A 91849-nucleotide genomic window follows, 5' to 3' on the forward strand; every position below is an offset into this window, starting at 1 on the left:
CAAGCAAGCAAGCAAGCAAGCGGTTAAGTGAATATAACACTTAACCGCTTTTTTTATTGCAGCATAATATTCTTATTTTTTTGTGTAATTTTTATGGAAAAGAAAAAAAATAATCATCTTATATTAAAATAAGCTCTATTTTAGGCTTACTGATTAGATAGTTATTATAAACCCTATAAACTTAGATGCATGAGAAGTGTTTTATGTGCACTTGCAATAACGATTTTACTTATTCTATTGTCTAATAAGCTTGTCTATCAGGATATGCCCTTAACAAACCGTGCGGCATTTTCAACCGAAGTAAATCGCCATAAAAAAGACATCAGAAGTATCTTGATGACTGACAGTAATTTTTTGGATTTAAGTTTTTTTGATACTATTTTAAACGAGAATAGAATTCTCATGCTGGGAGAAATGCTGCATAGCGATGGCGAAACCTTTAAAGCGAAAGCAAGGCTCATACGCTATCTTCATGAATATCTGGGATATGAAGTTGTCTTATACGAGGCAGGACAGTATGATATGTGGATGATGAATGCGCAGTTGGATACCCTGAAGGATAAGGCCTTGGAAAAAAGAATTGGTGGCGTTGGTCTGTTTGACTTTTGGTGGCAAAATCAGGAAAACGAGCGCCTTTTAAGCTATTATAAAAGTACAAAATCGACAGAAAATCCGATTAACCTCGGTGGATTTGATATCCAGTTTTCAGGTAGGGAATTAGCCGGTAAACGAGCTAGATTATTGGAAGATTTCTTACTTAAAAATGGGATCGATTCGACCAAGTATCCATTATTGAAAAAAAATAGCAATAAGCTGGAGTATCTAATTTACGAACGTTTTGCCAGCAAGCATCTCGATGCGAAGCAAAAGAAACAATTTCTAGCAGAATTGGACGGGTTGAGCCGTATGGTCCGGGGGACTAAACCGGACGTGGAACAGCTGATTTATAGCCGATACCTGTCAGACATGAAAAATAACTTTGACAAATCATGGCGCTATAAAACCGGGTCGATGCAGAGCATGCATTTTAGGGATTCCCTGATGGCAGAAAATCTAATCTATCAAATCGATTCCGTCTATGCAGGTAAAAAGATTATTGTCTGGTGTGCCAATATCCATAGTTTTTCTGCTCCATACAACAGGGAATATCTTCCTCTCGGTGCTTATATAAAAAGGAGATATGGGAATCAAGCTTACAGTCTAGATTTTACTTCCTATGGACGATATAATAAAACTGGTCGAGTTGTCGATCGCGTGGGTAAAATGGCGGTAGAAAATTTATTTCATGCTACCAAATCGCCTTATTTCTTTTTAGATCTTCGGCAACTGCCCAACAATAGTATTTTCAAACAGAATTTTAGTTCAGTCATCAATCAGGGAATTGATGAAAATAGAAAATGGTACGAATTTATCGACGGCATTTTCTATATCGATATTAATAAAGATCCAATTTACCGCTAACAAAAATGGAAAGTATCCGCACAAATCAACTTAGTTTTAAAATAGGCTCGAAAACAATCTTGGATAACATCAGTCTGCAGGTTCCGGACAAAGGTGTTTATGGCTATCTCGGGCGAAATGGGGCTGGGAAATCGACAACGATCAAACTACTTTTAGGCCTTTTGGAGGACCAGACAGATGCGATTTTTATTCAGGGAAATAGTCTTAAGTCCAATCGCACACGTATCTATGCAAATGTTGGAAACCTGATCGAATCGCCTTGTTATTATACGAAACTGACCGTTTTTGAAAATTTAAAGTACTTGGATATCATCCATAACAAAGGTAATAAACGCATTGATGAAGTGCTGGAGATGGTGGATCTTCATCGGGAGAAAAAGAAAAAAACAAGTGCTTTGTCCATGGGGATGAAACAACGGTTGGGGATTGCAATGGCGATTTTTCATGATCCGCAATTGCTTATCCTGGACGAACCATTAAATGGTCTCGATCCACAGGGAATTGTCGAAATGCGCAAGTTGTTCTGTCTCCTTAATGAACAGGGAAAAACCATCTTTCTTTCGAGCCATATTTTGAGTGAGCTTGAAAAAATAGCGACGGATATTGGCATTATAGAAGGCGGAAAAATGATTTTTCAGGGAACTAAAGATGAGCTGCTGGGACAAGTTAATCGGGAAGTGTTCCTACGGACATCCAATCCTGCTGCCACAGTTTCAGTTCTGCGAAAGGGAGGTTTTTCTCCTGTTAATATCGATGGCGGAAATGTTGTCGTCACTATCGGCGATGATCGGCACTTCGATTTTATGATCAAATCTTTGGTTGAACAGCAGATTGGTATTTATGGGCTGGAATCCCGCAGTGCAGACCTCGAACAGATTTTTATTAACTTAATCGCTCGCGCAAATGGCTAACACATTTTATACTGCTTTTTTGTCTGAAAAGTACAAACTTCTTCGTAATAGGGAAATTTTTGGAGTCCTTATCGCACCTATGCTGCTCATTTTTGCGATAAGCGCTTATATTATCTATGATATTGTCAATTCGGGTGGTGCCAGTGCTATTCCCAATCCTTGGAAAGTCTTATTGGGTCGATATGTATTTCAATTTTTTTATTTACTCTATCCCATTCTTGTCGCGTTGTTTGTATATGCCTGCTGTGATGTGGAGTATAAGAATAACAATTATAAAATACTTTTTACTCTACCCATCAGTAAATCGAATATTTTCTTTTCCAAAGCGTTCTTTATTTTACTAACATTACTTTTCTCAATTCTCTTTGCTTACCTCGCATTTTTGATCAGCGGCTATTTGCTAAGTCTGATTTACCCTGAACTTGGTTTTCAGAATTATGACTATAGGCAGGTGATTTTTTGTACTTTTCTGAAGCTTTTTATCACCCTATCAGCTATTGCGATGATCCAGCTGGCTTTGAGTTTGTTATTTCGAAGTTTTATTTACCCTATCGGGGTAGGCATGTTTATGCTGGTGTTTTCAGTACTGGTGGCGCAAAAAAGCTTTTCGGATTTTATACCCTATACAGGAGCCTATAACGCGGTCATGAACATCATGTCCGAAAATGACTCATTTGCGCGGCTCGATTACTGCAATATGTTGATGATTGTGTTATTTCTATTGATCAGTTTTTACCTATTTAAGCGGAAGGGACAGTTTTAATTTTTTCATTTGTGTATGACCACTAGTCGGCTATTTTTTGTCAAGTTCTTTTTTAAAGGCGCTTGGTGAGTGCCCATATTTCTTTTTAAAGGCCGAAGCGAAATAGGAGGCGGATGAAAAGCCGACATTGCTAAATATTTCGTTGATGGTTAGACCTTCGGCTATCAGACTTTTGGCTTTCTTTAACCTGCGTTCGACAATATATTCATTGACACTGCAGTCGAGCAGTTGTTTCACTTTACGATAGAGCTGAACGCGTGAGAGATTGAGTTCGCCTGCAATACCGTCGACGCTCAATCGCTGGTCCGAGAGCTTGGATTCGACAATAGCGGAAAGATTGTTAAGGAATCTTCTGTCGCTATCGTTGACCTGTTCAGCTTGAGCACTTTCAAACTGTTCGACATTGCTGCTGTATTTTTCTTTAAGCTGATGGCGCGATTGAAGGATATTCGAAATACGTATCCGCAGTAATTCGGCATTGAATGGTTTGGTAATATAGTCATCGGCCATTAATCTGCTCCCCTCGATCATGGTCTCTTCATTGGCGAGCGCACTCAGTAAGATGACGGGAATATGTGCGGTCTGATAAAATGCTTTGATATCTTTTAAAATATCCAGTCCGCTTCCATCAGGAAGCATAATATCGGTGATCACGAGATCCGGAAAATGTGTCTTCATCATGCTATTGGCTTGTTGGGCATCTTTTGCCAAAAACAGGTTGTAATCCTGTTCCAGTAGCGAACGAAGATAGTCCCTGATTTCATCATTATCTTCCACGACCATAATACTCTTCGATTTGTTGGATCGAAAAGAAAGATTGTTGTCAACCAGTTTTCGTGTTGTATCCAATACATCTTGTTGCTGAAACAGTGGTTTTTCTCCGCTGTCGAAACCAGTCAGTTCAGCAGGTTCATAATGACCATTCCCAATAGGCATGCGGAGGGTGAAGATTGATCCATGGCCGGGCTTGCTGCTCACGGTGATCTGGCCATGATGCAGTTCGACGATCTGTTTGCTGTATGCGAGGCCGATACCCGAGCCATTTCGACTGCTGGCTCCTTGATAAAAGGGATCAAAAATATGCTCAATATCAGCTGGAGCAATTCCGAGCCCATTATCCAATACGCGTAGATAAAAATAGTCCTTGAAATTGTTTTCTTCCAGTATAATTTCAATTCTGCCGCTTGCTGCGGTATGTTTGATCGCATTGGACAATAAGTTGGATAAGACCTGTTCCATGAGGTATTCGTCCATCCAAATCTCTTTCAAACTTGTTTTGTTGACATAACTGACCGAGATTCTGTTTTTCTTAAATAAGGGTTTGAAACTACCTATTACCTGCTGGATGAATGGATCGATATAAACGATAGATGCATGTAACCTAATTTTCGATTTACTGATTCGGTGGATATCAATCAGGTCGCTGACCAAACGCTGTAGTTTTTTTGCATTCCGTTTGATGCGTGATAACTGTTCCCTGATCTCTTCTGTCAGATCTTTTCGTAATTCAAGGTCCTCGATAGGTGCTATGATAAGGGTCAGTGGGGTTTTAAATTCATGAGAGATGTTGGTGAAGAAATTATTCTTGATTTCTGCTGCTTGCTGAATCTGACTGTTCATCTCGACGATCTGTTTTTGCTGTGCAAGGATTTCACTATTTTGGATTTCCAGGTGTTTATTTTTCTCCCAATTACTTCTGATCACGATAATAGAAATTCCACCAAATACAACAGCTAGCACCAAGCTAACGACCAATACATTAAGAACGGACTTTTGGCTTTGGTAAATCTTATTCTGTTCCGTAATGAACTCCTGTCTTTTGTCAATATCGAGCTGCTGTTGTTTTATTTTATCCGACTGCAGGGCAAGCAACTCCGCGTTGGTTTTATCGATGACAGAGGTTGCGAGTATATTTTCGCGGCGGTAGTTTTGGTGGTTAATGATTGCAAGTGCTGTTCGAATGGCTTCGGTTCCACCAGTAGGATACAGTATAGACGCAAACATTTTGCCCTGTATGATCTGTTCAAGGCCATTTCCGGGACCAGGAAGAGCATCAACACCAATTATCTTAATGTCCTTTTTGATCTGGGCCTCGTCCAATGCTTTTTTTACCCCCATGGCCATCTGATCATTGAATGTAAAGATGATATCACTCTGGCTCATGACGTTTATATGCTTACGCATTTCCAGATAGGATTTATTTTTCTCCCAGCCGCCGTGAATGACGCCGCTCACCCTAATCATTGTGGTATCTCCAATTTGCTGCATAAAGCCTTTTTCACGCTCTATTGAAGCCGAGGCGCCCGATAGCCCTGTGACTAATCCGACCGAACCCTTTCCTTGTAAAATCGTGCGGCTATATTGACCGGCCAGTTTCCCGATAGCAAGATTGTCTGCCCCCACATAGGCATTGTATTGGCCCGAAGACGTCTTACGGTCAGTTACGATGACGGGTATATTGCGTTGAAATACAGAATCTACTATAGGGGTAAGGGGCTCGGCCTCATTTGGGGATACAATCAGAAGATCGATATCCTGTTTGACTAATTCCCGAATTTGATTGATCTGCACATTATTGTCGCCATGAGCGTCGCGATAAAGAAATTCAATATCGGGATTGAAGGAAAGTTCCCTTTTCATTTCTTCGAACATGGTTTGTCGCCAGGCATCATTTCCGATACACTGTGAAAAAGCAATAACCCGCTTTTTCTTCTGGACCATTGGTTGACATCCACAAAAAAGAAGCAGGATCAATATGCCACCATAAATGAAATATTTTCCCATGATTTTTTCCCCTTAAGTATCCGAATATACATCATTTAGTTTTTTTTGGGTAACACAGTCTTTGTTAGTGTATTATTCACACTAAAAAGCGAGCCTTTAAAAATGTATCATTTTCTAAATTTTCTGTTAAAAAAGTGAAAGTTTTAAAAAAGTAACTCCGATGTAATTGTCACATTTTTAGTATTTTAATGTTTTTGAAAAAATGTTACATAAATAAATGTTTTTGCAAAGTCCAAATTTAAGTTAAGGTGAAACGAAGGTTAAATTTGGATTAATCAATTATAGATCATCACATGAACAAAAACACAGTATTAGCTTGGTCCTTTGTAGTGGCTTTAGGCGGATTTTTATTTGGATTTGATACAGCGGTTATTTCAGGGGCAGAAAAGGCGGTTCAGGAGCATTGGCATTTAAGTGAGTTTCAGCATGGGTTGACGATGGCTATCGCTTTGATCGGAACAGTTGTTGGAGCGGCACTGGGTGCACTGCCGTCAGATAAGTTGGGCCGTAAAAATACCTTATTTGCTGTTGCAGCCCTTTACTTTATTTCAGCAATTGGTAGTGCACTGGCGAATGACTGGACGATATTTATTTTATTCCGCTTTTTGGGTGGTATAGGTGTTGGTGTCTCTTCGGTAACTGCACCAATCTATATATCGGAAATTTCTCCGGCGGCATCGCGGGGAAAATTGGTCGGACTTTTCCAGTTCAACGTTGTATTGGGGATCTTGATTGCCTATCTGTCCAATTACTTTATCGGTCAGATAGGAGAAGAGTCCTGGCGCTGGATGTTAGGCGTACAGTGTTTTCCGTCCCTGTTATTCTTCTGTTTGATCTTTCTCATTCCGGAAAGTCCGAGATGGTTGCTCCTGCACAGAGGTAATTTAGCCGAGGCAACACGGATTATGAAAAAAATTAATTCCGACGGTTACGAGCTGGAGATTTCAAAAATTCAGGAGTCTAAAAACAATTCCACTGGAGAAGGCAAGCTCTTCGTTCGCGAAAATGCCAAACCTATTTTATTGGCTTTTTGTTTTGCGCTGTTCAATCAGGTTTCAGGCATCAACGCCATTATATATTATGCACCTCGTGTATTTGAAATGGCTGGCTTGGGCTCGCAGAGCTCATTGCTTTCAACGGTTGGTATAGGGGTCGTTAATTTTGTTTTTACGTTGCTGGCGATCAATTTCATCGATAAGGTAGGCCGAAGAAAATTAATGTTGGTGGGTTCGATCGGGCTGATTGTTTCATTGGCGCTGGTTTCCCATGCTTTTTACACCAGTCAGACAACAGGTTTTGCGATCACCATCTATCTCATGAGTTTTATTGCCTTTTTTGCCTTCTCGCAAGGTGCAGTAATCTGGGTGTTTATTTCGGAGATCTTTCCGAATGACGTACGTGCCAAAGGACAGACATTCGGCAGCTTGACACATTGGGTGATGGCGGCAATTATTACCTTTTGTTTTCCTGCATTGACGGAAATGCTAGGCGGCGGCGGTACATTCTTGATTTTTGCACTATTTATGGTTTTACAGCTTATTTATGTACTGAAGTTTATGCCAGAGACAAAAGGGAAGTCGCTGGAAGATCTTGGGCATACCATCAATTTGCATTAGTCTTTAGCTAGACTACGCTAATAGACGTCGGAGTAGCCATGATGCGACTGGCGCCTGTCTAAAGTTATTTAATCAATGACAATGTGATAGCATGTTGTGTGTATTGTCAACATTGAATTTAAAGGGAAATAAAATAATCAATTCGTTACATGGCTTTTGGCGCTCGGCCGAAGCTTTGTGAAAAAAGAAGAAATATGAAAAACGGAGAAAAATCAATACAGGGTATTTGTTTTGGCGAGGTTCTTTGGGACAATCTTCCTACAGGTAAAAAATTAGGCGGTGCACCTTTGAATGTGGCTTATCACCTCAATAAACTGGGGGTTACTACGCGTATGCTAACACGTATAGGGCGTGATGAAAATGTTTATGAACTACGTAAGGTATGTGAGGATCTGGGTATCCCGACCGATTTCTTCCAGTACGATGAGTTGTTGCCGACCTCAACCGTAGAGGTTTCGATCGATGCCAAACGTGACGTGCATTACGATATCGTTTATCCGGTTGCTTGGGATAGAATAGCGGTGGAAAATGTTGTTCTGGATGCCGTTGCAACGGTGGACTTTTTGGTCTATGGCAGTCTGGCCTGTCGGGATGAAGTAAGCTTTCAAAGCTTACTGTTATTGCTTGAAAAGGCCCGCTTTCGGGTGATGGATGTCAACCTGCGTACACCTTATTTTGGTCCGGAAAAAATACATACACTGTTGGCATATGCTGATTTTGTGAAAATGAATGCCGAGGAGCTGCATGTTATTTCCGAATGGAATGGCGCTACGGAAGCCTATACCGATCAACAGCGTGTAGACTTGATCATGGCGCGTTTTGCAATTCAGGAGGCAATTGTAACCTATGGTGCAGATGGAGCGGTGTATCATTATAAAAAAGATAATATCAGTTATCATTTCCCGGCTTTGAAAGTTCAGGTAGAAGATACCATCGGAAGCGGTGATTCGTTTTTGGCGGCTTTCCTCACCAAAAGGTTTCAGATGCAGGAGGGTGTTCAGCTGGAGGAAGTACTGGAATTTGCGGCGACCTTAAGTGGGTTTGTGACACAGAGCCGGGGGGCTTGTCCTGAATATAACGATGAGGTCATCAATCGATTTCAATGGTTGCATCCGATCTTCCGTGGAGGTCAGCAACAGTAGATAAACTGCTTCCTGAGGAAGCAGTTTATCTAAGAACAGAATCAAATCCAGTAATTTAGAATTTTAGAGGTTCTAAGTTGATAAGATTTGAATAGACGGCAAGCTGTATTTTCAACTAGGCGTTGAAAGATCGCTTGATGGTGTAGACTATTCTATATTATCAGTTTGATTTAAATGTACAGGCATTAACGTAGGAAAAGTCCATGCAAAATGATTTTTTCTGTAGGCAATAGGGCGATACCTCGGAAGGTAAGAATCAAATTGGTGAGTTTTATAAATATCTTTCATGGCCTCCAATAGATTGGACGGCCAGACACCGGCGTCCAGGTTCAGCATATCGACATCAGGATGGTGAAACCAGGGCCATTCTGTGGGATGTTGATTGTAATAGTAGAGGTAATCTATGGCCTTTCTAACGGATTTCCCATCTTTTGAGACCATAAACAGATTTTCTCCCGTTGCATTGTATATGCACCACATGGAAGCTGTCAGTGGAGCCAGCGAGAAGTACGTATACCATAAACCTTTCTCTTCCCGTTTTACTTCTTCAATAAGATGACCATCCACTGCGATCTTTTCAAAAAGATCAGCCTTGATTAAAGCTATTGTAAAAGAAAGCTCTTTTTGGTCATCGAGAAAGTTTGCTGAAAGCAAATTTGCGAACCTCGACCAGTCTGCAAGATTATTGGCCCGTTCGCGTAAGAAATGAGTCGCTTTTTGATAGACGTTGATCGTCCAGTTTTTAAACTGATTAAGATCGTTCTCTGCCCAGAACGGATCGTTTTTAAGAAGTTCAGCCGCAATCATTAATCCGACACCTGCATAAGAAAGAACAACTGGCCCGTCAAACTGGGAATATTTTTTATTGATGGTGGCCCAAGCATTCATGAAGTATAGGGCTTTTTGTACATATTTCTTTTCCCCGTTCAACGTATAGGCGAGGGCCGTGCAATAAGCGGCAAAAGCGTCTGCATGGAGTTGTTTTGCCATTGCACGTTGGCCTTCTTTATCGCTATAGAAGCCAGGGACGCTAAAATCTTCGACAGCATGATGTTCAGTCAACAGGATCGAATCTGCCAGAGTAGTCAATTGCTTATAAGCGGTATATACCGGCTGGGACTTTTTGCTGATCTGTGATTTTACAAAGTTGATCTGTGAAGTTGGGTGCATAAGGGATTGAGCGAGACTAAAAGAAGGATTTGCGATAAAATGCACAATCAGCAATGTGAACCCTATTTTTGAAAATTTGGGCATTGAACGGTTGAGAACCGAAAAAAAATATAGTAAGTTTTGCATGGTTTTAAATGGATTTGTGTGTGTTGATGTTTTGCTATGGGGGGCTAGCTACTGCAAATTAAGAAAAAAATAGCATAAGTTAACTGACATAGAGAAATTTGATTTGAATTATTGGAGCGAAGTAATTAACTTCATGGCTAGAATAATCAATTATGGACATCGATCAAAATCTGCCTGAGAAAGAACTCTTGTGCTTACTCCATCATGGGGATATGCAGGCGTTTGATATTTTGTACCATCGCTATAGCCAAATTATTTACGCCAATATTCTTAAGTTTCTGAAAGATGAAACCACTGCCGAAGACTTACTTCAGGACGTTTTTCTGCGTATCTGGGAAAATAGATCGAAAATAGATCCCGAGCAATCTTTCGCCGCGTTTCTGTTCACCTGCTCACGAAATATTACTTTTAATTTCAAGCGGCGTCTGAAATTAGAGATGGAGTCAGAGATTCATCTCGCTTATGGACAATCGGAATCCGAAAATACCATTGATAAAGTGCTGGATTCGAAAGAAGCCATGATCTTAGTAGAGGACTTGTTGAGCAAATTACCCAAACAGCGGCAAAAGATATTTAGGCTGTCGAAGCTGGAAGGCAAAAGCTATCAGGAGATCGCAGAAGAAATGGGCATTTCTATTGCTACTGTACGTGACCATATTGTCAAGGCGAATAAATTTATACGAAATGGCGCATTGCAGGATAGTGGCTTTTCGTCATTGTTATTGGCATTGCTTCTCTATTCGACTAAATAAAAAAAAATTCTGGAGCAGACCTTTATTTCACGCTGTGTGTATTTACTTTAAAATACAGTTCAGTGGAGACCAATAAATCTAAAATAGACCAATTACTTCAAAAATATAAAGAAGGGAACTGTTCGCTCGAGGAGATCGAATGGCTACAGCATGCGCTTTCTACTACTGGCACCAGTGATCAGGATGCTATCGATCGGGCTATAATCGCTAGTTTACTACAACCTTCGTCTGTAAGTAAAATGAACGAATCGAGATTGAAAATAATGCTCGAAACCATCAAAAAACAAATCCAGCAAGGAAAAGAAGGTAACGATAACTTATTGGAAAAAGGAGCGGAAGATAATACGCCGATCCCGAAGAAAACCATTCTCTCAATACGATGGCCCTATTGGGCTGCTGCGGCTTGTCTATTGCTCTTTGTTTTTTCAATGGTATTTTGGCAGCAGCAGACGAGCCTTGTCCAGGGGGACAGGAACCTGGTTGGACTGAATGATACAAAGGGCGATGCTGTAAAGCCTGGCGGAACCAGTGCCACGCTTCGCTTGGCAGATGGTACACTTTTGGAACTCGATAAGCAGGCGTCGGGTATTGTGATGGGGGAAAGTATTACCTATCAAAATGGACAATCTATTGCTGATGGTTTAGGTAAACAAAGCCTGAAAGTGGATCCAAGTAAGGTTACGTTGGAGTTGACCACACCGCTTGGGGGGATGTATCAAATTACTTTACCTGACGGCACAAAAGTATGGCTTAATGCTGCCTCTTCTCTAAAATATCCGATGAGCTTTGCCAAAAATGAACGAAAAGTTATCCTGTTGGGAGAGGCCTTTTTCGAGGTGAGCAAAGATAGCTCCAGACCTTTCAAAGTGCTCAGTAAAGGACAGAAAATTGAGGTGCTTGGGACAGCATTCAATGTGAATGCTTATCCGGAAAATACGGCGATTAAGACGACCTTAATCACAGGGAAGGTCAAATTATCAAACGATAATCACGCTTCACAGGCAATATACCTTCGACCTGGTCAGCAATCGATTAATACCAATAAAGGAAATATACAAGTTGCAAATGTAGATACAGAGCCGTTCACGGCCTGGAAAGATGGCTTGTTTTATTTTGACGAAACACCGGTGTCGGATGCACTGCAGCAGATTGGTCGCTGGTATAATGTAGAAGTGAGGTATAAGGGCGAAGCGGCACAAACACATTTCTATGGTCGTATCAAACGAAACAAGCCACTCCGTGAAGTCCTCGATGTATTGGAAGAAGGTGGTCTTCGTTTTGAATTAAGCAAGGACCAGGGAAATACCATTTTATTCGTAATACCACAAAAATAATAATAACCCTAAAAAATGATGAAAAGAGACCTGATTATAGATTCTACTTAAGCTGGATAGCGGGTATAGGTAAGACAAAGAAGGCAGTGCTGGGGGGCACTGCCTCGAATTGGCTGCATATACTTACAAGTGTTGCCCGAGGGCAAATTTTTGATAACCATTTATAAATAATACAAACCGTACAAACATATGATTTTTTATCCATTTGTTAGGCTACACCCGTGGAGTTTAACTTTACGAAGTATACTGATTATGAAATTGATCGTACTCATTTCCTTACTGACAGCGATGCAGCTGTTTGCAGAAGGAAATGCACAGACCATAAATCTAACCGCAAAGCATGTGACTTTAAACGAAGTCATGCGTGATCTCCAAAAACAGACAGGGATCAATTTTTTCTTAAATGGGAAGTCGTTGGCGCAGACTCGTTTGTCTGTCAACATACAACATGCCAAATTGGAAGCAGCATTAGATGCAATTGTCGCACCGTTGGATCTGGACTGGGTAAAAAAAGATGAAGTGATTGTGATAAAACCCAAAAGAAATCTGCTAAATTCTGATCGTAAAGAAGAACTGCAGCGGAGTATCGGCGGCAAGGTCGTCAATGGCAAAGGACAGGCCCTTGTAGGAACAACCATTACAGTGAAAGGAACAAACATTTCCACGGTTACGGATCAAGATGGAAGGTTTACGATTCAGTTGCCTGCTTCGAAAGGTACCTTGGTATTTTCGAATGTAGGCTATCAAAGTTTAGAAAAAAGTATCACTGGCAACGCAGAATTGAACATTGTGCTTCAAGAGGTGGTAAGTGGTCTGGATGAGGTGGTTGTTGTGGGCTATGGTAGCCAGAAACGAGCCAATGTGATAGGTGCCGTATCAACGGTGAGCGGAAGCTCATTGGAAAATCGGTCCACCTCTACGTTAACATCTTCTTTAGCAGGGCTTGCAGCAGGAGTTAATGTGCAGACCTCAACGGGAAAACCGGGGGCCGATGGCGCTAATATCCTTATCCGTGGAAAGGGAACCTTGAACAATACGTCACCTTTAGTCGTCATCGATGGTATCGTAGGATCTATGGATGCAGTAAATCCCAATGATGTGGAATCAATTTCTATTCTAAAAGATGCTGCAACAGCAGCAATTTATGGCTCTTTAGGCTCCAATGGTGTTATTCTAATTACAACTAAAAAGGGCGCCAAAGGGAAAAATAATGTCTCCTATACCGGAATGGTCTCTATGCTTCGACCTAATAATGTGCCCGAATTTATTACTGATTATGCGCAGCATATGCGCCTAGTCAATGAAGGTTTTAAAAATTTGGGACGGGCAGCTGTGTATACAGATGCGACAATCAATCTTTGGGAAGAAGCAAAGAAAAATCCAACAGGGCTAACCGAATTTGGTATTCCAAATGAGGTCGCTTATCCAAATACCAATTGGGGCGATGTACTTTTTGGACAACGGAAGCTTTTACAAAATCACAATCTGTCCTTAAATGGTGGCAACGACAATACGCAATACCTCTTTTCAGTAGGATATTTCAACAATCCAGGTACGATGCCTGAAACTGGAGCGGATAAGATACGTATGCGTATCAATTTGCAATCGAAAGTTGCTAAGTTTTTGACTGTAGGAACGCAGACCTTTGGCGATCTGCAAAACTTGAGTGTAGCCGATGTTGCTACAGCATATTCCTACCAAACTCAAACTGTACCTGGTGTTTATCCTTATTATAATGGAGCTTATGGTTTTCCAGCTGCTGCCGAAGAGTCCGCTACAGCAAATAATGCATTGGCTTTTCTCCATGGGATGGGCGGGAAGAATCAAGTCAATCGATTCAATACGACAATTTTTGCGAAATTAAATCTGATGAAGGGCCTGGAGTTTGAATCAAAGATAAATTACAATTATGCCTATACCGAGACCAATTCCCATCAGGTGCCTTATGAAAAATGGAATTTCGCAACGAACAAATTGAGCACAGCAGCACTGTCTTCGGGGCAAATAACAACCCAATATGGATTGACAAAGAGCTACAATGTGATCATTGATAACGTATTGCGCTACTCAGGTTCTTTTGGTAAACATGATGTGGGCGGAATTTTAGGTTATAATGAGCAATATTTCAACCAATATAATATTGGTGCGGCCAAACTTGGCCTTGTGCATCCCGATTTAACAACGTTTAACTCGGCGACGACGATGAGTTCCATTACGGGTGATGAGCTTGATTATGGACTGCGTTCCTTTTTCGGAAGAGCTAATTACGCCTACGCGAATAAATATTTGGCTGAAGCAGTTGTACGTTACGATGGATCATCGCGGTTTGGCACCGCCAAACGCTGGGGCTTCTTTCCCGCATTCTCCGCAGGATGGCGTATTTCGGAGGAATCATTTATGACGTCACTTAAATCTTTTCTGAATGACTTGCGGATAAGAGCTTCCTGGGGGAAAACAGGAAATAACGCCTCTCCGGGTAATTACGACCATCTTCCTGCGTATGGTACTGTCAATTACTCGTTCAATAATCAGGCTGTTCGTGGTTTAGCACAAACTAAATTGGGCAACGATCTGCTGCACTGGGAAACCACCACCACCACAAATGTGGGCTTTACAGCTACAGCCTGGAAAAATAAATTGACAGTCGAATTTGACGCCTATAGAGCTTATACGGATGGTATCCTTTACGTTCCGACGATTCCAGCGACAACAGGAACCGCTACCGCGGCGACGATGAATATCGCCGAAGTCAGTAAACGTGGACTTGAACTGACCTTGGGGTATCAAGATAAGATCAATGAATTTAAATTCGGCATATCAGCCAATTTTGCCTACAATACCAATCGGGTAGAGAAATATAAGGGTGCACTATCAGAAGGCTATGTAACGGATGCTGCTGGTAATCGTGTTTATCAGTCGAATATTGGTATGGTGTCTAATGGTGTCAACCAGCGGATTATCGAAGGGCACGAAATCAATGAATTCTATTTGTATAATGTGTATAAGGGGGCGGGAAATCACTTTTTAGCTGATGGTTCTGTTGATAAAAACGGTGGGCCGCGGGATGGTATGATCCGTACAGAACAGGATATGGACTGGCTGAAAGCAATGGTAGCCGCAGGTTATTCATTCCAGCCTGCCGACGGCATAGACCCTACCAAGATCTGGTATGGTGATTTGATTTATTCGGATATGAATGGCGATGGTATTTATGGGAATGTGTATGACCAAAGATTTATGGGTAAGAGAGAAACACCCGCTTTTAATTATGGGCTTAGTGTCAACATGGCTTATAAAGGGTTCGATGCCTCTATGATCTGGTCTGCGTCTTCAGGAATGTCTTATTATTGGAATGAACTTTATCTCAATTCATCCATCGTCGCGCAAGGTAAATCTGTTCCGGCTTTGGTAGCCAACAATCATTATTACTATAATGCAGCGAATCCCGCAGATCCCAATAATCGGACCGATGGGTATTATCCCCGTTTAAAAGCTGAGACAGATGCGCAGAATGGTCGGACAAGCGATTACTATTTGTATAACGCTTCTTTCGTGAAATTGCGTAATCTCCAACTTGGTTATACATTTCCAGAAAGCTTGGCCAGCCGACTCTCAATGGCTAAACTACGTATTTATTTGGCGGGCGAAAATCTGCTGACCTGGACGCAATATCCGGGGCTAGATCCAGAAATTGGAACAACCGCCAATTATCCAACCATGCGCCAATATTCACTTGGTCTAAATCTTACTTTTTAATCCGAATGATAAGAATGAAAAAGATGAAAAAAATTATAGCGCTAGTGTTGCTAACTAGTATAATGGGGTGTAAAAAAGATCTTTTAGATACCTCGCCGTATTCATCGGTCTCCACGGCAACGATGTGGACAACCGATAATTTAACCGACTTGGGCGTTGCGGGAATCTATAGCTCATTTAGGCTCCTGATGGGGCATAGTGGACTGATCTCACCTTACGAGCTCTATCAATTTGACCGTTTCTCATATACAGGACAGGCGCGTTTTGATGAACCCTTACTGACGGGAACAATTACCGCAGGAGATCCCTTATTTTTGAATGTTTGGAAGATTCAATACGAAGGAATTCAGCGTGCAAATGATGCGCTAAAGAATATTCCGGTAAAATCTCCTTCAACAGCGGAAAAGAAAGCCAAATATATTGCTGAAGCTAAATTCTTACGCGCTTATTTTTACTTTAGACTTAACCAACTCTACAAGGGAGTGCCGATTTATCTTGAGCCTTTTACGGCGGCGGAGGCTATTAAAGGACGTAATTCGGAAGAGGAAGTCTGGAATCAAATATTAGCTGACCTGAACGATTGTATTGCCGAAACCAATTTCCCAGATCGTTACCCCGCAGGTAATGCAAATTATGGGCATGCAACCAAAGCGGCGGCTTATGCCTTACGGGGTAAAATTTATCTCTATCGAAAGGAATGGGCAAAAGCGGCGACTGATTTTCAGAAAGTAAAAGATGCTGGTCACACACTCTTTGGCGATTATAAAGCACTGTTTAAAGAAGCTAATGAGCAGTGTCCAGAAATGATTTTTTCTATTCAGCATCGGAGTGAGTCGGGATATGGAAATAACATGCAATTGTTTTGTGGCTGGCCCTCGGTGTATTCGCGAGGCTGGAATTACTATATGCCTTCACCTCATTTGGTAGATCTCTATGAAAATAGTGATGGATCCAAATTCGAGTGGGATAAAATAATTCCAGGATATGCAGACTTAACTGAAAATGAAAGAGAGGTATTTTTTCTACGGAACAACCTAACGGAAGCGGAGAAGGCAGCGGCGGCATTAAGGGGAGCAAAAATGAGCCTTTATCTGCCGCAAGGTAATGAGGAGCGCATCAAAAAAGCCTATGAAAATCGTGATCCACGTTTACAGGCAAATATTGTGACACCCTATTCCACTTTTAGAGGAGCGTATAATTTTACGAATGTGGAAAGTCTTCAGTTTATGCGCTGGCCATTTCGGGGGCAGGCACAGGTAGATGGCGATATTCAGAGTGATACGCAGATTAATTTCTTCTATTTCTATCGAAAATTTGTCGCCGAAGGAGTCAATGAGATTGTGGATCGCAATTATGGGCCTATCGATTTTCCGATTTTCCGTTATGCTGATGTCTTATTGATGTGGGCCGAAGCATTGAATGAAGATGGTAAATTGAATGAGGCCATTGCTAAAGTCAACGAAGTACGACAAAGGGCAGGTGTTGCACTGTTAAATTCAAATGCAGCAACCACTGTTGGCGGAAAGGAAGATTTACGTACACGCATTCGGAATGAACGTCGTGTGGAGTTCCCGAATGAGGGGATTAATTACTTTGACGAGTTACGATGGGGAACCTGGAAAGAGACGGTATTTCAAGCAGGCAATGGACGTAAGCAAGTCTGGGGAACAAATGTTGGAAACTATAGCTATAAAGGTGATTTCTTAACGGTATGGCCTATTCCGACTTCAGAAATACAGATGAATGTGAATCTGGTGCAAAACCCTGGGTGGATAGATTAGTTTTTCATTTTTTAATTAAAGCCGAGGGGGATATAGACCGCATTCCCCTCGGCCGACTGTAACATAAACTTAAAGATGATAGTTTTCAGATATCGCTTATATATCATTTATTTTTTGATTTTTTTTTATCCCTTTTATCTCCGTGCTGATACAACTGATTTTGTAAACAACGGATTTGATTTAGCGGAGCAACAGTATGCTTTACTGTATCAAGCGCATAAGGATCTAACAAAGTATCCGCGATCTGCAGATCCCAGTGGAAAAACAACGTTTACCGATATCCGAGATTGGACTGGTGGCTTTTGGCCGGGCTGTCTTTGGTATGTTTTTGAGTATACGGGGGATGATCAATGGCGTGATGCGGCATTAAAATGGACGAATTCCTTACGTCAAAATCAATTTAATACACATCACCATGATATTGGTTTTGTCATGAATTGCAGTTATGGCAATGCTTATCGATTGACTGGTGATACGGCTTTCAAATCGATCTTGATCCAGAGTGCCAAATCTTTATTGACCCGTTTCAATGCAAAGGTTGGAGCGATCAAGTCTTGGGATACATTTTCCTCTTGGGACGGTAAGCATACATATGAATTCCCTGTCATTATCGACAATATGATGAATTTGGAGCTTCTTTTTTTGGCTTCCAAATTATCCGGTGATTCTGTCTATCGGAATGCCGCTATTCGACATGCAGAAACAACGTTAAAAAATCAATACCGATCAGATTACAGTTCTTATCATGTGGTTACCTATGACCCCAAAACAGGTGCTGTATTGAGCAGGGAGACTGCACAGGGTTTTTCGGACAATTCCGCTTGGGCTAGAGGGCAAGCTTGGGGATTGTATGGATTTGTTGTGATGTACCGCGAAACGAAGGATCCTAAGTTTTTACAGGCTGCACTAAAAATGGCGGACTTTTATGCACGACATCCGCGCTTGCCTGAAGATGGGGTTCCCTTGTGGGACTTTGATGTCGATCAAGCGGGATTTATTCCAAACTGGGACTACCGAAAAGAAGATTTTAGGACTGTTCCGCGTGATGCATCCGCTGCTGCTGTCACGGCATCGGCACTTTTAGAACTGGTTGAATATATGGAGCCGGGACAAGAGCAGGATTATTTGGATCTGGCTGAAAAGATTTTGCGATCATTAGGCTCGCCAAAGTACGCAAGTGAAGTTGGAGGAAATGGTCTGTTTATCTTAAAACATAGTGTGGGTAGTATTCCACATAAAGGAGAAATTGATGTGCCTTTGGTGTATGCAGACTATTATTATTTAGAAGCCTTAACGCGCTGGAACAAGCGAAGACATCGACTTGCGCAGCTGATGAAGGAATGGCAGGATATGAATAGACAGAAGGAACAGGCACTCAAAGATTTTCAACAACAAAAATTTGGCCTGTTTATCCACTGGGGACTGTATGCAATCCCTGCAGGTATATGGAACGGACAGAAAATAGAAGATCTAGGAAGTCCTAGTGTCGCCGAATGGATTCAATTGGTCGCAAAAATCCCGCGATCCACCTATGCCAAATTAGCAGACCAATTTTCGCCAGAATCTTTTGATGCCGATAACATTGTTAAAATGGCCAAGGATGCAGGAATGAAATATCTTGTTGTGACGAGTAAGCATCACGATGGATTTGCGTTATATGATTCAAAGGTCAGTTCATTCAATAGCATACAGGCTACGCCCTTTAAACGCGATATCATTCAGGAACTTTATGATGCCTGTCTTCGGCATAAACTCGATTTTGGCGTCTATTATTCACAGAATATTGATTGGAGGGATGGTAGCGACGCACAATATAGGGTAACGAAGGCACGGCATGATCTTGCCTATACCAAAACTGACGCTTTCGGTGCCAATCTTTGGGATCCCAGTGAAAATTCTTTTCCTTCGTATCTCAACGAAAAAGCAATTCCCCAAGTAAAGGAAATTTTGACGCGATTCAAACAGCTGAAATATATCTGGTTTGATATGCCGGGACTGATGACTGCGGAACAAAGTTTTCGGTTTTATAAAACAGTTTATGATTGCAATCCACATGTTATTGTCTCCGAACGGATTGGTAATGGTATGGGCGATTATTCCATTCCTGGAGATAATCGGATTCCAGATCCTTCGGAACATTTTAACCAACCTTGGGAGGCTATCGGGACATTCAATCATTCCTGGGGCTATAAATCCTACGATCATGATTGGAAAAATGTAGACGAATTGCGCTATTGGCTTTTGGAGATTGTCAGTAAAGGTGGCAATTATATGCTCAATATTGGACCCGATGCAGAAGGGAATATAGCTGCGCCGGTAAAAAATAATCTTGCTATATTAGGGAAATGGTTGCAACTTAATGGTGAAGCGATTTATGGGACATCCCCATGGATCACTGCGCATGAGGGACCTACAGTTATTCGGATAACGGATACCGAGCAACGGGAGAGAGAAGGATTTAGGGCATCTTTTACGGCTTCTGATTTTTGGTTTACCCAAAAAAATGATTTTATATATGTCATGGCTCTGGTGTTGCCGAAGAATGGGGTTGTCAATATACACGCCCTGAACCAAAATAAAGCGAAAGTGAAATCAGTGGAAATCTTAGGGTTTGGTCAGGTCCATTTCGAGCAGGATGACCGTGGATTGCAGTTGAAATTACCCAAGAAGATGCAGAATAGCAGTCTGGGTTACGCGCTCAAAATAAAACTAGGCTAATTCGAATATTGGCCGAATCAATTATAACGATGTTGAATCTATTATTAACTACAAAAAAAATGCGCGTTTTATCGCTGCTCTTCTGCTTAAGCTTATGGTATGTGCAAGCTGTTGGACAAAAACAGGACAATCAGTTTCCTTGGAATGAAGGAAAGAAAGTTCTTTTTTTAGGAAATAGCATTACCTATGCAGGGCAATATGTCGCCATGACCGAAAGTTTATTCCTGAGCAGTCATCCGAAAAAGAAACCTCAATTTATTAACTCGGGGCTACCAAGTGAGACCGTATCTGGACTTAGTGAGCCGAATCATGCTGAGGGAAAATTTCCACGCCCCTGTCTATTTGATCGACTGGACAATGTGCTTGATAAAATCAAACCTGAGGTGGTTTTCGTCTGTTATGGCATGAACGACGGAATCTATCTGCCTTTTGATTCCACGCGCTTTGAAGCCTACAAAAATGGAATTATACGCCTGCAAAAAAGACTTGCAAATCAGGGGGTCAAACGTATCATATGGATGACTCCTCCCGTTCAAGATGATTTGAAACTCCGGCTCAATGGATATAATAAGGTATTGGATCGCTATGCCGAATGGCTGATTAATTATGGTCAAAAACAATCCGGGGAAATCATTGACCTCCATTTTCCCATGCGTCGATATTTGGAGTCCGGTATCGAGAAAGATACTCAATTTAGGCTAGCGGCAGATGGTGTTCATCCCGGCGATTTGGGCCACTGGCTCATGGCTAGGGAAATTGTTAAGCATCTGATGCCAGACTTTTCAATTGAAAGCACCTGGGAAGACAATTTGCGCGATAAACCCAAACTCCGCCAGTTATATGCGCTTGTTTTAAAAAGGCAGACGATCATGAAAGACGCTTGGCTGACTTTTACAGGCCATAAACGACCCGGATTAGCCAAGGGCATTCCATTGGAGGATGCACTAAAGTCTTATGATGTCATGCAGGAGGAAATAAACAAACTGGGTTTCTGATGACCTGTGTTTAATCATTATTGCCAATGAACTTTTATGTATAAATCTATATCATGATGAAAATCAATTTTTTTAAGTGGAAATGTGCAGCAGCAGTGGGAATGTTGCTGTGTATGACCAATGCAGCTATTTCACAGACCAAGTCGCCACCTTATGAAGGAGTGGCTGGCTGGCAGGAGACACAAGATAAACGGATGGAATGGTTTAAGGAAGCCCGATTTGGACTCTTTATCCACTGGGGGCTTTACAGTGCTGCCGGAGGTTCTTTTGAAGGAAAACAATATCCACAGCATTATGCTGAATGGATTCAGACCTGGGGAAAGATTCCCAGCCAGAAATACGCAGAGGTCTTGAAACCTAAATTTACATTACGCTCTTTCGATCCGAAGTCCTGGGCGCAGCTCGCTAAAAAAACTGGAATGAAGTATATGGTATTGACCTCCCGCCACCACGAAGGCTTTAGCTTATTTAATAGCCAGCAACCCTATGCGCTGGAAAATGAGGTAACGGGTACGGCAAATTTATCGCCAAAAGGTCGGGATCTTTACCACGAAATTATGGATGCTTTCCGTCAGGAGGGAATGAAAGTAGGCGCTTATTATTCGCTTCTGGATTGGCAACATCCCGATTCTTATGAAGCCTTTCAGTTGAATCCGAATGTGGATAATTACCAGCCAGATCATGAACGCTATAAAGCCTATCTCTATGGCCAAATTAAAGAACTTGCACAAAATTACGGGCGGCTAGACATGTTGTGGCCAGATTTTAGTAGCAAACAGCACGAGGGCGAAGCATGGGGAACCAAACATATTTTGACAGATCTGATCAAATGGCAACCGAATATCATTATCAATAATCGATTCTGGAATGGACTCGAAAATAAGAATGGTGATATCGGAACGCCAGAGAAATATATTCCACCGACAGGTTTGCCAGGTATGTACTGGGAGGTAAGCCATACCATGAATGAAAGTTATGGCTATAGTGCTCATGATCAAAATTGGAAAAGCTTTCCCAAGATCATGCAATTATTTGTGGAAACGGTGAGTAAAGGGGGTAATTTCTTGTTAAATGTCGGGCCCGATGGAGATGGAGCTATTCCTGAACCCGCGGTGCGGATTATGGAGCAAATCGGGGAATGGATGAAGGTCAATGGCGAATCTATTTACGGTACCACCGCGAGCCCTTTTCAAGCCTTGGATTGGGGGTATTGTACCCAAAAAAATGGGAAGCTGTATCTGCATGTTTTTGATCGTCCGGCCGATGGAAAAATAAATCTGCCCATCAAAAATAAAGTGACGGCTGTCTACGCCCTAGCTTCACCTAAAATGAGGTTAAAATCCAATTTAGAAAACGGAAGACCAACAATTCCTGTCGATATCTTCGACAGGAAGAAAGGACCGAAGGTTATTGTGGTCGAAATCCAGGGAAAACCAATTGTTGAGGAAAGCCTGACCCAGACACAGGCAGATGGACGTATCGTGATGAACGCAAATAATGCAAAATTACAGGAAGGAAAGGGATTAAAAATTATTGGCGCGCATACCCATGATCCAAATCGCCCGAATGCCATAGGTCAGTGGAAAGACCTTGCGGATAAAGTTTTTTGGGATATCAAAATTCAAAAACCGGGTAAGTATCGTGTGCTCGTCAATTATTTAGCGAATAGCAAGCAGCATGGAAAAATTGTGCTCTCGATGCTCGGTCAGCAGCTTCCATGGACGTTTGTAGCTGAAAAAGAAGCTAAATTTAAGGAAGTGGCTATGGGGACCATTGAGGTATCCCAGCAAGTAATTGGTGAGCCCAGTACGAAGGTGATTTTGCAGGCTACAGCCATCGAAGGCGATACTTTGCCTGAGATTGCTTCGATCACTTTGGTTCCGATTCAAGAATAAACTATCTTTAAGAAAACCCGAACAAATTATCGATACATAAACCATTTTGCCGTCAGGGATTAAATAAATGCCTCTAAGTACGCGCAGAAAATAAATTATAAATTAAGAATGAAAAGAAGAGAATTTATTGCAAAAGGAATTGTATCATCCTTGGCATTTACAATCGTCCCCCGCGCTGTATTGGGTGGAAATGGATTTCTGGCACCAAGTGACCGGATTAATCTCGGTTTTATTGGTGTTGGGAAACAATCCTATACCTTGATGAATGGCCTTAATCGCTGCAAGGAAATTGCAAGTCTGGCTGCCTGTGACGTAGACCGTAATAAGTTAGCAGCATTTATTGCTGCGACAACGAAAAAACAAACGGAATTGTCAAAAGTACAGACCGAGATCAAGGCCTATCACCATTATCGGGAACTATTGGATCGAAAAGATATTGATGCTGTTGTCATTGCAACACCAGATCATTGGCACGCACAGATTGCGGTCGATGCGGCTAAAGCTGGCAAAGATATTTATTGTGAGAAACCCCTTGCATTGACCATTGCCGAAGGCCGTGCAATGGTCGATGCAACCCGAAAATATAAACGTGTATTTCAGACGGGCAGCATGCAGCGTTCTTCCTACAATTTTAGGCAGGCTGCAGAATTGGTCCTCAATGGTTATATCGGTAAGATCAAGGAGATCAACGTGTCAGTTGGTGAACCGGTCAAACAATGTGATCTTCCTTCCATGCCTGCTCCAGATTATCTAGATTGGGACATGTGGGTAGGTCCATCGCCTTACCGTGGCTACAATCCGATTTTAAGTCCACCCATCGAAGATGATAAATGGGCCTGGTGGCGAGGTTACCGTGATTTCGGTGGTGGTTATATTACGGATTGGGGAGCACATATGTTTGACATCGTCCAATGGGCACTGGGTATGGATGAATCTGGCCCGGTAGCGTTCAACCCGCCTAAAGCCGCTAATAGCAATAGTGGGCTCTCCTTTAGCTATGCCAATGGTGTTCGGGTAAACCATGTGCAATGGGGGGTACATAATGCGATACAGTTTATAGGTGAAAAAGGCAAAATTGAAGTGAGCCGGGAATTTATCCGTTCGAATCCCGAAAATTTGGCCGATCTTAAACTGACCTCTTCTGATCGTCGTCTCTATTACAGCGACAACCATTACCAGGATTGGGTCGACGCCATAAAAAAGAGAAGTAAACCAATTTGCGATGTAGAGGTAGGCCATCGGACGAGCTCTGTATGCAATGCGATTAATATTGCGTATGAACTTCAAAAAGATTTAAAATGGAATCCACAGAAAGAACAGTTTGACAATGAATACGCCAATCTCCTGCGCAGTCGTCCTTATCGCGGGGAATGGGATTTTAGAAAATTTTAGTCTTTAAGACTAGTTTTCGATACAGGCCTGACAAGATTTTTTGTTAGGCCTGTTTGTTTACTGATCAGTCATTCTACAACTAGGTAGATCTGTATTACCCTGTCTTGGGCAGTAAAATCTGCTAAGCACCTTTTCACAATTTTTTGATCAAATAGCGGGGAAAGATTCGTACCTGATTCGTATCTTATTCGGATGCGATACAGATATGGTACAGCTATTGACCAGCTATTGACCAGACCCTGAACAGGAATTACTTGGTCAACTTTCGATCAATAGCTGTAGCAAGATTCTCCACAGCCGAAGGTGATACTAACACAATACGAAGACAACCCGAATACAGTATTAGTGCTATAGACACAAAACGCCATGTAAAACACTCTTCGAAATTGGCATTAAACTTTTTAAAGACGTCCAAAGCCTGTTCATTAAGCATAAATGGGTAAGTAATAAAGAACGATGAAAAATCAAGAAAATCATTCAGCTTTGCTTTTTTGTAAAGAGAGGCTGTGCATCCCTCAATATCAAAATCTGGTACAAATTTGTTCCTTTCCCAATAATCTATTCCAGAGAAAAAGATTGCTAGCTTTTCTGTAATTGGATTGTCCTTATCTTATTCAACCTGTCCCAAGCCGGTTGTCACGCCCTTAATTTCTGGATCTGATACAATTTTCACAGAATAGTAATTCATGATATCTCAGTTAAGCAATAATAATCTGTGGATCCTTATCCTCATAAATTTTTACACCTGTCAATCCTAAATTTTCTATGGCATCCTTTAGTCTCTTGGAAACGTACATCCCTCCGATCCGACCCCAAAAAAAATCTAAAGAAGTATCAAATTTGGAATTTAAAACCAGCTTTTCAACCTTTGCATTCTCGGGATAGGTTCTAAACTCCTCATCATTATTGAAATTTATATGTTTTCTTTCATACAATCCTTTTTTTATATAGAATATCGATTTCTCAAAATCAACTATATCATATTGCAATTTGGGACAGCAAAAGAGCTCATATTTTTCCTGCAGTTGTTGCCCTTTATTAAACAGAGTTACTGGATAAGTGTAATATTTCTGTATATTGAACTTTTCAAATACGTCCAAAGTCTGTTCACTAAGCATAAAAGGACAAGTATATAAGAACGGAGAAAAATCAAGAAAATCAGTCAACTTTGCTTTCTTGTAAAGAGAGGCTTTACAACCCTCAATTTCAAAATCTGGAACATATTTATTCCTTACCCAATAATCTATTCCTGAGAAAAAGGTTGCTAGCTTGTCTGTAATCGGATTGTCCTTATCTAATTCAACCTGGCCTAATCCGGTTGTCACGCCCTTAATTTCCGGGTCGGATACGATATTTAGTTGATAATAATTCATGAAACCTCAGTTAAGCAATAACAATCCGCGGTTCCTTATCCTCATAAATTTTTACACCTGTCAATCCTAAATTTTCTATGGCATTCTTTAATCCCTCGGAAACATACATTCCGCCAATCCTGCCACAGAAAAAATCTAAAGAAGTATCAAAATTAGGATTTAGAACAAGTTCTTCAGCTCGTATATTTCCACTATGCTTTCTGTACTCCTCATTATCGTTTACATTCAGATAAGTTTTCTCGTACAGCCCCTTTGGTTTATAGAATATTGATTTTTCAAAATCAACTATATCATATTGTAATAGAGGACAGCAAAAGAGCTCATATTTTTCCTGTAGTGGTTTACCTTTGTCAAATAGAGTTACTGGATAAGTGTAATATTTCTGTATATTAAACTTTAAAAATACCTTTACAGCTCTTTCGCTCAACATAAAAGGACAAGTAAACAAGAACGGTGAAAAATCAAGAAAATCAGTCAGCTTTGCTTTCTTGTAAAGAGAGGCTGTACAACCCTCAATTTCAAAATCTGGAATATATTTATTTCTTGTCCAGTAATCGATTCCAGAGAAAAAGGTTGCTAGCTTTTCTGTAATCGGATTGTCCTTATCTAATTCAACCTGGCCTAATCCGGTTGTCACGCCCTTTATTTCCGGGTCTGATACAATACTCAGTTGATAATAATTCATCATTTCTATTTTAAAGCTTTATAATAGTCATTCATGCGTTCAAATTGGTTTCCAAAATAGATATCATTGATTTCCATTCTTAGTGTTTTCTGTAAATTTTCTATACTTGGTAAATTTAAGTTCCCATCCTTTATCAACTCATTAATTCCATCTCTAACTCTATCAGAATAAGCAGGATGGTTTCCGTGAAACGGCGCCGGCAATTTTTTTAAATTCGCTCCAGCATCAAGAGAAAAATTGATGCTGCTTAAGACTTTTTCGAAGTCCCTGTATACAGCTCTTGGTATCAGGTGATGCTTTTGGAATCCTGTAACAAATCGCTTAGCGAGCTTTCCTCCTGTTGCAGCCATCCCTGCTAAAGGCACCATGGCTGCAGCACTGAGTGCCGCATTGGTATAGTCACCACGTCCCAAATAGATCAATGCATTTATGCCATCGGCAACTTCTCCAAACCCGGGAACTAAACCAGCGATATCTAACCCTGTCTGTATCCCATCTAAAATGCTGCCATTGTTTCCCTCTCCAGATTGCGTTTTGACCCTTTTACTCTCTCCCACATAAATTGTCTGGAAGGATCCTGCTATTCTATTCGGATCTTTTCCTCCATCATCTTTAAAAAATCCCCCAACGGTAATGTAACCACCGTTGGGCGAAGAGATAACTCTATTGGGATTCGAACTATTATACCGTCTCGCAGCCTGACCATAACTACTTGCCCAACCAGAATATAGTCCCCAAGTGTTATTTTCCTCCATTCTACCGGCGGCAAAATAAAAAGCCGCTTCGGATGAACTGAATTCTGCTACGTCCCAACCATTCTTGGCCGGTGTAATGTATGCACCGTTACCGGCAGTGAATGACATAACATAGTTCCAGAATTCTCCATAAGGTCCCGTTATCCCGCCACCGCTTCCTGGCGCTGCTTTCAATCCCAATGGGTCATTGAACATCATAGGATTATTGTAGGCATAATGGTACGTACCATAACCCGCACTGCTCAACGCCAATGGATCCGGACTTAAGAAACGCCCCAGGGCCGGATCGTACATCCGGTGGTCTGTCCGGTAAAGATCAGGCAGATTGCTGAAAGCATTCTCCCATTCGGACCCGCCATTGTACAAGTTCCGGTTTGCCCCGCTCGGTATTACTGTGCCCGGAAACTGTAGCCCGAAAGGATAATAGCTATTTTCCTGACGGACGACCGCCACCCCCGACTGCTCTTCAAAGCTGACCCGTACATTGCCCTGATGATCTTTGAGCATATACTCCGGCTTCAATACCCCGCCGACGTTACGCACTCTTCCTTCAACCATGCTAAAATACGAAATTGCTCCGTTTTCATATACAAATCCGCCAATATAATCCAGGGTTTTAACCAATGTCCCGCCGTCGTAATGCCTGGCTCGCAAAAGGGTTCCACTTGCCGTATAGGTATAATCAACGTATCTGTTTGTAGCCGTCGTAATGGTCGTTTTTGCTGTGAGCCCCAATACATTGTAAGCAAAGGAAAGTCCTTTCTTTGGATCAGCTGCAATTGCTCCCACAGCATCATAGCTATAAGCGGTCGTACTTCCTGTCAGGTTGCGAAAACCATAGGTACCCAGGCTGCCCGTTGTACCTTCGGAGACATTGGTCATTTTATCCCCCGTATAACTGTAACTGATATCGTCAATCGTTGTATTGACACCCGAAATTAACGCTGTACGCTGCAGGGTCATCAGGTTTCCGTTGGCATCATAGGTAAGTCCTTTTTCGTCGAAGCTCCCGGTATTGCCCCAGGCTGTTGCTCCCAACCGGTCCTTGTATTGTGCCGACTTCATGCGGTCCTGAAGGTCATAAATCATCAGATAGGATTTCTCCCTGGGGTTATTGTCCGAAGCCGTTTTTGCCCTCCATTTCACGGCCGAAATGCGTCCGCTATAAAATGCGGTGTTGCCCAAAGATGCATCCACTTTATCATAGAGGAGTTCCATACCGAACAGGTCATTGCTATCATCGTTGTTTTCCCCGGTCCCCAGATTGCTGCTATTGATGCTCAGCAGCTGTCCGCGGATATTGTAACGGTAATCCACCGATTGCAGAAAAGTTGACCCGCTATTGGTACTATGCAGCTTCTTATCGACCAGTTGTCCCATTTCGTTATAGCTGTAGCTTGCGATACGGATATTTGCTCCATTATTATATTTCTCGTCGACACTGAGAAAGCGGCCGGCATGGTCATACTGATAGCTGTCGTCTATAGTAACTGTACTCAACGTTCCGGCAGATGGAACTTTCCGCACGGTTCGCTGGCGCAGTATTTTGCCTGTAAAATCGGCCACCTTTGTCTCACTGTCCTCCAATGCCGTATTCAGATGGTTGTTTCTTCTTGTTTGGATAACATCTCCCGTTTTATTATAGAAACAAACAGAGGTAAGCCAGATATCGGCGAGTCCATCACCTACGCTCCGCTGCCGAACGACGGTCAGTCTACCCTGGCTGTAGGATGTTGCAGCCATCTCGTCCTGTAAGCCCTGCGGTGCATAGCTGTGATCAGCCGTACCGTTGCGGTCCAGGTCATAATCGTCAAAATAGACGTAGCTCAGTGGCTCTATGGCTGTCGTGGGAAACACAAGATTACTATAATACCCTGTCGCTGCCGTATTTATCCTTTTTTCAGACCTATTTACGGCATAACTCAATCCCTGTACATAGCTCTGCATCGTAGCTCTTGTGGTATACACTGTATTGGTATACATACCCTGGCTTACCGCAACATTACGGGTATCGTATTTGATATAATACCACTTATTGGATGCCCGTATGCGGGCATCCTGAACGAGCACAACCCGGTCAAGTGGGTCGTAGATATAATAAATGTCACCTGTTGCAGGCTCCCGTTTTTCTATGACCTGCCCCTTGTTGTTATACCGGTAGCTATAGATCTGGTCGATTATAGGGGATTGTGTAAGGGTCCAGTTACCCGACTGGCGCATGGCTGTAACAGCTTTCGGCGGAACAACATATCGCGCCTGTCCAAGATCATCGTATACGTAATAGGTATCCAGCCAGTTTTCCAGCTGTCCCTCTACAGTTTCATTGATATAGGAACGGCGCAGTACCGTATTACCTGCACGGTCGGTAAATAACTGTGACTTTTGTCCGTCGGCAGTCTGTGTTTCCGCCACACGAAGTGCTCCCGGAGCAAAATTGGCCGCGGCGGTGCCGTCAGCATTCCAGCGCCGTACGGCATCCGCAGTGGTATTGCTCCGATAAGCATAGGTGCTGCTGTGCTGCCCCGGCTGGAACCCTTCGCCCGTTGTCCCCATTTCCAGCAAACGGGACAGGGGACTTTTCTCAAACAGCCTTGAGGTATAAGGTTTTCCGTCATTGGCAATTTTCTGCCCGGATGTTGCATAAAAGCTCTGCTGTTCAGCAGCTGCATTAGAGCGGTATTCACCGGTAGCCGAACTGGCCTGAAAGGGCAGAAACTCTTTTTCCTGCCTGCCCTGCCTGTCATAACTGATCGTCTGTACAATGTCCTTGCCCATTGGGCTGGCCTGGCGCTGTACGATCTGGATGGGCCTGCCGAATCCGTCCAGGTAGCTCCGGGTGCTCATACGTTTGGTATAGTCCAGCGCTAGGACATCATCCATTGTCTTTACTCCACTTACCGTAATGATATCCTGCTGAACAAAATTTTGGGACAGTCCCTGACCTTTTGCTTCTTGTACATATAGGTAGGAAAGGCAGACTCCTATTAGATATAAGATGATATTTTTTGTGTTCATAACTATTCGATCTCTATAAGTTCACAATCCTGAAGTTTTACGCTGAAATCAATTCTCGGTTGGGTTGTTAGATCCACATTAAATTGATAAATACCCGAAGCAACTCCCCTACAGAGCTCCAATGAGCCATAACTGCACCGTACGCTCTTAAATCCCTGAGGACTATAGGCTGGATGATATCCTCCTAAAGTATAAACTTGGACAGTATAAGCCCCGGGAGGAACCGAAATATTGGCATTCCAGTTATACCATAGCTCATTTTTTGAAAAAGATCGATATAAATTGGTCCCCTTATAAAATTTAACCTCAGTAATTTCGCCTCCGGACATCTCTCCAATGTGTGCTTCGACGCTTGCAGTACTGTCATAAGGCGTCACCACAATCGGTTTGGATGCCGTATATGTGCCATAGAGTGCAGATACCTGCTGCAAGGTGACCACAAAATTTCCATTAGTAGTGTACATATGCTGAACATCATCGCTGCTTGTTGTAACCGGAGCTGTGCCATCCCCGAAATTCCAGATGTACTTGCTTCCTTCCTTATTGCGCAATAAACCATAACTCGAAAAATTGATCTGCTTATTGCTTGCTATTCCATCATGGTGAATATATAGCACACTATCAATTAGATCATTTTTATTAACATAGCTATTGGCCACCAAGATATTATGGTCAGCATCTAGGGTTCGCCTTAACCGGCCATAACCATCGTATTCATAAAACTCCGTCACGCCATTCAGCGTAGACTGCGAAGTTGAAATACCTAGATCATAATCTAAAGTATTGACGGTTATAGCAGTCTGCTCCGGAAAGAAATAAATATCATCTATAGCCAGATTCTGGGAGGTCTGCAGTTTTGCGACAAAATCTCCCGAAATTGAAGCAACAGAAATATACTGTTGATAAAATTTCCATTCGCTTCCACTTGCCAAAAAAGGTACCTGGATACTCTGGCTGGAAACACCATTCACAAAAAGCTGCAGTGTGATATTACCAGCATTAGGAGCTTTTGCCCAAAAAGAGAGTAAATAACGGTCTGTACCCGCTTTTTTTGAAACGGTTCTGCTGAACACCGTTCCCGTTGGAAGATTCAGGGAACGCTGACCGGTTCGGCCGTCATTTTCATTCCATGAATATGTGGACACTGTAGCATCGGGTTTGAATCCATTTTCGTAGTCCGTTGTCAGATCCTCAAAGGTATTTATGGACAGTTCTCTGACGGCAACTCCAACAGCACGGACATAGGGGAGGTGGCCGGTATACAATATTGTCTGATTATTTCCCAGGTTATCATCTGATGTTAGCAATTTCCCGTTTAGACCGTAGGCTGTATAATTGGTCGTGATCCAGTAGCGTGAATCGGAACTGAAATTTCCGCCCTGTACTGTAGACTGCTGAAAATCTGTTATTCCGTCGGCATTCTGGAAAATTAGCTGCTGTGCTGGCTTCTGATAGGTTACCCCCTGCCAGGTAAATGTATTGAATCTGGTCAGCTGCGCTGATATCGTTTTCACAGTACCGCTGCGTTCCAGGGTACGCCATGTCTCGATGGGAATATTGATCCCACGATCCTGCAGCTGTTTCATCGCTGTAGCAGTCGCATCGGTGGCTGTGGTCAGGTTGTAGTCTTTCAGAAACTTGCTGTTATTTCTCAAGATTGACCCATCACTGGCTGTGGTGGTCATCTGGGTCGCATAACTGTGCAACGTGCTTCCATACGTATAGTCGATTACCTTGCTTTCCTGTACGGTACCGTCGATATTGAAAAGCTCCTCTTTGCGGCTCTGCACAACTTTATCCTTATTATACAGGACAGGATATTTTGTATAGTAGACAGCATTCCCGATCGTCTCCATTTTAAGGGCATACATTCTGTCGGGTGTCTGCCTGCGCACATAGGTATTTGTACTCTCTTTGACTTTCTGCCCGTTCTGGTTGTAGGATGTTTCGGAAATTAACTGGCCGCGTTCAAAACTAAAATCCATATTCGGGGCAAAGGGATAGGTATTACGGTCTGCAGCTACGAGGCCAACCGTAGCACAGCCAGTTCTTGCAAGATAGGACCAATTGGGAGTCCAGTCAGGAGCTGAACTCACATCAAAATGCATAGCTGGCCGGCTAAAACGATACAACGTACTCCCCAGGTCGGGTGAACTCTGCTTGACCGTAGCATAGAGGATATTGTCAGGTTCTGCCGAAAGGTCTTCATCGGATCTGATAATAGATGCTTTCCATTGCTGTTCGGTTGTACCGCCTCCCGTAGAGGACTGCATAAAGGCAAACTGGGGCAGGGCTATAGGAGCTCCGCTGGATTTGCCGGTCGCAGGATCAGTATAGTCATAGGTTCGTATCCCATCATTGGTGGTTAAGCCGTCTTTATCTGTAATCTGCTTGACCCTTACACCGCCACCGATAACATCTACACCTGCCTGGGCGTCATAAAATTGCTGGGGTTCATAGGTGATCTCCGAAGTGCCGCCATTTTCATATGTAACGCTACGGAGCATGCCATTTTTCACCCGGTTAATATCTGTTGACCGGGTATTTCCAGATAGCGTGTATGGGTAAGTGCTGGTGAGCCCAGAAGGCAAATAGGTACGGATCCGGTCGTGGGCTGAACTCGAAGGGTTGAGATAGACCTGTGGGTTCAGGGTGGAAGCAGAACTGCTGTTGTAATAACCCCATGCGTCCAGCTGAGTACTGGCAGAGTCCGGCAGATCGATTTTATAGTCAAGAACGCTCAATTTTGTTAATCCATAATAGTCAAACTTGGTATTTATTGTTTTTCCGTGGGTAGAACCTATGACCTGATCGAGAAAATACCGGCGGTATCTGGATTCGCTGGTATTCGCCGTGGCCTCAGAATAGCTGAAACTCAAGCGCCAGATTATTTTCCAGAAACTTGCCGGCGGATCTATGGGAATAAGTTCCGATTCATAAGAGTTCAGAGTAAGGTCACTTATGACGTAAGTGCGCGTATATTCGTTGAACTTGTAGGATATTTTAAGCTGCTGGGCTCCTAGATTATCGGGCCTTCCTGAATAATTTACCTCCGTGAGCAATACCGGCGTATAATTATCCTCAATCCTGTACTGTTTCGTCTTTGTATTGGAATCCCCTATATAAAAGGCGACATCCCTTCCCATATAAATCCGGCCTAACTCGCTATAGCCAAAGGACACATCATTACCATTATTATCCGTTATTTTGCTCAGATACCAGTTGCCATTATAACCGATTGTATTTTTGTAAAGATCATACTGTCGTTTCTGGTAGAGGATACCGGAGAGATTGGGTCTTGTTGCCTGACGAACAAAACGCTCCGTCACATTGAATTCATAGATGAGCCCCTGATCCGTCTTCACAACGATACTCTGGATACCAAAGCCCGCACCGGACAAAGTATAACTCACTTTCAGGTCGGATTTGTCGGTAGATACCAATTGATTTCCTCTAAAGACTAAAGTAGCAGAAAGACCTGGCGCATTGAGATGAAAAACATCCGGTTCCATATCCCATAGGGATGAAAAATTTGTCTGGAGATAGGTTAAATCTGTGGTTTCATCGGGACAGGTTGTTTTGTTATTGTCATTGGCGATAGTGAAAGCTGCAATCTTAGCTTCGTTTCCATTATATAGCCAACCAGCACGTCTATCTGCTCCTGTACCTTGATCGATCTCATCAGGGAGATCACGGAGCTCTCTGGATATTGAGCCACCGATGGATACATTCCAGTTCATCCCCGCATTTCCCTCTGAGGCTTTCACCTTAACTCCATTCCCGTAATAGGAGAGATTGATCGGGATCTGGATATCACCCCGCTGGATTAAATAGAGCGGAATATTCATCTGGGCACCACCTGTTAAAGGGAATACATCGACGCGTTGGCCATAGCTTTTGCCAGGAAAAATTGTGGCAATCACTCCCGCAAACAACAAACTGAAAAACCAGTTCACTTTAATATTGGAATACATAGAAAAATAGGATTTTCTCGGTTAATAAATTATAATTTGGCTGTTATAAAAGCTATGTTAAATATAAGAAACTGATTTTGAATTTTCAAAATCTTATTACTAATTGTCAATATTGTTGTAAATTTAGTTTCATTATTCATTTAATAGGCATAATTCACTTAATTGACACACTGTGTTGTTTATAATTGGGCAAGTGAATGTTGTTGTAAAGAAAAACGATTTTAAAAATAACGATAAACCGATGCTTGTAAATGCAATTAAAACAAGGAGAAGAAAATTGGAGGATACATCCATTCAAGGAAATACAATAATACTAAGAGAAAGCCGGATACATATTGCTTACCCTCCTGACTGGCAATGTTTAGACCCAAGCATTTTTGAAGAGTTCAAGCTTTTGATTTTTTCAGATGTTTTTTTAGCATTGGAACAATGGGAAAAGCGAAAGGTTTGGAAGGCTATTTACGCTCCGCAGTTTATTTTGCAAAATTCGAAGAATGGAATTAATTCATTTGCTGTTTGTTACATCTTTGATAAAGTTGCATTGACCGGCTCATCAAACTTATCACTAAGAAGTTTAGTTAAGATGGAGCAGATGTGGAGTGGCCATCTCCTTAAATTTGTAGATTCTCTAAGAACGAATCCAAAATCTATCATAATTAATTCCTATTTGGCATGTGTATCCGGTAATAGGTCATTTGCGATCAATAATCGTAATCAACAAAATATCCGCATTTTGATGGTGGAATTTGATCATCTAATATTGACATTTTATCTGATTGAGCCAATTCTCCCTGAGGGGATGGAGAGCTCGGTTCAAGAATTGATCAATATGATATCTGTGGGACAATGCTAGAATTTAAGATTGTATTTTGTAGGCTAATAGAAAAACCTATAACCCGCTGATTTAAAACAAAGGGAACAAAAAGAAAATTTGCTATTCTGGAGAGATAATTGCTTTATTTGTATCCAACAATTATTATAGACAAAAAGCAAAGGGAATTTCGATATGTCGCAATTAACAATAGTAGATCTGGCCAAAAAATTAGGCTTGTCAAAATCGACCGTTTCCCGTGCATTTCGGGATAATGAGGATATTAATCCGGCTACCAAAGCTCGGATTTTGGCTATGGCCGAAGAAATAGGTTTTTCTCCCAATGTCTATGCCAGTAGCCTAAAAGCGAATAAAAGTCTGACCATTGCGATTATTATTCCCGAATTTGGCAATAAGTTTTTCTCCCAAGCAATCAAAGGTATCGAGGCTGTGGCACGCTCCAAAGGCTATCATACCTTGATCTATGTGACGGATCATCAGGTACAAAACGAAGCTTCCATCGTACGATCGCTGGCCAACGGGCGCGTGGATGGGGTGATTATTTCGGCTTCCGGTGAAGGAAAGGACCATTCCCATTTGCAACTTTTGGCAGAACGCGGCATCCCGGTTATGTTTTTTGACCGTTCATATGACGACTGGCAAGGTGGTTATGTCACGGGTAATGACTTTGATTCTGCTTACCTGGCAACCAAACACCTGATCGATAATGCCTGTAAACGGATCGCTTATCTTGCGATCAATCCGAATGTCTCCATCGGTAAGGTGCGTAAAGATGGCTACGAAAAGGCGTTGCAGGAAGTGGGGATTCCGATCAGGCCAGCGCTTATTTTAGATACGGTCAATGATGCCGAACAAAATATGCTTGATATTGCTGCTTTGATCGAAAAAGAAAAACCTGATGCCATATTTGCTTCGGTTGAGCGGCTAGCTATCTCCAGCATACGTGTTGCCAAGCAGCTTGCTATCCGTATTCCTGAAGATCTCAAAATCATTTGTTTTTCTTGCTTGGATATTGCCGATCTAATCGATCCAGCACTGAGCGTAGTGAAACAACCGGCCTATGAAATGGGGGAATTGGTAACAAAATACCTGTTGGATAAGATGGATGATCCGGATAACAGTAAGATTGCTAATTCGGTTTATCTTGATTCTCAGCTTATTTTTCAAAAATCTAGCCTCAAATAAGTAAAAAAATATTTGGTTTTTGTCTATCCATTATTTAGCTTTGGTTACTTTCGGGAACATTCCCGGAAGTATTTAAATAATCAATTTGTATAAAATTATTGGATAGGGAAAACTGAAAAATCGCAACAGGCGATTTCTTTTTACCTTGATTTCGGGAACGTTCCCATTGTCAGGATCCAACCAAAACTAATTATCGATGGGGAAGCATATCTCTCGTTTAATAGGGTGTCTCTGGATGTTCGTCCTATTATCATCATGTGCGAATAAGAAAGATATCGTGGATACCGAGCAACCACCTGTTACCGAACTGCAGGCAACCGGTTTGGTGAATCTTTCTGCCCCTTTTATCTATTGGGATAAGGAAATTACCCTGCAATTTGATCTTTCAAAAGGGAATGCTGCTCTTAAAGGCAGTTCTGCTGATCTTTATTTGCATACAGGATTAGTACCGAAAGCTGGTGGTAGTTGGCAGCATGTCGTGACAGATTGGTCAAAGAATGAAAATGCCTATAAGTTAAAGCTTGTTTCAGCAGGTCTATATACTTTTACATTTACGCCATCTACATTCTTTAATCTGAGTAATGGGGATCAATTTGATCAGATGGCACTTTTAGTGCGCAATGGTGATGGATCGCTGGTCCAACGAAATAAAAATAATTCAGATTTATTTCTGCCTTTCGTGGCGAGTAACATGCAAGCGATTCGCTTTGTATCTCCTGTCATGCAACCCACAGACCCTATTGCAGCCGAAGATAAGTTTGTAGTTGGTCAGGCCCTGAAGCTTGAAGTTAGGGCAAGCCAGTCAGGAAAGATCAGTATCTGGGACAATGGTTTATTGCTAGCGGAGGCCGCAAATGCAGTATCTTTAGAAAAACCGGCCAGCTTACAAAGCAACGGCTTGCATGAGCTTGAAGCTCGTCTCGAATCCGGAGGCAAGATATATTCCAGTAAAGCACAGTTATTTGTCGAATCAAAACCTATAATTGCCGCACTTCCGACAGGCATCAATTCGAACGGAACAACAATAAACAGAGAAAAAGGTGAAGTAAGCTTTGCGCTGACTGCTCCCTTCAAAAACAGTGTCTACCTTTTGGGCGATTTCAATGGCTATAAAGCGTCGCCAGCCTACGCTATGAGCCAAACGCCTGATGGCAAAACCTGGTGGGTCACCGTATCGCTGCTGGATTTCTCTAAAAAATATACGTATCAGTTTTTGGTGGACGGTCAATTGCATGTCGCTGACCCTTATGCTGAATTGATTCTCGATCCACAAAATGATGCGGTGCTCGGGCTGACCACTGCGGCTATGCCTGCTTATCCTGCTGCTGCACAGGGCATAGTCGGGGTATTGGATCTCCCTGCCAAGGGGTATTCATGGAAAACAACCTCGTTTACAAAACCTGTACAAGGTGATCTGGTCATTTATGAGCTCTTAGTCCGTGATTTTGTCAAACAGCATCAGTATACCACGTTAAGAGATTCTTTGCCCTATTTAAAAAGGCTGGGAGTTAATGCAGTCGAGCTAATGCCTGTACAAGAATCGGAAGGGAATTCGACCTGGGGATATAATCCTTCTTTTCATCGTGCGCTGGATAAATATTATGGCTTGAAAAATGACTTGAAAGCCTATGTTGATGCCTGTCACGAGAATGGTATTGCCGTTATTTTGGACGTTGTTTTTAATCACGCATTCGGTCAGTCGCCGCTTGTGCAACTTTATTTTGAACAGGGCAATGTTGCTGGCAATAGTCCTTGGTTTAATACGGTTGCCAAGCATCCATTTAATGTTGGATTCGACTTTAATCATGAAAGCAGTTATACGCAGACTTTTGTTAAAGATGTGCTGACCTATTGGATGCAGGAATACAAAATTGATGGTTTCCGATTTGATCTATCCAAAGGTTTTACGCAGAAAAATTCAGGCACTTCTGAAAATGACCTGAGTGCCTGGAATGCTTATGATGCTTCCCGTGTGGCAATTTTAAAACAATACCAGCAGCATATCCGCAGCATAGATCCTTCCTGTTATATCATTCTTGAACATCTTGGCGGCGATCAGGAGGAGGCGGAACTTGCGCAATCGGGAATGTTGCTATGGAACAATATGAATGCGGTCTTCAACGAAGCGACGATGGGGTGGAATGCCAATAATGGATCGGATCTCGGACGATTATTTGCTTCAAATCATGGAATGGCGCAGCCTTCTTTTGTGTCCTATATGGAAAGCCACGACGAGCAGCGGCTGTTATTCAAGTGCTTGAATTACGGGAATTCATCTGGAAATTATAACATCAAAAATCTGAGCACGGCCTTGAAACGCATGGAACAGGCTGCTGTATTTTTATTGGCTTCGCCGGGACCAAAGATGATTTGGCAATTTGGTGAATATGGCTATGATGTATCTATAGACGACAATGGGCGCACAGGGGAAAAGCCGCTTTTATGGAATTATCTGCAGCAAGAAGATCGCAAAAGACTCTTTGATACATATGCTAAAATTACCCGTTTCAAAACCAAAAATAACATTTTTCAAGACGGGAAAATTGTTGCCTCGGCAATGAAAGAAGCGATTAAATATTTTGTACTGGAAAAGGATGGACAACAAGTAGGGGTACTTGGGAATTTCGGTGTAGAAAGTGCAGAATTGACCCTGCCACAGGCATTACAGGGGATTTGGGTGGATAATTTTACGGGGAATGAGCTCAACTGGTCCAATCAGTCGAAACTGAGCCTTTTACCGGGACAATACCAATTGATAAGCAAAACAAAACTAAATAAATAAACAGTTATTTTATGAACAAACAGCTACTACGTCCATTTTGGGCCCTGAACATGCTACTCGGTGTAAGTGCTTCGGCATTTGCCCAACAGGCGACGCTTCAGGGGCGGGTAATGGACCAGAATGGAAGTTCTTTGGTGGGCGCTACACTGCGCTTCGAGGAACTTCAAAAATCACTGTCTACTAAAGCGAATGGGGATTTTAGCTTGGATAGACTACAAACGGGGAAATTACGGCTGAAAGTAAGTATGGTCGGATACGCGAGCTTGGATACGTTAATTCAGGTGAAAGATGGCCTCAATCCGTTAAATTTATACCTCAAATCCAATACAAGTGCTTTGGAGGAAGTCGTTGTGATCGGGTATGGTACGCAAAAGAAAAGTGATCTTACTGGGTCGATCAGTACGGTGAGTTCCAAGGATTTTCAAAAAGGACAGATCTCTTCACCTGAGCAGCTCATTATGGGTAAAGTTCCTGGCGTGCAGATCACAACAAGTGGTGGGCAGCCCGGTGCAGGAAGCACAATCCGGATCCGTACAGGGGCTTCATTAAATGCCAGCAATGACCCGCTTATTGTTGTTGATGGAATTCCCTTGGCAGGTGGATCGGTATCGGGGGTCGCAAACCCATTGAGTTTGATTAACCCAAATGATATTGAAACATTCACCATCTTGAAAGATGCCAACGCAACGGCAATTTACGGTTCGCGCGCATCGAATGGTGTCATCTTAATTACGACTAAAAAAGGGAGCCGCTCGGGAACACAGATTAACTTCTCTACGCAGAATTCGCTGGCGACGGTAGCCAATAAAGTTAAATTGCTCAATGCGGACCAAATCCGAGATTATGTCAATACCAATGGCAGTGATGCAATGAAAAAGCTGCTAGGAACTGCAAATACCGATTGGCAGGATGTGATCTATGGCAATGCATTTACAACGGATAATAATATTAACATCGCTTCCAAAGCTGGAAATATGCCTTATCGTATTTCTGCAGGTTATATGAATCAGGATGGGGTGCTGAAAAATGACAACTTAAAACGGACGACTGCGGCATTGGCCTTGACACCGAAATTTTTGGACAATCACCTTTCGCTGGATGTGAATGTACGTGGTACTTGGTCGAAATCCAAATTTGCAACGCAAGACGCGATCGGAACAGCGATTCAATTTGATCCGACACAACCGGTTTTTGTCGAAGATAAAAATAGTTTTGGCGGGTATTATGAATGGATCCAAGGGGGTAAACCTAATCCAAATGCGCCACGAAACCCACTGGCTTTGTTGGATCTGCGGAAAGACAATGGCGACGTATTTAGAAGTATTGGAAATGCGAAAGTGGACTATAGTTTTCATTTTCTTCCGGAACTGCATGCTAACCTAAATGTAGGTTATGATTTGGCCCGCTCAAAGGGGAATACATTCACCCCTGCGATAGCTGCCCGCAACTTTAATGAGGGCGGTGAAAGAACGCAGTATAAAACCGATATCAATAATAAAACCCTTGAGTTCTACCTCAAGTATGATAAGGAATTGCCTGCAATCAAAAGCAATATTGATGCGACGTTAGGTTATGGCTATTATAAAAATAGCAGTAAAGTCTACAACTTTAACCGTACAAATGCCGAAGGGGATAAAATACTCAATGAACCAACGAGAGCTTTTGATAAACCCGAAAATTTATTGATCTCCTATTATGGGCGTCTAATCTATACCTACGATAATCGCTATGTGGTTTCAGGAACATTACGGGCAGATGGTTCTTCCCGTTTTAGTCCGGATAATCGCTGGGGATATTTTCCTTCAGTCGGTTTTACCTGGCGGGCGAAAAATGAAGGGTTTTTAAAGGAAATTGCGGCAGTATCAGAGCTGAAACTTCGTTTAAGTTATGGAAAAACCGGGCAGCAAGATGGTATAGCCAACTATTCTTATTTACCTAATTATACTATCAGTGGCAACGAGTCCATGTACCGTTTTGGTGATGAGTACTATTATTTAAATTCTCCTGTAGCCTATGATAAGGACATACGCTGGGAAAATACCACAACCTACAACGCTGGCGTTGATTTTGGTTTTAGCGACAACCGAATTTATGGTAGTGTGGATTATTATTCGAAAAAGACCAAAGACCTACTCAGTACGATTCCTGTTGCCGTAGGTTCGAACTTTAGCAATTTCCTATTGACTAACGTCGGTAATATGGAAAACCAGGGTTTAGAATTTAATTTACATTTTATTCCTGTAAAAACAGATAATTCGACCTTGGATATAGGTTTTAATCTGACCTACAATAAAAGTAAAGTAACCAATCTGACGCAGAGTGATGATCCAAACTTTATCGTAGAGACAGGCGGAATCCGTGGTGGTACAGGCGGAAATATTCAGGCACATAAGGTTAATTTTATGCCAAATAGTTTCAATGTATTCCAGCAAGTGTACGATAGCCAGGGGCATCCTGTCGAAGGTGTCTATGTAGACCGTAATGGAGACGGAGTCATCAGCGATAACGACCGTTATTTGTACAAATCACCTTTACCTAAATATCTTTTGGGTTTCACAGCTGCTTATAGCTACAAAAAATGGTCGGCAACGACGGTGTTGCGTGCCAATCTGGATAATTATGTCTACGATAATGTTTCCTCTAACCTAGGCAGCGGGGCGAATATCAATGATCAAGCAGTTTTGGTCATTAACAATGCTCCTGTAGATTTTTTCAATACCAATTTCTTGCTCAAACAGCTTAGAAGTGACTACTATATCAAGAACGCTTCATTCCTGAAGATGGATAATATCAACTTAAGCTACAATCTAGGGAAGTTTCTCCGGAATAGTAAGGCTTCCATGTCAATTTCTGCAACCGTCCAAAATGTATTTACCATCAGTAAGTATAAAGGCGTTGACCCGGAGATATCCAATGGTATAGACGACCGTTTTTATCCTCGGCCCCGGACCTATGTTTTGGGTGTAAATGTGAATTTTTAAATGAAATAACAATGAAAAGATTAAATAAATATATAGGTGTTTGCTTGCTGGCCATGGCTTTGAGCAGCTGCCATAAGGATTTGGATTTAAAACCGACAAACGATGTAACCGCGGACGTAGCTTATCAGGACTTTAAAGGCTACACCTCGTCGTTTGCAAGATTATATGGTTCATTGACCTTAACCAGTACTTCGGGGCCGAATAACTCTGACCTAGGGGGCTTGGATGCAGGTACGTCTGATTTTTTGCGCCTTTTTTGGAATGCGCAGGAACTTACTACAGATGAGGCTGCATGTGCATGGCTCAATGACTCGGGAATTAGTGGGCTTGATTACCTGGATTTTGACGACAGCAACCCTATGCTGCGGGGTCTTTACACCCGCTGTGTCTATAGTGCCACACTTGTCAATGAATTTTTGAGAGAAAGTACGGATGCCAAATTGGCTGAGCGTGCTATTTCTGATGCAGATAAAACAGAAATAGCCTATTATCGTGCTGAAGCAAGATTCTTACGTGCTTATAACTATTGGGTACTGCTTGATTTGTTTGGAAATCCACCTTTCGTAACCGAGGAAACTCCTGTAGGCAAAATATCGCCACCGCAGATCAAAAGACCCGAGCTTTTCGCTTATGTGGAGAAAGAGTTGTTGGAGGTTGCAGGTCAGCTAAAAGGGGCCAGACAGAATGTATATGGCCGTGTGGACCAAGTCGCGGCATGGGGGCTTCTGGCCAGATTATACCTCAATGCTGAAGTCTATCTAGGTGCTGGGAATAAAAAATATAGTGAAGCCATTACATATTCAGAAAAGGTATTGAACTCGGGCTATAGCCTGGGGGCAAATTACCGGGAGCTTTTCTATGCAGATAATGATGTGAACAATCCGGAATTTATTTTTTATCTGCCTTATGATGGAACGAAAACACAGAGCAAGGGCGGTACAACTTACCTGATCAATGCGGCGATTGATGCTACCATGAATCCGACATCTTTCGGTGTACCCGGTGGCGGTTGGGCAGGAAATAGAACCCGCGATAATATAGCAACAATTTTTGGAGACTATTCCGGGGCCACAGATAAACGGGCAATGTTTCACTTAAATACAAGTGTTAAAATTGAAGACATCGCTGTTTACAAGCAGGGATTGGCAGTTACCAAATTCCGCAACGTGAACAAGGACGGTAAGACTGCTCCTCCGGCGGCTGAAGGTTTCGTTGCTTCCGTAGACTTTCCGTTGATTCGTTTGGCAGAAATGAATTTGATTTACGCTGAAGCTACCTTGCGGGGTGGTTCTGGAGGCAATTTGGCAAAAGCATTGGACTATGTCAATAAACTGCGTGTGCGAGCCTACGGTAACAACAGCGGAAACTTAACAAATCTTTCTTTGGATGATATTCTCAATGAGCGTGTGAAAGAACTATACTGGGAGGGATTTAGACGCTCAGATCTAATCCGTTACGGCAAATTTACAGGCGATAATTATCTCTGGCCTTTTAAAGGTGGCGTGCTTGCTGGTCAGGCAGTTGCAGGGTATAGAACGTTGTTTCCGCTCCCAGCTTCGGATATTATTGCGAATCCCAATCTTGTACAGAATCCAGGCTATAATTAATCGTAATCGAAAAAGAGAACTTATTAACAGATGAAAATACTACACTATATCGGAATGATCCTGACCTTGTTTGTGGTCTTCCAGAGCTGTAAAAAAGATGAAACTCAGGCGCGTCTGTCTACGGAGGATGCGGTAAAAGCAGCTGTATTAACCCTAGATAAAACCAACCTAACCCTGTCAAAAGAAAATGCAGGTGATACGGTGCTGCACCTTTCGCTGGTGCCAGCAGATTTTGGATTTCAGGCAGCGATAACCAATGTGCTCCAATTTGGGCTCAAAGGGGACAATTTTAAAACAGTAAAGGAAGTGGTCGTTCCAAGCGGACGTACGGCGATAGGCTTTACGGGTTATGAATTGAACGGTTACCTACTTGCGCTGGGCGTTCCAACAGGCGAGGCATCTGAGTTTGACATTCGCCTAAAGTCGAGTATCAATGCGAAAATTGCGGCTGTATATTCGGTTCTGTCAGGCCTTAAAGCAAGTCCTTATGCGTCGACGAGCTATTTGTATGTTCCAGGAGCCTATCAGGGATGGGATCCGGCAACAGCTGAATCTATCGTCTCCCCAACAAGTAACGGTATCTATACCGGCATTATCTTCTTTTCGGAAGCGAATTCAGAATTTAAGATTACGACGGAACGTAACTGGGCAAATTCTTACGGACAAACTGCCGATGGTAAACTCGCTTTCAATGGCGGTGGAAATATAAAAGCACCGCGTGCAGGTAATCTGGAAATCGAGGTCAATACAACAGCCAACACAATTTCATTTAAAGATCACAATTGGGGTATTATTGGCAGTGCCACACCGAAGGGCTGGGATGCCGATACGGATATGAAATTTGATAATACCAATCAAGTATGGAAGCTGACCGTTGGTTTAACAGCAGGCGAAATCAAATTCCGTAAAAATCACGATTGGGGAACCAATTTTGGAGGTGCTAACGGAAGTTTGTTGGCCGGTGGCGCCAACATCGCTGTGGCGACTGCAGGGACGTATGATATTGTCTTGGATCTCAATGCAAATACCTATACACTGACAAAGAAATAAGAACGAATGATGTTAAAAAGAAATAGAAAGACCACAACCGTATTAGTCGCACTTACTGTGCTTGGATGGAGCCCCTTATTGGGGCAATCCATTCAGCGCGTAGAACCTTTAAACTGGTGGGTAGGAATGGAAAACCCGACCCTGCAGCTCGTCGTCTATGGTCCTCAGATCGGAAAAAGCGAGGTACAGGTAGAGGATAAAGGAATCGAACTTGTCAAAGTCAATCGTGTAGAAAACCCCAATTATCTGTTTTTGGATGTAAAGGTTGCCGCTTCGGCTAAACCGGGCTGGTCAACATTTACTTTTAGCCAAGGAAAGAAAAAACTAACTTACCGCTATGAGTTAAAACAAAGAGACCAAAAAATAAAAGCGCAAGGTGTGAGCAGCGCAGATCTGATTTATCTTATTATGCCGGACCGTTTTGCCAATGGAAATAAGGCAAATGATCAGGTAAAAGGTATGTTGGATATGAGCTTAAACCGCGATTCCATGTACTTGCGCCACGGTGGCGACCTGGAGGGTATTATTGGAAAGCTCGATTATCTGCAGGATCTCGGCGTAACATCACTGTGGTTGACACCTGTATTGACCAACGATATGCCACAGGCTTCTTATCATGGCTATGCAAATACCGAAACATATCATATCGACCCTCGCTTTGGTAGCAATGATACCTATGTTCAATTGGGCGAACAGTTACACAAGCGGCAGATGAAACTGATTTTTGATGTGGTGCCCAATCATATTGGTAGCTATCATTGGACCGTGAAAGACAAACCGATGGCTGACTGGCTCAATGAGTGGCCTACGTATACCCAGACTTCCTATAAAGATCAGACCGTTTTTGACCCTTATGCCTCAGCAGAAGATAAGAAAAAAATGGTCAAAGGCTGGTTTGTGCCCACTATGCCAGACATGAACGAACAAAATCCATATGTTCAAAACTACCTGACGCAGAGTCATATCTGGTGGATAGAAACAGCTGCAATCGATGGTTTCCGGATTGACACCTATCCCTATAATGATCTTGATTTTATGGCAAAATGGACCGATCGTATTCAGCAGGAGTATCCAAAGTTTACCTTTTTTGGCGAAACATGGGTACACGGGGTTGCCAATCAGGCCTATTTTCTGGGCGGTAAACGGGTAGGGCAGGACGTGGATTCCAAGCTGATGGGCGTAACGGACTTTCAGCTTAATTATGCGATAGGTGATGCGCTCAACCAAAAGACCGAATGGACTGCCGGTGCCAATAAATTATATTCAACCTTGGCTTCGGATTATCAATACCCGCATCCCGAGCGAAATGTGCTTTTCTTGGATAATCACGATAAAGATCGTTTTTTTTCCGTTGTAGGTGAAAATGTGCAGAAATATAAATCAGCCATGGCTTGGCTATTGACCACGCGGGGTATTCCTCAGTTATATTATGGTGCTGAAATTCTGATGAAGAATTTCTCGAATCCAGATGGCTTGTTACGGGAAGATTTCCAGGGAGGTTTTGCAGGAGATAAACTAAATAAGTTTACTCTGGCCGGAAGGACAAAGGGTGAACAGGAGATGTGGACCTTTGTTCAGACCCTCGCCAATTATCGTAAACAGCACGCTGTATTGCAGACGGGAAAAACGATGCAGTATGTGCCCGAGGATGGTATTTATGTCTATTTCCGATACAACGAGCAGCAGACAATCATGGTTGTCATGAATTGCAATGACGCAGCCAAGGAGCTGAAGTTCGACCGTTTTAAAGAACGAAATAACCAGGTGAAATCCTACTTCGATATTATCCAAAAGCAAGAAACCATGCCAACAGACAATACCCTGAAGCTTGAAGCGTATGAGACGAAGGTCCTGGAGCTGAAGTTCTAACATAAATTAAATTTCTATAGCATTCATTTTTCAATGATTAATTATAATAATGTAAAAGCCGTCCTATTTGATTTGGACGGTGTGCTGGTGGATACCGCCATTTATCACTTTCAAGCTTGGCGTAGGTTGGCGGCGGAACTAGGTTATTCGTTTTCTGTGGTCGACAATGAACAGCTGAAAGGTGTAAGCCGTGTTGAATCCTTGGAACTGATTTTAAACTGGGCAGGATTGGAAAAATCCGAAACCGAGAAAGCTGTTTTGCTCACTAAAAAGAATCAATGGTACCTGGAATTGATCGAGCAGCTGAGTCCTGAACATTTGCTCGCAGGCAGTTTGGATCTATTAAAAAAACTGCGGGAAAAGGATATTCGGATAGCACTTGGTTCGGCCAGTAAGAATGCATTGGGCATTCTTGAAAAAACAGGAATTGTTGATTATTTCGACGCGTTGATTGACGGAAATGTTGTGCAGCTTTCCAAACCCAATCCGGAAGTTTTTCTGAAGGGAGCTGAGGCTTTGGGAATAGAGCCGGCATGTTGTCTAGTGCTCGAAGATGCCCAGGCTGGAATAGATGCGGCAAGGGCAGCAGGCATGCAAGTAATAGGAGTCGGACAGGCCGAACATCTTAACGGAGCCGATTTAGTGGTGGCTGATTTAGGAGCCCTAGTCGATAAATTTTAAATTTTAGGAGCAATTCAAATGTTGGAAGCAAGACCTGGATCGCATTGGCAAAGAAGACCAGCATGATCGAGGTGGATCGCGCATTGAAAAAAATAAAAAGATGAAAACATATATCAAACATAACCCTTGGCAAATTATCGAAGACACGTTTCGTCCCGAGCATAATGAATTTTCGGAAAGTATCTTCGCTATTGGTAATGGTCGGATGGGGCAAAGGGGGAATTTTGAGGAAGAGTTTAGTGGGAAGTCGTTACAGGGCTCTTACCTAGCGGGGATCTATTATCCGGACAAAACACGGGTAGGATGGTGGAAAAATGGTTATCCTGAATATTTCGCCAAGGTCATCAATTCCGTTGATTGGATAGGGCTACATATTCTTGTCAATGGTCAGCCGCTTGATCTGGCGAAAGTGACTGTTAAATCCTTTGAACGCCGTCTGGATATGCAAAATGGAATTTTATACCGAAGTTTTATCGCGGAGATGCCTGATGGGGTACAGCTTAAGGTAGAATCAAGCCGGATGTATCATCTTTTTGCTTCTGAAACGGCTTCATTGCAATATAAGATAGAAGTACTTTCGGGCAAAATAGCCTTGGAGATGAGATCTTATCTAAATGCTCAAGTTGTTAACCGTGATAGCAACTACGACGAACAATTCTGGGAAAGCACAGCACAGGGTAAGGAGGGCGATCACATTTTTGTGGCCGCACGTACCAAGAAGACAGGTTTTGAGGTTTATGCGATGCTTGAAAACAAACTGAGTTCTTCTGATGGCAGAATTGAAATACAGGATACAATTACAAGCGCTGGTTATATGGCAGAGGTTTTTACAACAGATCTCGCCGAATCTCAAATATGTTGTTTTGAGAAGCGCGTTGCTATTGTGACTTCACAAAATCATGCGGCATCCCAATTAAAAGAAGCTGCTTCGGAAAATGTACGCCAGCTAAAAACGCTGAGTTATGAGCAGCTTAAAGAAAAGCAGGCCGCAGCTTGGCAGCAGATCTGGGCAGAAAGTGACATCGAAATCAGCGGTGATGTCGCTGCACAGCAAGCGATAAGATATAATATCTTTCAGCTTAATCAGACTTATACGGGAGAGGACGAGCGCCTCAATATTGGTCCCAAAGGTTTTACAGGTGAGAAATATGGCGGTGTTACCTATTGGGATACCGAAGCTTACTGTATCCCTTTTTACCTCGCTACGCAATCGCCAAAGATCGCCCGTAATTTATTGATTTATCGTCATCAGCAATTGGGCAAGGCGATCGAAAATGCCGAAAAACTCGGCTTTACCAATGGAGCTGCACTCTATCCGATGGTGACGATCAATGGCGAGGAATGTCATAATGAATGGGAAATTACCTTTGAGGAAATTCATCGTAATGGAGCAATAGCATTTGCAATATATAATTATGTCCGTTATACTGGAGATCAGGATTACATTTGGTCCCATGGGTTGGAAGTCTTGGTAGCGATAAGCCGATTCTGGGCACAACGTGTCAATTGGAGCTCGGAACGCGAGCAATATGTGATGTTGGGCGTTACAGGACCGAATGAGTATGAAAACAATGTCAACAACAACTGGTATACCAATCGTATTGCATCCTGGTGCTTAGAATATACCTTGCACTGTTTGGAAAAACTAGAGCAGCTGGCTTCTGATAACTCAGCTTCATTAAAAGGCAAATTGGCAATCCGGACTGAAGAGCTGCAAAAATGGCAACATATTATCGATAAGATGTATTATCCTTTTGATGCGCAGCGCAATGTATTTTTGCAGCAAGATGGTTTCCTGGACAAAGATTTAATTCCTGTCGCGCAACTAGATCCAGCTCAACGTCCGATCAACCAGCATTGGAGCTGGGATAGGATTCTTCGTTCTTGTTACATCAAACAGGCGGATGTATTGCAGGGCTTTTATTTTCTTGAAGAACAGTTTGATGTGGAGGCACTACAGCGGCATTATGAATTCTATGAGCCATTCACGGTACACGAAAGCTCTCTTTCGCCTTGCGTACATGCAATATTGGCGGCCAAGCTTGATAAACCTGAGAAAGCTTATGAGTTTTATCTGCGGACCGCACGCCTTGATCTGGATGATTATAACAACGATACCGAAGATGGCCTGCACATTACTTCCATGGCCGGTACTTGGATGACCATTGTAGAAGGTTTTGCCGGCATGCGGATTAAGGATGGAAAGCTCTATTTGAACCCGATGTTACCGAAAGAATGGGCGGGATACAAATTCCGTGTTTTATTTCGCGGAGCGACCTTGTCAATTGCTGTACATGCCGATGGTTATACGATTGAAAATATCAGTGAAACCGCAGCACAGATCCTGACAGAAACCCAAGCTTTCCTATTGGCGGGACACAGCAAAAAGCAAGTGTCTCAGGCTAGATAAATCCCTGTATTCAGCAGTGAAAGAACCGATCTTACGCTGCTGAAAATAGGAAATAAGTGATAATTAAATTGTATTTTGTCTTAAATTTTGATAGCCTATTATGGGAAAAAAACCTGAATTAAGCATTAGCCAGGTCATCAATATGAGTTTTGGGTTTTTGGGGATACAAATGGGTTTTGCTTTGCAAAATGGCAATGCCTCCCGTATTCTCCAGACATTTGGCGCTGATGTGGAACATCTCTCGCTTTTCTGGCTTGCTGCTCCGATTACGGGGATGATTGTGCAGCCTATTATAGGGCATTATAGTGATCGAACCTGGAATAAATTAGGACGTCGTCGTCCTTATATTTTAGTGGGCGCCCTGCTGACGACAATCACCTTGTTTTTAATGCCCAATGCGGCATTATTTACGGCATTGCTCACACCGCTTTGGATAGGAGCAGGATTACTGATGTTTATGGATGCCTCTATCAATGTGACGATGGAACCATTTCGAGCACTGATCGGAGATAATCTGCCGAGCAGTCAACGCAGTCTCGGTTTCTCGGTACAAACTTTTTTAATTGGTATTGGGGCCGTCTTGGGATCCCTGCTTCCTTTCATATTGACGAAATATTTTGATGTTGCTGGAACCTCTGAAGTTGGACAGGTACCGAGTAATGTTATTTACTCCTTTTATCTAGGTGGTTTTGTGCTGCTCCTGTCCGTATTGTGGTCTGTCTTCAAAACCAAAGAGTATACCCCGGCTCAACTCCAGACTTTTTCAGATACTATTGCCGGTGAAAAGGAGACGGCTCCAAAATTTGGCCTGCGATCTATTGTCAGTGATATTGCTAAGATGCCTTTGATCATGCGCAAGCTTGGCTGGGTACAATTTTTCTCCTGGTTTGCTCTTTTTATGATGTGGGTATATACCACACCGGCCATCGCAGATTCGGTTTTCTACCTTCGGGAAGGGAATCGACAGGATCTCTATATGGAGGCCGCGAATTGGGTAGGCGTACTTTTTGGTATCTATAATGGAGTTTCAGCCCTTTATGCTCTGTGTATTCCTCGGATAGCCAAACGTTTTGGACGTAGCAAAACTCATTCGCTTGGTCTTTCCATCGGCGGACTGTCCTTAATTTCTTTATTTCTGATTAAAGATGCCAATTTACTGATTCTTCCCATGATCGGTATAGGTATTGCTTGGGGAAGTATTTTGGCAATGCCCTATGCAATTTTGAGCGATCATTTGCCTGCGGGTAAAATGGGTGTTTATATGGGACTTTTTAATTTCTTTATTACTTTGCCTCAGATCGTCTGTGGCTTTTTCGGAGGCATGATTATTAAGTATTTTTTCCATAGCCAATCCATTTATGGCTTGTTGTTGGCAGGGGTGTTTATGTTATTGGCGGCGTTCTTTGTCCCCAAAAGTAAAAACTAAGCTATTATCGTAGACGTATTTCAAGTCAGGATACGTCTACGTTATCTCAACTGCCGGCCGGAAGCGTTTACTTACGTTGACTTTCCATCCTTTACTGATTGGGACGATATGATAGCAGTACCTGCTCCATGTGGTAGTTATATCGCAGTGGACAGTTCTACTTCACACCTATTTGCTATTTTCAAGAATATAGGTGCTCGGTGGCATCCCGTAATGTTTATGAAAATCTCGCGAGAAATTGGATTGCACCGTATAGCCCACCATCGTGGAGATCTGTGTAATATTATATTCTTTTTGCGTCAGCAGTTCTGCAGCTTTTTTTAACCTTGAAATATTGATCAATTCGTTTGGGGTTAGATCAGAGAGACCTTTGATTTTACGATAGAGCGTAGGACGACTCATGTTCATCAGTTTTGCAAGTTCGTCGACGTTGAGGTCGATGTCCGAAATATTTTCATAAATAATATTATTCAGTTTACTGATAAAATCTTTGTCCCGTGCGGAAACATGAATATCCACTAAATTGCTGGAAGAATTGGTGAAATAATTTTTAATAATGCGACGGTTCTTTAGAATATTGCGTATTTGGACCATTAAGAACTCGAGTGAAAAAGGTTTTTCGATATAAGCATCAGCACCATTTTTTAATCCCTGAATTTTTGAATCCAGCGCGTTTTTTGCCGTCAGGAAAATCACTGGAATATGGCTATAAAGAATGTCTGTTTTTATCCGTTTACATAAGGCAAGGCCATCCATAATAGGCATCATAATATCTGTCAGTACCAGCTGTACATTCGCGTGATCTAATATGTCGAGCGCCTCGGCACCATTGCTTGCCCTGAGGATGGTGTAACTGATTTTTAATTCTTTATTCAGGTAGGCCAGTATTTCTTTATTATCTTCGACCAATAGAATCACAGGTTTTTCTTCATCCTGTTCTTCCGCTTTGTCACCGGAGTCGGTATCCTCCAGCTCTTCTTGGAAAGATTTAATATCTAAGGATTGTTCCTGAAAAATCGGGATGGAGAGAAGAAATATATTGCGGTTTTCTTCTAAATGTACGAGGGATAGTGTTCCCTGATGCAGTTCCACCAAAGAACGTGATAGGGGAAGGCCTATACCGGTCCCGGTATCTTTGTCGGATTCATTTAAACGATAAAAGGGTTCGAAAATTTTTTCTCTTTTCTCAAAGGGAATGAGTTCTCCATCATTCTTAAATTCAATGTTGAACATAATATCATCACTATTAAACGGGAGAAGCTTAACGAAGACCTCATATTCGGCATATTTGATGGCGTTATGGATGAGGTTAGTAAATATTTTCCGTAAGGCTTCTTCATCTACATAAGCTGTAAGACTGATTCGAGGCAAGAATAACTCATAATGTAACAGTTTATCTTTGGCAAGATAATTTAAATCGTTGAATACTTCGGACAACAGGGAATTGATATCCGTTTTTGTAAAAATAAGGCTCATATTATTAGTTTCTGCTTTTCTAAAATCCAGTAATTGGTTGGTAAGACGGATCAGCCGCGATGTATTTTTTTCAATGAGTGCGAGATCTTTGACCGTGTCGCGGTCGGAGAATTTATGATTATTGATTATTTTCTCAAGTGGCATTTTGATCAGTGTGAGTGGCGTGCGGATTTCGTGCGCTAAGTTGGTGAAAAATTCCAGTTTGAGATTGTATATTTCTTGTTCTTTTTTTCGTTCGTAGCTATCCATCTTCTGGGCATTGTTGGCCTTTATGAGCAGAAAATAATAACGCAATACCAGCAGCACAATTGTACCGAAAGTAAGGAAATAAAAAATGTAGGCCCAACTGGACAACCACCATGGTGGCGAAACAATAATTAGAAGTTTTTTTTCTGTTGGATTCCAGACGCTATTATTGTTGGCTCCTCTGAATTTAAACGTATAAGTGCCTGGCGGGAGTTTGTTGTAGTAGATTTTTTGGTTGCCGGTGATATCTGTCCAGTCTTTGTCATAGCCTTCCATGATGTACCTATAGGCGTTGCTTTTTGGAGAGACAAAGCTCAAAGCGGCAATATTGAAACTGATATTGGAATTGTCGTAAGTGAGGTGTATTTCCTTTGAGAGGGAGATGGATTGTTTCAGTATGCCATTTTCATGTACACGGACGCTGGTATTGTTTATCTGAATACCACTGATAAATATAGGTGGAACGAAGCTATTCTTGATCGATTTTGTTGGATTGAAGCTAACCATTCCTTTAATAGTACCGAAATATAAAGTACCGTCGCTATCCTTAAATGCTGAATTATAGTTGAATTGATCTGCTGGAAGACCGTCTCTCGACGTATAGATAACCCTCCTTGGGACATTTTCCTCGAGTTTGACCAGTCCTCCGCCGGTTGATATCCATATGGTATGGTTGTCGTCTTCCAGCACTTTGAATACTTGGTTGGATGGCAAACCTGATTCGGTGAGATAGTTGGTGAAATGCCCATTACGACGGTATTTTGAAAGCCCACTTTCCGTACAGAACCAAAGGTTTTTCTTGCTATCCTCAAATAGGCCATTGACATAATTATTGATCAACGTATTTTGTTTGCCTTGTTCAGAATACAAATGGCGTATGTCCCCCGAACGGCGATTATACTGATAGACACCGCTGCCATAGGTATTGATCCAAAGGATACCCGAATCATCTTCATAAATACCTTGTATCCATGCGCTGATCGGGAGTAGATCGAAACGGTCTTTGTCTTTGTTATAGCGGTACAATGCGCGGTCAGTCCCTACAAATAGGCTGTTGTCTCTGGCTTTATAGAGGCAAACCACGAAGGTGCTTCGTAAAGGTCCCTGACCGATGTGATCATAATGTTTTTTTAATTTTCCCGTTTTTACATCGAGTATGTCCAGTCCATGCGTCGTGGAACCGACCCATAAGTCATCGCCAATTATAGCTAATCCATGAACATTGTTGTGTGCAATACTGCCCTTTTTTCCATTGGCGACAAAATGCTGAATTTGTTGCGTATAAGCATCTATTTTATTGAGACCACCATCTTCTGTCCCTATCCAAAAATTCCCATATTTATCTTTGTTGATCTCATGGACAATATTTCCTGATAAGGCTGACTTCCCGAATCCGGATAGATATTTCTTAAAGTTGTCGAATTGATTGCTATACTGGTTGAAACCGCCAAAAAATGTTCCGAACCAGATATTGTCTTCCCGGTCCCTATAGAAATTAAGCACTGCGTTATCAGATATGGCAAACGGATTGAGTAGGTCTTTTTTGATATGTTGGCTTTGACCTGTATGGATATTATAGGTATATATTCCTGTTTCTGTTCCGATCCAAAATATAGATGCTGTCTGTTGAATAATGCAGTTTGCCTGGATAACCCTGTTGGGATACTGTGCTGCGAATAGATTTTTTAGCGTTCCGTTTTTGAAATCAAACAGGTAAGCCGTATTGATGGTACCCAGCATAAGGAGCGAGTCGTTGATGGCGTAGACTGTCTTGGTGTTTGCCAGTGCTTTTCGATCTATTTTTTTGAGATCAATTTGGATAAATTTACCATTGTTGACTTGGTACCGTTGTATTGTATTGTTATTGTCTGCAAACCAAAGTCCTGCTTTCTTGCTGCTTGTTACAGCGACAATCGTATTCTTGAATTGATCAAATGGCATTACTTCCTTTGTATAAGGATTGTAACGATAGAGTTTTCCATTGCAAAGTAACCAGATATAACCCGCATATTCGAGTAAGGCATTTACTTCACCTATTGGAATACGGTTGAATGGTTTGAAGTTCTCTTTTATGGGATCGTAACAATAGGTACCTCGCGTTGTTCCGACCCACATAAGCCCTCTGCTATCTGTCAAGAGACTTAAAATGGAGGAGCTTCCAATACTAGAGGAATCGGCAGTATTGTGTCTAAATACCTTAAATTGATTGCCGTCAAAACGATTAAGACCATTTCTTGTTCCTAACCACAAAAAGCCTTGAATATCTTGTGTAATGCACTTGACAGAGCTATTGGATAGGCCATCATGTGTCTGATAGTTTTTAAAATAGATCGATTGTGCCTGCAGCAGGATCGATGCGAGCAATAAGTGAATTAGGATTATGGTGGTTACTCTTTTCAAAACGTATTAGTTGAGTTAAAAATAATCAATAAAAAGATAAAACCTTCATGTTTTTGCAAGCATCAGCGGTCGTGAAAACGGAAGAGGATTCTTTTTTTGCTAATAACTGAGGATAGCGAGCTCATTGATGCCTTATTGAAAAAAAACACGAATTAATAAAACGGACATTCCTAAAAAAGAATTTTGCTGATACGCTGTGATATAAAATTGAGACGCTGTGATTGGGTTTGATGCAAGTATTTGCTGATTTTTATAGAACAATAATAACCAAATGTAAACGTATGCTTCGTCCTCGAATTATGATCGGAAAGTCCTGTGTCTTTGTTTTTCAGTTTGTTAGCTTTTTATGTTCTTCTGCGAGATCGCATCTTGATGCTGTTTTGTTGCCGCATTCAGTTTTCAGGAGTGAGAATTTCAAGAATTTGTGCAATCGAAAATGTTACGGCTGATTATGCTCATTTCAAATAAGAACTGAGTATGATAAAATACCATTAAAAATCACTTAGTATCATTTGTGCATCCCAGATGCACAACATAAAAATCAATTAAACCACCAATCAAAAAGCGTATGAAAAATAAACTACTTGCACAATGCGTAATGACGCTCACCTGTATGCTCGTATCTTTTATTGCAGTTGCCCAGACGAAAGTCTTGAAGGGAAAGGTTGTGGATGAAACACAAAGTCCACTGGCGGGTGCTACAATTAAAGTAAAAGGGGGAACGGCGGCAACAACAACCGACACTGAGGGAGCTTTTACATTTACGATACCCAATGATGCAAAAACATTGGAAGTGTCTTTTATAGGCTATTCATTAAAGGAAGTGCCTATTGTGGGCAATGATATGACGATATCGTTAGAACCTAGTGCTGGTCAAGGTCTGGATGAAGTCGTTGTTATCGGTTATGGTACAGCACGAAAAAAGGATCTAACAGGATCTATGGTCACTATTGGAGCGAAGAATTTCAACAAAGGGATTATGACAAGCCCTGACCAATTGATACAAGGAAAGACACCTGGCGTGATGGTGATTAATAATACAGGCCAACCAGGTGGATCGACTACCGTGCGTATCCGGGGTAACTCATCGATCCGGGCAAGTAACAATCCGTTATTTGTGCTTGATGGGGTACCTATGTCGGGTAACTCACCATTACCAGAAGGAAGAGGCGGTTTTTCGTCCGATCGAGGAAATCCGTTAACCTATTTGAATCCGGGCGATATTGCGAGTATGGATATCCTTAAAGATGCTTCAGCTACAGCAATCTATGGTTCAAGAGGAGCAAATGGTGTTGTGATTATTACAACGAAAAAAGGGAAAGTGGGTTCTCCTGAAGTCTCTGTAGGAGCTTCGGCCGGTGTATCGACCATGCGGGAATATCCCGATGTATTGGATGCTGCCCGGTTTAGAGAAGCGTTAAAATATTACACACCATCTGAGGTGGCTAACGCAGATTTTGGTGGTAATGAGGATGCTTTTAAAGCGATCACAAGAAAGGCCATTACACAAAACTATTACGCCGATGTTGCGGGCGGAAGCGAGTATGGAAAATATCGTCTTTCAGGCGGTTACTTAAACCAAAATGGGATTATTCGTGGTTCGCAATTAAAGAAATATACAGCCAATTTTACGGGTAATTTCCGTTTCTTGGAAAATAAGCGATTGGGATTGGATTTTGCGGTCTTCTTAACGCAGATGGATAACAAATACGCGCCGATCAATGCAACGGTAGGTTCGGAGGGAAATGTGATCTCCCAAGCCTTACAATGGAACCCCACCAGACCGTTATGGGACGATCAAGGTAATTTGACGTTCGTCAGTTCAACTACCCGAAACCCGTTAACGAGTATTGAAGCTTTCAAGGATTTGGCAACAACTAATACCATGGTCGTCAACTTGGCGCCGTACTATAAAATCACCGATGATTTGGAATATCGCTTTATTTATAGTGCCATGAGACAGACGGGAAACCGTCAGGGTATGTACCGAGCAGGTCTTATCGACCCCTCCACGGTAGAGAATGAGCAAGCATTTATCTCGAATAACGGGGAGACTAACCTGCAGATGACGCATATGCTTTCCTACAACAAACAGATCAATGAAGACTGGAGTGTAAATGCTGTAGCGGGTTACGAATACTTGGATTATAATTACAATAATAATATCTCTTTCGGCGGAGGGTTTCGCTATATGGGATTAGATTATTTTGATTATCTCCAATATTCACCTGTTTCAACACGTGAAATATCATCATATAGAAGTCCGACCAACCAATTACAATCCCTGTTTTTGCGTGGAGGATTCAATTATCTCGATCGCTATTTGTTGACTGCAACAGTACGAAGAGATGGTTCGACCAAATTCGGCTCGAATAATAAATATGCAATGTTCCCATCGCTTGCGGTAGCTTGGAATATTAATCAAGAGGAGTTTTTAAAATCTTCGGGTGTATTTGATCAGTTGAAAGTACGGTTGGGTTGGGGGAAAACTGGTAATCAAGAATTCCCTTCTGGTGCATCATTAAATAGATTGGTGTTTGGTAATCAGAGTGTAAGTCAGGCTAACTATGGTAATCCTGATTTGAAGTGGGAAACATCGACAACCATCAATGCAGGGATTGACTTTGGAATTTGGGGAAATCGTCTATATGGATCGATCGATTATTTTAACAAAAAGACGACAGATGCGTTATTTGAGCAAACGCTCGCACAGCCAGCTCCTGCTGGGCGCATTTGGGTGAATTTGGACGGTGAGATCGTTAATAAAGGGGTAGAGGTCGCATTGACCGGTACGATCATCAAGAATGACAATTGGACCTGGGATTTGACGGGTAATGCTACTTTTCTTAAAAATAGTGTAAGTGGCCTGGTAGGATATTATGAAACAGGAGCGTTACGGGGACAAGGTTTCTCAGGTGTATTAGGACAACGTATGGTGAACGGACAGCCATTGAATGTATGGTATTTAGCTGATTATCAGGGGATCGATCCGCAAACAGGTATGAGCATGTACCGTGGACAAGATGGCAGCATCAGTACAGCAAATGATCCTGCTGTTAATAAGTATTATATGCATAGTCCAAATCCAACGACTTTATTAGGTATTTCTACCAACGTCAATTACAAGCAATTTTCATTGGCGGCCAATATGAACGGTGCCTTAGGACATTATCTATTTAATAATACCGCGGCAACGACATTGGGTTTGAGTAATTTGTCATCACGGAATATCGGCTCCGCATTTTTTAATACAGCCGTGAAAGAGTCAACTTCTAATTCGGCAGCACCATCTACTCGATTCCTTGAAAAGGGAGATTACCTAAAAATGGCGAATCTGACTTTAAGTTACCGTGTTGGCAATGTCGGTAGAACACTCAAGAATTTGAATGTCTCGCTTACTGGCCAAAATCTATTCATTATCACGAAGTATACAGGTTTTGATCCGGAGGTCAACACTGATGGGGCGACAAATGGTATTCCTTCATTGGGTATCGAATATTTGCCATATCCGCCTGCAAGAAATATTCTATTAGGTGTTAACTTCTCACTTTAAGCGTATAGGTCATTAGCTACTAAAAATGGGAAACCATCACGATTTATTCGAGCGCATAAAGCAATGATAAATCTGATAGCTTCATCATGAATGTCTTATGGTCAAAATGAAAGAATAAATAATCAAATTTAGACGGATGAAAAAGATGAAATTAAGAACTTTATTATATATCGGAATAATAGGCTCAATAGTGACGAGTACAATTTCTTGTACGAAGCTAAAGGAGGAATTTAAAGGAGAATTGGAGGAAGGGACTGCTAATGTCGATCCTGGAAGTTTGCTGATCACAGCATACAATTCATTGAATACACCTTACCAACAGGAGCAACGCTGGGTAATGCAAGAAATCTCAACAGATGCCGCAATGGCTCCTACACGGGGTGGCGACTGGGATGATAATGGTATGCACCGGGCTATCCATTTACACACTTGGAACGCGGATAATGGCTATATGAACAATACGTTTGTCAGTCTGGGGACAGCGATCTATAATGCAGGAAATGTATTGCGTTACAAACCGAGTGCGCAGCAAGGAGCAGAGGCAAGGTTTATTCGCGCATTGGTTATGTTTGATATGTTGGATCTCTATGGCGTAGTACCTGTTCGCGAAGGGGAGTCTTTTGAAGATTTCAGAATAGCTCCAGAGGTATTGCAACCTCAGGCAGCTATTGACTATATGGTGAAGGAACTCAATGAAATCATCGCAAGTTTACCGGCAAACGGGCCAAAAGCTGCTTATGTAGCTAATAAGAATGCCGCGAAGGCATTGTTGATGAAAATTTATTTAAATAAGGGAACTTTTTTAAATAGACAATCGCCATCTTTTGCCGCCGAAGATATGAATAAGGTTGTGACCTTGGCTAAGGAAATTACAGCTACGGGAGCGTATACAATTTCGGCAAAGGGTAAATACTTCGATAATTTTGCACCGGATAATGACGAAAAGTCTACAGAAAATATTTTTACCCTGTACAATAAAAATGGAGATCGGGGCGGTAATGTGGACCGTACCTGGAATACCATTGCTCATTACAATATGAAACCAGGGGGCTGGAACGGTTGGTGTACCTTATCGGATTATTACGATAAATTTTCGGATACGGATGAAAGAAGAGGTATTTACTACGACTATGCCGCAGATACAACCTCAAATAAAAAGAAGGGATTTAAACGTCAAAATGTTGGATTTTTTGCCGGCCAACAGTATAACTGGAGTACAAACAAACCGCTGATGGCTAGAAATCCGGCCAACGCACCTCTGGTCTTTACGCGTGAGGTTACCATCCGTACCTCGGGAGCTACCTTGGAAACAGCTGGTATTCGTCCGATGAAGTATGCTTTTGATTATGCAGTCACTGGTCAGCGAAATAACGACTGGGTTGTCTTTCGTTATGCAGATGTGTTGTTGATGCAAGCAGAAGCTATATTGCGGGGAGGAACAGGAACAGCAACCGAGGCGCTGGCTTTGGTCAATGATATTCGGACCAATCGCGGTGTGAATAGCTTTACAGCTTTGACACTCGATAATTTATTGGATGAGCGTGCGCGCGAGTTGTACTGGGAAGGCTGGCGAAGACAAGATTTGATACGCTTTGGCAAATTTTTGTTGGCTTGGCAGGAAAAAGCAGCAGATGCTGATCCGAAAACATTGGTCTATCCAATTCCGAGTCAACAAATTGCCGTGAATCCAAACCTGAAACAAAATACAGGATACTAGATTTGTATTTATATCCATAAAACAAGCAGGTTCACGGAGTTTGTTTTAATAAGAAGGTATTTAGAAGATAAGTGATTTCCCTTATCCTCTAAATACCTTCTTTTTTTGAACAATGTTCGTCTTTCATGATTGCCACAATTGTCTGATTAAAATTATTAAGGTAAAAATTAAAAGGAAGACATCCTTATACCAACTTATACCTAATCACAATTTTTAATCAATATTTAGACAGTAATTCGTCACTGGTTATTCAATCTACACTGAGAGATCACTGAACAAGCACTGAACAATCACTGAATAAGTACTGTTAAAAGGAGGAATTTGGTCACTATTTGATCCCTATTTGCTTCTCTTAAAAATTAAAAGAGAAAAAAGGGAAAAAGCTACGTTTAATCAGCGAAAAGATTGCCGATGTGCGGTAATCGATCATTGTGGGATGTTAGTTTGCGGTTCCCCAAAGGGACATGACCGTGAACGGACATTTCTATTAAAAATATTGTCTTGTTTTTTTGATAAAAAATAATCACTTTAGTTGTGAGTAACTAGCCAAGGAACTTTGGTTATTGTGATGGATCAATTTGAAATTCCGTCAGATGCCAATTTCAATATTCTTTTTAAAAAGGACAACTGCATTGAAAAAAGAAGATCTAAATGTAGATTATGATGGATAAAATCCTACAGCGGGCACCTACTAACGAAAAAGAGTTTTTTTTAGCTTATCGTTATTGGTACAGAAAGTTATACTATTTTCTGTATCAGAAGACCCAATGTTCAAACCTTGCGGAGGATGTCGTCCAACAAACCTTTTTAATTATTTGGGAGCGCAAAAGTAATGCGAATCACCAAATCCAATTCAGTACCCAGCTCTTTCAGATTGCACGGACAAAATTGATCGATGAATTGCGGCGGCGTGCATTGAACAGAAAGTATGTCGACTATGAGAAACCCTTTGTACTAACCCAGTATGAAGATCTTGAGCGCCAAATCGCCTATAAAGACGAGCTGGAATACGTAAAAGAGTTGATTACCCAAATGCCCTTTATGCGGCAACAGGTATTTTACCTTCATAAAATTGAAGAATTGAGTTATAAAGAAATTGCCGTCAAGTTGTCTATCTCTCCCAAGACCGTAGAAAACCACATTAGCATTGGTCTAAAATTTATCAAAAAATTTTTTAGACTCTCTTAGGGGGTAAGCCTATCCTTATTCGTATAACAGGTATATGCGCATCCAGCTAAATGGATGGAAACTGTTATGAATCGCAAATTCTTATTAAACAAATTCTTGGCAAATGAATGCTCTGCCGAAGAGGCGAAGCTTGTATTCTCCTGGCTGAATGAAGATCCCAAATTACTGGACGATCTCCTCTCGGAAGATGACTGGGTCTCTTATATCAATCAAGAAAATAAGTCAAGACGCGGTGGGGACAATCTGTTGAAAATTGTCACCGTTTTTTTATTATTTGGCTTTTTGTTTATCCTTTCAAATCTATTCACTACATCCACTGATACACCTAGATTGTTGACAAACATCGTCAATGAGATTTATTATAATCCCTCAGCCAAACCAAAAGAAATTATAGCTGCAGACAATTCCCTGTTGACGCTAGAACCGGGAGCACTGATTCGACTTTGTATCAAACCGAATCTTGATTTTAGGCGGGTCAAGTTATTGAAGGGAAGGGCCAATTTTAAAGTTTCAAAAGATCCTTCCAAACCCTTTATCGTTGAAAGTGGAACATTGATGACCACAGCATTGGGAACAGCATTCAGTGTGGATTATCAGACGGAGGCTGATCACGTTTTGATCAGATTATTTGAGGGGAAGGTTCGGGTTGACTATCTGGAACCATCCATATCTGCGGCGAAAATTCTGAAACCGGGCCAACAGATTTATTTTTCCGGAACCAGCAAGATGGTTCTTTCAGATTTTAGAGGTGCCATAAAACCAAGAGCGAAGCAAAATGTACCCGCTCAAATTTTGCTTTCATCGGTGGAAAAACCGTATCGCAATCCAGCGACAATTCATCAAAGTTCAAACTGGCTCCAATTAGAAGAGACCTCGGTGTCCGAGATTATTCAGTACATCAATCATGAACTTGATGTACCGATATCCTATGATTCATTGATCGTTAAAAATTATCGGATCAAAGGTAGGTTTAGCAAAAACCCAACAATGAATCTGCAGGACAAAACGGATCTTGCAGCGTCTATTCTGCAGCTGATTGCGGAGGTAAATCCATTTATTCTTGAAAAACAACATAATACATATATACTCAAACCTAAAAAATAGAATCATGGTAAATTTTAACTTAACCAAGAAACCATTTTTTGTTTTTATAGCCCTGACACTGTTATCTTTTCAATGTCTGGCGGGAACAATAAATGGTGTAATCAAAAACTCGTCGGGGCAACGACTGGCAGGGGTTAGTATAATCTTGAAAAATCCCAGCAGCAGTTTTTCGACCGCTGCTTCGAGTGCAAGCGATGGTAGTTTTCGTTTTGCTGATGTGCCCAATGCTAAAGGCTACGAGCTGACGTTTTCATACATTGGTTACCAAAGCTATGTGGAACGCAATGTGCAGGTTTCAGCTGCTGGAGCTACGACACTTTCCATTATTCTAGAAGATCAGGTGAATCAGCTGGAAGATGTTGTCGTGATCGGATACGGCAAACAAAAGAAAAGTGATCTGACAGGAGCTATTGCATCCCTTTCCAGCAACGAGCTAACGAAGGGAGGAGCCATAAGTAATGTGGGGCAAGCCTTACAGGGGAAGGCCTCAGGTGTGGTGGTAACGCAGAATTCGAAAGCTCCGGGCGGAAGTACATCGATCAGAATCCGTGGAACAAATTCCATCAGTGGAAGCAACGACCCTCTTTATGTTATAGATGGATTCCCAACAAATAACGGAATCAACATCAATCCTGATGATATAGCATCGATGGATATTCTCAAAGATGCTTCGGCAACGGCTATCTACGGATCAAGAGGTGCAAATGGTGTAATCATCATTACGACAAAACGTGGCCTTACGGATAAAAACAATATTACCTATAGTGGTTATGTGGGAACCCAAAAGCCAATTGTTCCTTTCACTTTTCTCGATGGTAAACAGTATATGAATCTCGCGAATGCGCTTTATAAAGAAATTCAAGGTCAAGAAAATCAAGAATATGCCGTTTACACGAAGTCACAGCTGGAGTCTGATGTGAATACGGATTGGGTGAAGGAAACCATGCGTAATGGCATCTTGCAAAACCATAATCTTCAATTTTCCGGAGGTGGGGAAAAAACGAAGGTGTTGACAAGTATAGGTTATTTTGATCAAAAGGGTGTTTTAAAAACGACAGACTTTAATCGGATTTCAGGCCGTATCAATGTGGATCAAAAGGTAAATGATTATATCCGTACAGGGGCGAGCCTATCGGCGCAGCGGGAAAAATCCAATATGCAAGTTTATGATGGAAATATCCTCAATTCAAATGTATTATATAGCATATTGACCTACGACCCAACAGTACCTGTTTACAATGCGGATGGAAGCTTTGGACGACCTCCGGGAGGACAGGGAGATAATCCGCTAGCCAACTTAATGTCGCGCATCAATGACGTGCAAAGGGACAAGTTGAATGGAAATATTTTTCTTGAGGTAAATCCGATCAAAGAACTGACCTTACGCATGGATGCCGGGACTGAAATAACGCATGATCAATTGGGAAGTTATCTGACCCGAGATTCTTATCAAGGGGGGATAGATGACGGTGTGGCAAGTCAGGCCGATTTTAATGAAACACATAATCTGATTGATTTTTATGCTACTTACGCGAAAGTTTTCAATGAGAAGCACAATTTGAGTGTGATGGGGGGCTATTCGTATGAGAAATATGTGCGTCACAATAAAGGGATCAATGTAAAAGGATTTTCGACCGATCTGCTGGAGTATAATAATTTAGGTATGGCTTCGAGTATTACGGGAGTAAATTCTGCTAAAGCAGAAAACCTGGTTATTTCATTTTTCGGTCGGGTAAATTATTCCTACGCTGATAAATATTTATTGACGGCAACTTTACGTCGTGATGGGTCATCGCGTTTTAGTCCAAACCATCGATGGGGAACTTTTCCTTCAGCAGCTTTTGCATGGAAAGTCAACAATGAAGATTTCATGAAAGAGCAGCAGCTATTTTCGGATCTAAAATTTAGGTTGGGTTACGGACAGACGGGAAATGATCGCGTAGCTGATTATGCGTCTTATGGACTGATGGATAATGGCCATTATACCTTTGACGGTGTGACCAACGCCGGTGGGGTTAAGCAAAACCCTACTTATCCCGAAAACGATAAACTAAAATGGGAATCCACTACCCAATATAACGTTGGACTTGATTTTTCATTTTTTAAAAACCGGTTAGCCTTTACTTTGGATGCCTACTATAAGAAAACCAATGATCTTCTGATTAAGAGTATACTGCCTTATTACACAGGATATACCTCCGGACAGCGTAACCTAGGTACGATGAATAATAAAGGACTGGAGTTTTCGGTGACCAGTAAGAATATGACCGGAGCATTTACCTGGGAAACAAAATTGAATTTAACGATGAACCGAAATAAGGTGTCAAGCCTGGGCGGAGAGCCCGAGCAATTGTTGACTTCGTCTAAACCAATGGGGAATGTCTCTGAAGAAGCTTATTCGGTCATTCGTGTTGGGGAGTCGCTGGGCTCGTTATTCGGCTATAGATACCTGGGTGTTATTCAACAAGGAGAGAATTATGCAGCACAGCCAAATTCGAAACCAGGGGATCCTAAATTTGCCGATGTGAATGGCGACGGAACGATAAATTCAGCGGATCGCACGATAATCGGCCGTGGTTATCCGAAGTTCAACTTTGGTATGACCAATACATTTGCCTATAAAAACTTTGATTTGACTGCATTCATCTATGGCAATGTTGGAAACGATCTACTCAATATGACACGTATGAATCTGGAGTGGAAACGTACCACAGAAGCCTTAAATCGATGGACACCAACAAATACCAATACAGATATTCCGAGAAATGGATTTTATTACATGAACTATGGTGGTTATATCAATGACCATTTTATTGAAAATGCTTCCTTTTTGCGCTTGCGTAATCTGACGCTGGGGTATACCATTCCATTGAAAACAAAAGCGGTTCAATCGATACGGGTATATGGTATGGCAGAAAACTTATTTACGATTAGCAATTATTCTGGATGGGATCCTGAGGTCGATACCAAGGGATACGAAAATGATGCGCTGGTTAAAAATAGAGCTGGAAATAATCAGAGTGCCAATGCGGGGGTCGGTCTTGATTTTAATTCATATCCTTCGATGCGCTCCTTTACTTTCGGTGTAAGTGCAACATTTTAATAGCTAATATCTAAATCAGAAATGACATGAAGACGTTTAAAAATAATATAAAATATAGCTTAGGTATTGCGGGTTTATTGGCCATTTTGAGCTTAAGCCTAAATAGCTGCACCAAACTGGATCCTAAATTATATAGTGATCTGACGACAAAAAATGCATATTCAACAGAGAGCGATATCAATGCCGCGTTAACGGGCGTGTATACGAGTTTATCGCCTTATCCAGGGGATGCTTACTTGTACTATGCTGGATACCTGGTGATGATTACCGATTACGCAACGGATATGGGCTTTTCTACTGCAGCGGGTGATCCTACACGGATGAGTAATTTTACATACGATGATAATAATAGGTACTTTAAATTCAATTATCAGAATATGTATCAGGTGATTAGTAATGCCAATATGCTGATTGACCGTATCGAGAGTGTAACTATTCCTGACGATCGCAAGAAGAAAATTATCGCACAGGCGAGGTTCTTACGGTCACTATCGTATATGGATCTTACAGATGCTTGGGGACCGGTACCATTGATAACGACTGTCAAGAATCCGACGGAAAGCTACAATGAACCCTTAGTTGCTGTCGAAAAGATCGATGCACAAATTGCTGAAGACTGCCAATATGCGATCGATAACTTACCAGAGAAGTGGTCGGATGAGCTGGGCATTGGCAGGGCTACCAAAGGTGCGGCGCTGACCCTTATGGGAAAAATGTATATGCGTTCGCATAATTATGAAAAAGCAAAAACGTATATCGATCAGGTTTTAGCGTTACGTGATAAAGGTGTATACACGCTGAATCCAGATTTTAAGAAGGAGTGGTCCGACAATAATAAAATGGATATGGGGCTAATATTTGGCATCTTGCATGAACCTACATTAAACGGGGGCGAGATTACCAATCACTTCGGCCCGACGGACAATCCTGAAGTACCCGATAGGTGGCAGTACTATGGTGTTTCCCTTGATTTCTGGCGAAAATATAGTGACTTGGATCCACGTAAAAAGTTTTTCTATTATAATTACACAGGAAAAGCCGTACGGGACAAAAACACAAAGTATGGTTTCTTTTATATGTTGCCAGCCAAAGGTCAAACCACACCGCCAAGTGATACGGTAAAATTCCTCCAAAACGTTGCAACAAAGAAGTATTCTTATGATATGGTCAATAACTCCTATCTGGATGGACGGACGATACAGGTCTTTCGTTTAGCGGATGTTATCTTGTGCAAGGCCGAGATTGAAAATGCCTTGAAAGGACCTGCAGCTGCATTGCCTTTTATCAATGAGGTGCGGAAAAGAGCTGGAGCACCAGAATATGGCAAACATCCCGATTTTCCAAGCCCTGCGAGTAAAGAAAGTATGATCGATGCCCTTGTTGATGAACGTGGATTTGAGCTTGTGTTTGAATACAAAAGACGCCAGGATCTGATCCGTCTGGGACGTTATGAAAAAGTGAGCAATGCTTATCTGAAAGGCCGTGGACTGAAAGAAAATGTCACCGAAGCAATGCGCTATTTCCCTTATCCATTGGAGGAAGCACGTTTGCATCAAGAAATGACGACGGCCAATCCTTCGCGATTGCCTAAATAAGCAGATGAAAAGCGCACTACAATGTGTGGTGCGCCCCATTTGAATGATCAATGGAATTGAAATTATTTACAGATGAAACCAATTAAAGCAATTGTCGTATTGATTGTGATCGGGCTAGCATCATTTGCAGCTTACTATTATTACGCGAAACAAGTTGAAATTGAAAATATTCAGTTGACTTCACCCAATAATCTACCGCTGAACGCTGCTGTACAAGTGAATTTAAACAGCGCTGAGGAAGTCTATGTTGAGTATTGGAAAGAAGAAGATGCGGAGCTTCATAAAACGGCTGTTTCAAAGCCTGCTGTTCAGCATAACATTCACTTAATGACGCTTGAACCTAATACAAGTTATAAATTTAGGGTTATTATTGACCGGATTATTCCCATAAAATCAAGTGAACAATCTTTTAAAACAAGGCCGCAGTCGCCTTGGATGGTACACGACTGGATTAAATCCAACCATCCGCATGATGAAAAAGCATTAGGCAATGGTTTGGTGTTATTATGCTATCGGGGATTTCCGGGTTACATGGCCATGGTTGACGGTAAGGGAACCATTAGATGGTATTGGCAGGATGAAAAGCTGGGAGTACGCCTTGCTTCACTGACTCCAAGGGGTACGATCTTAGCCCTATTGGCTCCAGCGAGTAAAGATGAATTTAACAAGCCCAATCAGCCCAGCAAGAAATCGACAAATGCGAGTTATTACCTGAGAAGTGGACGCATTGGATTTGTGGGGGGGACGGTGCTGGTTGAAATTGATCTGACGGGTAAAGAAATTGCACGTATTGATTTGGATAAAAAGGGGATTATCATGCATCATGATGTGCAGATGGATGACAAGAATAATATTGTAGGCATTGTGCGGGATTTCAGAATTGACGACCGGCCCAATCACCCAAAAGATACGCTTTGGGGCGACGCAATTCTGACGATGGATACAAAAGGGAATATCTTAAAGAAGTGGTCACCCTGGGAAAAATGGGATATTCAGCATGATAAAAAACTAGATAGCCTAAAGCATGACCGATTTCATTTTAATACGATTTCGTTCGATCGTGACAACAATTATCTGACTTCTTCGCCCATTGAAAATCAGGTTTGGAAAATTGATGCGAAAACTGGTGATATTCTTTGGAAACTGGGGAAAGGCGGTAATTATAAATTAAAAGACGAGGAACTGTTTTATTTCCAGCATGCACCACATATCACAAAAACAGGTGAGCTGTTGCTTTTTGATAATGGCGATTTTTCTCCGCGTGATAGCACAACAGCCAATAAACAATCACGGGCAATAGCTTTTAAACTTGACGAAAAGAAAAAAACAGCAAGGGTAGCTTACGTAGCTCCGATTCCGAAAAAGCAGTTCACAGCGAGAATGGGGAGTGCCTATGAATTGGATAATGGTAATTTGCTGCAGACAAGCTCGAAAACAGGCAGTGTACTGGTGACGGATAAAACAGGGAAGGTACTTTGGGAATTAAACGCGTACTTTATTCCTTATCGTGCTATCTATGTACCTGAGGAAACCTGGCGTAAATACAGACAAAACTAAGTGCATTATTGTCTCATTTTTGAGGAAGCAGCGGACTATGTAAATCGTACCGATCTTATGGGAAGGCTCGGTAAAAATAAAAATATACTGAATAAATATTATTCGAATGAAAAAAAGAACAGCCTCTTATCATCTGGCAATTATCCTTGCCGTATCGTTGTTGACAAATTCTGTCCAAGCACAATTGGCATACCCTCCGGAGCCCCAGAAGTGGGATGCTGACCTGCTCGGTAATCACCGTGCCGTGCTTCATATAAATACAGATCAGAAGGAGGTTCAGGTGGATATTCCGTGGCGAAATCGCTGGGTTGAGGCGAATCAACAAGTCATTATTGTCGACAGCGCCAACAATAAGCAGATTGCTCCCAGTGCTTATCTTTGGATGAACACAGAATCTGGTGGACTACGGTTTAAGCCAGTTTCAGGAAAAGGCATTTATTATGTCTATTATTTACCCTATCAGATGGGGGGGCGCAGTCGTAATTATCCAGATGCAATATATCTTAAAAATCCTGTTTCAGCCCCGAAAAAAAGAACGCAGCATGTAAGTGGAAATTCAAAGGGAGTTACTGTTGCACGTTTTGACGCCGTTGATCAATACAATAGTAATGATCCGATGGAAGTGATTGCGCGTGCAGAAGAAGTTCGGAGTTTTTTGAGCAGAAATGCCAATAGCGCTTATTATCTTTTTCCCGAACTAAGAGAGTTTCCGATTAAGATGGAAAGCAACCTTCCAAAACGTTGGGTTGAGAAAGAGAAAGCGTTGAATACGTTGAAAGGAATAGGGCAGTCGGGTGAGTTCTATGCATTTCAACTGGGACTGTGGTCACCTAAAAAGGAACTCAATGATATCCAAATTTCTTTCTCGGATTTTAAAGCAAATGATGGGGCGATTATTCCAGCGAATAGCATGAATTGTATTAATACCCAAGGTACTGATTATACGGGAAAACCGATGTCGCTCAAGGTGAACGTACCCAAAGATCGGGTGCAGGCATTGTGGTGCGGTATTCAGATACCCGCGGATGCAACAAGGGGAACCTACTATGGCATAGTCACCGTAAAACCCAAAAATTCGGCGGCGAAACAGGTCCATATAGAATTAACGGTTTCAAATACTCCAGGAGATGTAGCCAGTGTTGATCAGCCTTGGAAAATGACACGGTTACCTTGGTTAAATTCGACATTAGCGCAAAAAAATACCGTTATCGCTCCTTATACAGCTATCGAATTAAAAGCCGACTCTACCCTACATATTTTGGGGCGGGAGGTTAAACTTCATCCGAGTGGTTTCCCAAAACAAATTAGTACATTTTTTACACCTGAATTGACCGAAATAGGAGCCAAGGCGAATGACTTACTATTTGAACCGATTCACTTTCATTTCTATCAAGCTTCAGATGGAAAGGAAATCCAACTCAAGGCGGGCGGGGTTCAATTCCAGACCAAAAGTGAGGGTGAATACAGCTGGCTGGCAAAAAGTGAGTCAGCGGAGCTGCGCATGGAAGTCGAGGGAAAACTGGAATTTGATGGTTATATGCATTATGTGGTTAAGCTGACAGCGCTAAATGACTTATCGTTAAAAGATGCCACAATGCATATCCCAATGATTCCCAATAAGACGGATTATTTTATGGGACTGGGACAAAAAGGAGGAAAGAGACCTGAACAACTCTCCTGGAAATGGGATGTGGCTCACAAAAATCAGGATGGTGGCTGGATAGGAGCAGTCGACGCCGGACTCCAATTTTCACTTCGCGATGAACATTATTCCCGTCCGCTCAATACAAATTTCTATCTTCAAAAACCATTGGTGCTGCCACAGTCCTGGGGCAATGAAAATAAAGGTGGTATAGATATTGGTTTAAAAGGCAAATCAGTTTTGGTAAATAGCTATAGTGGTGCCCGTGAACTGAAAGAAGGTGATGTGCTCTATTACAATTTTAACTTATTGATTACCCCTTTTCACCCGATCAATACAGAAGCACAGTGGAATGAACGGTATTATCATGCATACAAACCTGTGGATTCTGTTGTTGCAAGTGGCTCCAATGTGATCAATATCCACCATGGAAATGAAATAAATCCTTACATCAATTATCCGTTTATTGCAACAAAAGAAATGAAACAATATATCGATCAGGCGCACGATAAGGGGTTAAAAGTCAAGATCTACAATACTGTCCGTGAGGTGTCAAATCGGGTCTATGAGCTCTATCCTTTGCGGAGCCTAGGCACGGAAGTGTTTTCACCGGGAAAAGGAGTCGGTTATTCCTGGTTGCAGGAGCACGTGGGTAAAAATTACATCGCAGCCTGGTATGTTCCCCAATTTAAAGACGCGGCGATTATTAATAGCGGAATGAATAGATGGCACAACTATTACGTCGAAGGAATGAATTGGTTGGTTGATCATATCGGTATCGACGGGATTTATTTGGATGATGTTGCCTTCGACAGAGTCACCATGAAAAGAATAAAACGGGTACTAACAAAAAATGGAAAACCAGGCCTGATCGATTTACATTCGGCAAATCAATATAATAAAAGTGATGGATTCAATAATAGTGCGAACCTGTATCTTGAGCATTTTCCGTACATCAATAGACTATGGTTTGGCGAGTACTTTGACTATGAGAATAATCAACCTGATTTTTTCCTTACCGAAGTGAGCGGCATTCCGTTTGGTTTAATGGGTGAAATGTTGCAAGATGGTGGAAATCCCTGGCGGGGTATGCTTTATGGCATGACCAACAGGATGCCCTATCAAAAATTGACACCAGCTGATTTATGGACAGCCTGGGATCAATTCGGCATAAAAGGTAGTAAAATGATCGGTTATTGGTCGCCAAACATTCCTGTCAAAACCGACAATGATCAGGTCCTGACAACGGTTTATAGCCGAGCCGGCAAGGCGATGATAGCTATAGCCAGCTGGGCAGAGCGTGATGTTGCGGTCAAATTGACCATAGACTGGGATAAATTAGGGATAGATCCAGAAAAAGCAAAATTATCCACGCCTACAATCCCAAATTTCCAAAATGGAGCACAGTATAAATTTGGAGATGCGATTCCCGTAGAAAAGAATAAGGGTCTTTTATTGATGATTGAATAATAGCGGACTATCGTGTGAAAACTATCATAGGTTTTTGACAATCTAAAAGAAGTAAATGGCCTATGATAGATTCACTCCTGCGTTGGAAGTATGCGAAGTAATCATTAGACTGACGGATTTATCCATAAGGGATGATTATATCGTGTCGGAAGGATTCAATTGAAATTATGAACTTTTTTAAATTATAAATGCAAATGAAAAAGTGGATTTTGTTATGGGCAATGGGTAATTGTGTGCTTGGAGTTTTTGCACAGCATCCTACAAAGGTTTCTGAGGTGAAGAAACGCTATACAACCTATCCATTTACCGATCCGGATCCAATAGCCTCAGCTCAAAAATTATACCCTTATTTTCGCTTCGATGGTTTTACAAATACGGCTATCGAAAAGGACTGGAATGCCGTAATCTTGGAAAACGATTATATTCGGGTACAGGTGATGCCGGAGATCGGCGGCAAGATTTGGTCGGCCTATGATAAGGTCAATAAGCGGGACTATATTTACAACAATGGCGTTGTAAAGTTTAGGGATATTGCTATGCGGGGGCCTTGGACGAGTGGGGGCATTGAAGCTAATTATGGGATTATTGGTCATACACCCAATACATCTACGCCTGTAGATTACCTGATGCGAGAGAATGCCGATGGAAGCGCCAGTTGCTTTATCCATGCCTACGATATGCTGAGCAGGAGTAACTGGACTTTGGAAATTCGACTGGAAAAGGATAAGGGCTATTTCTCGACACGTTCTTTCTGGTCTAACACCAATGCAGTCGAACAACCTTATTATACCTGGATGAACTTAGGCGTTGCCGCCGGACAGGATCTCAAGTTTCTCTATCCCGGAAATCAATATATAGGTCATGACGGTGATGCACACGCTTGGCCTATCGATAACCAGGGGCGGGATCTTTCTAACTATCATGAGAATGCTTTTGGCAGTTCTAAATCATACCACGTCTTGGGGGCACATAGCAATGCTTTCGGGGTGTATTATCAAGATCATAACTATGGAATGGCACGTTATGCACTCCGGGAAGATAAATTAGGAAAAAAGATATTTCTTTGGTCTCAGGCTGGAGATGGCAAGATATGGGAAAATTTACTCACCGATAAGAGCGGGCAGTATGTGGAAATCCAGAGTGGGCGCCTGTTTAATCAAAATGTCCCATCAAGTAGTCTGACTCCCTTTAAACAGATTGGTTTCGCTCCTTATCAAAGCGACACCTGGACAGAATATTGGATGCCATTTTCGGGAATAGGTAAACCGAATGATATTCAACTATCGGCAGCGATCCAGATGAAACAGGAAAACGATGAGATCATTTTGGATATTGATCCGAAGCGACCTTTAAGAGATAGTATTTATGTTCTTGATAGCGTTGGTAATGTGTTGAATAGGAGTTTTATAGAAGCCAAATTGGGCGAACCTACAAAATTTTCCTTGAAAGTAGCGACCGCGTCGAGACCTAGCTATCTTAAATTGGGATGGGATTATTTTAATCTCAGAACAGAAGGGGCCCGGTCAAAACTGAATAGGCCAACTGTCATTTCAGCGGAAGTAAGATCAGACACCTCTCAGACCAAATTATTGGAGATCCGTGATCTAATACGTTTTAGGCAATATGCGCTTGCCGAAGTCAAATTAAAAAAATTGGCTCAACAAGCGCCGACTTCACAAACCTATCTTGAAATGGCCAAACTGGCTTGGTTTAAAATGGAGTATCAGTCAGTTTATACCTATGCCCAACAGGCATTGTCTATAGATGCTTATGATGCACAGGCAAATTATTATTATGGTTTGGCTGCAATCAAGCTGAAAAAAGAAAACGACGCTTTAGATGGCTTTGAAGTTGCTTCATTAAACCCGACCTGGCGAAGTGCTTCGTATGTACAACTGGCCAAATACTATTACCGGATAAAACAATATGAACGCGCTGGAGATTATCTTGGAAAGGCTTTGGTAGCCAATCCATTAAATATTGATGCCTTACAGATGAACTTGCTTGTTCAGCGCAAAAAAGGAGGCTTAACTGATACACTTTCCCGTCAGACAATTCTTCAATATGATCCGTTTAATGCTTTTCTCCAATTTGAGGAAAAAAAGACTGTTTCATCCAGGCAGGAGTTTGCCTCCGAAAAACTGTTGGAACTAGCGATATGGTATGCGGACCTTGGCGAGTTTGAATCTGCGACCGATCTACTCCGTTCAGGGCAGAAGAATACAGAAGCCTTACTTTGGCTGGCTTGGTTGACACGATCGAATAAGTCGATCAGTCAAGGATGGTTAGCTCAGGCTGCGCAAAGCAAGCCTAGTTTTGTCTTCCCATTTCGTGAAGAAAGTAATGGTGTATTCGAATGGGCAAACAGTAACAGCAAAAGCTGGACTGTCGATTACCTGTCGGCATTATTGTACCGCTTCAGGAACCAACCGCAAAAAGCAAAAGAAATCTTGTCAGCAGTAGGGCAGGAGCCAACAGATTTTGCAGCCTATTATGCGCTGAAATCAAGTTTGCAAGATACGAGCGATCATGATCTGGCGGTACAGATGATGCGGCAGGCAACAGTAGTAGATCCACAAGAATGGCGATATGGACTGCATTTGGTGGAGCTCCTAAACAATAGTGCGTCTTATGAGAAGGCGCTTCAGGTAAGTACAGCATATCATCTCAAATTTCCAAAAAATTATATACTAACGCTGTCGCATGTACGTACTTTATTGTTGGCTAAAGAATATGCGCGAGCTGAGAAGGAATTAGGGGACGTAAACATACTTCCTTTTGAAGGCGCAACAGAAGGTCATCGGTATTATGTGCAGGCCAAGCTCATGTTAGCCTACCAAAATATAGTGGAGAAAAAATATAAAGAGGCAAAGTTGAAGATTGCAGAATCGAGGTTATGGCCGATGAACTTAGGGGTTGGTGAACCTTATGCGGAGGAAAAAAATGAATTATTGGCTGACTGGCTTGAACAGCAGCTGGGGCTGAAGGAAAAAAATGGGAATATAGACCTCTTGAAAAAAATTGTCCATAGCAAAACATCAAAGAACAAGTATGAGCTGATGCTTCGTGAACTTGCAGAAGAGCAATTAAAGCTGTCAGGAACGGAAATTGCTGTCGCGGAGAAAAATGATCTAAGAGAAATAAGCCAGTCAGATCAGGACCTTTGGAATCAAATTAAAAAAGGTTCTTTAGCAACTTACTGGCCAGTACTTATTCGAAAAATCTATTTTGAACAGGACAAACGGCTGTTTTGATGCCGAAGGGGAGATGAAATAATCGAATGACCGTAAAAATAAAAAGTCGGGATGGCCGGATTTGAACCGACGACCTCCAGCACCCCATGCTGGCGCGATACCGGGCTACGCTACATCCCGTTATTCCAATTTGATAAAAAAGCTTATCTGAAATAGAGCCGTTATCTGGAATAATTTTTGGTAGGGCTAAAATAATAATTATTGACAAAAAATAAAATGTAAATGCACAAAAAAAGCCATTCAATTTAGAATGGCTTTTTTTGTGCTACTATACTATAGGTTCATTAGAATTTGTAACCTACCATAATGCCGATTGTTTTATTTTTTGCATCTAGCGTTTTGTCGACACTGGTAAAACCATGACTATAATAGGCGTCTAAGGTCAGGTGACTGATATCTACACCGATGCCTACTCTTCCATCAAATGAAAATTTCTTATAATCGGTATTTACGCTGGACTTAACCGTTTTAACATCATAGTTTAGCTGTGGTCCCAGTAGTCCACGCAGGTTAAAGTCGCCATTTTCCAAAAATTTGTAACCTACTTGAAGCGGTAGATTTATTTGATAGAATTTAGGTGTTTTCTGTCCGTTTTCGAAGTTATATTCTTTGCGCAATAGACTGGCCCCTATTCCAGGCTGGAAAAATACACGATCGCCAATACGTGCAAATCCAGCAACTGATACCCCAACTTTGCCATTATTATCTTTTACAGCCTTGTTGCCAAAGGAACTCATATGATAATTGCTTCCGACCTGCAAGCCATAAGTGATCTCTTGTGCTTGAGTAGTACCTGCTATTCCTAATAATGTCAATCCCAACAGGGCTACTTTAAATGTTGTTTTCATTGTCAAATTATTTTTGTTATCAATTTTATGTTGCTCTTTCCTTTATGACAATGGAAAATCCGTATACCCTTAGAAAAAAATAATTTTATAAAATAGATGGCTTACCTTTAACAACAAACAGGAAGTTTTCTAAAAAAGTCTGGTATGGTGAATCTCATGTCATTTCTAGAAGATTGTACAGGGCTCTCTGGCGTATGTATATGAAAAGACTAACAAACAGGGACAAATAACGGATCCGAAATCAAATTGTCCTTATCATCGAAGTTGATAGCAAAAAAAAAATGAAAAATTTGTAAGGGTAATCTTCAATTGGGATGTCTTACTAATAAAGCAGATTATTTAAACAATAAGGCAGATTTGATCAATGTCGGAAAATAAAGAAAAGAATTTTGAGCAGCTTTTTCGAGCGCATTACAAGGAGTTGCATCGTTATGCTTACCGGTATTTGGGCGATAGCGATGTGGCAGAAGAGGTTGTACAGCAGGTGTTTTTACGACTTTGGGAACGTGATTGGGAGGAGCAGGTACATACTTCATTAAAAGCTTATCTCTATCGGGCTATTTATAATGAGAGTATGAATGTGATAAAAAAAGAGCAAAGGAAGCTACATTATCAAGCTCAGGAACAGTATAGACAGGATTTTGTGCCTGCGGTTGATGAAAGTACGCGGGATTTGAACGAAAAGCTACAGGTTGCTTTGGCGGAATTACCCGAAAAAAGTCGTACGGTCTTTGAATTAAGCCGATTTCAGGAAATGAAGTATAAAGATATCGCAGTAACCTTGGATCTGTCGATCAAAACTGTCGAGGGGCATATGAGCAGGGTACTGAAGCATTTGCGAATCGAACTTATGGATTATTTAACATTGATTATTTGCTTTCTTATCTATACACTATGAATAAGGAACTGTTAGAAAAATATATCGTTGGTGAGACCAATGAATTAGAGACAGCCATGATACAAAATTGGTTGGAGAAAGATGCTAAGAACAAGGAGGAATACATAAAAATGAAAAAAATGTGGGATAGTTTGCCAAAACCTTTGGATGTCCCTGAAGTGGACGTGGATAAGGCTTGGGCTGACTTCAAAGCTGTACGCGACAGCAGGGCGTCAAATACTGCTGTAATCCCCAAAAAGACAGCATCTGTGATAAAATGGAGCTGGTGGCTAGCGGCAAGTATCTTGATTCTATGTGCAGTGGGATTCTATATATTTGATCAGTCGCACCGTAAAGAAATGTATCTTTCGAGTACGGGGCAAGTGCGTCAGGATTCTTTACCTGATGGGTCATTTGTTACGTTAAATAAGAACACAGAGATTGCCTACTCAAGCAGATGGACCAATGGGAATAGAAATGTTGCATTGAAAAATGGTGAAGTATTTTTTCAGGTACGCAAGGACAAAAAACATCCCTTCGTTATTGAAAGTGGAAATACTAAAATCACTGTTCTGGGCACAAGTTTTAATGTGCGGCGGGTTTCGAATGCGACAGAAGTTATCGTTTCGACGGGTTTGGTCAAGGTAGGTTATGCGAACAAGGAAGTCTTTTTACGACCACAACAAATGATTACGATTCGCGACAATGATACACTTAAAGTGGACAAGGAACCTGTTAAGGATCAGTTTTATAAATATTATGTGGATCGTGTGTTTGATTTTGAGAATACCCCTTTACAACGTGTTGTCGAGTTGCTTAACCGAGCTTATGACTATAAGATTATTATAGATCATTCTTCCGATCAGAAATTACTGCTGACAGCGAAATTCGAACAAAATAGTTTAACTGAAATTTTGAAAGTCATTTCTAGCACATTTGGATTAAAAGTCAATGTGAAAGACAGGGAAATTCATCTGACGAGATGAATCATCAAATAAATATATTTTCAGAACAATTTGTATAGAAAGCAACATGATACTATTTTTTATAAAGAGAACAGAACTTTACCTTTTCATTTTCATGCTGTGTTCGTTTCATTGGGGACGGGCACAGCAAAAGCTTGCAACGGAGATCCGGATGCCAGCTTTTGCAGCGACTACCATAGGCGATGTTTTCCAGGTATTAAAAGAGAAACAGGATATATTATTTTCCTTTAATGGAAATATTTTACAGACCGACAGTGTTATTCATACCCAGGCTTATCAAGGAAATTTATACGACTATCTGGATCGAATTTTGGGGAAAGAATATAGTTTTAAAGAACTCGGAAGACATATTATTATTCAATACACACCGCAGCGGATGTCGGTAGATTTTGAGGTAAAGACACCCAATAAAAACAAGGTGGTTATATCCGGATATATCAAAAATATCCGAACCAATAATCCGATTTCGAATGTCAGTATCTTTGATCGAAGTGCTCTATTGTCCACACTGACAGATCAAAATGGTTATTTTGAACTGGACGTAAAGAAAAAAAGTAATCTTATCGCCGTGAATGTTAGTAAAGAGACTTTTCGGGATACCAGTGTGATGGTGATTTTTCCGATAGAAGCGCGAATTGGGGATAAGAAGACGCGTGAATACGGCTATTTTGAGGGGTATGAGGAAGATCATGGTCTTTATCGGTCTTTTTGGGGACGCGTATTTCTGTCACCTGCGCAACGGATACAAAGCATGAATTTGGGTGGTATGTTTTTATATAGTCCCTACCAAATTTCGATGACCCCGGGATTAAGTTCACATGGTTTTATACGATCGCAAATTGTGAATAAATTTTCCATAAATATCATTGGTGGAGCGACTGCAGGTGTTAAAGGCGTTGAACTTGGTGGTGTATTTAATATGAACCAATATGACATGCAGGGGATGCAGATGGCTGGGGTGTTCAATGCGGTCGGAGGAAATGTGCACGGGGTACAGCTTGCGGGTGTAGGAAACCGTGTTTTCGAAGGAATGAAAGGCTTGCAAATGGCTGGTGTTTTCAATGGCGCTGGAGGAAATGTGAGTGGAATACAGATCGCTGGTGTAGGAAATCATGTTGTTGGTGGAGTGAAAGGCTTACAAATAGCTGGGGTTTTCGATAAAGCCGATACAGTAAGGGGAGTTCAGATTGCTGGAGTTGTCAATATGGCGAATGAAGCAGCTGGAACGACACAGATTGCCGGGATAGTAAATGCTAGCCAATCGACTGTTGGAAGTCAAATCGCTGGAATCGCGAATAAAGCGAAAAAGGTAAAAGGGCTGCAGTTAGCAGGAATAATCAATATTGCAGACAGTAGTGATTATCCGATAGGTTTGCTGAATTTTATTAAAAACGGTGAAAAGAGCCTAGCACTGTCCATTAATGAGGAGAGCTATCTTGGCCTACAATTTCGTTCCGGCGGACGTGTCCTTTATAGTATATTATCGATCAATGTGGCACTTGAAGGTAATAGACCTGAAAAATATGCTTTTGAAGCTGGGTTAGGAGCTGTATTGCTCAATCGGTCTAAATTCAGTCTCCGTACTGAAGTCGCGACACGTAATCTTTTGACCGAAAAATTTAAAACGCTGGATAACCACCAATCTTCGATACGAGTGATTCCCGCATTTAAATTAAGTGACCGTATATCCATATTTGCTGCTCCTAGCTTGAACTATGCAGAGAGAGATGAAAATACAATTTCTGGTGGTAGCACGGTATGGAAAGTTTGGCGAAGAGACCGTACACGAAATACATTTTACGGCGGTGGAATGGCAGGGCTTATGTTAAAATTATAAAACTAAAAACTATTTGATGACAGCGTTGTTCTACAAATAGCTTTTAAACATTTAACATTTTATGTAAACGCCCTATATCAATCTGATAAAGGGCGTTTATCTTTTTATAGCTGTTGAAAGCACAGTCCTTATACGACTGTGGCAGTCTTTAATACATTACGGTATGGGTAAGAATGGAAGATATGTCTGCGGGCAAATCGGCCTAAAGAATCTGCGTTGACAAATTTAATATAGTCATTCCGCTGAACACCAAAATATTCATATTGACTGCCATCGTGAAAAGTGACTGTCAATATTTGTCCTTTCCAATCAACATCTTGAATACCAGAATTGGTAATTGTCTCGGTGTAGATTGGTAATTGTTGTTCTAATGTCTCCGGACAAATGCTTACCAAGAAATGGTAGGCTTCAATCATTTCCACACTTTTTTCCTCTGCAGCCAAACGACCTTCTTCATCATTGACAAATTTATCTGGATGACATTCTTTCATGATTGTTCGGTAGGTAGACTTCAGGGTTTTAAGATCCACAGATTTATCTACGTTAAGTAACTTCCGGTAGTCGGCAATTTTTTTCATGGCGGCAAAGATATGCTTAATAATCAGATTATTCGCTATGAAATATGAAAAAAACTTATTTCTTCAACAAGGTTTTTACATAGAGCTGCTCAACCTTCTCTCTAGCCCACGGTGTTTTCCTTAAGAAAGTTAGAGAAGATTTTACACTTGGATTCTCATTGAAACATCGGATGGATATGCGTTGCCCCAACTCTTCCCAACCATAGTATTCCACCAAATACTCTATGATGGTGTCAAGCCGCTTTCCGTGTAATGGATTATTAGTTTGTTCTTGCATGTTGTAAAGATAATAATCTTCGAATTATGGATTAAGCTAATTTTTATGACTTGGTTAAAATAGAATACTGCGACAGCACTGGATCAAGGTTAGTATTTATTTAGTTGTACAGCTAGATTTTTTAGATCGAGAAGAAGCTGCTCATCCCAAATTTCTCCCGTTGCATCTAACTTTCCTTTGACTCCTTGTATAAGTAAGTTTCTTTTTTCGTCAATTTGAGCTCCCAACCCCTGTATAATGCGTTGTAACTCGACGTGAGCTGTTTCACCTTGCGCCGCTGCGGTAATAATACTGACGGGCTTATCTGTGAATATCGTCGTTGCCGCACACCACTCAAGTAGATTTTTTAACCCACTCGGAACACTGAAAATGTATTCCGGGCTGCTGATCAATACGATGTCAGCATCGTTAATTACTTGACGGAGCGCAACAATTTCTATAGGAGGATGAGATTGGCTCTCTTCTGGATCAAAATGTGGCAGTTCTTTTAGGCGGTCAAATAGTGTAAAATGGATATTGGCATCAACCTCTTGTTTGAGGTGATTGACAATATGGTGATTGGATGAATTTGTACTGGCACTACCTACAATAGCAAAAATAGTTTTCATGAGTGTTTAATTATTCGCAGAGCACGGCTAGGCTCTTTGCATTTTTACTTCTTATCTTGTTTTCGATGGCACTAAATTACAATATTCAATTCAAACGATTTTCGTTGTTCTTCGCTTGAATGTAATTTTTCCTTTCTTTCTCCTTTTACCGATTAAGTTTATACTTTTGGAATAGGGGACTTTTATTAGCCTTGTTCGGATTATATGCTTTGTTATGAGAAATAAAATGGGGTACCGCTTATTGTGGGAACGTATTCGTACTGGAGACGAGACGGCTTTCTTTGATCTATATGCGGCGCTCTATCAGGAGCTTGTTAATTTTGGGATACGTACTTGTGGTGACAGTGACTTGTCAAGTGAAGCGACCGATCAGGTTTTCGTTAAAATTTGGGAGAAAAGAGAACAGCTAGATCGGGTAGAAAATGTACAGTCCTATCTCATTACTTTTTTAAAAAGACGTATTCTGCGTCTATTGGAGAAACAGCATAAAATAAATACTGCGCTCCAAAATGTAAAAGCAGAGGACGACTGGGTTGAAATGCCCTATGAAGAATTTGTTATTAAGGTACAGACCAATGAGATTATACAGATCCGCCTGAAGGACGCACTGGAGAAGTTGTCTTTTCGTCAGAAACAGCTGGTTAATTTGAAATTCTTTGAAGGCTATTCCTATGAAAAAATAGCTGAAACTACACAGATGTCTGTGAAAACTGCCTACAATACGCTTTATGATGCGTTGAAAATTCTGAGGGAAGAATTGAAAGATATTTAAGTTGTGCGTGTGGCTTTTTATTTTTAGGCTTCAAGAGCGTGCTTGTAAGACGTCTGCAAAAATTACAAGTATGTTGATGTTTTTGTTTAAAATAATGTATTGATTTACAGTTATTTGAAAAATAATTTAAATTTTCTTTAGGAAAAAGCCAGGCTTTCGGGCACTATAGAGTAAATACCCAAAAGAATGAGCCAAAAAGATTATAAACAGTTAGAAGATTTTTTGATTGACGATACTTTTCAAAAGTATTGTTCAGGGGAAGATAAAAACTGTATTCTATACTGGCAACAATATAGCCTAAACCACCCCGAACAAGCAGAGGCTATTCTAAAAGCGAAGCGCCTATACCAACTGTTGGTCGGTAACCGTAGACCTGTGAATGAACAATTGGAAAAATTGAAAACTGACCTTCAAAATTCTTCTGTGGAACATTTTGTGTCAAATCGATTTAATTGGGCCAAATGGGGCGCTGTTGCAGCAGTACTCGTTGCTTTGGTTTCTGGCGGACTCTGGTATTATTCGCAGTCAAGCAAAGTGGACACCGTATTGCCTATCACGTCAATTGGGCAGGTTTACCAAACGAAGAATGGTGAAAAAAAGACCTTTGAATTGGGCGATGGGAGCACTGTAACCTTAAATTCAGGAAGTAGGCTTGAGCTTGCGGCTGATTTCAATCTGGAATCGCGGGTTGTAAGGCTTGCCGGAGAAGGCTATTTTCAGGTAGCGAAAAATAAAGAGAAACCTTTTGTGGTACAAGCTTCCGATTTTGACATCAAGGTACTGGGAACAACATTTAATGTAAAGAGTTATTCAGATGAGCCCACAGCAGAAGCGTTGCTTGTTGAAGGCTCGATTGAAATGAAGAGCAAAGGACAACGGGAAAATTCTGTGATTATCAAGCCAAATCAAAAAATCACGATTTACAAGAACCAAGGCAAAATTGCAGTACAACATAAAACGAATAAACCAATTGCGAGCAAATTACCGATTAAGGAAATTGCTATAGAGAACATCCCTACAGTAGAATCGAACATCGCTGAAATACCAGATATTGCATGGCGTGAAAACAGATTAGAAATCGTGGACCAAGATTTTGAATCTCTGCGCCGGACATTGGAGCGTTGGTATGATGTGGATATACACATTAAAAACGACCAATTAAAACAATATCGTTTTACAGCAACCTTCAGCAAAGAAAATATCACTCAGGTACTGAGTGCTTTACAGAGCGTTGAACCTTTTAAATTTAATGTATATGGGAGAAAAATAACTATATCAGAAAAGTAAAAAGGATGGTGGACCAACACCATCCTTCATTGAAAAAATGATTAACCAAAAGCAGCAACATTGGGGCGTGCTGCTTAATATTAATTTTAACCAACACTAAAATATGATTAAAAATTGCTTATTGCAAATGCGCAATGGATATATTGTGCATTTTAGATTCATTATCCGGATGAAACTAGCCTTAATTATGACTACGTGTGCTGTTATGAATGTTTCGGCAAATGTATTTTCCCAACAAAAAGTCTCCTTGGATGTCCAAAAAACAAAACTGAGCAAGGTACTTAAAATGATCGAAGAGCAAAGTGATTATTACTTTGTCTATAATTCGACGAATGAAAATTTAAATAAAGAGGTGTCTGTCAATGTGAATAATACGAAGGTATTGGACGTATTGACAAAGCTTTTCAATAAAAGTGGATTGGTTTATTCTGTTTCCAAAGAAGGTCTCGTGGTCGTGAGCCAACAGCAGCAAGTTGCTGTTGCAGGAGTTGTCACTGACGAAAAAGGTAATCCTTTGGCTGGCGCTACGATACGTGTTAAGGGAACGGCAGTGGGAAGGGCAACGGATATCAATGGACGTTTTACGATCGATGCGGCAACAGGAAACACCTTGATTATTTCCTTTGCAGGTTACACTTCGCAAGAAGTAGCCGTAACCAAAGAGGGGAATCTGAAAATTGTTTTATTGGAAGACAACCGGATGCTCAATGAGGTCGTTGTGACAGCATTGGGTATGAAGAAAGAGAAGCGCTCGTTGGGGTATTCTGTTACGCAGGTTGCTGGTGAATCCCTTACCACAGCCCGTGAGAATAATGTGATGAATTCACTTGCCGGTAAAGTAGCAGGCTTGGATATTAGTTCCACTTCTGGAGGAGCAGGAGCGGCTTCCAATGTAACAATCCGGGGGGTATCGAGCTTGAACCAAACCAACCAACCTTTATACGTAATCAATGGTATCCCCATGGAAAGTAAGCCAGTGGGTATTGGAAATGCGAATTCTAAAGGGAACTCCGGAAGTCAATGGGATAATGCACCCGATCTTGGTGATGCCATCAGTAATATAAATCCCGATGATATCGAAAGCATTTCTGTTCTGAAAGGGGCTGCAGCATCAGCGTTATATGGCTCAAGAGCAAAAGCTGGTGTCATCCTGATTACGACAAAATCAGGTAAAGGTAATTCGATCGATTTTAATAGTAACCTTGTTGCTGAGCAGATCATCGACAATACAAATTGGCAAACAGTCTACGGTCAGGGGGCGAACGGTGAAAAACCCACTACACAAGCAGGAGCGGCACAAGTGGGCGGATCGAGCTGGGGAGCCAAATTGGACGGTTCTCCGGTAGTTCAATTTGACGGTGTATCAAGACCATATTCATTACAAAAAGGTAATTTAGATCGGTTTTACCGTACTGGTTCAACATGGACAAATACCTTGGCATTAAATAAATCATTTGATGGCGGATCTATCCGTCTGTCGGGAACAGATGTCAATAATCGGTCTGTTGTTCCGAATTCAGGACTGAAAAGACAGTCTTTTAATTTGGTCGGACTATTTGAACCACTTAAAGGTTTGACAATTGATGCACGCTATAACATGATTTTGGAGCAAGTGAAAAATCGTCCCATGGTTTCGGATGGTGCAGGAAATGCCAATTATAATGTCATGTTTTTACCGACGAGCATCAATGTCAACGATTTGAAGCCATGGAAAGATAGCAATGGAAAAGAGATACTTTATAACTCTGGTAATGTGTATGCAACGAATCCTTGGTTTGCAGCAAATGAATTTATCAATAACACCAATCGCGACCGCTCCATAGCATCTGTTACGGCCAAATATACCATGAGCAACGGTTTGTTTGTTCAAGGAAGAGCCGGCCGGGATGCTTATACAGATCATTATAAGAATGTGTTGCCTTCTGGTACGGGGTATTATGAGAATGGTAAAATCGCCGAACAAGAAACGAAATTCGCTGATATCAATGCAGATGTTTTGGTCGGAAAATCATTCACTTTTGGTGAATATACATTGACACCTAACCTAGGTGCAAGTTATAGAAATACCAAAATCAGACAGACAACTAATTTAGGTACCGACTTTGCCATATTTGGTGTCTACAATATTCTGAATGCAAAGAATAAATCTGTCGGCTATCTTGAAAGTGAATCGGAGACACAGTCTACTTATGGTACCTTAGAGTTTGCTTATAAAGATGTCGCCTATTTAACTGGGAGCCTACGTTCAGATTGGTTTTCTACCTTGGCTACACCAGGGTTTGATAATAAATTGAATTCGGTTTATCCGGCCGTTTCGGGATCATTTATCTTTTCAGAATATCTAAAACCATCGTGGCTAAGTTATGGAAAGCTGAGAGCAGGTTTTGCACAAGTAGGTCAAGCAACTGATCCGTACCAGACTTTATTGACCTATAATTTTAGAAGTGAAGTGCTCAATGGTCAACCTTTGGGGGTAATCTCTAATGGGAATATTCCAAACTCTTCCTTAAAAGCTTCTACAGCTACAGAGTTGGAAATCGGAACAGAGTTACGTCTTTTTAATGATCGCTTGAACTTAGATTTAACTTGGTATAATAAGAAATCAAAAGATGAGATATCTTATATCACTACACCATCTGCGAGTGGTTATGCGGGAGCCGTACTCAATGCAGGCAAAATGCAAAACAAGGGATTTGAAGCCTTGATTTCGGCTACTGTTGTTAAAACCGAAGATTTTAAATGGGTGTCCTCGTTAAATGGTTCCTATAATGATAATAAGGTGATTTCATTGGCGGAAGGGATGGATGAGCAGACTGTGGCCACATCACGTTCAGGGGTAGGTTATTTGATGAATAAAGTGGGGATGCCCGCCTTTCAGATTATGGCTTTTGATTACAAGTACGATAGCAATGGTGAGATCGTGAAATTGGCGGATGGCTCCCCTGACCGTGGAGAATTAACTTCTTATGGTTCGGCGATGAACAAATGGTTTGCAGGCTGGAATAATGAGTTTAGCTACAAAAGGTTGACTTTTTCTTTCTTGGTTGATGGAAAATGGGGTGGAAAACTTTTCTCAGGAACGGATTACTATGGTTATATTTTTGGATTACATCAGGAAACTGTGGCTGATCGCGAAAATTTAGGGAGAACGGCATCGACTTATTATACCAATACAGCCAATAATGTCTCGAAGATATTTGTCAATAGTGCTGATTTTATCAAGCTGAGACAGGTTGTTTTGGGGTATACTTTCCCGTCAAACTTGTTCAACAACAAAATTAAGTCGATTACGGTAAGTGCTGTAGCCCGTAACCTCTGGACCATCATGAAGAAAACCAATAATATTGATCCAGAATCCAGCTACAATGCAACCTTCCCAGGCTTAGAACTTGGTGGAGTGCCGGCGGTGCGTACTTACGGTGTTAATTTAAGTGTTAAATTCTAATTGCAAACAATCATGAAAAGATATATTAAACCGGTATTTGTTAGTTTAATAGCAGCGACTTTGTTGCTGGAAAGTAGTTGTACGAAAGACTTTGAAAAGATAAATACAGACCCCATTGCTTACGTTAAAGATAATTGGGATCCAAATTATACGTTGAGCTCGGCCCAATTGTTTTACACGGGAAGTTTTGATTTTGCATACGATACCTGGCGTGGAAATTTAATTTATTCGTCGACAATGATGCAGGGGCTATCGACAGTAGTGAGTTATTGGGCAGGGGATAAATATATGCTGAACGAAAGTTACACTGCGGCATATTGGGGGACGGGCACTGTTGGCGCATATATTGAACAGGTGCGTAATATTGCTGATGTCGTTGAATTTACGCGGGATAAACCGAAATATGTTAATCTGCATAATGTCGCCCGTATTTGGAAAGCACTCATATTTGCCCGATTGACAGATTTGTATGGTGATGTTCCTTATTCAGAGGCGGGGTTAGGTTTTTATAATAAAATCTATAAACCCAAATATGACAAGCAGCAGGATATCTACAGCGACCTATTAAAAGAGCTGGAGCAAGCTACTGCTGCTTTAAAAGATGATGGCGATAAAGTAACTGGCGATGTTATTTATAAAGGGGATATAGCAAAGTGGCGGAAATTCGGTAATTCTTTATTGCTTCGTACAGCCATGCGCCTAGTGAAAGTTGATGAAGCAAAAGCGAAGGAATATGTGCAAAAAGTTGTTGGTAAGACGATGGATAATAATGCAGACAATGCATTTATTCTTCATGACGAGTCTGGATCAAGGGTTACTCAAAATAGAAATAGCCAAGTCCTATTGGGAGATGGCGGACAAGAAAATTATTATGTAAAATGGTCTAAAACATTTATAGATTATTTAAAAAACAATAATGATCCGAGATTGCAAAAAGTTGCGGTCACCAAACTCTATTTATCTGAAAAGGACAAAGTGCAAAACGGAAGTTTTATCACCGACCCAGCGAAACAAAAGGGTATGCCTAACGGCAAGGATTTAGGCTCTAATGCGCAATATAATATTAGTAGTGATCCGAGCTATACGACTTTTTCGGATTATTCCTCGCCCAATCCTAATATGATTAAGCGTACCGGTGCGACATTTATTCTGACCTATGGAGAGTCCGAATTGCTTTTGGCAGAGGCTGCCCAACGTTGGGGTATCGGTGGTAGTGCGAGTGATCATTATAAAAAAGGTGTGAAGGCAAGTATTACTTATCTAAATCAATATGATGGTTCTCTAGCGATTAGTGATGCCGACGCAGAAACGTATCTAGCAGCGCATCCATTTGATGCCGCAGATGCTTTGAAGCAGATAAATACTCAGTATTGGGCACATACGATAACCATGCTCGATTTTTATGAAACTTGGAGCAACTGGCGCAGAAGTGGGTATCCAGTGTTGACTCCAGTGAACTATCCTGGAAATGCGACTTCGGGGACTATCCCAAGAAGATTCCCTTACCCTTCAACTGAGGCCGCTATCAATGGCGAAAATTATAGGGCAGCTTCTGCCGCCGTACCAGGTGGTGATAAGTTGTCTGGCCGCGTGTGGTGGGATAAATAATTACAATGGTTTGTTTTTGATTGAGGCCGAACTTTCGTAGTTTGGCCTCTTTAAACCTTTTATAAAATATGATATACCTAAAAAATCAACTGCTATTTGCGATCGCGGCCTCCTGTCTTGTCTTTTCATGTAAAAATAATACTGAAAATAAGGGTACTGATGCGGTAAAATCAAAATCTTTGACCGGTACCTATAAGCTTATTGAAAGCAAAACAATCAAAGGAAAGGATACCGTAACTGCTTTTACGGATACCAGCAAAACAGAAATGTTTAAAATGTTTAATGACGACCATTTTTCTTTTTTTAATCACGATAAGGAAAAAGGCAAAGGTAAAGAGCCGCTGTTTGTTGCTGGTGGAGGGACCTATTCTTTTGATGGTGTCAAGTATCAAGAGAGATTACAATACTGTTCAATGCGTGATTGGGAAAGCAACAAGTTTGATTTTGAACTCACTTTAAAAGGAGATACTTTGATTCAAACCGGTGAGGAGAACTTACCTGAATTAGGTGTCAAACATACGATTGTGGAAACCTATTTAAAAGTCAAATAAGCGATATTCGAATACTTTAAATTTTAGAATCCCTATTCAGTTTATTTTATTAATGCAGGCACTCAAGATCATTCTTGAGTGCTTTTTTTGTTGATAGAATGGGATTTTAACGGCTTTTGTGTTTTTTTTGGATTATTTTAGAAAAAAAATGAAATTATAGTGCAACATTTTCAGCAGGCTCCCGACTACATAGTAGAAACATAAGAATTAACAGTATTAATTTTAGAACGTGCAAAATCAGCTTAGCGATAAAGATTTATTAGCGATGTGCCAATCTGGTAACGAGTCTGGATTTGCGCAGCTCTATCATCGGTATGCAAAAAAGATTTTTAATTCTATTTATCGGGTTTTGTCCAATCAGGAAGAAAGTGAAGATATTTTGCAGGAAACCTTTGTTGATTTTTTTGCAAGATCAGATAAATGGCATTTAGTTCTCAGTGTAGAAGCTTGGTTGAGAAGAATGGGCGTGAATAAGGCAATCTCACTATTACGGAAGAATAAGCAATATTTTACGTCGGTGGACGATTTGGAAATTCAAGATGATGGCGAAGACGAATTATTGGAAAAGGAATGGCGCGAATGTCGTTTAACAGATTTGGAAGCTGTAATCGATCAGCTGACGGGTATACCAAAGATGGTGGTCAATCTTTATCTGTTTGAAAATATGAGTCATGATGAAGTTGCGGAAACATTGGGAATGACGGCGGTGGCCGTTCGCAGTCAGTACCATCGCGCTAAAAAGAAAATTTACGAACAATTGAAGGAAAGGTATAATTATGCGGGATAATTTAAAAGATTTTGTAAACGCCAACCGAGAGGCATTTGATCAGAGAGAACCGTCGGCGGATCTATGGAATAAAATCAGACCGCAAGTAGTTCCCCCTGTTCAGGAAAGAAAGATTAAGCCTTTATGGAAATGGGCTAGTATTGCGGCAGCAGCATTATTGGTTGGGACAGCGACTTTCATTGCTTTTGATCAGCATAATGAAACAGAAGTAGAAAAACGAATGGCTGAAGTTCATCCGGTTGCTGCTGGGAAGAAAGATAGCGAGGCAAAAGCTATTGATGTGGAAATGCCGGATGCTGCTACCGAAACTAAGCAGATTTTAGCTCCCGTTAAAGTCCTAGCAGGCATAAAAAGTAAAGGAAAACAATCTTTCCGGGAGAGCGTATTGGAAACTGATCATCATGAAATGGTAGAAGGGGTAGATTATGTACAGATGCTTCAGGATTCGAGTTCGGCAAGTACACGCTTGAGTGCTGTTTTAGCGTTGAAAGATGGTGGAAAGCTAGATAGAAGTAGCATGGGGGCTTTGGAGAAAACAGCGGTTTCAGATCAGAACAGTAATGTACGTATGGCCGCAATTGAAACCATATTAAATGGACTAAGCCCAGAAGCACGTCAGCAGAAGGTTCAGGATTTCTTTGTGGAGCAAAATGATCCGGCTTTACAAATGGAACTGATGCAAATAATGGCCCAGCAGGATGATCCGACGATGAAAGCGACAACAAAAGATAAGCTAAATGAAATTGTGGAAGATCCATTTACGCTGAAATTTGTGAAGGAACAGGCATACGCGGTATTGTTGAATCAATAATTGAATAGTTAAAGAGAAGTCAGACTGTGTGCGTTAATTTATGATAAAGCATCAAACGCATTATTTGGCTAATAAATAATGAAGACAAACTAAAACGAGATGAAAAAGATAAGGATAATGATGATTGGGGTGGCACTCATTTTTGCAAGTGCATTGCAGGCCCAGGTAAATGAAACTGTCGAAGGAGTGGCTGCGCCAAAACCGCCTAGCCCGCCTAAAAAGGCCAGAGCGACTTCAGGCGTTATTGTAAGTAATAGTAATAATTTCACATTCAATTCCGCCGGATTTGGTCGCAGTAGCGGGCCGAAAAGCTGGAAGGAAATTAAAGTAGCCGACTTAGGAAATAAGCTGCTGTTAAAATTGGATAATGTCTATATCGAAGGATATCGGGGGAAAGACGTACTGATTACTGCCAAGGTGGAGGAGACTGAAGAAAATGACCGTGCAAAAGGTTTACGTGTGATTAATGGCTCCGGATTATCGGATAATTCAGGGCTTGGTATGAATATCAAGACAGAAGGTGGGGTGACTGAAGTAAGTATGGTCGGAATGCCTTTAGAGGATTCTATTCGTATCAAGATACCGATGGATCTACCTGTTACGATTAAAGGCGGGCGTGGGGCTATGTTTAATGCAGGGGTGATTGAATTGAAAGATATCCGGGCTGAGGTTGAAGTTGCCAGTACGATGGGGAACGTGAATTTATTGAATGTAACAGGACCTATCAATGTAAAGGTCTCACAGGGAGATGTTACGGCTAAATTTGTTCAACCTGTCAAAGGACCGATTTCTTTGGTGGCGGCCATGGGGGCTGTAGATGTCGCTTTTCCAAAGAATTTTGGAGCCAACGTGGACGTGAAATCTTCTATGGGGAATATTTATGCCGCAGATGAATTCCAATTCGAAAAAAACACTGAGGAGCCGAAGTCAAACCCTATGGGTAATGCAGTGAAAGGTAAAATGAATGGAGGTGGACAGGACGTGATTTTAAAAACATCGATGGGCGATATTTATATAAGAACGCAGAAATAATTAAAAAAATAGCCTGTTT

At 41.5% G+C, this 91849-nt stretch carries 55 protein-coding genes and 1 tRNA gene; 43 read left to right on the forward strand and 13 right to left on the reverse strand.

Annotation, left to right across the window (positions count from 1 at the left end):
- The first annotated feature begins 189 nt into the window (after positions 1-189).
- From B3C94_RS09350 to B3C94_RS09360, 3 genes are read left to right on the forward strand one after another with little or no spacing between them, the layout of a single operon-like run.
- Positions 190-1461, forward strand: a complete 1272-nt coding sequence (locus B3C94_RS09350) for an erythromycin esterase family protein (RefSeq protein WP_293902490.1) — start codon at positions 190-192, stop codon at positions 1459-1461.
- Between the two features lie 5 nt (positions 1462-1466).
- Positions 1467-2372, forward strand: a complete 906-nt coding sequence (locus B3C94_RS09355; protein ID WP_293902493.1) for an ABC transporter ATP-binding protein — start codon at positions 1467-1469, stop codon at positions 2370-2372.
- Positions 2365-3135 (forward strand): ABC transporter permease, encoded by a 771-nt coding sequence (locus tag B3C94_RS09360; RefSeq protein WP_293902496.1) that lies wholly within the window; start codon positions 2365-2367, stop codon positions 3133-3135. Before B3C94_RS09355 ends, B3C94_RS09360 begins: the two co-directional genes overlap by 8 nt.
- Before the next feature lie 30 nt (positions 3136-3165).
- On the opposite strand, the gene B3C94_RS09365 is transcribed toward B3C94_RS09360, so the two are convergent.
- On the reverse strand, positions 3166-5919 hold the full coding sequence (locus tag B3C94_RS09365) for a substrate-binding domain-containing protein (protein WP_293902499.1): 2754 nt from the start codon (positions 5917-5919) through the stop codon (positions 3166-3168).
- A gap of 293 nt (positions 5920-6212) precedes the next feature.
- On the opposite strand from B3C94_RS09365, the gene B3C94_RS09370 reads away from it, so the two are divergent.
- Both B3C94_RS09370 and B3C94_RS09375 read left to right on the forward strand, forming a co-directional pair.
- Positions 6213-7535, forward strand: coding sequence for a sugar porter family MFS transporter (locus B3C94_RS09370; RefSeq protein WP_293902502.1), 1323 nt, complete (start codon positions 6213-6215; stop codon positions 7533-7535).
- A 194-nt stretch (positions 7536-7729) separates the two neighbouring features.
- Entirely contained in the window at positions 7730-8677 is a 948-nt protein-coding gene (locus tag B3C94_RS09375; RefSeq protein ID WP_293902505.1) for a carbohydrate kinase family protein, read from the forward strand.
- A 147-nt stretch (positions 8678-8824) separates the two neighbouring features.
- On the opposite strand, the gene B3C94_RS09380 is transcribed toward B3C94_RS09375, so the two are convergent.
- The gene (locus tag B3C94_RS09380; RefSeq protein ID WP_293902508.1) at positions 8825-9973 is read right to left on the reverse strand and encodes an alginate lyase family protein; all 1149 of its coding nucleotides are present in this window, start codon (positions 9971-9973) and stop codon (positions 8825-8827) included.
- Positions 9974-10125: 152 nt separating this feature from the next.
- On the opposite strand from B3C94_RS09380, the gene B3C94_RS09385 reads away from it, so the two are divergent.
- The 8 genes from B3C94_RS09385 (at position 10126) to B3C94_RS09420 (ending at position 24596) form a co-directional block, all read left to right on the forward strand.
- A complete protein-coding gene (locus B3C94_RS09385) occupies positions 10126-10725 on the forward strand; it encodes an RNA polymerase sigma-70 factor (RefSeq protein WP_293902510.1) in 600 nt (199 codons plus the stop codon).
- Between the two features lie 62 nt (positions 10726-10787).
- Positions 10788-12059: a FecR family protein gene (locus B3C94_RS09390; protein ID WP_293902513.1), complete on the forward strand. Its 1272-nt coding sequence runs from the start codon at positions 10788-10790 to the stop codon at positions 12057-12059.
- 252 nt (positions 12060-12311) lie between these two features.
- The gene (locus B3C94_RS09395; protein ID WP_293902516.1) at positions 12312-15815 is read left to right on the forward strand and encodes a SusC/RagA family TonB-linked outer membrane protein; all 3504 of its coding nucleotides are present in this window, start codon (positions 12312-12314) and stop codon (positions 15813-15815) included.
- 23 nt (positions 15816-15838) lie between these two features.
- Positions 15839-17596, forward strand: coding sequence for a RagB/SusD family nutrient uptake outer membrane protein (locus B3C94_RS09400; RefSeq protein WP_293902519.1), 1758 nt, complete (start codon positions 15839-15841; stop codon positions 17594-17596).
- A gap of 75 nt (positions 17597-17671) precedes the next feature.
- Positions 17672-20314, forward strand: a complete 2643-nt coding sequence (locus B3C94_RS09405) for an alpha-L-fucosidase (protein ID WP_293902522.1) — start codon at positions 17672-17674, stop codon at positions 20312-20314.
- A gap of 59 nt (positions 20315-20373) precedes the next feature.
- Complete coding sequence (locus B3C94_RS09410; RefSeq protein ID WP_293902525.1) at positions 20374-21309, forward strand: SGNH/GDSL hydrolase family protein; 936 nt, start codon at positions 20374-20376, stop codon at positions 21307-21309.
- A gap of 53 nt (positions 21310-21362) precedes the next feature.
- Positions 21363-23204 (forward strand): alpha-L-fucosidase, encoded by a 1842-nt coding sequence (locus tag B3C94_RS09415; RefSeq protein WP_293902528.1) that lies wholly within the window; start codon positions 21363-21365, stop codon positions 23202-23204.
- Between the two features lie 108 nt (positions 23205-23312).
- A complete protein-coding gene (locus tag B3C94_RS09420) occupies positions 23313-24596 on the forward strand; it encodes a Gfo/Idh/MocA family protein (protein ID WP_293902531.1) in 1284 nt (427 codons plus the stop codon).
- 250 nt (positions 24597-24846) lie between these two features.
- Here the strand turns inward: B3C94_RS09420 and B3C94_RS09425 are convergent, their stop codons facing one another.
- From B3C94_RS09425 to B3C94_RS09445, 5 genes are all read right to left on the reverse strand, one after another.
- Positions 24847-25029: a hypothetical protein gene (locus tag B3C94_RS09425; protein WP_293902534.1), complete on the reverse strand. Its 183-nt coding sequence runs from the start codon at positions 25027-25029 to the stop codon at positions 24847-24849.
- A 265-nt stretch (positions 25030-25294) separates the two neighbouring features.
- Positions 25295-25969, reverse strand: a complete 675-nt coding sequence (locus tag B3C94_RS09430) for a hypothetical protein (RefSeq protein WP_293902537.1) — start codon at positions 25967-25969, stop codon at positions 25295-25297.
- A gap of 10 nt (positions 25970-25979) precedes the next feature.
- Positions 25980-26657, reverse strand: a complete 678-nt coding sequence (locus B3C94_RS09435; RefSeq protein WP_293902540.1) for a hypothetical protein — start codon at positions 26655-26657, stop codon at positions 25980-25982.
- 2 nt (positions 26658-26659) lie between these two features.
- Positions 26660-30424 (reverse strand): DUF6443 domain-containing protein, encoded by a 3765-nt coding sequence (locus B3C94_RS09440; protein ID WP_293902543.1) that lies wholly within the window; start codon positions 30422-30424, stop codon positions 26660-26662.
- A 2-nt stretch (positions 30425-30426) separates the two neighbouring features.
- Positions 30427-34398 carry a PKD domain-containing protein gene (locus tag B3C94_RS09445; RefSeq protein WP_293902546.1) on the reverse strand — a complete coding sequence of 1324 codons (3972 nt, stop codon included), beginning with the start codon at positions 34396-34398 and terminating at the stop codon, positions 30427-30429.
- 241 nt (positions 34399-34639) lie between these two features.
- Here B3C94_RS09445 and B3C94_RS09450 point away from each other — a divergent pair, with 241 nt between their 5' ends.
- From B3C94_RS09450 to B3C94_RS09495, 10 genes are all read left to right on the forward strand, one after another.
- Positions 34640-35251, forward strand: a complete 612-nt coding sequence (locus B3C94_RS09450) for a hypothetical protein (protein WP_293902549.1) — start codon at positions 34640-34642, stop codon at positions 35249-35251.
- Between the two features lie 153 nt (positions 35252-35404).
- A complete protein-coding gene (locus B3C94_RS09455; protein ID WP_293902552.1) occupies positions 35405-36415 on the forward strand; it encodes a LacI family DNA-binding transcriptional regulator in 1011 nt (336 codons plus the stop codon).
- Between the two features lie 196 nt (positions 36416-36611).
- The gene (locus B3C94_RS09460) at positions 36612-39197 is read left to right on the forward strand and encodes an alpha-amylase family glycosyl hydrolase (RefSeq protein WP_293902555.1); all 2586 of its coding nucleotides are present in this window, start codon (positions 36612-36614) and stop codon (positions 39195-39197) included.
- An 11-nt stretch (positions 39198-39208) separates the two neighbouring features.
- The gene (locus B3C94_RS09465; protein ID WP_293902558.1) at positions 39209-42178 is read left to right on the forward strand and encodes a SusC/RagA family TonB-linked outer membrane protein; all 2970 of its coding nucleotides are present in this window, start codon (positions 39209-39211) and stop codon (positions 42176-42178) included.
- Between the two features lie 11 nt (positions 42179-42189).
- Positions 42190-43785 carry a RagB/SusD family nutrient uptake outer membrane protein gene (locus B3C94_RS09470; RefSeq protein ID WP_293902561.1) on the forward strand — a complete coding sequence of 532 codons (1596 nt, stop codon included), beginning with the start codon at positions 42190-42192 and terminating at the stop codon, positions 43783-43785.
- 30 nt (positions 43786-43815) lie between these two features.
- Positions 43816-44835, forward strand: a complete 1020-nt coding sequence (locus B3C94_RS09475) for a SusE domain-containing protein (RefSeq protein ID WP_293902564.1) — start codon at positions 43816-43818, stop codon at positions 44833-44835.
- Between the two features lie 6 nt (positions 44836-44841).
- Positions 44842-46704 (forward strand): glycoside hydrolase family 13 protein, encoded by a 1863-nt coding sequence (locus B3C94_RS09480; protein WP_293902567.1) that lies wholly within the window; start codon positions 44842-44844, stop codon positions 46702-46704.
- 33 nt (positions 46705-46737) lie between these two features.
- Positions 46738-47385 carry a beta-phosphoglucomutase gene (gene pgmB, locus B3C94_RS09485; protein WP_293902570.1) on the forward strand — a complete coding sequence of 216 codons (648 nt, stop codon included), beginning with the start codon at positions 46738-46740 and terminating at the stop codon, positions 47383-47385.
- A 100-nt stretch (positions 47386-47485) separates the two neighbouring features.
- Positions 47486-49795, forward strand: coding sequence for a family 65 glycosyl hydrolase domain-containing protein (locus tag B3C94_RS09490; protein ID WP_293902573.1), 2310 nt, complete (start codon positions 47486-47488; stop codon positions 49793-49795).
- 100 nt (positions 49796-49895) lie between these two features.
- Complete coding sequence (locus B3C94_RS09495; protein ID WP_293902576.1) at positions 49896-51221, forward strand: MFS transporter; 1326 nt, start codon at positions 49896-49898, stop codon at positions 51219-51221.
- A gap of 168 nt (positions 51222-51389) precedes the next feature.
- Here the strand turns inward: B3C94_RS09495 and B3C94_RS09500 are convergent, their stop codons facing one another.
- The gene (locus tag B3C94_RS09500) at positions 51390-55343 is read right to left on the reverse strand and encodes a hybrid sensor histidine kinase/response regulator transcription factor (protein WP_293902579.1); all 3954 of its coding nucleotides are present in this window, start codon (positions 55341-55343) and stop codon (positions 51390-51392) included.
- A 568-nt stretch (positions 55344-55911) separates the two neighbouring features.
- Between B3C94_RS09500 and B3C94_RS09505 the strand changes: the two genes are divergently transcribed.
- The 9 genes from B3C94_RS09505 (at position 55912) to B3C94_RS09545 (ending at position 75526) form a co-directional block, all read left to right on the forward strand.
- Positions 55912-58896: a SusC/RagA family TonB-linked outer membrane protein gene (locus B3C94_RS09505; RefSeq protein ID WP_293902582.1), complete on the forward strand. Its 2985-nt coding sequence runs from the start codon at positions 55912-55914 to the stop codon at positions 58894-58896.
- 145 nt (positions 58897-59041) lie between these two features.
- Entirely contained in the window at positions 59042-60613 is a 1572-nt protein-coding gene (locus tag B3C94_RS09510; protein ID WP_293902585.1) for a RagB/SusD family nutrient uptake outer membrane protein, read from the forward strand.
- A gap of 660 nt (positions 60614-61273) precedes the next feature.
- Positions 61274-61801, forward strand: coding sequence for an RNA polymerase sigma factor (locus B3C94_RS09515; RefSeq protein ID WP_293902588.1), 528 nt, complete (start codon positions 61274-61276; stop codon positions 61799-61801).
- A 66-nt stretch (positions 61802-61867) separates the two neighbouring features.
- Complete coding sequence (locus tag B3C94_RS09520; protein ID WP_293902591.1) at positions 61868-62905, forward strand: FecR family protein; 1038 nt, start codon at positions 61868-61870, stop codon at positions 62903-62905.
- 4 nt (positions 62906-62909) lie between these two features.
- On the forward strand, positions 62910-66008 hold the full coding sequence (locus B3C94_RS09525) for a SusC/RagA family TonB-linked outer membrane protein (protein ID WP_293902594.1): 3099 nt from the start codon (positions 62910-62912) through the stop codon (positions 66006-66008).
- Positions 66009-66034: 26 nt separating this feature from the next.
- Positions 66035-67603: a RagB/SusD family nutrient uptake outer membrane protein gene (locus tag B3C94_RS09530; RefSeq protein WP_293902597.1), complete on the forward strand. Its 1569-nt coding sequence runs from the start codon at positions 66035-66037 to the stop codon at positions 67601-67603.
- Between the two features lie 72 nt (positions 67604-67675).
- Positions 67676-69160: an aryl-sulfate sulfotransferase gene (locus tag B3C94_RS09535; protein ID WP_293902600.1), complete on the forward strand. Its 1485-nt coding sequence runs from the start codon at positions 67676-67678 to the stop codon at positions 69158-69160.
- Between the two features lie 106 nt (positions 69161-69266).
- A complete protein-coding gene (locus tag B3C94_RS09540) occupies positions 69267-72272 on the forward strand; it encodes a glycoside hydrolase domain-containing protein (RefSeq protein ID WP_293902603.1) in 3006 nt (1001 codons plus the stop codon).
- 194 nt (positions 72273-72466) lie between these two features.
- Complete coding sequence (locus B3C94_RS09545) at positions 72467-75526, forward strand: DUF5107 domain-containing protein (protein WP_293902606.1); 3060 nt, start codon at positions 72467-72469, stop codon at positions 75524-75526.
- Between the two features lie 46 nt (positions 75527-75572).
- Here B3C94_RS09545 and B3C94_RS09550 read toward each other — a convergent pair.
- Positions 75573-75646, reverse strand: a tRNA-Pro gene (locus tag B3C94_RS09550).
- A gap of 164 nt (positions 75647-75810) precedes the next feature.
- Entirely contained in the window at positions 75811-76374 is a 564-nt protein-coding gene (locus tag B3C94_RS09555; RefSeq protein WP_293902609.1) for a porin family protein, read from the reverse strand.
- A gap of 364 nt (positions 76375-76738) precedes the next feature.
- On the opposite strand from B3C94_RS09555, the gene B3C94_RS09560 reads away from it, so the two are divergent.
- The 3 genes from B3C94_RS09560 (at position 76739) to B3C94_RS09570 (ending at position 80074) form a co-directional block, all read left to right on the forward strand.
- On the forward strand, positions 76739-77272 hold the full coding sequence (locus B3C94_RS09560; RefSeq protein ID WP_293902612.1) for an RNA polymerase sigma-70 factor: 534 nt from the start codon (positions 76739-76741) through the stop codon (positions 77270-77272).
- Positions 77269-78237: a FecR family protein gene (locus B3C94_RS09565; RefSeq protein ID WP_293902615.1), complete on the forward strand. Its 969-nt coding sequence runs from the start codon at positions 77269-77271 to the stop codon at positions 78235-78237. Before B3C94_RS09560 ends, B3C94_RS09565 begins: the two co-directional genes overlap by 4 nt.
- A 94-nt stretch (positions 78238-78331) precedes the next feature.
- Complete coding sequence (locus B3C94_RS09570) at positions 78332-80074, forward strand: hypothetical protein (RefSeq protein ID WP_293902618.1); 1743 nt, start codon at positions 78332-78334, stop codon at positions 80072-80074.
- 128 nt (positions 80075-80202) lie between these two features.
- Here B3C94_RS09570 and B3C94_RS09575 read toward each other — a convergent pair whose 3' ends face one another.
- From B3C94_RS09575 to B3C94_RS09585, 3 genes are all read right to left on the reverse strand, one after another.
- Positions 80203-80652, reverse strand: a complete 450-nt coding sequence (locus B3C94_RS09575; protein ID WP_293902621.1) for a KTSC domain-containing protein — start codon at positions 80650-80652, stop codon at positions 80203-80205.
- A 55-nt stretch (positions 80653-80707) separates the two neighbouring features.
- The gene (locus tag B3C94_RS09580; protein ID WP_293902624.1) at positions 80708-80929 is read right to left on the reverse strand and encodes a VF530 family protein; all 222 of its coding nucleotides are present in this window, start codon (positions 80927-80929) and stop codon (positions 80708-80710) included.
- A gap of 89 nt (positions 80930-81018) precedes the next feature.
- A complete protein-coding gene (locus B3C94_RS09585; RefSeq protein ID WP_293902627.1) occupies positions 81019-81537 on the reverse strand; it encodes an NADPH-dependent FMN reductase in 519 nt (172 codons plus the stop codon).
- Positions 81538-81751: 214 nt separating this feature from the next.
- Between B3C94_RS09585 and B3C94_RS09590 the strand changes: the two genes are divergently transcribed.
- The 8 genes from B3C94_RS09590 (at position 81752) to B3C94_RS09625 (ending at position 91830) form a co-directional block, all read left to right on the forward strand.
- A complete protein-coding gene (locus B3C94_RS09590) occupies positions 81752-82309 on the forward strand; it encodes an RNA polymerase sigma factor (protein ID WP_293902630.1) in 558 nt (185 codons plus the stop codon).
- A 186-nt stretch (positions 82310-82495) separates the two neighbouring features.
- Positions 82496-83596, forward strand: a complete 1101-nt coding sequence (locus B3C94_RS09595; protein WP_293902633.1) for a FecR family protein — start codon at positions 82496-82498, stop codon at positions 83594-83596.
- Between the two features lie 169 nt (positions 83597-83765).
- Entirely contained in the window at positions 83766-87041 is a 3276-nt protein-coding gene (locus tag B3C94_RS09600; protein WP_293902636.1) for a SusC/RagA family TonB-linked outer membrane protein, read from the forward strand.
- Positions 87042-87053: 12 nt separating this feature from the next.
- Positions 87054-88649, forward strand: a complete 1596-nt coding sequence (locus B3C94_RS09605; RefSeq protein ID WP_293902639.1) for a SusD/RagB family nutrient-binding outer membrane lipoprotein — start codon at positions 87054-87056, stop codon at positions 88647-88649.
- Between the two features lie 68 nt (positions 88650-88717).
- The gene (locus B3C94_RS09610) at positions 88718-89200 is read left to right on the forward strand and encodes a hypothetical protein (protein WP_293902642.1); all 483 of its coding nucleotides are present in this window, start codon (positions 88718-88720) and stop codon (positions 89198-89200) included.
- Positions 89201-89429: 229 nt separating this feature from the next.
- Positions 89430-89987, forward strand: coding sequence for an RNA polymerase sigma factor (locus B3C94_RS09615; RefSeq protein ID WP_293902645.1), 558 nt, complete (start codon positions 89430-89432; stop codon positions 89985-89987).
- A complete protein-coding gene (locus B3C94_RS09620; protein ID WP_293902648.1) occupies positions 89977-90798 on the forward strand; it encodes a hypothetical protein in 822 nt (273 codons plus the stop codon). The genes B3C94_RS09615 and B3C94_RS09620 overlap by 11 nt, the downstream gene beginning before the upstream one ends.
- Positions 90799-90897: 99 nt before the next feature.
- A complete protein-coding gene (locus tag B3C94_RS09625) occupies positions 90898-91830 on the forward strand; it encodes a DUF4097 family beta strand repeat-containing protein (protein WP_293902651.1) in 933 nt (310 codons plus the stop codon).
- The last annotated feature ends 19 nt before the right edge of the window (positions 91831-91849 follow it).

This window comes from Sphingobacterium sp. UBA5670 (assembly GCF_002420705.1).
In the GTDB taxonomy this organism is placed as follows: Bacteria; Bacteroidota; Bacteroidia; order Sphingobacteriales; family Sphingobacteriaceae; genus Sphingobacterium.

Excerpts from the sequence above, each read along its gene's own strand:
- B3C94_RS09400 (WP_293902519.1), top strand. The coding sequence starts at position 15,839 with ATGAAAAAAATTATAGCGCTAGTGTTGCTAACTAGTATAATGGGGTGT.
- B3C94_RS09535 (WP_293902600.1), top strand. The coding sequence starts at position 67,676 with ATGAAACCAATTAAAGCAATTGTCGTATTGATTGTGATCGGGCTAGCA.
- B3C94_RS09465 (WP_293902558.1), top strand. The coding sequence starts at position 39,209 with ATGAACAAACAGCTACTACGTCCATTTTGGGCCCTGAACATGCTACTC.
- B3C94_RS09415 (WP_293902528.1), top strand. The coding sequence starts at position 21,363 with ATGATGAAAATCAATTTTTTTAAGTGGAAATGTGCAGCAGCAGTGGGA.
- B3C94_RS09625 (WP_293902651.1), top strand. The coding sequence starts at position 90,898 with ATGAAAAAGATAAGGATAATGATGATTGGGGTGGCACTCATTTTTGCA.
- B3C94_RS09380 (WP_293902508.1), bottom strand. The coding sequence starts at position 9,973 with ATGCAAAACTTACTATATTTTTTTTCGGTTCTCAACCGTTCAATGCCC.
- B3C94_RS09350 (WP_293902490.1), top strand. The coding sequence starts at position 190 with ATGAGAAGTGTTTTATGTGCACTTGCAATAACGATTTTACTTATTCTA.
- B3C94_RS09425 (WP_293902534.1), bottom strand. The coding sequence starts at position 25,029 with ATGCTTAATGAACAGGCTTTGGACGTCTTTAAAAAGTTTAATGCCAAT.
- B3C94_RS09575 (WP_293902621.1), bottom strand. The coding sequence starts at position 80,652 with ATGAAAAAAATTGCCGACTACCGGAAGTTACTTAACGTAGATAAATCT.
- B3C94_RS09510 (WP_293902585.1), top strand. The coding sequence starts at position 59,042 with ATGAAATTAAGAACTTTATTATATATCGGAATAATAGGCTCAATAGTG.
- B3C94_RS09450 (WP_293902549.1), top strand. The coding sequence starts at position 34,640 with ATGCTTGTAAATGCAATTAAAACAAGGAGAAGAAAATTGGAGGATACA.
- B3C94_RS09565 (WP_293902615.1), top strand. The coding sequence starts at position 77,269 with ATGAATAAGGAACTGTTAGAAAAATATATCGTTGGTGAGACCAATGAA.
- B3C94_RS09365 (WP_293902499.1), bottom strand. The coding sequence starts at position 5,919 with ATGGGAAAATATTTCATTTATGGTGGCATATTGATCCTGCTTCTTTTT.
- B3C94_RS09460 (WP_293902555.1), top strand. The coding sequence starts at position 36,612 with ATGGGGAAGCATATCTCTCGTTTAATAGGGTGTCTCTGGATGTTCGTC.
- B3C94_RS09555 (WP_293902609.1), bottom strand. The coding sequence starts at position 76,374 with ATGAAAACAACATTTAAAGTAGCCCTGTTGGGATTGACATTATTAGGA.
- B3C94_RS09515 (WP_293902588.1), top strand. The coding sequence starts at position 61,274 with ATGATGGATAAAATCCTACAGCGGGCACCTACTAACGAAAAAGAGTTT.
- B3C94_RS09360 (WP_293902496.1), top strand. The coding sequence starts at position 2,365 with ATGGCTAACACATTTTATACTGCTTTTTTGTCTGAAAAGTACAAACTT.
- B3C94_RS09560 (WP_293902612.1), top strand. The coding sequence starts at position 76,739 with ATGTCGGAAAATAAAGAAAAGAATTTTGAGCAGCTTTTTCGAGCGCAT.
- B3C94_RS09590 (WP_293902630.1), top strand. The coding sequence starts at position 81,752 with ATGAGAAATAAAATGGGGTACCGCTTATTGTGGGAACGTATTCGTACT.
- B3C94_RS09395 (WP_293902516.1), top strand. The coding sequence starts at position 12,312 with ATGAAATTGATCGTACTCATTTCCTTACTGACAGCGATGCAGCTGTTT.
- B3C94_RS09405 (WP_293902522.1), top strand. The coding sequence starts at position 17,672 with ATGATAGTTTTCAGATATCGCTTATATATCATTTATTTTTTGATTTTT.
- B3C94_RS09585 (WP_293902627.1), bottom strand. The coding sequence starts at position 81,537 with ATGAAAACTATTTTTGCTATTGTAGGTAGTGCCAGTACAAATTCATCC.
- B3C94_RS09620 (WP_293902648.1), top strand. The coding sequence starts at position 89,977 with ATGCGGGATAATTTAAAAGATTTTGTAAACGCCAACCGAGAGGCATTT.
- B3C94_RS09420 (WP_293902531.1), top strand. The coding sequence starts at position 23,313 with ATGAAAAGAAGAGAATTTATTGCAAAAGGAATTGTATCATCCTTGGCA.
- B3C94_RS09385 (WP_293902510.1), top strand. The coding sequence starts at position 10,126 with ATGGACATCGATCAAAATCTGCCTGAGAAAGAACTCTTGTGCTTACTC.
- B3C94_RS09370 (WP_293902502.1), top strand. The coding sequence starts at position 6,213 with ATGAACAAAAACACAGTATTAGCTTGGTCCTTTGTAGTGGCTTTAGGC.
- B3C94_RS09505 (WP_293902582.1), top strand. The coding sequence starts at position 55,912 with ATGAAAAATAAACTACTTGCACAATGCGTAATGACGCTCACCTGTATG.
- B3C94_RS09435 (WP_293902540.1), bottom strand. The coding sequence starts at position 26,657 with ATGATGAATTATTATCAACTGAGTATTGTATCAGACCCGGAAATAAAG.
- B3C94_RS09570 (WP_293902618.1), top strand. The coding sequence starts at position 78,332 with ATGCTGTGTTCGTTTCATTGGGGACGGGCACAGCAAAAGCTTGCAACG.
- B3C94_RS09530 (WP_293902597.1), top strand. The coding sequence starts at position 66,035 with ATGAAGACGTTTAAAAATAATATAAAATATAGCTTAGGTATTGCGGGT.
- B3C94_RS09445 (WP_293902546.1), bottom strand. The coding sequence starts at position 34,398 with ATGTATTCCAATATTAAAGTGAACTGGTTTTTCAGTTTGTTGTTTGCG.
- B3C94_RS09490 (WP_293902573.1), top strand. The coding sequence starts at position 47,486 with ATGAAAACATATATCAAACATAACCCTTGGCAAATTATCGAAGACACG.
- B3C94_RS09540 (WP_293902603.1), top strand. The coding sequence starts at position 69,267 with ATGAAAAAAAGAACAGCCTCTTATCATCTGGCAATTATCCTTGCCGTA.
- B3C94_RS09545 (WP_293902606.1), top strand. The coding sequence starts at position 72,467 with ATGAAAAAGTGGATTTTGTTATGGGCAATGGGTAATTGTGTGCTTGGA.
- B3C94_RS09470 (WP_293902561.1), top strand. The coding sequence starts at position 42,190 with ATGAAAAGATTAAATAAATATATAGGTGTTTGCTTGCTGGCCATGGCT.
- B3C94_RS09610 (WP_293902642.1), top strand. The coding sequence starts at position 88,718 with ATGATATACCTAAAAAATCAACTGCTATTTGCGATCGCGGCCTCCTGT.
- B3C94_RS09355 (WP_293902493.1), top strand. The coding sequence starts at position 1,467 with ATGGAAAGTATCCGCACAAATCAACTTAGTTTTAAAATAGGCTCGAAA.
- B3C94_RS09375 (WP_293902505.1), top strand. The coding sequence starts at position 7,730 with ATGAAAAACGGAGAAAAATCAATACAGGGTATTTGTTTTGGCGAGGTT.
- B3C94_RS09595 (WP_293902633.1), top strand. The coding sequence starts at position 82,496 with ATGAGCCAAAAAGATTATAAACAGTTAGAAGATTTTTTGATTGACGAT.
- B3C94_RS09605 (WP_293902639.1), top strand. The coding sequence starts at position 87,054 with ATGAAAAGATATATTAAACCGGTATTTGTTAGTTTAATAGCAGCGACT.
- B3C94_RS09495 (WP_293902576.1), top strand. The coding sequence starts at position 49,896 with ATGGGAAAAAAACCTGAATTAAGCATTAGCCAGGTCATCAATATGAGT.
- B3C94_RS09430 (WP_293902537.1), bottom strand. The coding sequence starts at position 25,969 with ATGAATTATTATCAACTAAATATCGTATCCGACCCGGAAATTAAGGGC.
- B3C94_RS09475 (WP_293902564.1), top strand. The coding sequence starts at position 43,816 with ATGAAAATACTACACTATATCGGAATGATCCTGACCTTGTTTGTGGTC.
- B3C94_RS09410 (WP_293902525.1), top strand. The coding sequence starts at position 20,374 with ATGCGCGTTTTATCGCTGCTCTTCTGCTTAAGCTTATGGTATGTGCAA.
- B3C94_RS09480 (WP_293902567.1), top strand. The coding sequence starts at position 44,842 with ATGATGTTAAAAAGAAATAGAAAGACCACAACCGTATTAGTCGCACTT.
- B3C94_RS09440 (WP_293902543.1), bottom strand. The coding sequence starts at position 30,424 with ATGAACACAAAAAATATCATCTTATATCTAATAGGAGTCTGCCTTTCC.
- pgmB (WP_293902570.1), top strand. The coding sequence starts at position 46,738 with ATGATTAATTATAATAATGTAAAAGCCGTCCTATTTGATTTGGACGGT.
- B3C94_RS09600 (WP_293902636.1), top strand. The coding sequence starts at position 83,766 with ATGAAACTAGCCTTAATTATGACTACGTGTGCTGTTATGAATGTTTCG.
- B3C94_RS09455 (WP_293902552.1), top strand. The coding sequence starts at position 35,405 with ATGTCGCAATTAACAATAGTAGATCTGGCCAAAAAATTAGGCTTGTCA.
- B3C94_RS09520 (WP_293902591.1), top strand. The coding sequence starts at position 61,868 with ATGAATCGCAAATTCTTATTAAACAAATTCTTGGCAAATGAATGCTCT.
- B3C94_RS09580 (WP_293902624.1), bottom strand. The coding sequence starts at position 80,929 with ATGCAAGAACAAACTAATAATCCATTACACGGAAAGCGGCTTGACACC.
- B3C94_RS09525 (WP_293902594.1), top strand. The coding sequence starts at position 62,910 with ATGGTAAATTTTAACTTAACCAAGAAACCATTTTTTGTTTTTATAGCC.